The sequence below is a fragment of the Streptosporangium sp. NPDC006930 genome (genome assembly GCF_040635605.1).
In the GTDB taxonomy this organism is placed as follows: domain Bacteria; phylum Actinomycetota; class Actinomycetes; order Streptosporangiales; family Streptosporangiaceae; genus Streptosporangium.
Genome location: NZ_JBEYID010000007.1, coordinates 1 through 113,929 on the forward strand (window position 1 = coordinate 1; position 113,929 = coordinate 113,929).

The 113,929-nt window shown below is 69.3% G+C and carries 109 protein-coding genes and 1 pseudogene; 45 read left to right on the forward strand and 65 right to left on the reverse strand.

Going from position 1 to position 113,929, the window contains the following annotated elements:
- From ABZ664_RS14215 to ABZ664_RS14255, 9 genes are all read left to right on the forward strand, one after another.
- The coding region (locus ABZ664_RS14215) for a hypothetical protein (RefSeq protein WP_362508294.1) at window positions 1–1,679 on the forward strand (1,679 nt) is incomplete at its 5' end.
- A complete protein-coding gene (locus ABZ664_RS14220; protein WP_362508297.1) occupies window positions 1,676–2,791 on the forward strand; it encodes a glycosyltransferase family 4 protein in 1,116 nt (371 codons plus the stop codon). The genes ABZ664_RS14215 and ABZ664_RS14220, both read left to right, overlap by 4 nt.
- Window positions 2,788–3,876, forward strand: coding sequence for a glycosyltransferase (locus ABZ664_RS14225; RefSeq protein ID WP_362508300.1), 1,089 nt, complete (start codon window positions 2,788–2,790; stop codon window positions 3,874–3,876). Before ABZ664_RS14220 ends, ABZ664_RS14225 begins: the two co-directional genes overlap by 4 nt.
- 3 nt (window positions 3,877–3,879) lie before the next feature.
- Window positions 3,880–5,211 (forward strand): hypothetical protein, encoded by a 1,332-nt coding sequence (locus ABZ664_RS14230; protein ID WP_362508303.1) that lies wholly within the window; start codon window positions 3,880–3,882, stop codon window positions 5,209–5,211.
- 249 nt (window positions 5,212–5,460) lie between these two features.
- Window positions 5,461–6,642: a glycosyltransferase gene (locus ABZ664_RS14235; RefSeq protein WP_362508306.1), complete on the forward strand. Its 1,182-nt coding sequence runs from the start codon at window positions 5,461–5,463 to the stop codon at window positions 6,640–6,642.
- Window positions 6,639–7,604, forward strand: coding sequence for an NAD-dependent epimerase/dehydratase family protein (locus tag ABZ664_RS14240; RefSeq protein ID WP_362508308.1), 966 nt, complete (start codon window positions 6,639–6,641; stop codon window positions 7,602–7,604). The genes ABZ664_RS14235 and ABZ664_RS14240 overlap by 4 nt, the downstream gene beginning before the upstream one ends.
- Before the next feature lie 59 nt (window positions 7,605–7,663).
- A complete protein-coding gene (locus ABZ664_RS14245; RefSeq protein WP_362508311.1) occupies window positions 7,664–8,653 on the forward strand; it encodes an NAD-dependent epimerase/dehydratase family protein in 990 nt (329 codons plus the stop codon).
- Complete coding sequence (locus ABZ664_RS14250; RefSeq protein WP_362508314.1) at window positions 8,650–9,687, forward strand: MraY family glycosyltransferase; 1,038 nt, start codon at window positions 8,650–8,652, stop codon at window positions 9,685–9,687. The genes ABZ664_RS14245 and ABZ664_RS14250 overlap by 4 nt, the downstream gene beginning before the upstream one ends.
- Before the next feature lie 4 nt (window positions 9,688–9,691).
- Complete coding sequence (locus ABZ664_RS14255; protein WP_362508317.1) at window positions 9,692–11,062, forward strand: polysaccharide biosynthesis tyrosine autokinase; 1,371 nt, start codon at window positions 9,692–9,694, stop codon at window positions 11,060–11,062.
- Here the strand turns inward: ABZ664_RS14255 and ABZ664_RS14260 are convergent.
- The 5 genes from ABZ664_RS14260 to ABZ664_RS14280 all read right to left on the reverse strand — a co-directional run bounded on the left by ABZ664_RS14260 (window position 11,040) and on the right by ABZ664_RS14280 (window position 16,473).
- Window positions 11,040–11,732 carry a hypothetical protein gene (locus ABZ664_RS14260; RefSeq protein WP_362508320.1) on the reverse strand — a complete coding sequence of 231 codons (693 nt, stop codon included), beginning with the start codon at window positions 11,730–11,732 and terminating at the stop codon, window positions 11,040–11,042. The two genes, ABZ664_RS14255 and ABZ664_RS14260, sit on opposite strands and share 23 nt — an antisense overlap.
- Window positions 11,733–11,869: 137 nt before the next feature.
- Window positions 11,870–13,597, reverse strand: a complete 1,728-nt coding sequence (locus tag ABZ664_RS14265; protein WP_362508322.1) for a DUF4012 domain-containing protein — start codon at window positions 13,595–13,597, stop codon at window positions 11,870–11,872.
- A 22-nt stretch (window positions 13,598–13,619) separates the two neighbouring features.
- Window positions 13,620–14,015, reverse strand: coding sequence for a hypothetical protein (locus tag ABZ664_RS14270; protein WP_362508325.1), 396 nt, complete (start codon window positions 14,013–14,015; stop codon window positions 13,620–13,622).
- Between the two features lie 309 nt (window positions 14,016–14,324).
- Window positions 14,325–15,524 carry a PQQ-dependent sugar dehydrogenase gene (locus tag ABZ664_RS14275; RefSeq protein WP_362508327.1) on the reverse strand — a complete coding sequence of 400 codons (1,200 nt, stop codon included), beginning with the start codon at window positions 15,522–15,524 and terminating at the stop codon, window positions 14,325–14,327.
- 313 nt (window positions 15,525–15,837) lie between these two features.
- Window positions 15,838–16,473: a TetR/AcrR family transcriptional regulator gene (locus ABZ664_RS14280; RefSeq protein WP_362508330.1), complete on the reverse strand. Its 636-nt coding sequence runs from the start codon at window positions 16,471–16,473 to the stop codon at window positions 15,838–15,840.
- Between the two features lie 58 nt (window positions 16,474–16,531).
- On the opposite strand from ABZ664_RS14280, the gene ABZ664_RS14285 reads away from it, so the two are divergent.
- The 4 genes from ABZ664_RS14285 to ABZ664_RS14300 all read left to right on the forward strand — a co-directional run bounded on the left by ABZ664_RS14285 (window position 16,532) and on the right by ABZ664_RS14300 (window position 19,059).
- Window positions 16,532–16,828: a hypothetical protein gene (locus ABZ664_RS14285; RefSeq protein WP_362508333.1), complete on the forward strand. Its 297-nt coding sequence runs from the start codon at window positions 16,532–16,534 to the stop codon at window positions 16,826–16,828.
- Window positions 16,825–17,688: a methyltransferase domain-containing protein gene (locus tag ABZ664_RS14290; RefSeq protein ID WP_362508336.1), complete on the forward strand. Its 864-nt coding sequence runs from the start codon at window positions 16,825–16,827 to the stop codon at window positions 17,686–17,688. The genes ABZ664_RS14285 and ABZ664_RS14290 overlap by 4 nt, the downstream gene beginning before the upstream one ends.
- A 55-nt stretch (window positions 17,689–17,743) precedes the next feature.
- On the forward strand, window positions 17,744–18,142 hold the full coding sequence (locus ABZ664_RS14295) for a hypothetical protein (protein WP_362508339.1): 399 nt from the start codon (window positions 17,744–17,746) through the stop codon (window positions 18,140–18,142).
- 185 nt (window positions 18,143–18,327) lie between these two features.
- On the forward strand, window positions 18,328–19,059 hold the full coding sequence (locus ABZ664_RS14300) for an HAD family hydrolase (RefSeq protein WP_362508342.1): 732 nt from the start codon (window positions 18,328–18,330) through the stop codon (window positions 19,057–19,059).
- A gap of 124 nt (window positions 19,060–19,183) precedes the next feature.
- Here the strand turns inward: ABZ664_RS14300 and ABZ664_RS14305 are convergent, their stop codons facing one another.
- Together ABZ664_RS14305 and ABZ664_RS14310 are read right to left on the reverse strand one after the other, a co-directional pair.
- Window positions 19,184–19,396: a DUF397 domain-containing protein gene (locus tag ABZ664_RS14305; RefSeq protein WP_362508345.1), complete on the reverse strand. Its 213-nt coding sequence runs from the start codon at window positions 19,394–19,396 to the stop codon at window positions 19,184–19,186.
- Window positions 19,375–20,205: a helix-turn-helix transcriptional regulator gene (locus ABZ664_RS14310; RefSeq protein WP_362508348.1), complete on the reverse strand. Its 831-nt coding sequence runs from the start codon at window positions 20,203–20,205 to the stop codon at window positions 19,375–19,377. Before ABZ664_RS14310 ends, ABZ664_RS14305 begins: the two co-directional genes overlap by 22 nt.
- Before the next feature lie 313 nt (window positions 20,206–20,518).
- Here ABZ664_RS14310 and ABZ664_RS14315 point away from each other — a divergent pair, with 313 nt between their 5' ends.
- Together ABZ664_RS14315 and ABZ664_RS14320 are read left to right on the forward strand one after the other, a co-directional pair.
- Complete coding sequence (locus tag ABZ664_RS14315; RefSeq protein WP_362508351.1) at window positions 20,519–20,923, forward strand: hypothetical protein; 405 nt, start codon at window positions 20,519–20,521, stop codon at window positions 20,921–20,923.
- A complete protein-coding gene (locus tag ABZ664_RS14320; protein ID WP_362508354.1) occupies window positions 20,920–21,576 on the forward strand; it encodes a hypothetical protein in 657 nt (218 codons plus the stop codon). Before ABZ664_RS14315 ends, ABZ664_RS14320 begins: the two co-directional genes overlap by 4 nt.
- Window positions 21,577–21,957: 381 nt before the next feature.
- Here ABZ664_RS14320 and ltrA read toward each other — a convergent pair whose 3' ends face one another.
- From ltrA to ABZ664_RS14335, 3 genes are all read right to left on the reverse strand, one after another.
- Entirely contained in the window at window positions 21,958–23,205 is a 1,248-nt protein-coding gene (gene ltrA, locus ABZ664_RS14325) for a group II intron reverse transcriptase/maturase (protein WP_362509216.1), read from the reverse strand.
- Window positions 23,206–23,306: 101 nt separating this feature from the next.
- Complete coding sequence (locus ABZ664_RS14330; RefSeq protein ID WP_362508357.1) at window positions 23,307–23,600, reverse strand: hypothetical protein; 294 nt, start codon at window positions 23,598–23,600, stop codon at window positions 23,307–23,309.
- Between the two features lie 10 nt (window positions 23,601–23,610).
- The gene (locus ABZ664_RS14335) at window positions 23,611–24,756 is read right to left on the reverse strand and encodes a DNRLRE domain-containing protein (protein WP_362508360.1); all 1,146 of its coding nucleotides are present in this window, start codon (window positions 24,754–24,756) and stop codon (window positions 23,611–23,613) included.
- A 451-nt stretch (window positions 24,757–25,207) separates the two neighbouring features.
- Here ABZ664_RS14335 and ABZ664_RS14340 point away from each other — a divergent pair, with 451 nt between their 5' ends.
- Window positions 25,208–25,963 carry an SDR family oxidoreductase gene (locus ABZ664_RS14340; RefSeq protein WP_362508363.1) on the forward strand — a complete coding sequence of 252 codons (756 nt, stop codon included), beginning with the start codon at window positions 25,208–25,210 and terminating at the stop codon, window positions 25,961–25,963.
- 130 nt (window positions 25,964–26,093) lie between these two features.
- On the opposite strand, the gene ugpC is transcribed toward ABZ664_RS14340, so the two are convergent.
- A complete protein-coding gene (ugpC, locus tag ABZ664_RS14345) occupies window positions 26,094–27,314 on the reverse strand; it encodes a sn-glycerol-3-phosphate ABC transporter ATP-binding protein UgpC (protein ID WP_362508366.1) in 1,221 nt (406 codons plus the stop codon).
- A gap of 177 nt (window positions 27,315–27,491) precedes the next feature.
- Here ugpC and ABZ664_RS14350 point away from each other — a divergent pair, with 177 nt between their 5' ends.
- Entirely contained in the window at window positions 27,492–28,490 is a 999-nt protein-coding gene (locus ABZ664_RS14350; RefSeq protein ID WP_362508369.1) for a substrate-binding domain-containing protein, read from the forward strand.
- Here ABZ664_RS14350 and ABZ664_RS14355 read toward each other — a convergent pair.
- On the reverse strand, window positions 28,462–28,947 hold the full coding sequence (locus tag ABZ664_RS14355) for a glutathione peroxidase (protein ID WP_362508372.1): 486 nt from the start codon (window positions 28,945–28,947) through the stop codon (window positions 28,462–28,464). The two genes, ABZ664_RS14350 and ABZ664_RS14355, sit on opposite strands and share 29 nt — an antisense overlap.
- 221 nt (window positions 28,948–29,168) lie before the next feature.
- Between ABZ664_RS14355 and ABZ664_RS14360 the strand changes: the two genes are divergently transcribed.
- Entirely contained in the window at window positions 29,169–29,561 is a 393-nt protein-coding gene (locus tag ABZ664_RS14360; RefSeq protein ID WP_362508375.1) for a transglycosylase SLT domain-containing protein, read from the forward strand.
- A gap of 340 nt (window positions 29,562–29,901) precedes the next feature.
- A complete protein-coding gene (locus ABZ664_RS14365) occupies window positions 29,902–30,396 on the forward strand; it encodes a transglycosylase SLT domain-containing protein (RefSeq protein ID WP_362508378.1) in 495 nt (164 codons plus the stop codon).
- A 107-nt stretch (window positions 30,397–30,503) separates the two neighbouring features.
- On the opposite strand, the gene ABZ664_RS14370 is transcribed toward ABZ664_RS14365, so the two are convergent.
- The 3 genes from ABZ664_RS14370 to ABZ664_RS14380 form a co-directional block, all read right to left on the reverse strand.
- A complete protein-coding gene (locus tag ABZ664_RS14370; protein WP_362508381.1) occupies window positions 30,504–30,836 on the reverse strand; it encodes a DUF202 domain-containing protein in 333 nt (110 codons plus the stop codon).
- A 7-nt stretch (window positions 30,837–30,843) separates the two neighbouring features.
- Window positions 30,844–31,185 carry a DUF202 domain-containing protein gene (locus ABZ664_RS14375; protein ID WP_362508384.1) on the reverse strand — a complete coding sequence of 114 codons (342 nt, stop codon included), beginning with the start codon at window positions 31,183–31,185 and terminating at the stop codon, window positions 30,844–30,846.
- A 163-nt stretch (window positions 31,186–31,348) separates the two neighbouring features.
- The gene (locus ABZ664_RS14380; RefSeq protein ID WP_362508387.1) at window positions 31,349–31,750 is read right to left on the reverse strand and encodes a hypothetical protein; all 402 of its coding nucleotides are present in this window, start codon (window positions 31,748–31,750) and stop codon (window positions 31,349–31,351) included.
- Between the two features lie 200 nt (window positions 31,751–31,950).
- Here ABZ664_RS14380 and ABZ664_RS14385 point away from each other — a divergent pair, with 200 nt between their 5' ends.
- Window positions 31,951–32,226, forward strand: coding sequence for a UBP-type zinc finger domain-containing protein (locus ABZ664_RS14385; protein WP_362508390.1), 276 nt, complete (start codon window positions 31,951–31,953; stop codon window positions 32,224–32,226).
- Window positions 32,227–32,331: 105 nt separating this feature from the next.
- Here ABZ664_RS14385 and ABZ664_RS14390 read toward each other — a convergent pair whose 3' ends face one another.
- Together ABZ664_RS14390 and ABZ664_RS14395 are read right to left on the reverse strand one after the other, a co-directional pair.
- On the reverse strand, window positions 32,332–33,915 hold the full coding sequence (locus ABZ664_RS14390; protein ID WP_362508393.1) for a Na+/H+ antiporter: 1,584 nt from the start codon (window positions 33,913–33,915) through the stop codon (window positions 32,332–32,334).
- Between the two features lie 267 nt (window positions 33,916–34,182).
- Entirely contained in the window at window positions 34,183–35,661 is a 1,479-nt protein-coding gene (locus ABZ664_RS14395; RefSeq protein WP_362508396.1) for a hypothetical protein, read from the reverse strand.
- 265 nt (window positions 35,662–35,926) lie between these two features.
- Here ABZ664_RS14395 and ABZ664_RS14400 point away from each other — a divergent pair.
- Window positions 35,927–38,011 (forward strand): annotated as a pseudogene (locus ABZ664_RS14400) (ATP-dependent DNA helicase); the annotation flags it as partial.
- Window positions 38,012–38,070: 59 nt separating this feature from the next.
- On the opposite strand, the gene aroQ reads toward ABZ664_RS14400, so the two are convergent.
- The 5 genes from aroQ to ABZ664_RS14425 form a co-directional block, all read right to left on the reverse strand.
- Window positions 38,071–38,505 (reverse strand): type II 3-dehydroquinate dehydratase, encoded by a 435-nt coding sequence (gene aroQ / locus ABZ664_RS14405; RefSeq protein WP_362509219.1) that lies wholly within the window; start codon window positions 38,503–38,505, stop codon window positions 38,071–38,073.
- Window positions 38,506–38,569: 64 nt separating this feature from the next.
- Complete coding sequence (aroB, locus tag ABZ664_RS14410; RefSeq protein WP_362508399.1) at window positions 38,570–39,646, reverse strand: 3-dehydroquinate synthase; 1,077 nt, start codon at window positions 39,644–39,646, stop codon at window positions 38,570–38,572.
- Window positions 39,643–40,146 carry a shikimate kinase gene (locus tag ABZ664_RS14415; RefSeq protein ID WP_362508402.1) on the reverse strand — a complete coding sequence of 168 codons (504 nt, stop codon included), beginning with the start codon at window positions 40,144–40,146 and terminating at the stop codon, window positions 39,643–39,645. The genes aroB and ABZ664_RS14415 overlap by 4 nt, the downstream gene beginning before the upstream one ends.
- Window positions 40,147–40,210: 64 nt before the next feature.
- Window positions 40,211–41,389 (reverse strand): chorismate synthase, encoded by a 1,179-nt coding sequence (gene aroC, locus ABZ664_RS14420; RefSeq protein WP_362508405.1) that lies wholly within the window; start codon window positions 41,387–41,389, stop codon window positions 40,211–40,213.
- 258 nt (window positions 41,390–41,647) lie between these two features.
- Window positions 41,648–42,397, reverse strand: coding sequence for an A24 family peptidase (locus ABZ664_RS14425; protein ID WP_362508408.1), 750 nt, complete (start codon window positions 42,395–42,397; stop codon window positions 41,648–41,650).
- Window positions 42,398–42,784: 387 nt separating this feature from the next.
- On the opposite strand from ABZ664_RS14425, the gene ABZ664_RS14430 reads away from it, so the two are divergent.
- A complete protein-coding gene (locus ABZ664_RS14430; protein WP_362508411.1) occupies window positions 42,785–43,777 on the forward strand; it encodes a hypothetical protein in 993 nt (330 codons plus the stop codon).
- On the forward strand, window positions 43,756–44,775 hold the full coding sequence (locus tag ABZ664_RS14435; protein WP_362508414.1) for a cation:proton antiporter: 1,020 nt from the start codon (window positions 43,756–43,758) through the stop codon (window positions 44,773–44,775). Before ABZ664_RS14430 ends, ABZ664_RS14435 begins: the two co-directional genes overlap by 22 nt.
- Here ABZ664_RS14435 and ABZ664_RS14440 read toward each other — a convergent pair.
- The 5 genes from ABZ664_RS14440 to ABZ664_RS14460 form a co-directional block, all read right to left on the reverse strand.
- Window positions 44,696–45,259 carry an SseB family protein gene (locus tag ABZ664_RS14440; RefSeq protein ID WP_362508416.1) on the reverse strand — a complete coding sequence of 188 codons (564 nt, stop codon included), beginning with the start codon at window positions 45,257–45,259 and terminating at the stop codon, window positions 44,696–44,698. The genes ABZ664_RS14435 and ABZ664_RS14440 overlap by 80 nt on opposite strands.
- Window positions 45,260–45,470: 211 nt before the next feature.
- Window positions 45,471–46,562 carry a ring-opening amidohydrolase gene (locus ABZ664_RS14445; RefSeq protein ID WP_362508419.1) on the reverse strand — a complete coding sequence of 364 codons (1,092 nt, stop codon included), beginning with the start codon at window positions 46,560–46,562 and terminating at the stop codon, window positions 45,471–45,473.
- A 27-nt stretch (window positions 46,563–46,589) separates the two neighbouring features.
- A complete protein-coding gene (gene arcC, locus ABZ664_RS14450) occupies window positions 46,590–47,498 on the reverse strand; it encodes a carbamate kinase (RefSeq protein WP_362508422.1) in 909 nt (302 codons plus the stop codon).
- Window positions 47,499–47,586: 88 nt separating this feature from the next.
- Window positions 47,587–48,315, reverse strand: coding sequence for an alpha/beta fold hydrolase (locus tag ABZ664_RS14455; protein WP_362508425.1), 729 nt, complete (start codon window positions 48,313–48,315; stop codon window positions 47,587–47,589).
- Window positions 48,316–48,348: 33 nt separating this feature from the next.
- The gene (locus tag ABZ664_RS14460) at window positions 48,349–48,909 is read right to left on the reverse strand and encodes a TetR family transcriptional regulator (protein ID WP_362508428.1); all 561 of its coding nucleotides are present in this window, start codon (window positions 48,907–48,909) and stop codon (window positions 48,349–48,351) included.
- Window positions 48,910–48,989: 80 nt separating this feature from the next.
- On the opposite strand from ABZ664_RS14460, the gene ABZ664_RS14465 reads away from it, so the two are divergent.
- On the forward strand, window positions 48,990–50,576 hold the full coding sequence (locus ABZ664_RS14465) for an MDR family MFS transporter (RefSeq protein ID WP_362508431.1): 1,587 nt from the start codon (window positions 48,990–48,992) through the stop codon (window positions 50,574–50,576).
- 204 nt (window positions 50,577–50,780) lie between these two features.
- Here the strand turns inward: ABZ664_RS14465 and ABZ664_RS14470 are convergent, their stop codons facing one another.
- From ABZ664_RS14470 to ABZ664_RS14480, 3 genes are all read right to left on the reverse strand, one after another.
- Window positions 50,781–51,281, reverse strand: coding sequence for an RICIN domain-containing protein (locus ABZ664_RS14470; protein WP_362508434.1), 501 nt, complete (start codon window positions 51,279–51,281; stop codon window positions 50,781–50,783).
- A gap of 226 nt (window positions 51,282–51,507) precedes the next feature.
- Window positions 51,508–52,425, reverse strand: a complete 918-nt coding sequence (locus ABZ664_RS14475; protein ID WP_362508437.1) for a tetrahydrofolate dehydrogenase/cyclohydrolase catalytic domain-containing protein — start codon at window positions 52,423–52,425, stop codon at window positions 51,508–51,510.
- A gap of 161 nt (window positions 52,426–52,586) precedes the next feature.
- Window positions 52,587–53,783, reverse strand: a complete 1,197-nt coding sequence (locus ABZ664_RS14480; protein ID WP_362508440.1) for a pyridoxal phosphate-dependent aminotransferase — start codon at window positions 53,781–53,783, stop codon at window positions 52,587–52,589.
- A 219-nt stretch (window positions 53,784–54,002) separates the two neighbouring features.
- On the opposite strand from ABZ664_RS14480, the gene ABZ664_RS14485 reads away from it, so the two are divergent.
- The 6 genes from ABZ664_RS14485 (at window position 54,003) to ABZ664_RS14510 (ending at window position 60,286) form a co-directional block, all read left to right on the forward strand.
- On the forward strand, window positions 54,003–56,018 hold the full coding sequence (locus ABZ664_RS14485; RefSeq protein WP_362508443.1) for a VWA domain-containing protein: 2,016 nt from the start codon (window positions 54,003–54,005) through the stop codon (window positions 56,016–56,018).
- A 167-nt stretch (window positions 56,019–56,185) separates the two neighbouring features.
- Window positions 56,186–57,517: an extracellular solute-binding protein gene (locus tag ABZ664_RS14490; protein WP_362508446.1), complete on the forward strand. Its 1,332-nt coding sequence runs from the start codon at window positions 56,186–56,188 to the stop codon at window positions 57,515–57,517.
- An 88-nt stretch (window positions 57,518–57,605) separates the two neighbouring features.
- A complete protein-coding gene (locus tag ABZ664_RS14495; protein ID WP_362508449.1) occupies window positions 57,606–58,595 on the forward strand; it encodes a DUF418 domain-containing protein in 990 nt (329 codons plus the stop codon).
- Window positions 58,592–59,386 carry a carbon-nitrogen hydrolase family protein gene (locus tag ABZ664_RS14500; protein ID WP_362508452.1) on the forward strand — a complete coding sequence of 265 codons (795 nt, stop codon included), beginning with the start codon at window positions 58,592–58,594 and terminating at the stop codon, window positions 59,384–59,386. The genes ABZ664_RS14495 and ABZ664_RS14500 overlap by 4 nt, the downstream gene beginning before the upstream one ends.
- Window positions 59,387–59,396: 10 nt before the next feature.
- Window positions 59,397–59,858, forward strand: coding sequence for a hypothetical protein (locus ABZ664_RS14505; RefSeq protein WP_362508454.1), 462 nt, complete (start codon window positions 59,397–59,399; stop codon window positions 59,856–59,858).
- Window positions 59,855–60,286, forward strand: coding sequence for a hypothetical protein (locus tag ABZ664_RS14510; RefSeq protein ID WP_362508457.1), 432 nt, complete (start codon window positions 59,855–59,857; stop codon window positions 60,284–60,286). The genes ABZ664_RS14505 and ABZ664_RS14510 overlap by 4 nt, the downstream gene beginning before the upstream one ends.
- A gap of 77 nt (window positions 60,287–60,363) precedes the next feature.
- Here ABZ664_RS14510 and ABZ664_RS14515 read toward each other — a convergent pair whose 3' ends face one another.
- The 3 genes from ABZ664_RS14515 to ABZ664_RS14525 all read right to left on the reverse strand — a co-directional run bounded on the left by ABZ664_RS14515 (window position 60,364) and on the right by ABZ664_RS14525 (window position 65,393).
- Window positions 60,364–61,860, reverse strand: coding sequence for a carboxyl transferase domain-containing protein (locus ABZ664_RS14515; RefSeq protein ID WP_362508460.1), 1,497 nt, complete (start codon window positions 61,858–61,860; stop codon window positions 60,364–60,366).
- A 49-nt stretch (window positions 61,861–61,909) separates the two neighbouring features.
- Window positions 61,910–63,067, reverse strand: coding sequence for a CoA transferase (locus ABZ664_RS14520; protein ID WP_362508463.1), 1,158 nt, complete (start codon window positions 63,065–63,067; stop codon window positions 61,910–61,912).
- 727 nt (window positions 63,068–63,794) lie between these two features.
- Complete coding sequence (locus tag ABZ664_RS14525; RefSeq protein ID WP_362508466.1) at window positions 63,795–65,393, reverse strand: hypothetical protein; 1,599 nt, start codon at window positions 65,391–65,393, stop codon at window positions 63,795–63,797.
- Between the two features lie 217 nt (window positions 65,394–65,610).
- Between ABZ664_RS14525 and ABZ664_RS14530 the strand changes: the two genes are divergently transcribed.
- Window positions 65,611–66,183 (forward strand): ATP-binding protein, encoded by a 573-nt coding sequence (locus tag ABZ664_RS14530; protein WP_362508469.1) that lies wholly within the window; start codon window positions 65,611–65,613, stop codon window positions 66,181–66,183.
- A gap of 77 nt (window positions 66,184–66,260) precedes the next feature.
- Here the strand turns inward: ABZ664_RS14530 and ABZ664_RS14535 are convergent, their stop codons facing one another.
- The 5 genes from ABZ664_RS14535 to ABZ664_RS14555 form a co-directional block, all read right to left on the reverse strand.
- A complete protein-coding gene (locus tag ABZ664_RS14535; RefSeq protein ID WP_362508471.1) occupies window positions 66,261–66,908 on the reverse strand; it encodes a histidine phosphatase family protein in 648 nt (215 codons plus the stop codon).
- Window positions 66,909–67,020: 112 nt separating this feature from the next.
- Window positions 67,021–67,224, reverse strand: a complete 204-nt coding sequence (locus tag ABZ664_RS14540; protein WP_068904148.1) for a cold-shock protein — start codon at window positions 67,222–67,224, stop codon at window positions 67,021–67,023.
- Between the two features lie 327 nt (window positions 67,225–67,551).
- On the reverse strand, window positions 67,552–69,558 hold the full coding sequence (locus ABZ664_RS14545) for a hydantoinase B/oxoprolinase family protein (protein ID WP_362509222.1): 2,007 nt from the start codon (window positions 69,556–69,558) through the stop codon (window positions 67,552–67,554).
- Between the two features lie 55 nt (window positions 69,559–69,613).
- Window positions 69,614–71,761, reverse strand: a complete 2,148-nt coding sequence (locus tag ABZ664_RS14550) for a hydantoinase/oxoprolinase family protein (protein ID WP_362508476.1) — start codon at window positions 71,759–71,761, stop codon at window positions 69,614–69,616.
- Between the two features lie 209 nt (window positions 71,762–71,970).
- On the reverse strand, window positions 71,971–72,417 hold the full coding sequence (locus ABZ664_RS14555; protein ID WP_362508479.1) for a hypothetical protein: 447 nt from the start codon (window positions 72,415–72,417) through the stop codon (window positions 71,971–71,973).
- 344 nt (window positions 72,418–72,761) lie between these two features.
- Here ABZ664_RS14555 and ABZ664_RS14560 point away from each other — a divergent pair, with 344 nt between their 5' ends.
- Window positions 72,762–73,400, forward strand: a complete 639-nt coding sequence (locus ABZ664_RS14560) for an SRPBCC family protein (RefSeq protein ID WP_362508482.1) — start codon at window positions 72,762–72,764, stop codon at window positions 73,398–73,400.
- A gap of 285 nt (window positions 73,401–73,685) precedes the next feature.
- Window positions 73,686–74,318, forward strand: a complete 633-nt coding sequence (locus tag ABZ664_RS14565; RefSeq protein ID WP_362508485.1) for a thymidine kinase — start codon at window positions 73,686–73,688, stop codon at window positions 74,316–74,318.
- Between the two features lie 37 nt (window positions 74,319–74,355).
- Here the strand turns inward: ABZ664_RS14565 and ABZ664_RS14570 are convergent, their stop codons facing one another.
- From ABZ664_RS14570 to ABZ664_RS14580, 3 genes are all read right to left on the reverse strand, one after another.
- Entirely contained in the window at window positions 74,356–75,054 is a 699-nt protein-coding gene (locus ABZ664_RS14570; protein WP_362508488.1) for a DsbA family oxidoreductase, read from the reverse strand.
- A gap of 373 nt (window positions 75,055–75,427) precedes the next feature.
- The gene (locus tag ABZ664_RS14575; RefSeq protein WP_362508491.1) at window positions 75,428–75,880 is read right to left on the reverse strand and encodes an ATP-binding protein; all 453 of its coding nucleotides are present in this window, start codon (window positions 75,878–75,880) and stop codon (window positions 75,428–75,430) included.
- Window positions 75,881–76,284: 404 nt separating this feature from the next.
- The gene (locus ABZ664_RS14580) at window positions 76,285–77,604 is read right to left on the reverse strand and encodes a LysR substrate-binding domain-containing protein (protein ID WP_362508494.1); all 1,320 of its coding nucleotides are present in this window, start codon (window positions 77,602–77,604) and stop codon (window positions 76,285–76,287) included.
- Here ABZ664_RS14580 and ABZ664_RS14585 point away from each other — a divergent pair.
- Window positions 77,603–78,484, forward strand: a complete 882-nt coding sequence (locus ABZ664_RS14585) for a serine hydrolase (protein WP_362508496.1) — start codon at window positions 77,603–77,605, stop codon at window positions 78,482–78,484. The genes ABZ664_RS14580 and ABZ664_RS14585 overlap by 2 nt on opposite strands.
- A 307-nt stretch (window positions 78,485–78,791) precedes the next feature.
- Window positions 78,792–79,757: an MBL fold metallo-hydrolase gene (locus tag ABZ664_RS14590; RefSeq protein ID WP_362508499.1), complete on the forward strand. Its 966-nt coding sequence runs from the start codon at window positions 78,792–78,794 to the stop codon at window positions 79,755–79,757.
- A gap of 8 nt (window positions 79,758–79,765) precedes the next feature.
- On the opposite strand, the gene ABZ664_RS14595 is transcribed toward ABZ664_RS14590, so the two are convergent.
- The 9 genes from ABZ664_RS14595 to ABZ664_RS14635 all read right to left on the reverse strand — a co-directional run bounded on the left by ABZ664_RS14595 (window position 79,766) and on the right by ABZ664_RS14635 (window position 89,187).
- Window positions 79,766–80,665: a hypothetical protein gene (locus tag ABZ664_RS14595; protein WP_362508502.1), complete on the reverse strand. Its 900-nt coding sequence runs from the start codon at window positions 80,663–80,665 to the stop codon at window positions 79,766–79,768.
- A gap of 25 nt (window positions 80,666–80,690) precedes the next feature.
- Complete coding sequence (gene mnhG / locus ABZ664_RS14600; protein ID WP_362508505.1) at window positions 80,691–81,023, reverse strand: monovalent cation/H(+) antiporter subunit G; 333 nt, start codon at window positions 81,021–81,023, stop codon at window positions 80,691–80,693.
- Window positions 81,020–81,280, reverse strand: a complete 261-nt coding sequence (locus tag ABZ664_RS14605) for a monovalent cation/H+ antiporter complex subunit F (protein ID WP_362508508.1) — start codon at window positions 81,278–81,280, stop codon at window positions 81,020–81,022. The genes mnhG and ABZ664_RS14605 overlap by 4 nt, the downstream gene beginning before the upstream one ends.
- Complete coding sequence (locus ABZ664_RS14610; RefSeq protein ID WP_362508511.1) at window positions 81,277–81,837, reverse strand: Na+/H+ antiporter subunit E; 561 nt, start codon at window positions 81,835–81,837, stop codon at window positions 81,277–81,279. The genes ABZ664_RS14605 and ABZ664_RS14610 overlap by 4 nt, the downstream gene beginning before the upstream one ends.
- Window positions 81,834–83,441, reverse strand: a complete 1,608-nt coding sequence (locus ABZ664_RS14615; protein WP_362508514.1) for a Na+/H+ antiporter subunit D — start codon at window positions 83,439–83,441, stop codon at window positions 81,834–81,836. The genes ABZ664_RS14610 and ABZ664_RS14615 overlap by 4 nt, the downstream gene beginning before the upstream one ends.
- Entirely contained in the window at window positions 83,441–84,262 is an 822-nt protein-coding gene (locus ABZ664_RS14620) for a Na(+)/H(+) antiporter subunit C (RefSeq protein ID WP_362508517.1), read from the reverse strand. Before ABZ664_RS14620 ends, ABZ664_RS14615 begins: the two co-directional genes overlap by 1 nt.
- Window positions 84,259–87,051 carry a Na+/H+ antiporter subunit A gene (locus tag ABZ664_RS14625; protein WP_362508520.1) on the reverse strand — a complete coding sequence of 931 codons (2,793 nt, stop codon included), beginning with the start codon at window positions 87,049–87,051 and terminating at the stop codon, window positions 84,259–84,261. Before ABZ664_RS14625 ends, ABZ664_RS14620 begins: the two co-directional genes overlap by 4 nt.
- A gap of 209 nt (window positions 87,052–87,260) precedes the next feature.
- Entirely contained in the window at window positions 87,261–87,977 is a 717-nt protein-coding gene (locus ABZ664_RS14630; RefSeq protein ID WP_362508523.1) for a carbon monoxide dehydrogenase subunit G, read from the reverse strand.
- A 223-nt stretch (window positions 87,978–88,200) separates the two neighbouring features.
- On the reverse strand, window positions 88,201–89,187 hold the full coding sequence (locus ABZ664_RS14635; protein ID WP_362509225.1) for an acyl-CoA desaturase: 987 nt from the start codon (window positions 89,185–89,187) through the stop codon (window positions 88,201–88,203).
- 371 nt (window positions 89,188–89,558) lie between these two features.
- On the opposite strand from ABZ664_RS14635, the gene ABZ664_RS14640 reads away from it, so the two are divergent.
- The 3 genes from ABZ664_RS14640 to cydB all read left to right on the forward strand — a co-directional run bounded on the left by ABZ664_RS14640 (window position 89,559) and on the right by cydB (window position 93,350).
- Complete coding sequence (locus tag ABZ664_RS14640) at window positions 89,559–90,431, forward strand: polysaccharide deacetylase family protein (RefSeq protein ID WP_362508526.1); 873 nt, start codon at window positions 89,559–89,561, stop codon at window positions 90,429–90,431.
- Window positions 90,432–90,921: 490 nt separating this feature from the next.
- A complete protein-coding gene (locus ABZ664_RS14645) occupies window positions 90,922–92,397 on the forward strand; it encodes a cytochrome ubiquinol oxidase subunit I (protein ID WP_362508528.1) in 1,476 nt (491 codons plus the stop codon).
- 11 nt (window positions 92,398–92,408) lie between these two features.
- On the forward strand, window positions 92,409–93,350 hold the full coding sequence (cydB, locus tag ABZ664_RS14650) for a cytochrome d ubiquinol oxidase subunit II (RefSeq protein WP_362508531.1): 942 nt from the start codon (window positions 92,409–92,411) through the stop codon (window positions 93,348–93,350).
- Between the two features lie 40 nt (window positions 93,351–93,390).
- Here the strand turns inward: cydB and ABZ664_RS14655 are convergent, their stop codons facing one another.
- Window positions 93,391–94,998 carry an LLM class flavin-dependent oxidoreductase gene (locus tag ABZ664_RS14655; RefSeq protein WP_362508534.1) on the reverse strand — a complete coding sequence of 536 codons (1,608 nt, stop codon included), beginning with the start codon at window positions 94,996–94,998 and terminating at the stop codon, window positions 93,391–93,393.
- A gap of 151 nt (window positions 94,999–95,149) precedes the next feature.
- Here ABZ664_RS14655 and ABZ664_RS14660 point away from each other — a divergent pair, with 151 nt between their 5' ends.
- A complete protein-coding gene (locus ABZ664_RS14660; RefSeq protein ID WP_362508537.1) occupies window positions 95,150–95,704 on the forward strand; it encodes a MarR family winged helix-turn-helix transcriptional regulator in 555 nt (184 codons plus the stop codon).
- A gap of 160 nt (window positions 95,705–95,864) precedes the next feature.
- Here ABZ664_RS14660 and ABZ664_RS14665 read toward each other — a convergent pair whose 3' ends face one another.
- Window positions 95,865–96,398: a hypothetical protein gene (locus ABZ664_RS14665; RefSeq protein WP_362508540.1), complete on the reverse strand. Its 534-nt coding sequence runs from the start codon at window positions 96,396–96,398 to the stop codon at window positions 95,865–95,867.
- Between the two features lie 430 nt (window positions 96,399–96,828).
- Here ABZ664_RS14665 and ABZ664_RS14670 point away from each other — a divergent pair, with 430 nt between their 5' ends.
- The 3 genes from ABZ664_RS14670 (at window position 96,829) to ABZ664_RS14680 (ending at window position 98,629) form a co-directional block, all read left to right on the forward strand.
- Window positions 96,829–97,728: an LLM class flavin-dependent oxidoreductase gene (locus ABZ664_RS14670; RefSeq protein WP_362508543.1), complete on the forward strand. Its 900-nt coding sequence runs from the start codon at window positions 96,829–96,831 to the stop codon at window positions 97,726–97,728.
- Window positions 97,729–97,940: 212 nt separating this feature from the next.
- Window positions 97,941–98,324, forward strand: coding sequence for a type II toxin-antitoxin system RelE/ParE family toxin (locus ABZ664_RS14675; RefSeq protein WP_362508546.1), 384 nt, complete (start codon window positions 97,941–97,943; stop codon window positions 98,322–98,324).
- Window positions 98,321–98,629 (forward strand): helix-turn-helix domain-containing protein, encoded by a 309-nt coding sequence (locus ABZ664_RS14680; RefSeq protein WP_362508549.1) that lies wholly within the window; start codon window positions 98,321–98,323, stop codon window positions 98,627–98,629. The genes ABZ664_RS14675 and ABZ664_RS14680 overlap by 4 nt, the downstream gene beginning before the upstream one ends.
- Window positions 98,630–98,793: 164 nt before the next feature.
- On the opposite strand, the gene ABZ664_RS14685 is transcribed toward ABZ664_RS14680, so the two are convergent.
- The 12 genes from ABZ664_RS14685 to ABZ664_RS14740 form a co-directional block, all read right to left on the reverse strand.
- Complete coding sequence (locus tag ABZ664_RS14685; protein WP_362508552.1) at window positions 98,794–99,213, reverse strand: PPOX class F420-dependent oxidoreductase; 420 nt, start codon at window positions 99,211–99,213, stop codon at window positions 98,794–98,796.
- 217 nt (window positions 99,214–99,430) lie between these two features.
- Window positions 99,431–100,243: a phosphotransferase gene (locus ABZ664_RS14690; protein ID WP_362508555.1), complete on the reverse strand. Its 813-nt coding sequence runs from the start codon at window positions 100,241–100,243 to the stop codon at window positions 99,431–99,433.
- Between the two features lie 247 nt (window positions 100,244–100,490).
- Entirely contained in the window at window positions 100,491–101,414 is a 924-nt protein-coding gene (locus ABZ664_RS14695; protein WP_362508558.1) for a glycosyltransferase, read from the reverse strand.
- Between the two features lie 171 nt (window positions 101,415–101,585).
- Window positions 101,586–103,151 carry a glycosyltransferase family 4 protein gene (locus ABZ664_RS14700; protein ID WP_362508561.1) on the reverse strand — a complete coding sequence of 522 codons (1,566 nt, stop codon included), beginning with the start codon at window positions 103,149–103,151 and terminating at the stop codon, window positions 101,586–101,588.
- A gap of 56 nt (window positions 103,152–103,207) precedes the next feature.
- Complete coding sequence (locus tag ABZ664_RS14705; protein WP_362508564.1) at window positions 103,208–104,197, reverse strand: Gfo/Idh/MocA family oxidoreductase; 990 nt, start codon at window positions 104,195–104,197, stop codon at window positions 103,208–103,210.
- A gap of 68 nt (window positions 104,198–104,265) precedes the next feature.
- On the reverse strand, window positions 104,266–105,327 hold the full coding sequence (locus tag ABZ664_RS14710) for an NAD-dependent epimerase/dehydratase family protein (protein ID WP_362508567.1): 1,062 nt from the start codon (window positions 105,325–105,327) through the stop codon (window positions 104,266–104,268).
- Between the two features lie 102 nt (window positions 105,328–105,429).
- Window positions 105,430–106,326, reverse strand: coding sequence for a class I SAM-dependent methyltransferase (locus ABZ664_RS14715; RefSeq protein ID WP_362508570.1), 897 nt, complete (start codon window positions 106,324–106,326; stop codon window positions 105,430–105,432).
- A gap of 10 nt (window positions 106,327–106,336) precedes the next feature.
- Entirely contained in the window at window positions 106,337–106,822 is a 486-nt protein-coding gene (locus ABZ664_RS14720; RefSeq protein WP_362508573.1) for a hypothetical protein, read from the reverse strand.
- Window positions 106,819–107,358 (reverse strand): hypothetical protein, encoded by a 540-nt coding sequence (locus ABZ664_RS14725; RefSeq protein ID WP_362508576.1) that lies wholly within the window; start codon window positions 107,356–107,358, stop codon window positions 106,819–106,821. The genes ABZ664_RS14720 and ABZ664_RS14725 overlap by 4 nt, the downstream gene beginning before the upstream one ends.
- Window positions 107,355–107,906 carry a hypothetical protein gene (locus ABZ664_RS14730; RefSeq protein WP_362508579.1) on the reverse strand — a complete coding sequence of 184 codons (552 nt, stop codon included), beginning with the start codon at window positions 107,904–107,906 and terminating at the stop codon, window positions 107,355–107,357. The genes ABZ664_RS14725 and ABZ664_RS14730 overlap by 4 nt, the downstream gene beginning before the upstream one ends.
- Window positions 107,903–108,460: a hypothetical protein gene (locus tag ABZ664_RS14735; protein ID WP_362508582.1), complete on the reverse strand. Its 558-nt coding sequence runs from the start codon at window positions 108,458–108,460 to the stop codon at window positions 107,903–107,905. The genes ABZ664_RS14730 and ABZ664_RS14735 overlap by 4 nt, the downstream gene beginning before the upstream one ends.
- A gap of 104 nt (window positions 108,461–108,564) precedes the next feature.
- Window positions 108,565–109,005 carry an ATP-binding protein gene (locus ABZ664_RS14740; protein WP_362508585.1) on the reverse strand — a complete coding sequence of 147 codons (441 nt, stop codon included), beginning with the start codon at window positions 109,003–109,005 and terminating at the stop codon, window positions 108,565–108,567.
- Window positions 109,006–109,616: 611 nt separating this feature from the next.
- On the opposite strand from ABZ664_RS14740, the gene ABZ664_RS14745 reads away from it, so the two are divergent.
- From ABZ664_RS14745 to ABZ664_RS14755, 3 genes are read left to right on the forward strand one after another with little or no spacing between them, the layout of a single operon-like run.
- Window positions 109,617–110,546 (forward strand): XRE family transcriptional regulator, encoded by a 930-nt coding sequence (locus ABZ664_RS14745; RefSeq protein WP_362508588.1) that lies wholly within the window; start codon window positions 109,617–109,619, stop codon window positions 110,544–110,546.
- Window positions 110,543–111,412 (forward strand): aminoglycoside phosphotransferase family protein, encoded by an 870-nt coding sequence (locus tag ABZ664_RS14750; protein WP_362508591.1) that lies wholly within the window; start codon window positions 110,543–110,545, stop codon window positions 111,410–111,412. Before ABZ664_RS14745 ends, ABZ664_RS14750 begins: the two co-directional genes overlap by 4 nt.
- A gap of 59 nt (window positions 111,413–111,471) precedes the next feature.
- Complete coding sequence (locus ABZ664_RS14755) at window positions 111,472–112,860, forward strand: XRE family transcriptional regulator (protein ID WP_362508594.1); 1,389 nt, start codon at window positions 111,472–111,474, stop codon at window positions 112,858–112,860.
- On the opposite strand, the gene ABZ664_RS14760 is transcribed toward ABZ664_RS14755, so the two are convergent.
- Complete coding sequence (locus tag ABZ664_RS14760) at window positions 112,857–113,873, reverse strand: NAD-dependent epimerase/dehydratase family protein (RefSeq protein ID WP_362508597.1); 1,017 nt, start codon at window positions 113,871–113,873, stop codon at window positions 112,857–112,859. The genes ABZ664_RS14755 and ABZ664_RS14760 overlap by 4 nt on opposite strands.
- Window positions 113,874–113,929 lie beyond the last annotated feature (56 nt).

Below are 113,929 nucleotides of genomic sequence, written 5' to 3' on the forward strand. Positions count from 1 at the left end.
TGCTCCCCATGATGTTCACCCTGACCATCCTCCTGGCCATGATCGCCCACCGCCTCACCCGCTCCCGCCCCGCCACACTCCTCGCCATCACGGGCTCGATCTCGGTCGGAGCGGCGAGCCTCTACCTGGGCAGCAGCGAACTGTTCACCTGGGGAGGCATTCCCGACGCTTCCTGGACGAGCCCCACCCAGGCGTTCGGAGCCCTCCTGTTCGCCCCGGTCGTCCTGCTGCTCGTCGACCTCCTCGATCACGGGCACCGCGGTGCGGGCAGATGGTCACTGCTGGCGATCCTCCTCCTCGCCGTCATGGGGGCCAAGGCCGTCTACCTGCCCCTGCTCGCGGCGGGCCTGCTGGCGGTGGTCGCGGTCCAGGTGATCAGGCGGCGCCGGGTGCCGTGGCCCGCGCTCACCGCGCTCGGGATGACCGCGGCGTGCTTCCTCATCGCGCAGGTGACGCTGTTCGGCCGGGTGCGGCAAGGGCTGATCGTCGACCCCCTCTCGTTCGCGCGAACCGCGTGGGGCGAGTTGACCGGCCTGGGCGAGCAGGTGAGCCCTCCGTTGGCCTCGGTGCTCGCCGTCGCGTCGCTCTACCTGTTGTGCTGGGCCGTCGCGTGGTGCGGGATCCTCGGGCTGCTGTGCAGGCCAAAACTGCTCCTGCGACCGGCGGTGGTCCTCCTGCTCGGCATGGGCGCGGCGGGCATGGGCGCGGCGCTCCTGCTCGGGCACCCGGGCCGGAGCCAGCTCTTCTTCCTCTGGGGCGCCTATCCCTACCTGGTGATCGTCGCGGTCTACGGGATCCTCGTCCTCCTGCGGCGCGCACGGGTCTCGCTCGGAGAGGCGATGTGCTCGGCCGGCGCCGGAGCGGTCGCCGCCTACGCGATTCCCGTCCTGTGCGGCGTCGGAATCCCCCTCGGTCCCGGTGAGCGGGACACCGTCCTCTACCGGCCGTACATCGTGCTGGCGGTGGCCGTCGTCCTGGTGTCCGCCGTCCTGGTCGTCAGGTGCGGCGGCCTTCGCGGATGGGCCCTCGTGACCATCATGCTCGCGGCCGTCGGCCTGCCCGCCTACGGGCACGCGCGTGTCCTTTCCGTCATGGACCGCCTCATCGGAAATGGTTCTCCCGCGGTCTGGCCGGTGGCCTCGCCCGTCCCCCTGGGCGCCCTGGAGGCCGGTCGGTGGCTGCGCGACCACTCGGATCCGGACGACCTGGTCGCCACGAACGCGCACTGCCGCTGGGGGTACGAGAACCCGTGCGACAGCCGTCAGGCCTGGGTTGCCGCCCTGTCGGAGCGGCGGGTGCTGGTCGAGGGATGGACCTACACCGCGGCGAACATGAGCCGCTGGCGACCGGGGTCCCTGCCGGAACGCCTGCCGTTTTGGGACGGTGAGCGGCTCGCCCTCAACGACGCCGCCTTCCGGACCCCCTCGGCGGCCACGATCGGGCGGCTGCGCGAGCGCTACGGGGTGCGCTGGCTCTTCACCGACGAACGCCGCACCGGACCGGCCTCCGGGATCGAGGACTTCGCCGAACTCCGGTTCCGCTCCGGCGACTGCGCCGTCTACCGGATCCCGGAGCACGAGATCTCCCCAGGCGCCGCCGACGACCCACCGGGCGACGACGCGTCGGCCCGGCCAAGCCGGGCCGGAAGGACACCGAGCCCATCAGGGAGGTTGACATGAGGATTCTGCACATCGGATACCGACTTCCACCCGAGCCGGGGGGAAAGGAGCGCTATATCGAGCGCCTCAGCCACGAGCAGATGCTGCGCGGACACGAGGTGGTCGTCGCCCACCGGCGGGGCGACGTCCCCGGCGACGCGAAGGCGCTTCCGCTGGCACGGACCGCTGCCAGCCGCGCCGTCTCCAGGAGATCGGATGTGATCGCCTTCGCCATGGAGTGCGCGCGGACACTCCGCCGGGCACACCGGATCGACATCGTGCACGCGCACGGCGACCACCGCGAGGCGCTCGGCCTCGGCTCCGCCGCACGTCGAGCGGGGATCCCCCTCCTGATCCATGTCCACGGCGCCCTCACGGTGCGTCACCGGCGGATCATGCCCTGGGCCTTCCGCCACACCGACGGATTCATCGTGGCCGGAGAAAGGCCGCAGGAGGACCTGCTGGCGGCCGGCGTGCCGGAGCGGCGGATGCGGGTCATACCCGGCGGCCTGAACCTCGATCACCTCGCCGGATTCCGGACGAGACATCCGGTCGAACCGGGATTGATCGTCAGTGTGGGCTCGCTGGTGAAGGTGAAGAACCACGCGCTGACCATTGAGGCCTTCCACCGGCTACGAACCGACCACCCCTGCGCGCGGCTCGTCATCGCGGGTGACGGCCCAGAACGCGCCCGGCTTGAGCGGCTCGCCGGGACAGGGCGGGGAATCGAGTTCACCGGGCACATCCCCGCCGACGACGTGTACTCGCTGGTGAGCCGGGCCCAGGTGGTCGTGCACGCCTCCCAGCGGCTTCCCGCCATCGGCGAGGGCATTCCCTTCGCCCTCCTGGAGGCCCTCGCGCTGGGCACCGCCGTCATCGTCTCGTCCGACGCCTCGCTCGGCGCGGCCGTGGCGGACGGCTCCGCCTACCGCGTCTTCCGGTCGGGATCCGTGCACGACCTGGTGACGCACCTGCGATCGGTCCTCGACGACGAGGCGCTGTGCCTTGAGATGATCGAACGCGGCGTGCGGGCCGTGTCGAACCTCGACTGGCGGATGGTGGGCGACCGCATCGGGGAATGGTACGAGACGCTCATCGCCGACCGGCCCCTCGCCCCGGCGGGCGCGTCGTGAGCGGCCTGCACGTCTGTGAAGTGATCAAGACGCTGGACGTGGGCGGCGCGGAGGTCCTGCTCGTCGAGAGGCTGCTCTCCGCTCCCCCGACGGGCAAGCGCTACACCGTCGTATGCCTGCGCGCCTCCACCCACGAGCTGAGCGGGCGGCTGCGATCGGCGGGTATCCGGGTCGTCGACCTCACCGCGTGCCCGCGCTGGCTCCGCCTGGCCCGCCTCGCGTGCGTGGTGCGAAGGCTGGAACCCGACGTTCTCAACATCCACTCCCCCCTTCCCGCGTCGCTCCTGCGGCCCGTGTCCCAGCTGTTGCGTCCTCGCCCGGCCCTGGTCTCGACGGTGCACAACGTGCGCTACCGCCTGCCGACGATGTTGCTCGACCGGGCGACGGGATGGCTGGACATCCGGACCGTGGCCGTCTCCCCGGAGGTCGCCCGCGCTCGCACCGGCAGGCGCTCGCGGAACCTGTCCGTTCGCGTGCACGGCGTCCACGTCGCTGAACAGCGCCGTTGGGCGGCTCGATCGGAACAGACGAGGCGAGAGTGGAACGTCTCCCCGGACACCTTCCTGATCGTGCACGTCGCCAACTTCCACGCGCAGAAGAACCACGAGCTACTCGTCGAAGCCGCGGCGAGGGTCGGGGAGCGAGACCCCCGTCCCCTGTTCCTGCTCGCCGGATCCGGTCCCCTGCACGCGCGGGTGGCTCGCCGGGTCGAGGCGCTCGGCCTGGGCAACGTGCGTCTGCTCGGTCACGTGCCCGACGCCGGCCGGCTCATCGCCTCCTCCGATCTGCTCGTGCTCAGTTCCTCCTACGAGGGGTTGCCCGTGGTCGTCATGGAGGCTCTCGCCGCGGGCGTGCCCGTCGTGTCCACCGCCGTGGGCGGAGTGCCCCATCTGATCGAGGACCAGAGGAACGGCCTCCTCGTCAAGCCGGGGGACCCCGCCGCCCTCGCCGAGGGCATCCTGCGGGCGACACAACCGGAGATCCACGCGCGCCTTCGCGAAGGAACGCGGGAAAGCGCGGAGCTCGTGGACATCAGCCGGGCGGCCGTCTGGTTCGACAGGCTCTACGACGAGGTCTGCTCGTAGGACATGGTCACCACTCTCGGACGTGCCGTCCACCGGATGCGCCCGCCTGGCGGGCGCCATCTGCGGACCTTCACATCGCTGACCGCCGCCGGCCTTGGCGAGGCGGTTCTTCCCACTCTCAGCCTGATCGCCCTGGTACGCCTGACGGGGAGTGAGACATCGGGTCAGGTCATCTTCGCCCAGTCTGTGGCGACCGTCTGGTTCCTCCTGTGCGATCCCTGCCTGGAGAACGCCGCCCAGCGATTCGTCCCCATCGAACAGCAGCGGAGCGGGCAGGGCTCCTCGCTGTTCATGCGCCTGATGCACTGGGACGTGGCGATCGGCGTGGCCGCGGCCTGTGTCGGCCTCGTGGCGGTGCTGGCCGCGCGCCTGCTGGGTTCCCTGTCGGACGAGTTCGCGCTCATGTTCGCTCTCGCGATCGTCACACGCGGGTCCATGGCGTCGTACGGCACGGCGGGCGCGGCCTTCGCGCTGACAGACCGGCTGCGCGCTCTGGGCACACTCAGAACGCGATGCGCGGTCCTGTCGTTCGGGCTGTCCCTTGGCGGGTTGTTCCTTGGCGGACCCCTTCTCTACCTGGGGGGGCAGGCCGCGGGTGCGCTGGTGATGGCGGTGGTGTTCTACCTGTTGGCGACCCGGGGGCTCCTCGCACGGATGGGACCGGCCGTCGCACGGGTCCGGCTGCCCTCGGGCATGGTCGCCTTCACCGTGAAGACATCCATGGGCACCAGCGTGGCCGGGATCTCCGACTCGGGCATCCTCACCCTGGCCGGCCTGCTGGGCGGACCGACCCTGGTGACCATCCTCAAGATCGCATCGGCCCCCGGCCGCTTCTACGCCAACCTGGCGATCCCGGTGGCCGCGATGCTCTATCCCCGGATCATCCGGAGCGCCACGGCGGGAGCGGGAAGGGCGCCCATCATCCGGGACATCACGCGCACCACCCTGCTGCTCGCCGCGGCCGGAGCGGTGACCATCGCCGTCGCGCTCCCGGTGACCGACGCCGTCATCGGCATGGCCTACGGCCCCGGCTACGCCCACCTCGGCGTGGTCGCCGTGGTGCTCCTGGGCGCCGCCTGCGTGAAGGGAACGGTCTGCTGGTCCAACGTGCTCCCCCTCGCCCTCGGCAGGCCCGGCCGGCGGCTCGCGTACCTCCTCGCGGAGGGGGGCATGCTCCTGGGCGTGCTCCTCGTCGGCAGCCGAACCACCTCGGGCCCGTTCCAGACGTCGCTCTGTTTCGCATGGGGAACGCTCGCCGTCGCCACGCTCGGCACGGGTTTTTGGATCGGGTCGTTGCGGCGCATCACCGACCTCGGTTGTCCAGAGCGCGAGTGATCTTCCAGCATCGAAACGCAGCTACATAAAAGGCTAATTCGCCATATTTCCCGCGCGGCCACTCGCAAGGTCATCGGACCCGATAGGGATCATCGGGCGGACTGTGAACACTTGGGACGACCCAGCTAGATCATGCTTAGGTAGGGAATAGGAAAAACATCGCGCCACCACCGTGATGGTGTCGGCGAACAACTCAAAGGGCGAACTAGTTTCTCCAACGTGAACCAGGCCTGTCACCGAGGAGCCCGCATGAAGCCGGACGGCCGGATTCGTGTCATGGAAATCATCGCCCGAATGAACGTCGGCGGCCCCGCCACGCAGGTGTCGGGGCTGTCGGAGGGGTTGGACTCGAAGGAATTCGACCACCGCCTCTACACCGGCTACGTCGATGCCCAAGAGTGCGACCACCTCCGGCTGCACGGGACGGAGACACGGGTCCAGCGGGTCCCCGGCCTCGGACGGTCGGTCAGACCCGGAGACGACTACCGTGCGCTCTTCTGGCTGATCAGCGCCATGCGGGCGTTCCGTCCGCACATCGTCCACACCCGCACGGCCAAGGCGGGCGCCCTGGGCAGGGTGGCCGCCCGCCTGGCCGGCGTCGGCTCGGCCCGGGTGCACGTCTTCCACGGGCATCTCCTGCACGGCTACTTCTCCCCGGTCAGGCGCGAGCTCTACGTACGGTCGGAACGGCTCCTGGCCTCCGTGTCGGACCGGCTCGTGACGGTGGGGTCCCAGGTCAGGGACGATCTGCTCCGGGCCGGGATCGGGCGCCCCTCGCAGTACGTGGTGATCCCTCCCGGTGTCCGGCTGAAACCGATCCCCGACCGCGGGACGGCACGCGCCGCGCTGGGACTGCCACCGGACGCGCCCGTCGTGGCGTACGTGGGCCGCCTCACCGCGGTGAAGCGGCCCGACCGGTTCCTCGCCGTGGCCGACGCCGTATCCAGGCAGATCCCCGGCTGCCGCTTCGTCGTATGCGGGGGCGGCGACCTGGAGCGGCAGTTCACCCGGGACGTCGAGCCCGTCCGCGACTCCTTTCACCTGCTCGGCTGGAGGAAGGACGTGGAGACCGTCTACGCCGCCGCCGACGTGGTCGTGCTCACCTCCGACAACGAGGGGACCCCGCTCACCCTCATCGAGGCCGGCATGGCGGGCACGCCGGTCGTCTCCACCCGGGTGGGAAGCGTCGCCGAGGTCGTCAGGGACGGCCACACCGGTCTGCTGGCGTCGACCGACCCGGCCGAACTGGCGGCGCACACCGTCCGTCTGCTCCGCGACCCGAGCCTGGCCCGCCAGATGGGCGAGGCGGCCCAGGAGTGGACACGATACGCGTTCGGCGTGGATCGCCTCGTCTCCGATACCGAGCACCTCTACCGGTCGCTGTGCGGGAAGGCCGGCCGACGGCTCGTGGCGGAGGAGAACACACGATGAGAGTGCTGGTGACGGGCGGCGCCGGTTTCATCGGCGCGCACATGTGCCGGGTGCTGGCCGCCAGGCCCGAGGTCGGGCACATCACGGTGCTGGACGATCTGAGCAGCGGGGATCTCACCAATCTCGACGGCGTCGAGGCGACGGTGGTGACGGGCAGCATTCTGGACCGAGACCTGCTGACGGACCTGGTGGCCGGTGCCACGCACGTGATCCACCTCGCCGCCCGGCCGTCGGTGCCCCGCTCCCTGGCCGACCCGCTGGCCTCGCACGCCGTCAACGCGACCGGCACCCTGCACGTGCTGGAGGCGTGCCGCGCGAGCAGACCGCACGTGATCCTCGCCTCCTCGTCCTCGGTGTACGGCGACAGTCCCGAATCCCACAAGCACGAGGACCTGCCCACCAGACCGCTCAGCCCGTACGGGGCCGGCAAGCTCGCCGCGGAGGCGTACGCACTGGCCTACGCGCACAGCTACGGCCTGCCGGTCCTGCCGTTCCGCTTCTTCAACGTCTACGGCCCGCTGCAGAGCGCCGGGCACGCGTACGCGGCCGTGATCCCGGCGTTCGTCTCCGCCGCGCTGCGGGGCGAGCCGGTCCCGCTGCACGGCGACGGCCTCCAGTCGCGGGACTTCACCTACGTGGGCTCGGTGACCCAGGTCCTCGCCGACGCGGCCGCGCGCCGGATGACCAGCACGAAGCCGGTGAACCTGGCGTTCGGGACCCTCGTCTCCCTCCGGCACCTGATGGGCGTCCTCGCCGAGATCCTCGGCCGCCCCGTCGAGGAGACCTGCCTGCCGCCCCGGCCGGGCGACATCCGGCAATCCCAGGCCTCTCCCCGCCTGCTGCGCGAACTGTTCCCCGGCGTGTGTCCCGTCCCGCTTGAGGACGGGCTCCGCACGACGGTGGCCTGGTTCGAGAGAACCCAGGCCCCGGGCATCGGGGCGAAGGTCGCCGGCTACGCGTGATCCACCGCTTCCTCCCGCCAACAGAGATCTCCCTCCAAGCACGTGACGAGGAGAACCCCGTGAGCACGACATCAAGCACCAAATATCTGATAACAGGCGGTAGCGGATTCATCGGATCGCATCTGGCCGACGCGCTGCTCGCGCGCGGTGACTCCGTCATCGCCCTGGACAACCTCTCGACGGGACGGCTGGAGAACCTGCGCCCCCATCCGGGCCTGCGTTTCGTGCACGGTTCGGTGCTGGACGAACTCATGGTCGACGAGTTGGTCCATCGGTGCGACGTCGTCGTCCACCTGGCGGCCGCGGTCGGCGTCAAGCTGATCGTCGAGCAACCGCTGCGGTCGCTGACGACCAACATCCGGGGTTCGGAGATCGTCATCGAGGCCGCGCACCGATACCGGAAGAAGATCCTGGTCACCAGCACAAGCGAGATCTACGGCAAGAACTCCTCCGGCGCGCTGCGCGAGGACGCCGACCGTATCCTCGGCAGCCCCGCGGTGGTCCGATGGGCCTACAGCACCGCCAAGGCCGTCGACGAGATCCTCGCCAACGCCTATCACAAGGAGCGCGGCCTGCCGACGATCATCGTCCGGCTGTTCAACACCGTGGGCCCGCGGCAGAGCCCGACCTACGGCATGGTGATCCCGAGCCTCGTCCGGCAGGCCCTGTCGGCCACGCCCCTGACGGTCTTCGGCGACGGGACCCAGACCCGCTGCTTCGCACACGTCTCGGACATCGTCGACGCGCTGCTCCGGTTGCTCGACGAGGACAGGGCCGTCGGTGAGACCTTCAACATCGGCTCCAGCGACGAGGTGAGCATCATGGAGCTGGCGAAACTCATCATCGAGTTCACCGGGTCCACCTCCGGGGTCGATCTCATCCCCTACTCCCAGGCCTACGAGCAGGGGTTCGAGGACATGACCCGCAGGGTTCCGGATACCGCGAAGCTCCGCGCGCTCACCGGCTGGACTCCGCGGCGCTCTCTCGACCAGATCCTCACCGAGATCATCAGAGAGGCCTCCGGCGATCCCGCGGCGATCCCGCGGTGAGCGGGACGATCGCCCTCATCGCGGGAGCGGCCTGCCTGCTCAGTGTGACGGCCGCCGTGCCACTGAGGCGCCTGGCGCTGCGGTGGGATCTCACCGACCGCCCCGGCGGGCACAAAGCCCACACCCGCCCGACCCCGTACCTCGGCGGTGTCGCGATCACGGTGGGCACGGTCGTGCCCACCGTGATCGCGCTCGGCTTCGCCGATCTGCAGATCATCGCGATCCTTCTCGCCGCCGCCACGGTGTCCCTCCTCGGCCTGATCGACGACATCACCCCCCTGCCCGCGGCCACCAGGTTGATCGTGGAGACCGCGGTGGCGATCGGGGTGGTGTTCTCCGGCGTCCAGGCGACCGTCACCGGGACGTGGCTGGACAGCGTCCTCACCGTGGTGTGGATCATCGTGATGACGAACTCCTTCAACCTGCTGGACAACATGGACGGCGCGCTGGGAACCGTCACCACCGTGACCGCCGGCCTCCTCGCGGCCACGGCCCTGCTCCAGGGCCACACCTCGCTCGCGGTGCTCCTGTGCGCGCTCGCCTGCGCGTGCCTGGGCTTCCTGCCGCACAACTGGGCGCCCGCGAGAATGTTCATGGGAGACTCCGGGTCGCTGTTCCTCGGATTCACGGTGGCCTGCTCGGCGACCGTCCTGGTCATGGGACGGTCCCCGGACGCGGTGATCGCCGGACTGTTCCTGCCGACGTTCATGGCGACCGTCGACACCTGTGTGGTCCTCCTCTCCCGCCTGCTGGCGAACCGCCCGCCGTTGCGGGGCGGTACCGACCACGTGTCGCACCGGCTGCGCCGTATGGGCCTGGGAACCCGTGCGGTCGCCACGACGCTGGGCGCGATCACGGCGTTCACCGGTGCCCTCTGCCTGACGACGGTCTCGGGCCAGCTGTCACCACTCGTCGCGATGGTCGTGGCGGGCGCGATCGCCGTCACTCTCGCCGGCCTGCTGCGGGACACGAACGCCCGCCCGTCGGCCCAGCCCTCCCAGATCCCTCAGAAAACTCACGAAAGGCGGCGTTGATCCCGTGGATCTGCTCTACTACGCACGGCTGGTGCGCAGGAACTGGCTGATCATCCTCCTCTCACTGATCCTGGCGGTGGGCGCGGCACTCGCCGTCACGGCGAACATGCCGCCGAAATACGTCTCGACGATCTCCATGCTGGTGTCGGGCCACGACAAGGAGGGCAGCCTCTCCACCGCCTACCAGGCGGGCATGCTGTCGGCCCAGCGGGTGCAGTCCTACGCCAACCTGCTGTCCAGCCGCCGGGTGGTCGGCCAGATCGTCGAGGGCGAGGACATCGCGCGCGTCCAGGGGAACATCAGCGCCGAGGCCGTCCCCGGCACCGTGCTCCTGCGTGCCACGGTCACCGACACCGACCCCGCGCGAGCCTCCCTGCTGGCCAACGCCCTGGGAGACCGCTTCTCGAAGCTGATCGACCAGATCGAGCGGCCCACTCCGGGCAGCCGCCCCACCATCAAGATCACGATAGTGGACAAGGCGGACATCCCCCGGGAACCGGTCAGCCCCAGGCCACTGGTCAACCTGGCGGTCGCCGTGCTGATCGCGCTGCTCGCCGTCATGGCCGTGATCATCCTCCGTGACCGTCTGGACACGACCCTCACATCCCCCGAGGCACTGCGGGAGGCGTCGGGCAGCTCGGTGCTCGGGGTCATCGGCTACGAGCGGGACGCGCGGCACCACCCCCTGATCCTGCGCGACCGTGGCCGGTCGTCCCGATCCGAGGCGTTCCGCGCACTCCGGACCAACCTGCAGTTCATCGGTGTCGACCGGCAGCCGAAGTCACTCGTGGTCACCAGCTGCCTGCCCGGCGAGGGGAAGTCCTCGACCTCCGCCAACCTCGCGATCACGCTGGCCCAGGCGGGCTGGCGGGTCGTCCTGGTCGACGGCGACCTGCGCCGCCCCAGCATTCCCTCCTACCTCGGTATCGAGGGGGCGACGGGCCTGACGGACGTGCTGATCGACAAGGCGCGCCTGAACGAGGTCATCCAGGTCTGGGGCGATGCCGGCCTGTCCGTCCTGCCGAGCGGTCAGATTCCACCGAACCCGAGTGAGCTGCTCGGCTCGAACGGAATGCGTGAGGTGCTCGCCCAGCTCACCGGGACGTACGACATGGTGATCATCGACGCGCCGCCACTGCTGCCCGTCACCGACGCGGCGACGATCACCGCGCTCTGCGACGGCGCGCTGCTCGTCGCCCGGTACGGCAAGACCCGCCGGGAGCACATGGCCCGCGCCTCGGAACTGCTGGCGTCGATCAACGCCCGCGTGGTGGGAACCGTCCTGAACTTCTTCCCGGCCGGCAGCGGTACGCACTACGGCTACAACAGCGGGTACGGCTACGAGTCCGAGGTCAAGAATCCGGTGAGTGTGTGAGCAGCCGGAACGGGACGGCGAGCGACCTCGCGATGTCCCGTCCCACCGCCCGGTAGGCCAGCCGGGAGCGCCCGTACGGGTCGGCGATGTCGAACCGGTCGATCCGGACCAGCCCGCGCAGCGCCCGCGCCTGGTCGACCAGCGCGCGGGCCCGCCGCACGGGATCCCGGTGACGGGTGATCTCCTCCGGCGGCACGGCCCGCACCAGCGTGCCGAACTCGGCGATGGTGAAGGCCCGCGTGACCGCCGAGAGGTGCATGGCCACCGATTCCGCACGGTGCCCGCGGGTGGCCGTGAGTACGAGATCGGCGGCGGCCACCAGGTCGGGAACGAGCGGACGGGAGCCGAAGCCGGCGGGATCGCCGCCGAGCCGGACCAGAACCCGCCGGGCGCGTTCGGTCATCTCCCGTCCCGGCTCGGCGCGGGTGCCCGCGCTGACCACCTGGACCGCCGGGCACGGCCCGAGGGCCGAGCGGGTCAGCCGCTCGGCCAGCGGGGAGCGGCAGACATTGCCGGTGCACACGAAGAGGATGCGAAAGCGGGCACCGTCCCGCGGCTCCCGGACATCCCGCCAGCAGCGCTGCCCGCAGCCCTCGTGCCCGGGCGGGACGCTCTCCCCCGGGATCGCGGCGTCCTGTGCGGTCCCACCGGTCCGCGGTGAAGCCTTCATGGCGCGAGAGTAGATCGCCCCCCGTGCGCCGCCGCCCGTGACGCGCGGTTCTTTGCTCTTTTCTGCCGATACGAACAGGCGATACGGCACGGAAGCGCATCTGGTGGCGCCCCCGGCCCCCACCGGAAAGTTCGGCCTCAGGGTGGGCAACCCCTCGGGTCCTGGGTGACGCGAGTCCGCTGGGGACGAACAAGCGGCTGCACCGGGACCCGCGGCGGCTCGCCGGAGGCGAGTTCGGTGAAGTCGAACTCCAGCGTCCTGGACTGTCCGGGGGCGAACTCCAGAAGGACCGAGTAGACGGGGTGGGAGCGTTCGGTCTCCCTGATGACCGCCACCCGGTCGCCGTCGAGGCGGGCCGCGGTCATTCTCGCGCCGAGTCCGCCGTACAGCGACACCCAGAGCAGGTTGGAACCGGGGACGTGGCGGTGCCCCGGGTCGTCGAGCCGTCCGGTGACGTAGGAGGGCAGCGTCCGCCGCGGGACATCGTTGGTGAGCCCGATCCGCACCGTCGAGGAACGCAGCCCGCCCCGGCAGGGGCCAAGCTCGTAGTCGAGGGCGCGCTCCAGGTAGTAGTCGAGCTTGCCACCGGCGGAGTTGTTGACCACCAGGCCCGCGAAAGGTCCAGGCCGCGACGGCAGCACGCCGCTGACCGGTGTGCCCGACAGGCGCCGCTGCTCCGCCTCACGGCGGCTCCAGATTTGGATCCGCCGCTCGCCCACCATGTCGGACAGCACGGGCAGCAGCCTGGCGGGGGCGGCGAGGGCAGCGGGCAGCGCCTCGCCGACGGCACCGGCGATCTCGATGAGGAACCGCTTGCGCGCCGCGGGGTCGGGGTAGCGGGCGTAGGCCTTCCGCTCGGTGAGGTCGACGACGTTCCCCGCGGTGACCCTCCCTCCTCCGGGGAGGGGCACCGGCCCGATCAACCTCAGCAGGTGGGCGAGGCCCACCGGGTCGGTGGCGACGGCGCCGTCCAGCCGCCTTCGGCCCTGCCGCTCCCACAACCCCGTCCAGGTGGCCGCGGCGTACGGAAAGTGCGGGGAGAGGTTCGAGACGGAGAGCATCCTGGTCGCACCTGTTCCATAACGTCCGAGGAAGTCCGGGCCGTGCTCGGCGACGGGGACGGGACTCGTGGCCAGCCCTTTGTTGGCGGAGAGATGTTCGACGGCGACCCTGCCGCGGTCGGCCTTCAGAATGCCGAAGGCTCCGACCAGCCCTCCGGTGCCTCGGGCCTCGGCGTTGGTCTGGAAGGCCAGGAAGTAGTGGCGGGGGCCGTCGCGACCGAGCATCGGGGGCAGCAGGGTGGCGACGTCCGCGGCGTCACCGAGCAGGCCGCGCAGCCGGCCGATCTCGGCCAGTGCCGTGCCGCGCGCCTCCTCCAGCCGGTCCAGGCCGGTATCGCCGGGGGTGGCCGCCAGGCGTGAGAGCGCCCGCCCGAGGCGGGAGACGCCGTCGTCCAGGACCGGTGCCGCGGTGTCGAGCGCGGCCAGCCGGTGGCGCGGGTCATCCAGGGAGCGCGACCCGCTCATCAGGAGGGGGGCGGCGACCTCCCGCACGCCGGCGAGAACGTCGGTCAGCTCCGCGGCGGCGTCGGCGAGCCCGCGCACGGTCGTCGCGGCGTTCCCCACGATCGGAGCGTGGGCGATCGTCCACCACTCCGGGCCTCCGGTGAGCCGCCGGGCCTCGGCCGCGTGCCACCGGGCCTCGGCCAGCGCGGTGACCGCCGGGTGCGGGTCACCCGCACCCACCACCGCGCGCAGCCGGACCAGTGCGGTCCCGGTGGCCTCCAGGTGGTCGCGGACGCGCATACCGAGATGGGCCGACCAGCCCCCCGCCAGCACCAGTGCTGCGGAGACCGGCAGGCCCACTACGACTACTCGGCGTCGTCTCCTATTCGACACTGGCGGATCGGCGGCGCCGTACCGAGATCAGCGTGACCACGACTCCGGCGGCCAGCAGCCCACCACCGAGCAGGACCACCGTCGCCACGGGCGTTCCCGTGAACGGCAGTTCCGCCACCGGGTCCGACGACCGGCAGCCCTCTGCTCCGCAGCCGTCGGAGCAGTCCCCTTCGCAGTCGTCCGAGAAGCCGCCGTTGCCCTCCCTGTCCCTCTGGTGGTTGTTCTCCCTGTCCCTCAGATTGATGTTGTTGGCGTTGTCGCTCTCCTGCTTGATGCTGTTGACGCTCTCGTTGGGACCCGGCGGGTACAGCACATCCTCGACCGCCGGCGTCGGCTGAACGGTCGCGGCGGAGGCGCCGAGGGGCAACGCAGCCCCGGCGCTCACCGCCAAAACAATAGATATTAGATAATTTTTTACCATTTTAAACTCCCGGCGGCAGCATTTCAGGCTATGGAAACAGCACCCGTAATTCGGGCCACATGTCCACGGAATCCGTTATATGCACCATCGCCGGGAATGAAGGCGCCGCCTCGCCACGCTTGCCGAACAATCACCTACTTTTCTCCCCCCCGTGACGAGCCGACACGACCTCCGGCGGCGCCCCTTTGGACACCCGTCGCGGCGGGCGGAGCCGGAGGTCGCGCCGGGATCACTCACCCGCCCCTCCCGAGGTGAACGTCCGGAGGGCGGGTTCTAACCGGCGCCCGGCTCCAGGCGGTAGACGGGTCCCGACAGGCTGAGCGCGTACAGCTCGCCGTCGTGGCCCTGGCCGAAGGACGACAGCTGCTCCACCGTGCCGAGGTCGTCGCCGCTCCCCTCCCCTCCCGGGGGCGCGGCCTTGACCCAGCCCGCACAGAAGTCGCCGTAGACGAATCGCCCCTCAAGGCCGGGGATCTTCTCGCCCCGGTAGACGTACCCGGCGATGACCGAGCAGTTGCCGTCCTCGCGCAGCGGATACTCGATGATCGGGTCCACCGTGTCGGCGGCGTCGCCGCCACCCCCGTCGAAGGGATGGGTGCCCTCCTTGAGGTTCCAGCCGTAGTTGCGGCCCCCCTCGCCCTTCGGCTCGAAGTCGACCTCCTCCCAGGCGTTCTGGCCGACGTCGCCGATCCACATGTCGCCGGTCTTCGCGTCGAAGGTGAACCGCCAGGGGTTGCGCAGGCCGTACGACCAGATCTCCGGCTTGGCGCCCTGCCTGCCGACGAACGGGTTGTCATCGGGAACCTTGTACGGGGTGCCGCGCGGGTCGATCCTGAGGATCTTGCCGAGCCAGGTGTCCAGTTTCTGGCCGTTGCCCTGCGGGTCTCCCCCGCTGCCGCCGTCGCCGAGGGCGATGTAGAGGTATCCGTCGGGTCCGAAGGCGAGCTGCCCGCCGTTGTGGTTGGCGTACGGCTGCCGCTGGGTCAGCACGTCCCTGCGGTCGGTCGCCTTGCCGCCGGAGAAGGCCCATTCGGTGATGTGGGTGGCCCCTTCGCGGTCGGTCCAGTTGAGATAGAGGAAGTCTCCCTCCGGATGGAAGGCCACCCCGAGCAGTCCCTGCTCGTTGCCCTTGCTGACCTCTCCGGAAAGGTCGACGACGGGCGCCTCGGCGACCTTCCCGTCCTTCACCGCGCGCAGCCGTCCCGTCTGCTCGGCGATGTAGAGCGTCTGGTCGTCCTTGCGCAGGGCCATCGCCACCGGCATGTCGAGCTGGGCGAACTCGGTGAAGCGGACCTTCGGGGCCGCCTGTCCCGCGGATTGCGTCTGGGAGGTCGTGGCGGCGGGCGAGGTGGCGGGTGGGACGGACGCGGAGTCGGCGGACCCGGTGGTCCCGGTGGTCTCGGTGGAGGAGCAGGCGACCAGCGCCGCACTCAGCAGGGCCAGGCCCAGTCCTGTCCGGCGGGAGATCGGCACGGTTTCAGCCTCCTGTGTTCTTCGCCTGCTCAGATGATCGTCTGTACGGGTCTACGCACCGGCCGCCGCAAAGGTTCCGGCCACACCTGGCGATTCCCGCACCTCTGGCCCTCCCCCATCCACGTCCGTCCATTCTTCCGGGCCGCCTTCCCCACTGTCCGCTGGGCGGAGAGATCACGGTGCTTGTGGATGGCGTCCACCTCCACGATGGCTCAAGACGGTGAAAACACCCGGCCGGAGGCTTTCACCCCGCGCGCTCGCCCGGTGAGATGGCATCTGGCGGACAGCCGGCTGCGGAGCCGGACGACAGGACTCAGTCGAACACCGCGCCGGCGACCGTGTCGACGTACCAGCGTTCGAAGCGTTGCACCGGCCAGCCGCGTTCGCGGACCAGCCAGTCGTAGTTGCGGAAGTCCATGGCGAGCCAGAGCACGTCGGCGACGCTGTCGGCGTCGTGGCCGGCGCGCACGGCACCGGTCTCGACCAGCTCGGCGGCGAACATGGTCATGCCGCGGCGGCGTTCCTCGACGTTCTTGCGCCAGATCTCGGCGGCGTCGGAGTCGGCGGTGGCCGCACCGGCCAGGATGATCATTATGGCGGCGTGCCTGGCGTGGACCTCGGAAAGGTGCCGGGCATAGCGGGCCAGCTTGGCACGCGGGTCGGTCAGTGCCTGGATCTCGACGACGAAGGACCGGCTGGGCATGTCCACGGGCTCGTCGTCGCCGGCGATGGACACGTCGACGAGCTGCGACAGCAGTTGCCGTTTGCTGCCGAACACGGCGTAGACGGTCTGAACCGCGACGCCCGCCTCGGCGGCGACGGCGGCCAGCGTGGTGGCGGCGTAGCCCGACCGAACGAACAGCCGGCCGGCCGCGTCCAGGATCGCGCGCCTGGTCTGGCGTGCCTGCTCCTGCCGCCGCTTCGACTCGTACCGCCTCTTGACAACCATCGCCTCACTGTAGTGCTCTATTGGATAGAGTTGAACTTTATTCAAAGGATGTGATCATATGCCATTCGGTGTGCTCCAGGAGATGCCCGGTGTCAGCGAGTCGGAATATCGCCTGGTCGAGCAGCATCTCGGCCCGGACCGCCCGCCGGGCCTGCTCGCCCACGTGGCGGGGCCGGTCGAGGGCGGCTGGCGGATCATCAACATCTGGCAGGACGAGGCGGCGTTCCGGCGCTTTCAGTCGGAGCGGCTGATGCGGGCGGCGGGGCTGGCCGCTCAGGCGGAAGGGTTCGACGCCGGCAAGAGCTCCGGATTCAGATCCATGACGGTCGACGGCACCGAAATGCCGTTCTGTTGAGCGATGTCGGCACGCTACGCGCCCGCAACGTCGCGTTCTGGACGCAGGCCGCGCCGGGATGGGTCCGCCATGCGCGGCGTCAGGACGAGTACGGCAAACCGCTCGGCGCCGTGGCGATGGACCGGCTCGCGCCCCGCCCCGGGGAGAGCGTCCTTGACGTCGGGTGCGGATGTGGCGGCACCACCGCCGAGGTGGCGCTCGCCGTCGGCCCGGCGGGCACGGCCGTCGGCGTGGACCTCGCGGAGTCGATGGTGCGCGCCGCCTCGGCGCGCTTTCCCGTGGATCGGCATCCGGGCCTGAACTTCGTGACCGCCGACATCGAGACCGTTGCGCACATCCCGGGAGCACCGTTCGACGCCGCTTTCTCCCGCATGACGTTGATGCTGCTGGCAGACCCGGTGGCCGGCTGCACCACGATCCGCCGGGCGCTGCGCCCCGGCGGCCGGTTGGCCGCGACCGTATTCCGCGACGGCGGCGCCAACCCGTGGCTGACGCTCGCGGTACTCGGCACCGCACCGCACGTGGGCTCGCTACCGCCGCTGCCGATAGGCGACGAACCCGGCCCGTTCTCCTTCGCCGAACCGGCCCGCGCCACCCGGATTCTCGCCACCGCCGGTTTCACCGAGATCGATTTCGCGCCACACGATGTGGTGATGTCCACACCCGACGAACCCGAACCGGTGGCCGAGTGGCTTATCGAGATCGGCCCCGCCGGCGCCGCCTACCGCTCCACCTCCGCCGAAAAGCAGGCGGCCGCGCGCGCGGCGACGGCCAGACTGCTTGAGCGGTTCCGCGAACAACCCGGCGGATACCGGATCCCGGCCGGCATCTGGCTCATCACAGCACTGCGGGCACCGTGAAGCCACACCGGCCGAACCTCGACGACCATCAACCTTTCAGAACGGCGTCAATGTGTTGACAGGAAGAACGAAGTCGCTTCTGACGGCGACGATGCTGGGCGGCGCGCTGCTCCTGTCCGGCTGCGGCGGTGGCAATGCGGACGATCCGGCTCCGCCACCGACCGGCGCGACGACACAGGCGCCCGAACCCTCCGGCGCCACCTGCGACCAGGCCGCGGACACGGTCAAGAACCACCTGAACAGCCCTGACGTCACCTCGGTCACCGTCGTGGGCCAGTGCACCCTCGTCGTGGTGGAGACCACGCTCGGCGACGACGACACCAGCGCCGCACGGCAGCTGTGCGAGCGCGCGGGCGAGGTCGCGTACACCGGGGACATCAACGGGATCTCGGTGAAGTCCCGATCGGATGCGGAAATCTCCAACGGCATCACCGGCATGAAGTGCCTCCCCTGACTCACGGGGGATCGCCTACGCCGGAAGGTCCCAGCTCGGTCCGGCGGGGTCACCGAGCCAGACGCGCTGGCGTTCCCTCGTGACGGTGAGCCCGAACCCGGATATGACTGGACAACCATTCCGAAAGGAAGATCGCGATACCTGCCTTCTGGCGTCAGGAACCGGCACCACGAGATGATCATTTTATGGCAGGTGTGATTTTCTTCGATCTGGACGGCACCCTGGTCGATCATCGAAGCGCGGTCTTGGAAACGATCGGCGAGATCGTCCAGTCCGCGCCGAACGCGACGGCTCCGCCGGAGGAGCTGGTGACGTTGTGGTGGACGCTGGAGGCACGCCACATGCGGGAATACCTGGCCGGTCAGTGCTCCTTCGCTGAACACCACCGACGCAGGCTCCGTTCCTTCCTGCCTATGCTCGGCGAGCCGGTTCCTGAAAGTCCCGGCCTTCTGGACGCCTGGATCACCGAGCGCTACCTCACCGTATTCGAGGAGTCCTGGCAGAGCTATCCCGATGTCCAGCCCTGCCTGGAGACCCTGAAACAGCTTCCCCGAGGACCGCGTCTGGCCGTCCTCACCAACGGGGATCCCGAGCAGCAGCGCGCCAAACTCGCCCGCTTTGGCCTCGTCGAATACTTCGAAGCCGTCCTGACCCCGACCGAGCTCGGTGCGGCCAAGCCTGTCGCCTACGTCACCGCCTGCCGGTGGATGCGGACGGACCCCGCGCAGGCGGTCAACGTGGGCGACATGCTGGAAAGCGATGTGAACGCAGCCGCCCTCGCCGGGCTCACCGGCATCTGGCTGGACCGCGGCGTCGACTTCGTCACCGGCGGACCATCGCCGACGGCAGACGAGACGGTGCTCCGCATCGAACGGCTCACCGACCTCCCCGACCGCCTGTCACGCACGAACGCCTGACCGGCTCTACGGCGCCAGCACGACAAGCCAGATGCCTGACGTATCTGCCATACGACAGACAAGCTGTACGATCCGACAAGAAGACCCCCGGCCACGAAGCTGGGAGTCTTTCAGTTTGAGGAAGCTAGAAGTCGAACTCGCCTTTCTTGGCGCCGTCAATGAAGGCCGCCCAGACCTCACCCCGCACCACATAAGGGGCCTGGTCAGGAGCCTCGGTGTCACGAATGGCCACACGCCCCTGGGAGAGCGGAGCGACCTCGATGCAGTCACCACCGTTCGTGCCGGAACGATTCGCTTTACGCCAGGTCGCGGTGTTCAGTTCAGCCGTGAGGTCCACTTATCCACCATCTTCCGGATGAGTTCCAGCGACGCGCCCTGAGGGAGGGCATCCGCCCTGAGGGCGTCCAGCTTCATGGTAGCCGTAGCGATGAGATCCAAATTGCTTGATACGACCGGCTGGCCAACCGTTTCCAGGTAGACCGTGTGCCGCTGTCTGTCGGACGCCTGTGCGATGGCGATCGCTCCGTTCAGGCCGGGGTTGGCGCCAAGCGGCGTGATCTGGATTGTGATGTGGGGTGCCTCTGCGGCTTTGACGAGGTGACTCAGTTGCTCACGCATAATTTCCGGACCTCCGATGGGGCGACTGAGCACACCTTCGTCGAGGATCACCAGATACATCGGTGGGTTGGTGCGGTTGAGGAGCTCCTGCCGGTCCAGCCGCGCCGCGACCAGGGCCTCGACCTGCTCTTGGCAGAAACCGGGTTCACACCCCAGAAGCACTCGCGCGTACGCTTCGGTTTGGAGCAGTCCCGGCACGACCAACGGCTGCCATGTCTTGAGTGACACCGCCTCCGTCTCCTCGTCCAACCAGGGCCGGAACCACTTGGGCGCCCTGTCCTTGTACTTCGACAGTTCGGCCCACAGCTTCCCCAGCCCCGGCCCGAATACCTCTTCGGATCTCGTTAGGAACTGCGTTGTGGGAGGGCGTTTCCCGATTTCGACCGAACCGATCTGGCTCGATGAATATCCGAGCCGGCGCCCCAACTCCTCCTGAGTTAGACCTGCTTCCAAACGCAATCGCCGTACTTCAGCGCCGAACGCCTGGTTTCTTCCCGCCGTTGGGTCCAGATCACGTGGCGCGGGCATTCCCACCTCCCGGTATCGCATTCGACAACATCTCACGTTTCCGTCAAACAATGAACCGACAACCCGCCGGACGATTGCCCTTCTAACACTGCCCACAAAATACATCTCGGGCTGCAATCTATGAAGCGGAAGCAGGGAGTCGGTAAGCACAACAGGTCTCATCCGACAGGGCATCCACCCCTGGCGTAGGACGTGTACGTCGCTTATCGGACACATTGCTATAAGCATAGCGACTTTCACTTTTTGCCATCAAAACGCAGGTGAAAGACCGCTGTTCGCCAGCTCAGCATGGAGGCCGGGAGGGACAGGGCAAGTGATAATCAAGCGGAAAAAATCGGTATTCGCCGCAGGGGAAACCGAAGCGCAAGGCACACCCACGACCGATGCGACAGCGGAGCGCCATGACAAGGCGCTCGCCGTCGTGCAGCGACTGCTGAGGGAGAAGGGTGTTCGTTCCTACAGCGTTCACGCGGTCACCCTGAAGCTGGGCGAGAGCGGCGATCGGTGGCCGCTCGGTCAGCAGACTCGGCGCACCCCTCACCTGGTCGCGCACGACCTCGATGGCCGGGAGGTAGCGAAGGTGACCGTGGGTTCGCGTTCCGGCTGCTATCTGGTCTCCCTGCCCCCGGTAGAGCTCATGCCCCAGTTGGTGAACGCCGATCAACCTCACGCGGTCGTGGACCTGATCCTCGCAGCGCTTCCAAAGGACGCGAAGTGACCGGCCTCGCGGCAGCGGGGGCCGCCCTGCGCGAGAAGCCCTACCTCACGCCGTACGCCGAGGAGAGCCTGGATCTGCCGCTCGCCTTCGAGTGGGGTGAAGGAGTGCCCCGGCTGACCTATCGGGACGCGCTTCCGCAGGAGTGGATGTTCGGGGTGCTGTGGGCTCGCTGCGGCACCGCGCGGGAGGGGAAAATCCTCTGGAACATGGTCCACACGCTGCGGCAACGACGGTGCATGCTGAAACGGCTCTGCCGCGTGTGCGGCAGGACGGCCATCGCCCCCGACACCGGACGCGTCTGCTGGGTCCTGCCCTCCGCGTTGGCCGGTGACTTCCGCTCGCCCTGGCCCACGGCTCACCCGCCCACGTGCGAAGCACACGTCGGCGAGGCACTCGCCTCCTGCCCGTACCTGCGCAGAGAAGCGCCGGTCGTCTGCACCGTCGGCGACTACTCCCCGATCGGAGTCCTCGCCAACCTGTACGGCGAGGACGACAGCGGCCGGGTGGTGGAGACTCACCATCAGATCGCCGTCGGCCTGGACGAGTCCCACCTGCTCCCCCGGGCGCTGGCCACCCAACTCATCGTTCAGGTGAGCGACCTCCAACCCGCGCCACATCTGGCGAGTCGGAGGCGGGTCGCGGGAAGACCATGATCCTCGAAGCTCTCAAGGAGAGCCACCGACTCCATAACCGTGACCGTCCTGCGCACCTCGTGGCCGCCTTCTTCATGGAGGACCGACGCGACGGGTGGCGACCACGGCATCCGAACCCGTGGCGCACCTACTGAAACTCCCCCGGTAGGACGCGAATCTTCCCTGGTCAGCCCCCCTGACCGCGCCCTACCGGGGGCAACGCCCCCTGACTGCAGGTGAGACCCCACACCACCTTCCCTCCTCACCCCCGCGAGGGCAGGAAGCGGTCAGGGGGCACAACTCTTTTTCGGGCGCCGGGTGGCCCGGAGGGATCGCACCTCCGGGCTCCCACAGAACGGAGCGTGACGATCTCTCGTCACTCCGCTCGTCTCATCCAGTCCGTCAGAACTCGGTCATGTAGGCCCAGTGTGCGAACAAAGTCGGCTGCCGTTGCAGGAGCCCTGTCCACCACCGCTGGGCCTTCTTGAACGACCGCAGCCGTTTGAACTTCCGTCGCGCCCATCGCACCAGGTAGGTGTTGACGCGCTTGAGAAAGGCGCTCAGCGCGGTCCGGTAGAACCTGCCGTAATAGTTCATCCAGCCGCGAATGACCGGATTCATCCAGCGGGCCAGTTCTCCCAGATCGCTGGTGGTGCGCAGGTGGATCCGCCAGGATCGCAACTCGCCGCCCATCTTCTTGAGGGCGTCCTTGCTGACCGCGGGCAGGAACGCCGAGAAGATCGCCGTCCTGCCCCGGGTCGGGGCTTTCCTGGCCCGGAAGGTGTAGCCCAGGAACGTGAACGCCGTCTCCTCATGATCGAGACGGCGGTTACGGTCCTTGCAGTACACGATCTTCGTCTTGGCCGGGTGGAGTTCCAGCCCGACCCGTTCCATGCGCTTCTCCAACGCGGCCAGCACTTCTCGTGCCCGCCGCTCGGTCGAGCAGTGCACCACCGCGTCGTCAGCGAACCGCTCGAACTCCACGGCCGGGAACTCGCGTTCCAGCCAGGAGTCGAACGCATAATGCATGAACAGGTTCGCCAAAACGGGAGAAATCGCCGACCCCTGTGGGGTTCCTCGTTCTCGTTCCGCGACTCTGCCCTCGGTGGTGAGGATCGGCGCGGCCAGCCACCGGCGCACATACAGCACGATCCATCGCTGCTCGTGCGTGGTGTTGGCCTCCACCGCCTTGATCATCAGATCCCATGGCACGCTGTCGAAGAATCTGCGGACGTCCAGGTCGATGACCCAGTCCTTCTCCCAGCAGCGCCGGCGGCATCGGGCCAGCACACCCAGTGCCCCGCGTCCGGGCCGGTATCCGAACGAGTCGTCATGGAAGATCGACTCGGTCCGGGACTCCAGCGCCAGCGCGGCCATTGTCTGCGCCACCCGATCCGCCACGGTCGGCACGCCCAACACGCGCATCCCGCCCGGCTTGGGGATCTCCACCGCCTTCACCGGCGGGGGAAAGTAGGTCCCCGACGACATCCGATTCCAGATCTTGTAGAGGTTGTCCCTCAGATCGGCTTCGAACGCCTCGATGGACTGCCCATCCACCCCGGCGGCACCCTTGTTCGCCTTGACCTGCTTCCACGCCTTCCACACCAGGCGCTTGGGTATGTCGAACGGCTTCCCGCCCGGACCCGACATGCTCACTCGCCTCCTCCCGGAGCACTTCCGGTTGCTCGAACGAACATCTCCAGATGAGCCGACCCCTTGGCTCCACCCCGATTACCGGAGCTTCATCGCTACTACGGGCCGGTCCGCCGGCGCGCGCCGCGACGGTACTCAGCACCTCCCGGTTTCCGCCGGTCGGTGCGCTCCCTCTCGCCCACCCCTTCAACACAGGGCCGGGCCGTGTCGGCACACGCCTTCCCACGTTCCACACGAAAGCCGCAGACCGGGCTGTTGAAGTCGGTGTCTTCGGAGGAGGGGAAGACCCGGAAGTTGGCGCTGTTGTTTTCGGTGGGGGACATGAGGACCAGGCCGTAGTTGCCGGCCTCGCCGGTCCATTGGTTCGCGATGGCGGTGATGTTCCAGTTCATCGGAGCGGGATTACATGATCCCGAACGGACGCTGCTGGTGTTGGTGACCGCGCCTACGGTGGTGTTGGTTGGCTGGGGGGGACCAGGTGATGGTGAAGGGGTTCCACGCGCTGGTGACGCGGCGGACCTGAATGCCGGCGCCCACGTTTGTGCCGCAGCTGGGGCCGTCGACGTTCAGTAGGGAAAGTGTGGCATTGCTGACGTTCTGGCCTGTTAGTGGTGAGAGGTCGAACTTCAGGTATGTGCGGGCCTTCTCGCCACCGGATGTGGTTCCCGCCTTGAGGAACGGGCCGTCGACGTTGTTGAAGTCCACGACGCTGTTGACGTCGGTGTCGGCGATGAGTTGCATGCCGAACGCGGAGCTGAGGGTCACCGGATAGGAGGTGGCCGGATCGGCCAGGAAGCCGGGATCAGGCTTGATGAGCAGGGTCTGCTGCCCGTTGTCGGTGCGTACCTTGACGTCCACGGTGCCGCGTTCGCCGTCGTGGGTCTTCGAGGCTGTCTTGGCGTGCAGAGTGGGTTTGGCGGCGATGGCGACGCTCGCGCCGTCCTTGTCGGTCAGTCGCAGTCGGCCGTCGGCCGCTTCGCGCAGGCTGAGCCCTTTGCCCTGCATCGGGATCGTGAGTTCGGGCGCCTTGGCTGGGCGGTCTCGCAGGAGCACGTCGTAGCGGAACCCGGTGGGCAGCGCGGTGACCACCAGGTCGGCGCCCGGTCCGGCCGCGTCGGCGTAAACGGCCCGGCTGCGGTCCAGGGTGGGTTTGGGCAGGTCGGAGGGCCACGACAGGGCCAGGGACTGCTGCGGGGACGGGGCGAACGTGGTAACCGGGTCGTTGCCGTCTCCCGTTGAAAGTGACAGCTCCCCCTTGATGACCTTGGGCTTCACGACGCCGTTCTGCTCGACCAGGGTGGGGTCGATCCACGCCCAATCGCCACGCTGCTTGACGCGAACGGGCCTTGACCAGATCTCCGTGGTCACGTGGCCGTCGGGATGTTTCCAGTACCGGGCGGTCTCTGTCGCCGCGCCCAGCAGTTCAACGGGTGCTTTCGGCGAACCGGCCTGGGGGGACGTGATGGGGGCGGGGTCGGCTGAGGCCGCTGGAGTGACGGTGGCTACGAGGAGGGGGGTGATCAGTAGCCCGGCGGCGACTCCTTTCAAGAAACGGTTCCGGCCGTGGGAGGCCGATGGAGGGGTGGAGGAATTTTACACAAAAGCTCCGATCTGTGAAAAAGATCATCTAGCGCATGGAATCTAACAATCGCTCAACTTTGAGTCAATTGATCTATGTCAATACGCTAAGTGAGGCCTTTTGGCTCCTTGCGCATATTCATCGCATGTGCGGGGTGGCCGAAACATGGCGAAAACTAGCAATATTCTACCGGTCTGCCCGTTTTGGGCACCAATTTTCGAACCGAATCCCGTACCGCAATGAGACGTTCTGCTCCGCTCTTACAGATGTCGGCCAAAGACACATGCCCCTTTCTGTCACCTTCCCTCTTCGCCCCCGCGAGGGCAGGGAGCGGTCAGGGGGCACACAACGCAAAAGGAACTCTCCGTCCGCGCCGGTCGCCTCGTCGGGGTCGCCCGCACCCGTCCCTAGACTGCAGGTATGCCAACCGCACTGATCACGGGGGCGACGGCCGGCATCGGTGCCGCCTTCGCCCGCCGCCTCGCCGCCGACGGATTCTCGCTCGTCCTGGTCGCCCGCGACGAGAAACGTCTCGTCTCCACCGCGGAGGAGCTACGCCTGCGGTACGGGGTGAGCAGTGAGGTGCTCGCCGCAGACCTGGTGACCGAAGAAGGGCTGGAGGCGGTGGAGCGGCGGCTTCACGAGGGGGTCGATCTGCTGGTCAACAACGCCGGCTTCGGCCACCAGGGGCATTTTCTCGACGTGCCCGTGGAGGAGGAGCGCAAGATGCTCAAGTTGCACTGCGAGGCGGTGTTGCGGCTCACGCTGGCGGTGCTGCCGGGGATGAGGGAGCGCGACCGGGGCGCGGTGATCAATGTCGCGTCGGTGGCGGCGTTCTTCGTGCGAGGTTCCTACAGCGCGTCCAAGGCGTGGGTGGTCGGCTTCAGCCAGTCCACGGCCGCCGAGCTGACCGGGAGTCGCGTGCGGGTCATGGCCCTGTGCCCGGGGTTCGTGCACACCGAGTTCCACGAGCGTGCCGCGATCGACAAGTCGGGGATCCCCGGGTTCCTCTGGCTGTCGGCCGACAACGTCGTCCGCGACGCCATGCGTGATCTGGCCCGCGGCGTGTGGGTGAGCGTCCCCGACCCGCGCTACAAGGTCATCGCCGGCCTCGGCAGGGTGCTCCCCGTCTCCCTTGTCGGCAGGCTCTCGCGCGGCTTCGGCCGCCACCGGTAGCGAGCCCCGGCACGACGGAAGGGCCCGCGCCACGGGAGGGGGTCGTGGCGCGGGCCCTTCCGGCCTGCGGTGATGGTCGTGGACGGGCCTTTCCCTTGACGGGTTCCTTTGACGGTGGCCCGTCGGCGGATCAGACGCGGACGTTGGCCTCGTGGCCGATCGCCAGACCCGAGACCGGGTCGAAGAAGTGCAGGTTGTGGGTGTCGACGATCAGCTCGATGTTCTGGCCGGGACGGACGTGGCTGCGGGAGTTGACGCGGGCGGTCCACAGCGACTTGTCGCCCACCAGCGGCAGCGCCGAGTCCTCGTCGCCGTCGTCGGCGGCGGCCGCCACGGTGTCCTGGTGCTGGACCGGCGGGGCGTCGATGAGGAACAGCACGTTGATCTCGGAGCCCAGCTCCTCGGTGACCTCGGCGCGGACCGGCAGGCGGACCCATCCGGAGGAGGAGGCGTTGGCGGCGACCGAGTCGTCGAAGTCGGAGGGGCGGATGCCCAGGATGATCTTCTTGCCGACGTACTGCTCGAGGCCGCGCTTCTCGGTGACGGTCTCGTTCGGCACCGGCAGCCTGAAGCCCGCGAACGCGACGGCGAGGCCGCCGTCACCGCGCACCAGCTCGGCGTTGACGAAGTTCATCGACGGCGAGCCCATGAAGCCCGCGACGAACAGGTTGACCGGCTTGTCGAAGAGGTTCTGCGGGGTGTCGACCTGCTGGAGCAGGCCGTCGCGCAGCACGCAGACGCGGTCGCCGAGGGTCATCGCCTCGACCTGGTCGTGGGTGACGTAGACGGTCGTCACGCCCAGGCGCTCGTGCAGGGTGTTGAGGGAGGCCCGCATGGAGACACGGAGCTTGGCGTCCAGGTTGGACAGCGGCTCGTCCATGAGGAAGGCCTGCGGCTCGCGCACGATGGCGCGGCCCATGGCGACACGCTGGCGCTGACCACCGGAGAGGGCGGCGGGCTTGCGCTTGAGGTACTGGTCGAGGCCGAGCATCTTGGCGGCCTCGCCGACGCGCTTGGAGATCTCCGCCTTGGGCATCTTGCGGAGCTTCAGACCGAAGGCGAGGTTCTCCTCGACGGTCATGTGCGGGTAGAGCGCGTAGTTCTGGAAGACCATGGCGATGTCACGGTCCTTCGGGGGCAGGTGGTTGACCACCCGGTCGCCGATCGCGATCTCGCCGCCGCTGATGTCCTCAAGGCCGGCGATCATCCGCAGGGCGGTGGACTTGCCACATCCGGACGGCCCCACCAGCACCATGAACTCCCCGTCCTTGATCTCAAGATCAAGGCCGTTCACTGCTTTGACGCCGCCCGCGTAGATCTTGTCGACTTTGCTGAGAACGATGGATGCCATGGATGTCCTTGTCGCCTCGGGCCAACCCCGCGTTCACCCGATATTGGATACGTTTTCATGCATCTCACCGGAAACGGATAACCCTGTCAAGGGTTTGCCCGGTTCTGGCCTGTCAGCACGGCAGTCGTTCTCGCTCCGCGCTGGAACGAACACGGAAAATATGATGGAATCGTTTCCATGAACATGCGTCGTACGACGATCAAGGATGTCGCCGGGGCGGCCGGCGTGGGGGTCGCCACGGTGTCGCGGGTGCTGTCCGGCGGGTCGGCCAGCCCGGAGACCAGGGAGCGGGTGCTGACCGTCGCGGCCCAGCTCGACTACCGGCCCAGCGCGCTCGGGCGCAACCTGCGCCAGCGGCGCTCGGGCGGCATCGGACTGCTGCTGCCCGACATCACCGACACCTTCTACGGCCGCGTGGCCGACGGCGTGCTCGCCTGCGCGCGTTCGGCGGGTGAGCCGGTGATCGTGGGCGCGACCGGGGACGACCCGGAGCGCGAGGCCGAGCTGATCGGCATGCTGCTGGAGCAGGGGGTGGACCGGGTGATCGCGATCCCCTCCGGCGACGGCGACGGCTGGGCGCCGACCCTGCGAGCGGGGGTGATCACGGTGTTCGCGCACCGGCTCTCGTCCGGGCGCGACGACATCCCCGCGGTGGTGGCCGACGACCGCGCGGGAGTCAGGACCGCGGTCGACTACCTGACGGGGCTGGGGCACCGGCGCATCGCCTATCTGGGCGGCCCGGGACAGCAGCAGCGCCTGTCGGCCTTCAGGCAGGCGCTGGGCCCTCTCGTCGACGAGGACCTCATCGTCGTCGCCCGGGGCAGCCGCGACTCCGCGTACGCCGCCGCGGCCGGGCTCTTCCAGCACCGGCCGGACCTGACCGCCGTGCTGGCCGGGGGCAACCTGCTGGGTGAGGCGGCCGTGCTGGCGGCGCGGGAGCTGGACCTGCGCATCCCCAGGGACCTGTCCCTGATCATGTTCGACGACGTGCCCTGGGCGGAGCTGTGCTCACCACCGCTGACGGTGATCGCTCAGCCCGCCAGGGACATCGGCTACCGCGCCGCCGAGCTGGTGCTGCGCGGCGGCACCAGGAGGCCGCGGGGTGTGGTGCTGCCCACCGAGCTGATCGTGAGGGGCAGCTGCGCGGCTAGAGGGACTTCTCGATCGCCGCGATGACGGCGGGGTCGTCGGGCTGGACCTTGGGCCGGAACCTGGCCAGCACCTCCCCGTCCCTGGCGACGAGAAACTTCTCGAAGTTCCACTCGACGTCACCGGCCTTGCCCTCGGCGTCGGGGGTGGCGGTGAGCACGTCGTAGAGGGGGTGCCTGCCGTCACCGTTGACCTCGGTCTTGGCCAGCAGCGGGAAGTCGACGCCGTAGGTGGTGGAGCAGAACTCCTGGATCTCCTCGGCGGTGCCCGGCTCCTGACCGTAGAACTGGTTGCACGGCACTCCGACGACGGTGAAGCCCCGCTCGCCGTAGGTCCGCTGCAGGTCGACGAGACCGGCGTACTGAGGGGTGAGGCCGCACCTGGAGGCGACGTTCACCACGAGAACGGCCCTGTCTCCGGCCAGCTCGGCCAGAGTGGTGGGCGTGTCGGCAAGAGTGTCGATGGCGATATCACGGATTCCCATGAGTCGCAGCCTAATCTCCCTGTCACATTTGAGAGTTATGCCGTCCATAAAGTGAAATGTGACTGAGGCCACAGCTGAGACGGCGCCCGCCTCACCAAGGCTTTGATCATTCTCTTACCGATCTTTGACAGGACTCCTGACAGGCACTGTCGACTGGCCCGCCGCCGAATAGCGGGGCATCGTGTCGGCCGTTCCCCGTACCCAACGCACAAGGGAGTCCCATGTCGACGCTACGCCGTACCGGTGTGCTGGTGATCACCTCCGTGCTCGCCCTCGGCACCACCACCACGGTCGCCCAGGCGTCCTCGGCACGAGCGGGCAACCAGGCCGTCGCCAAGCCGCTGGTGTCCGCGCACGGCTGGAACAAGAGCCAGTTCACCTGCCTTCGCAAGCTCTGGACCAAGGAGAGCGGCTGGAACCACCGCGCGCTCAACCGCTCGTCGGGCGCGTACGGCATCCCGCAGGCGCTGCCCGCAGGCAAGATGGCCACCGCGGGACGCGACTGGCGCACCAACCCCAGGACGCAGATCAAGTGGGGACTCGGCTACATCAAGCAGCGCTACGGCTCGCCGTGCCAGGCCTGGAACCACTCCGTGGCGCGGGGCTGGTACTGATCAGGAATCGGTGCTCTGAAACCCCATGGCAGGGTGATTTTCACCCCGTCTCCCGGCATGAGTGATTCGCCGGTCGTAACCGGCCCTTCCTCGAATCACCCGTAAATCACGAAGATCGGGCAAACACCTCCCCTTCGCGTGTCCCTATCCACCGTTCGACGCTCTCTCACGTAATAGAAAGCCGCCTAGAGAGATCGCCGCGGCGTCTCATGCCGGAAACAGGCCGGAGAGACCGCGCGGACGTCCCCGTCCGAGCCACGGACGCCGGATCGTCGGATGAGGCAGGACACTCCGTGTCACTTCCTCGCCTTCCGCACGCGGCCCGAGGACAAGGATCCACGTGAACAGCTACCGCGTTCTGCGCAACACCGTCGCGACCGTTCTGGCAGCATCGACGATGGTCGGCCCATCGGCGACGGGGAAGGCTGAAAGCACCTCCGAGACGTCCAGGAAAGGGACGGTGAGGACGGTGCACAGGCTCACCTGGGCAACCCAGGTGAAGCCAACGGTGAAAGCGGTCGCGAGAACCGCCAAGGGCAGGAACAAGACGATCGCCTATCGTCTGGTGTCCCGCCGAGCATGGCCGCACAGCCAGTTCCGCTGCCTGGACAGTCTCTGGACCAGGGAGAGCAACTGGAACCACCGCGCGTACAACCGCTCATCCGGTGCGTACGGCATCCCGCAGGCGCTGCCCGCGGGCAAGATGGCCGGCAGTGGCAAGGACTGGCGCCACAACCCGGCCACGCAGATCCACTGGGGTCTGCGATACATCAAGAGCCGCTACGGGTCACCGTGCGGCGCGTGGGGTCACTTCCGGTCGAGCAACTGGTACTGACCCAGGAGAGTTTCCAGGGGAAGGGACAACTCTCCTGACGCCCGGGGCATGGGGCCCCATGCCCCGGGCGTCACCCTTTTCGAGCCCTTCGAGCCGCTCCCCGCCCTCTACCTTCCGAAGGTTCCCAGCACGAAGACGACGGCCCCGGCCACGGCGGCGAGGGTGCCGATCCAGACGATGAGGGCGTCGGCCCGGTTGTCGAGGGGGTGGCCCCCGTGCAGGGCCTCCTGGGTGCGCCGGTAGCGGACGCCCGTGTGGGTCAGCAACAGGACGGCGCAGAACACCGCGGGGACGAAGGGGACGACGGCGAGGACGGGCGTTCCCTCGCGCAGGGCGACACCCGCGCCGGCCAGGCTGGTGACGGCCAGCACCGCGGTGGTGCGGACCCAGGCGAGACGAGTCCGCTCGTTCTGCAGTCCTTCGTCCCAGAGCCTGTTCACCGCGGGATCACCTGGACAGCAGGATGAGGATGAGGGCGAGGACGGCGACCGCCGCCACACCGTATCCGAACAGGGGCGCGAGGGCCGGGGGCGGGAGCGGGGCGGAGCTGCGCAGCGCGTTCTGGACGCGGCGCCAGCGAGGGTAGGCCATCGCGGCCGCCAGGGCCGAGAGCGACACCAGGATCACGGCGAGCAGGGTGCGCATCCACGGGACGAAGACGTCGGCGGAGACGGCGGCCATCGCCACGCCACCCGCGCTCAGCGCGAGCGACGTACTCAACCAGGTCAGGTACGTACGTTCGTTGGCGAGGGTGAACCGGGGATCCGGCTCGTTGTCCGGAGAGTTCATGAACTTTCCTGGGTCTTCATAGGAATGACGCTATTTCAGCCCCATTCCCCCTAGAGAACCCGGGATTTCCGGAGGTGCGCTCCGGCACCTCCGGGTCTCATCCGTCCGGCCATCGGGACGAAGGCTCCGGCGGCGGGTGACCTCTACACTCAGGCGGCGAGGACTATCCGCAGGCGTTGGTCAGCTGCTGAACCCAGCGTGCCGAGTCGGTGGCCACCTTCTGGGCGGCGTCGACGGCGCTGTTGGCGTCGGTGACGTTGATGCCCTCCAGGGTGTTGGAGACACCCTCTGCGGCCTCCTTCAGCGAGGTGTTGGCCGCCTTGTCGGCGAGGTCGCCCAGCTTGGCGCCGCCCTCGTTCAGTGCCTGCTCCATCGCGGCGGGGTCGTTGAGCAGCCCGGAGACCTTGGCGACGGTCTCGGTGACGATGCCGGTGGCCTGCACGCACTCCTGCGCCTTGTCGATGCCCTGGCTAACCTCCTGGAGCTCCGAGCAGCCGGTGGTGACGAGGACTGCGGCCAGCACGGAGGCGGCGAGGACGGGAATTCGTCGCGGAAGGGGTCGCATGTCCCGACCCTACCCAACGGGCCGCCACGGCAGGCGCCGCCGTACCGGCTCGTTACCCGCCGAATCCGCGCGCCGAAGCGGGACGCGGGAAGGCCCCGGAATCAGACGCGGAATCAGACACGGGAAGACCGCGGAGCCGGGACGCGGGGAGGCCCCGGATCCGCGACATCGAACTGGCCGTACGATCGACCGGTAGCCACATGAGCGAGGGGGAGACCATGCCGACCTGTGAGCACATCATGAAAGCCCAGGACCCGCCGCCGCGCACGCCCCAGGGATGCGAGGAATGCCTGGCGATGGGCAGTCGCTGGGTCCACCTGCGCAAGTGCCTGTCCTGCGGGCACATCGGCTGCTGCGACTCCTCGCCCAACAAGCACGCCAGCGCCCACTTCCGGGAGACCTCCGACCCGGTCATGGCCTCGTTCGAGCCGGGCGAGGACTGGCGCTGGTGCTACGTGGACAACGTCATCGGCTAGTCCCGATCTCCGCGCGCGCCGTATCGTCGCGGATCATCGGTACGTGATCCGGCACGGCGAGTGGTCACCCCCCGGGTCGGCCCGGGGCGCGTGCGGAACGTCGGGCTAGTCACGCTCCAGGGTGGCCTCTTCGAAGTCGATCTCGTGGAGGACCCTGCGGAGCACCTCGTCGTCGATGCGCCGCTCGTCGCGGAGACGTACGAACACCTCGCGCTCGACCATCAGCATCTCCCTGCGGAGCCGCCGGTAGACGCCGCTCGGCGTCTCCTCCCCCTCGGGTCCCGTACCGCCGCCCAGGCGCTCCCAGGCGGTGAGGGTACGGCGCTCGGCGCGGGTTCTCAGCTGGTCGACGACCTCCGCATGGAGCTCGTCGACGCCCTCGGCCACCAGCTCGTCCAGCCGGGCCAGCGCGGCCGTGGCGGCCGCCTGCTGCGCGGCCGCCTCCGCCAGGTTGTCGGCGTAGATCTCCCGCTCGTTGGAGACCTTCAGCCTGCGGATCAGCGCCGGGAACGTCAGGCCCTGGACCAGGAGCGTGCCGATCACCACGGAGAAGGTGAGGAACAGGAGCAGGTCGCGGCCGGGGAAGGTCGCGGGTATGGCGAAGGCCGCGGCCAGGGAGACCACCCCGCGCATGCCCGCCCAGCTCACGATCGTCACGTTCTGCCAGGTCGGCGCGTGGGTCTCGGCCTGGCGGACCTTCTTGGACAGCATCCGGGGCAGGTAGATGCTGGGCACGACCCAGACCACCCTCGCGACCACCGCGGCGCCGAAGACGGCGAGCGCCATCCCGGCGAGCCTCCACCCTTCGCCCCACTCCAGCTCTTTCATGATCGGCCACATCTGCAGGCCGATCAGCGCGAAGACGATCGTCTCCAGGAAGAAGCCGAAGACCCGCCAGACCGCTTCCGAGAGCAACCGGGTGCCGAAGCCCGCCCTGGGCATGCGGTGGCCGATGTAGAGGCCGACGATCACCACGACGATCACGCCGGAGACGTTCAGGATCTCGGCCGCGAGGTAGACGGCGAACGGGATGAGCAGCATGACGGTGTTCTCGACGAGCGCGTCACGCAGCCGGACCAGCACCCAGGCCAGGACCCAGGCGAGCGCGAGACCCATCGCCACGCCGCCCACCGCGGAACGCACGAAGTCCAGGGCGGCGTCCTGCCAGGTGATGCCGTGCCCGACCGCCGCCGCGATCGCCACCCGGTAGGCGGTGAGCGCGGTGGCGTCGTTGAACAGGCTCTCCCCCACCAGGATGGTGACCACCTTGCGGGGCAGCCCGAGCCTGCGGGCCACGGCGACGGCGGCGACCGCGTCGGGCGGGGCCACGATCGCGCCCAGCGCGAACGCGGCGGCCACCGGCAGCTGGGGCAGGAGCAGATGGGTGACCCATCCGACGACCAGCGTGGTGAACAGCACCAGGCCGACCGAGAGCAGCGCGATCGGCCTGCGCAGGTCCTTCAGCCTCAGGTAGGAGCTGTCGATCGCCGCCGAGTAGAGCAGCGGGGGCAGGAAGACCAGCAGGACCAGCTGGGGGTCGAGATCGTACTCGGGCACGAACGGCGACAGCACCACACCGGCGAGCACGAGCAGCAGCGGCGCCGGCCATCCCCTGCGCCTGGCCACCGCGGCCACCGCGATCCCGACGGCCGACACCGCCAGCATCTGCAGCACCGTCGACTCTTCCACGCCACCCCGTCAGGTAGGGACCGATCGGCCACCGGGCAGCCACCGGGCAGCCGCTGAGCGGCCTAGGTGCCCCGGCACGCCTCGCGAACCGCCCTCCCCTGCGGCCGAGACAACCATACGGCGCGAGCCGCGCCCGGCGGACGCCACACGCTGTCCGCCCGGACTCGAAACCCGCGACGGGGCGCGGCGGAGTGGACGCGGGGACGGGACGACTCAGACCTCACGGCGGGACACGGCGGGACACGGGTGCCACGTCCCGGGGAGAGGTCACCAGTCGCGCTGCTCGTCCCGGTCGCTGCGGCGCCGGCCCTCGCGGCGCCTGTCGTCGTACTGGCGCTCGTCCCGGCGGTGATCGTCGTACCGCTCGTCGTAGCGCTGCTCGGGGCGGAGCCGCTCGCCGGTGGAGTGCGGCGGCGGATCCTGGACGTAGGGGCGGGGCAGTCTCTGGTCGGGCGCGGCCTGACCTCGCAGGCCCAGCGGATCGGACGGGTCGACGTCCTGCTGGGCGTACGCGGGCGGCGCGCCGTACAGGTCGCGCAGGTCGGCGGGATGACCGGCCTGGTGCTGCGGGGCGCCGAAGGCGTAGGGATCGGGCTGTGCGGGGGCCGGGTAGCCGCCGCCGTACTGGTCGCCCTGGGAGGCGCCGTAGGCGGCCTGCTGCTGGGCGGCGAACCCGAAGGGGTCGGTCGAGTTCTGCTGTCCCTGCCCGTAGGGGTCGGGCTCCGCCCGCTGGGCGGACTCGGCGAACTGCCCGGCGAACTGGTCGAGGCGCGGCGTGAACGAGGTGGCCGGCTTCCTGCGGCCCGCCGGGGCCGCGAACGGGTCGACGGGCTGGGGCGGGGACTGGGGCGGCACGCCGTACGGATCGGGCCGCTGGGCGCCGTAGGGGTCGGGCTGGGCGGCGCCGTAGGCGGCCTGCTGCACGGGCGGAGCGTAAGGGTCCGGCGCGGGCGAGGCGCCGTAGGGATCCGGCTGGGCGGGCGGCGCGCCGTACGGGTCGGGCTGGGCGGGCGGCGCGCCGTACGGGTCGGGCTGGGCGGGCGGCGCGCCGTAGGGGTCCGGCTGCTGGGCACCGTACGGGACGGGCGGCGCGGGCGGGTAGCGGTCGCCGGGCAACTGGTAGGCGGCCTCGCCGGTGGCGGGCCCCGAGCCGAGCGGCTCGACCTGCTGCGGCTGCCCGTAGGGCAGGGAGTCGTTCACGATCATGTTCTCGCGCGGCACGACGTCCGGGGAGCCGTACCCCTGGGGCATCCGGTCCTGAGGCCGGTCGGACCGATCGGGCCGGTCGAGAGGGGGCGGCGGCACCGCGCCTCGCGCGACGAGCACGTCGTTCGGACCGAGGGTGGCCGCCTGGCGGGGTTCGTCCAGCGGCGAGGGGGCGTGACCCGCCGGGTCGGAGTACTGCTGCGCCTGGGCGTAGTCCTCCGGGCGGGGCCGGGCGTACTGACCGGTGCCGGGATACTCGCCGTAGGGCGGCGGGGCGTCCTGTGGGGGCTGCTCGGCGTGAACGGGCTCGCCCACCTCGTCGGGGTACTGACCACCGGCCTCGACGAAACCCTCGTCAAGGGTGTCGACCAGGCGTCCCACATCGCTCATGGGCATGCGGAAACTCGCGGTGCACATCTCGCCGCGCCACAGGCTCAGCACCAGCGTGCCTTCGTGCCAGGTGACCCGGAGCACCCGCTCCTGGCCACGCTCGTCAAAGAACACCTCGCCGAACGACGGCAACGGGACAACTTCCGACATGGAGGACATAGTGCTTTAACCAGCCTTTATTCGTCCACTCGACCTCGGGAAACCCTACCGAACCGGTCTTTACGTCCCCATCTTCCGCCTCAGCGGCACCAGAACGATAGACCTTCCCTTGACCTTACGAGGATTGATGAGCCGGGTGATCCAGCCAGTTTGCCATGTGACGTGAACCTCGGGTTCCGGAATACGGGTATGCGTCCACGCCGCGACTCGCCGGAGCAGCCGCGGCTGTCGGGGCGAACGGGTACGGTTGGCTGTCGTGCCGACCGACTCCATCGCCCCATCCGAAGACGTCTCCTCAAAGGTGGATATTCCCCCGGTTGAGGATTTGCTGAGCACCGCCGTCGAGGCGGTCGGCGGGGTCGAGCGCCCCGGTCAGATCACGATGGTGAGGGCGGTGCAGCACGCGATCGAGTCGGGCGACCACCTCGCCGTCCAGGCCGGCACGGGCACCGGCAAGTCACTCGCCTACCTGATCCCCTCGATCAGGCACGCGATGACCTCCAAGGGCGCCGTGGTCGTCTCCACCGCCACCATCGCGCTCCAGCGCCAGCTCGTCGACCGCGACCTGCCCCGCCTCGCCAAGGCCCTCGCCCCGCAGCTGCCGCACGAGCCCGCGTTCGCGATCCTCAAGGGCCGCCGCAACTACCTGTGCCGTTACAAGGCGAGCGCGGGATGGCCGGACGAGGAGCAGGACCAGCTCTTCGACCCCCGGGAGGTCAACGCGACGGGCCGGATGGTCCAGCGCATCCAGGAGTGGGCGAACGAGACCGAGACCGGCGACCGCGACGAGCTCGTCCCCGGCGTCAACGAGCAGGCCTGGCGCCAGTTCTCGGTCAGCGCCAGGGAGTGCCTGGGGGCGACGCGCTGCCCGAGCGGCATGGAGTGCTTCGCCGAGCTGGCCCGCGCCCGCGCCGGTGAGTCCGACGTGGTCGTGACCAACCACGCGCTGCTCGCGATCGACGCGATGGAGGACTTCCCGCTCCTGCCCGAGCACGAGGTGGTCGTGGTCGACGAGGCCCACGAGCTGGTCGACCGCGTCACCTCGGTGGTGAGCGGCGAGCTGTCGGAGACCATGATCACGGTGGCCGCGCGGCGGGTCGGCAAGCTCATCGAGCAGCACCTCGCCGACCGGCTCATGGAGGCCGGCGAGGACCTCAAGGCCCTGCTCGCCGAGGCCCCCGCCGGGCGCCTCGACGAGCTCCCCCAGGTGCTCGGGATGACGCTCGCCCTGATCCGAGACGCGGCGTGGGCGTGCATCACCGCCCTCGGCCCGCGGAGTGGCGACAAGGACGACCCGGAGGGCGCGGGGCTGCGCAGGGCGGCCTTCACCTCGCTGGACGAGGTCCACGACACCGCGCAGCGCATGCTCGACGCCTTCGGCCACGCCGAGGAGATCGACCGGGCCGAGGTGGTCTGGCTGGAGGCGGGCACCGACCGGCGCCCTCCCCTGCTGCGGGTGGCGCCGCTGACGGTGGCGGGCATGCTGCGCGACAAGCTCTTCGGCGACCGTACGGTCATCCTGACCTCCGCCACGCTCGCCCTGGGCGGCGCCTTCGACGGCCTGGCCCGCCAGTGGGGCCTGGGCGGCGGGAAGAACGCCGTGGAACCCGTGGAGGAGACGCGGGAGGACGGGGAGGGCGGAGACAAGAAGCGGAAGAAGCGAGACAGGAGCGGAGCCGGTTGGACCGGCATCGACGTCGGTTCCCCCTTCGACCACCCGCGCAGCGGCATCCTCTACGTCGCCAAGCACCTGCCCCAGCCGGGGCGCGACGGCCTGCCCGAGGCATACCTCGAGGAGATCACCGAGCTGATCGAGGCGGCGGGAGGCCGCACCCTCGGCCTGTTCTCCTCGATGCGCGCCGCCAAGGCGGCCACCGAGGCCCTGCGCGACCGGCTGAGCGTGCCGCTGCTCTGCCAGGGTGACGACTCCACGATGCTGCTGGTCAAGCAGTTCGCGGAGGACGAGCCGACCTGCCTGTTCGGCACGCTGTCGCTCTGGCAGGGGGTCGACGTCCCCGGCCCGTCGCTGCGCCTGGTCATCATCGACCGCATCCCCTTCCCCCGCCCCGACGACCCGCTCAGCTCCGCCCGCCAGCGCCACGTCGCGGCCAAGGGCGGTAACGGGTTCATGTCCGTCGCCGCCACCCACGCCGCGCTGCTGCTGGCCCAGGGAGCGGGCCGCCTGCTGCGCAGCCAGCATGACAAGGGCGTCGTCGCGGTGCTCGACCCCCGGCTCGCGACGGCACGCTACGCCGGGTTCCTGCGCGACTCCCTGCCGCCCTTCTGGCCCACCAACGATCCGGCGAAGGTCCGCAGCGCCCTCAAGCGCCTCAGCTCCTCCTGAGGCCACCGGCCGCCGGGCCGCGCGGGAAGGGGCCGAGGCCCCTTCCCGGCCCGGGATCAGGTGGCGGTCTCGGCGATGGCCTGCAACGCCAGCACGTACGACCTCAGGCCGAAGCCCGCGATGGTGCCGGTCGCCACGGCGGCGACCACCGAGTTGTGCCGGAACTCCTCGCGGGCGGCCGGGTTGCTGATGTGCACCTCGACCAGGGGCGCGGTGCGCTGGGCGATGGCGTCGCGCAGCGCGTAGGAGTAGTGGGTGAACGCGGCGGGGTTCAGCACCACGGGGATCCTGCGGTCGGCCGCCTCGTGCAGCCAGCCCAGCATCTCGGCCTCGTCGTCGGTCTGCCGGACGTCGACCGACAGGCCGAGCTCCCTGCCGGTGTCCCGGCAGAGGGCGGCCAGGTCGGCGAAGGTCTCCGCGCCGTAGACATCCGGCTCGCGGGTGCCGAGCCGCCCCAGGTTGGGGCCGTTGAGCACGTAGACGGGTCTCATCGGGTCACTCACCGCTCCTTGATGGCCGCGCGCCTGCCGCGGCGGCCGACGTCACTCAGCAGACTCACCGGGCGATCTCGTGGTAGGCGGCCTCCAGAAGCTCCTCCGGCGGGTCGACCAGCGGGGACACCTTCGCCAGGTCGTCCAGGAGGACGAAGCGCAACTTGGCTCCGCGGCTCTTCTTGTCGAGGCGCATGTGGTCGCGCAGTTCGGGCCAGGCCTCTCGGCGGTAGGCGGTGGGCAGCCCGACCGAGGTGAGAATGGACCTGGTCCGCTCCACGACGTCGGCGCCGATCCTGCCGTCCAGGCGGGACAGCTCGGCCGCGTAGACCATGCCGATCGCGACGGCCTCGCCGTGGCGCATCCGGTATTCCTCGACGCGCTCGATCGCGTGCGCCAGCGTGTGGCCGTAGTTGAGGATCTCCCGCAGGCCGCTCTCGCGCAGGTCGGCTCCGACGACCTCGGCCTTGATCCGGATCTTCCGTTCGATCAGCTCGCGGGTGTTGCGGCCCTCGGGGAGCCTGGCGCCGTCCGGGTCGTCCTCGATGAGCTCAAGGATCCGGGGGTCGGCGATGAAACCACCCTTGATGATCTCCGCCAGGCCGCCCACGTAGTCGTCGCGGGGCACCGAGACCAGCGTCGCCAGGTCGCACAGCACCCCGGTCGGCGGGTGGAAGGATCCGACCAGGTTCTTGCCCTCGGGGGTGTTGATGCCGGTCTTGCCGCCCACCGCCGCGTCGACCATGCCGAGCAGGGTGGTCGGCACCTGCACGACCTTGACGCCACGCAGCCAGGTGGCGGCGGCGAACCCCGCCAGGTCGGTGGTGGCTCCCCCGCCGACGCCGACCACGGCGTCCGAGCGGGTGACGCCCGCGCGGCCGAAGGCCGACCACAGCTCCGCGACCACCTCGACCGTCTTCGCGCGCTCGGCGTCGGGCACCGGCAGCGCGACGACCTCGTACCCGGCCGCCTCGATCGCGCCGCAGACGGGACGGGCGATCTCCGGCAGGCTCTCCGGGTGGATCACGGCGACGGTGCTCACCCCCGCCCCCAGCAGGCCGGGCAGCTCGCCGAGCACCCCGGTGCCGACCACCACCTCGTACGGGCTCTCGCCGGGCACACCGATCCTGGAGATCGTCACGGCTTCAGGTCCTCCACGATCTGGTCGACGATCTGGCCGGGTTCGCGCTCGTCGGTCGCCACCACGATCGTGGCGAGCTCCTCGTAGACGGGGCGACGGGCGTCCATCAGCTTCTTCAGCTGACTGCGCGGGTTCAGCACGAGCAGCGGTCGCGCCGAGCCCAGGCCCACCCGCTGGACGGCGTTGGAGAGCCCGACCTCCAGGTAGACCACCGGCTGTCCGGCCAGCAACGCGCGGGTGGCCTCGGCGAGGATCGCGCCGCCGCCCAGGGAGAGCACCCCGTCGTGCTCGGCCAGCGCCCGCCGTACGGCGTCGGCCTCCAGCTCGCGGAAGACCTCCTCGCCGTCCTCGACGAAGATGTCGCTCACCGGCTTGCCCGCCACCTGCTCCACGTCGGCGTCGGTGTCGCGGAAGGCGACCCCGAGCCGTTCGGCGAGGAGCTGCCCGACGGTCGACTTGCCCGATCCGGGAGGACCGATCAGCACTGCTCGGGGACTCATGCGATCTCCTTCGACGCCGGCCCGCCCATCGGGGCACCGAGAGCGCCCTCGCCGGGACGCCCGCTCACTTGATCACCAACGAGGAGAGGTAGCCGGACAGGTTGCGGGCGACCTCTTCGACGGAGTCGCCGCCGAACTTCTCGATCGCGGCGTCGGCCAGGATCAGCGCGACCATCGCCTCGGCGACGATCGCGGCCGCCGGGACCGCGCACACGTCGGAGCGCTCGTGGTGGGCCTTGGCGGCCTCGCCGGTCAGCACGTCGATGGTGGCGAGCGCCCGGGGGACGGTGGAGATCGGCTTCATCGCCGCGCTGACGCGCAGCGGCTCGCCGTTGGTCATGCCGCCCTCGACGCCGCCGGCCCGGTTGGTCATCCGGCGTACGCCGTCGGCGGTGTTCTCGATCTCGTCGTGGGCCAGGGAGCCGGGGCGGCGGGCCGTCTCGAACCCGTCGCCGACGCCGACGCCCTTGATCGCCTGGATGCCCATCAGGCCGGCGGCGAGGCGGGCGTCGAGGCGGCGGTCCCAGTGGGTGTAGCTGCCCAGGCCCGGCGGCAGGCCGTAGGCGATCACCTCGACGACGCCGCCGAGGGTGTCGCCGTCCTTGTGCGCCCTGTCGATCTCGGCGACCATGGCCGCGCTGCCCGCGGGGTCGGCGCAGCGCACCGGGTCGGCGTCGATCGCCTCCAGGTCGCCGGGGCCGGGGACGACGCCCGGGGTGGTGGCGGCCCCGCCGATCGAGACGACGTGGCTGACGATCTCGACGCCGAGGGCCTGCTTGAGGAAGCTCCGCGCCACCTGTCCGAGCGCGACGCGGGCGGCGGTCTCGCGGGCGCTGGCCCGGTCGAGGACCGGGCGGGCGTCGTCGAAGCCGTACTTCTGCATCCCGGCGAGGTCGGCGTGGCCGGGACGGGGGCGAGAACGCGGCGCGTTGCGCGCCTGGCCCTCCAGCACGGCCGGGTCGACGGGGTCGGCGGCCATCACCGTCTCCCACTTGGGCCACTCGGTGTTGCCAACCCGGATGGCGACGGGACTGCCGAGCGTCCGGCCGTGGCGGACTCCGCCCACGATGGACACGACATCCTGCTCGAACTTCATCCGCGCCCCGCGCCCGTAGCCGAGGCGGCGACGGCGCAGCGCCTCGTCCAGCTGTGCCGTGGTCACCTCCACCCCGGCGGGCAGTCCTTCCAGGATCGCGACGAGCTCGGGGCCGTGGGACTCCCCTGCGGTCAACCAGCGCAACATGGTGACAAGTCTTCCACGTGCCGCCCACTGGAATGGCCTTTGTTCACCGGTTGAGACATCCGCGGGTGATCGTCGAACCGGAGACGGGTGATCCGGAGGCACATACCGTTCGTGGAACGAACGGGTCCAAGGGGCGGACCGCCCAGGAGGCGAACCGTTCACAGGACGGACCGTCCAGGGAGTTCACAGAACACACCGTCCAGGGAACAGCCGTCCGGGGAAAAACCGTCCAGGGGGCGGTCACGAGGACGGGTTCGGTCAAAGGGCGGTGAGGACGGCGGCGAGCGTGCCGACGGCCATGAAGGGACCGAAGGGGATCTCGCTTTTGCGGCCCGCGCGGCGCAGGGCCATCAGGGCGGCCCCGTAGAGCCCTCCGGCCAGGAGGCCGAGGAAGGCCCCGGTGACCAGGGTGTTCCAGCCCAGCCAGCCGAGGGCCGTGCCCAGGCTCGCCGCGAACTTGACGTCGCCGAACCCCATGCCCGCCGGGTTGACCAGGAACAGCACCAGGTAGAAGCCCGCCAGAGCGAGGCCGCCCAGCCCGGCGCCGAGCAGGTCCCCGGGGCGGCCGTCGGCGAGGGCCGAGACGGCGAGCGGGGCGACGGTCCCCAGGTAGGCGGCGAGGGTGAGCCTGTCGGGCAGCCGGTGAACGGCGGCGTCGACGAAGGACAGGACGACGGCGACCACCGCGAGCCAGCCGAAGGCGAGCAGTTCCGCCCCCCTCCCGACCGGCGTGGTCTCCACCCCTTCCGGCACTCCCGGCCAGACGGCCGCTCCCGCCGCGTCCGGCCACAGGGCCCGCAGCGCGAGGGCGGCCAGCACCGCCGCGGTGACCCCCTCCACCGCCCCGGCCGCGGGCCGGGTGCCCCGCCGCTCCCCCTCGGTCCCTGAGAACTCGGCCCCTGAGAAGCGGGTCACCAGGCGCCGCGTCCCGAGCCCGATCGCGAGCCCGGCCAGAGCCGCCGGGACCGCCGTCGCGGAGAGGGACAGAAGGGTCACCGGGGGACTCATGAAGCCGACCATAATCGGCGCCCCTCTCCCCGCGCCGGGGATCCGGGCACTCCTCCCCTCCCCCTCCCACGCCGGATGTGCCGAAACGGCCCGCACCCGGTGACCGCGCCGCGCACCGACCTCCGTCCCCGCCGAAGGGCCCCGGTGGCCTCCCCGCACGCCGAACCCCACCCCCACCAGAGGGCCGAGAAGACCCGCGTTCGGTGGCCGCCTCGCACCGATCTCCATCTCCGCAGAAAGAGCCCCAAGTGGCGCGCATCCGGTGGCCGCCCCGCACGCCGAGCCCCGTCCACGCCGAAGGGCCGAAGTGACCTCGGAGGTCATTGACGATGACGGCGATGATCACGGAGGCTGTAGGCATCCCTACCCCCCGGAGGTCAGGAACGCGTGGACACGGATCGCTTCAGCAAGCTGCCCGCGGTCATCGCGTCACTCGTTCTGCTGCCCGTGCTGCTCGAACTCCTCGCGTGGTACATCGAGGGCGAGGAGTACGACGTGGCCCGCGCGGCCACAGTGATCACGGTGATCGTGGCGCTCGCCCTCATCGCCACCGTGCTCGGCCGGATCAGGGCGCGGCTGCCGGTGCTGATGGTGGTCGCGCTCACGGTCACCGCGGCGGGCGAGGCGGTGCTGGGGTTCGTGGCGGCGTTCGGTCCCGTGCTCTGGCGGGGCGGCGTACCCGGCGAGCTGCACGGGCTGGTGACCGCAGGGGTGAGCGCGTTCGCCGTGGCCACCGGCCTCTACCTGCTCGTCCAGTATCGCCGGGGCCTCTACCTCCCCTACCTGGAGGCCGGGATGGGCCCGCTGCCCACCGCCACCAAGCGCAGGGTGATCGGCGAGTCGGAGATCCTGATCCGCACCATGCCGGACATCGGCCCCTCGGTGGAGAAGGCGCTGGCCAGCTGCGTGTCCATGGTCGACCAGGACGACCTGCACTTCGTGGCCTACTTCGGCGACCAGAGGTGCCGCTTCTACACCGACGTGCTGGAGGACGGCGACCTGGCCCACTTCTTCCACGAGACCGACCAGGAGGAGCGCAGGAAGATCTATCTCAGGGCGGGCAACCAGCTCAACTGGCTCACCCAGCGGCTCAACCAGCAGCTGCGCAGGCTGGAGGGCGGCGTCCTCATCCGCACGGTCCTCGACGTGGAGCGCGGGGCCATGTTCTTCTACTGGGTCGACGAGACCCGCTATCTCATCGGGGTGACCCTGGACCAGCGCAAGGTCGACATCGCCGACGACAAGATGGCCAGGCTCGTGGACACCATCCGCGGGCACTTCACCCTGCCCCCGATCAACCAGCGAGAACGCGCCCCGAAACCCCAGGGGCACCTGCGATCCATCCCAAGGAGCGAACGTTGGCCCGAATCGGGCTCCTGATCGTCGTCGTCGGCTTCGGCTGGCTCGCCGCCGACCTGGGCGGCCTGCGTGATCTGGAACACTCCAGCGCGTACGTGCTGCTCAGCAGCCTGTTGCTCGCGATCGGCCTGTACGGCAGCACACACGGGATCGACCGCGCCGAGGCGAGGGAGCACTCGCGGCTGATCGTGCTCGCGGTCACCGTCGGGGTGCTGCTCAAGACCGCGTTCATCGCCGGGGTCGTCTACCTCGTCTCCGGCGACCCCCGGGCTCTGATCATGGCGGTGGTGGTCGCCCAGATCGACCCGCTCTCGGTCGCCGGCGTGATGCGGGACAGCCGTCTGTCGAACCGGGCGAAGACGATCCTCGGGGCGTGGTCCTCCTTCGACGACCCGGTGACGATCATCCTCGCCGTCTACGCGGCGGCGCTGGTGAGCGGTTCCGGAGGCAGCGGGCAGTCGGCCTCGTACTTCGCCGACCTGGGGTTGAACGTGCTGTTCGCGGCCGCGGTCTATCTGCTGTGGCGGCTGATCAGAAACGCCCCGCCGGTGCTGACCTACCTGACGGCCGCCGGAGCGGTCGTCTCGGCCGCCTGGACCTCCCTCATGCTCGGCATAGCGACCGCCGGGCTCTACCTGCGCCTGCCCGACGCGCGCTGGCTGGGCCGGGCGGTGAGCGCGGCGTTCGCGCTGTCGGCGTTCCTGACGGGCCTGCTGCTCGTCGGCGGGACGAACATGGGGATGGGCGTGTTACTCGGGCTGGCCGCGTACGCCGCGCAGATGGTCGCCGCGCTGGTGCTCACCCACGGCCTGCCGATGATCGACCGGGTGCATCTGGGGCTGGCCCAGCAGAACGGGGTGACGGCGGTGATCCTCGCCCTGGTCTTCGAGCGCGACTTCGGGGGGTTCGTCGCCGTGATCGCCCCGGCGATCCTCACGGTCAACCTCGTCCACGCGGCGGCCAACCGAACCGCCGACGCCTGGGAGGCTCGGCGATCTCTTCCATCCGCGCCACTGTGACGTCGGGGGCCTCGGCCCCCAGTTGGTCCAGGGTGCCCGACTCGACCGCGGCGAGCGCCCGCAGGAGGCCGCCCTCGATCACGAAGGGCACCGGGCCCGCGACGTCGACCACCGCCGCCGCGCTGCCCTCGTGCACCGCGGCCTGGCAGACCTGAAGGATCGTGGCCTGGATGGGCCTGGCGTCGGGGCGCCACCGCCGCAGCGCCTCCGTCCCGGTGAAGGCGAGCACCGCCTCGCGGCCGTCGGCTCCGACGAGCTTCGGGAGGGCCATCTCGCTCTCCTTCTCCTGCCGCAGGCCGTGCTCGCCGATCTCCGACTCCTTGAGCAGGGCGACCACCGGCACGAGCAGCCGGGCCCCGCTCAGCGCGGCGACGACCTCGCCGGCCTGCGCCTTTCCCTCGGCGAAGGCGGCGAGCGCGGATGTCACGGCGGCGTCGGCGGCACCGTCGTCGCCGGGGACCAGGGGTCGCGGAATGCTCGGCACGAACCGGGAGCCTACCCTCGGCCGGGCCAGGGGGGACGATCGCCCCACCCGGCCCGCCCCTGGCCCGGGCGTGACGCGTACACCGAAGTGGCGCACCGGGCCGGGGCACCCCGATGGCACGGGGGTCCGGGAGCCCGGGGGCACGGGGACGCCGGGGGCAGCCAGGGGTAAAGGTGTCCCCGGGCGGTACGCCGGGGGCGTGTGCCGCCTGTCAGCCGAGGTCGGCGACGGCGGCCACCGGGCCGCCGCCGCTGGGGCCCTGGTGGACCGCCGCGACCGAGACGAACACGGCCGGGTCTCCGGTGACGCTCGCCGCGACACCGCCGACGGTGGCCTTGATCTGGCGGTGCCAGTGCACGTCGGAGTCGTCCAGCATGATGTTGCGGCGCCCCCGCACGCTGCCCGACGGGTCGGCCTCGCACTTCATGAAGACGTTGACGAGCCGGTCGCCGAGGTCGGACGGGTGAGGGCGCTCGGGCAGCTCGATGCCGCTGGAGCGGATCGCCTCCCAGATGCCGTCGGCGTCCAGCGCGTCCTTCATGACCGAGTGGCCGATCCGGTACCGGCCGCCGATCCCCCGTACGTTGCCGACGACCACGATCTGGGCGCGGTCCAGCTCGACGCCCGAGGAGCACGACGCGACGGAGGAGTAGAGCGACAGGTCGCGGTGGATCTGGTCGGCGGAGGGCATCTCGATCTCGCCGAGGGCGACGGCGATGCCGAGGGCGGTGGTGGAGTTGGAGATGTCCATCGACGGGCCGGTGTCCTCGATCACCACGTCCTTGCCGCGCGACTTGGCGTCGTTGATCGTGGACAGGGTGAGCAGCGGGGTCTTGGTCTGGACGTAGTGGACGTCGGCGGGGTCGTCGATCCCGGCGAGCTTCATCGCCTCGCGGACTCCGGCTGCGACCTTCTCCACCATCGCGGGGCGGCCGATGTCCTCGGGCAGGATCACGTCGCTCATCGCGATGCCGACGCTCACCCTCGGCTCGTCGCTCGGCTCGGCGTTCGCGGTGGTGGCGAAGACGGTGGCGTGCGGGCTGAGCACCCCGTCGGTGCCGCCCGACCACACCAGGGGCACGCTTTCTGGGGACGGGTGCCCCTTGGCCTGGAGCACCTCGCGAAACGCCCGGTCGGCCAGGATGCGGGTGTAGTCGTTCACGCCGCCGTTGCCCTCGGTCTTGCCGATCACCGCGAGCACCCGGTGCGCCTCGATCACCCCGTCGTCGATGAGCCGGGCCAGCCCGGAGGCGTCGGTCACACTCTCGATGGGCACCTTGCGCACTTCAATGGGTTCGGGCATCTCTGCCGCCTTTCGATCGCGTCCTGTTCACTTTCGCACCACGGTGCCGGTCTCTCCGGTGAGCGCCGCGCCCATGTCCTCCAGGGAGGTGATCACCGACCGGTCGCCGCCCTGCTCGACGAAGCGCAGCGCGGCCTCGACCTTCGGCCCCATACTGCCCCCGGCGAAATGGCCCGCGGCGTGCAGTACGCGCAGCTCGGCCGCGGTGATGTGACCCAGGGGCCTGGCCCGGGGCGTTCCGAACCCGACGACGGCCCGGGGGACGTCGGTCGCGATGATCAGGACCGTCGCCCGGACGGCCCGGGCGAGCACCGCGGCGGCGAGGTCCTTGTCGATCACGGCCTCGACCCCGGCGAGCCGCCCCTGCGCGTCGCGGGTCACGGGCACGCCGCCGCCCCCCGCGGCCACGACGGTGAAGCCCGCGGCCACCAGCGCGGCCACCGCGGGCGCGTCGAGGATCTCCAGCGGCTCGGGGGAGGCCACCACGCGGCGCCAGCCCCGCTCGAAGTGGCGCCAGGTCTGGCCGAGTTCCTCGAACCGGCGTGCCTCGGCCTCGCTGAAGTAGCGGCCGATCGGCTTGACCGGGTCCGCGAAGGCGGGATCGCCGGGGTCGACGAGCGTACGGGTGACCACGACCGCGGCGCGGCCGTCGAGCGCGTTGAGTACGAGGGTGCCGATGGTGGCCTGGGTCTGCGCCCCGCACCAGTCGAGCGGCACCGGGGGCACGACGTGGGCGGCGAGCTGGTTCTTCAGGATCAGGTTGCCGACCTGGGGGCCGTTGCCGTGGGTGAGGGTGACCTGGTGGCCCTCCTCGATGAGCGCGACGACGTGGCGCATCGCCTGCTCGACCGCGCGGTGCTGGTCGGCCGGCGAGGCGCCTCCGTCGGGCCCGGTCATGGCGTTGCCGCCGAGCGCGATCAGTATTCGTTCACCCACCAGGCCGACGTTAACGGCCTGCCCGTCTCGCCTCATGGGCACTCATTGCCCAAGGGGCGCCGGTCCTTCGGCACAACCGGCCAACCTCTCACCCCATGAGCGTACGGGTGATCTCCTCGACCACCGGCACGCGCCGCGGCTGCAGGTAGAAGTGGTCGCCGGGGAAGACCGTGAGGGAGAAGCCGGAGCTCGTACGGGTCTCCCACGACTTGGCCTGTGCCGGGGTGACCACCGGGTCGGCGTCGCCGACGAGGACGGAGATCGGGGTGTGCAGCGGGGGGCCGGGGCGGTGCCGGTAGGCCTCGGCCAGCCGGAAGTCCGCACGGACGTAGGGCAGGATGACCTCGCGCATCGCCCGATGGGACAGGACCTCCGCCTCGGTGCCGCCGAGTTTCGCCAGCTCGGCCACGAAGTCGTCGTCGTCGTACTCCGAGATCGCGGGCCTGTCGCGGGGGTCGTGCGGCGCTCTCGCGCCGGAGACGAACAACCGCGCCGGGGCGATCCCCCTCGCCTCAAGGCGACGCGTGACCTCGTAGGCGAGCGTCGCCCCCATGCTGTGCCCGAACAGCGCGAAACGCCGGTCGAGCAGCGGCAGCATCGATCCGGTCACCTCGTCGGCGAGCGCGTCCATGTCGTCGGGCAGCGGTTCGGCGAACCGGTCGGCCCTGCCGGGCAGCTGCGTCGCGTGCAGCTCGACGGACAGGGGCAGCAGCTCGGACCACGCGCGGTAGGCGTTGGCCGATCCGCCCGCGTGCGTGAGGCAGAACAGCCGCGTGGTCGCCCCGGGGCGGGGGAAGGCGCAGCGCAACCAGGTCATGTGACCATGATCCCACGGCGAGGGCCCGGCGCCTCATGCCCTGAGGCAGACCTCGAAGACGGCGGTGAGGCGGGCGATCACGGTCTCGCGGTCGGGGGAGCCGGCCGCGTCGGGGCCGTAGAGCTGGCGCATCGTGCCGGTGCCGGTGACGAGCGCGGTGGCGATCATCGCCCGGAAGGCCGCGTCGGGGCCGGGGAGCCGCGCCGAGAGGGGTTCCAGGATCGCCGTCCTGACCCGGTCGCCGATGATCTCGTGGATCTCCGGGGCGCTGGACGACCGGATGAGCGCGGCCAGTACCACGCTCCCCTGGTCGGATCGGAGCCGTTCGGCGACGTACTCGGCCAGCCGGCGGGGCAGCTCCTCCTCGGGGCCCTCCAGGACGCCGGGGAAACGTCCCTGCATCGCGAGCACCTCGGCGAACAGGTCCCGCTTGCTGCCGAAGTAGCGGTTGATCAGCGCGATGTTGGCGTCCGCCTCGGCGGCGATCATCCGCATCGTCACCTGGTCGTACCCGAGTTCGGCGAACAGCAGTCGGGCGGCGTCGAGGATGCGCCGCCTGGTGCCCTCCCTGTCGCGATGCCGTGTCTCATCCACTTACGGGATCCTTCCAGATTTGACGAGTAAACAAGCGTCTACTAACTTCACATGTACCGTACATACATTGGGGGCGGTTCATGCTGACCGAACAACAGATCCAGGCCGAGGCCGCACCGTCCTTCACCCACAGGCAGGTGCTGGAGATCCTGGCCGGACTGATGCTCGCCATGCTGACGTCGATGATCTCGACGTCCGTGGTGGGCACCGCGCTGCCGACGATCGTCGGCACGCTCGGCGGCCAGGACCAGCTCGCCTGGGTCGCCAGCGCGACCCTGCTCACCATGACCGCCTCCACCCCGATCTGGGGCAAGCTCTCCGACCTCTACGGCCGCAAGCTCATGTTCCAGGTCTCGCTGGTCGTCTTCGTGGTGGCCTCCATCGCCGCCGGGTTCTCCCAGGACATGGCCCAGCTCATCGCCGCCAGGGCGCTGCAGGGCATCGGCGCCGGCGGCCTCGCCGCGCTGCCGCAGATCATCCTCGGCGACGTGGTCGAGCCCCGCGAGCGCGGACGCTACTCCGGCTACATCGGCGCGGTCTTCGGTGTCTCGACCGTGGCCGGCCCGCTGCTCGGCGGGTTCATCGTGGACAACATGTCCTGGCGCTGGACCTTCTGGATCTGCGTGCCGCTCGCCGTGGTCGCCTTCGTCGTCATCCAGAGGGTGCTGAGGCTGCCGCTCGTCCGCCGCGACACGAAGGTCGACTGGTGGGGCGCGACCCTCATCACCGGCGGCACCACCGCGCTGATGCTGCTGCTCTCCCTCGGAGGCAAGGAGTTCGGCTGGAACTCCGCGTGGACCTACGGCCTGGGCGCGCTCAGCCTGGTGATGTTCGGTCTCGCCGTCGTCGCCGAGCGCAGGGCCGCCGACCCGATCCTGCCCCCGCACCTGTTCCGCGACCGCACCTTCGTGCTCACCTCCGTCGCCTCCCTGCTGGTCGGCGCGGCGATGTTCGGCGCGCTGATGTTCCTGCCGCAGTATCTGCAGATCGTCAAGGGCATGAGCCCCACGGGCTCGGGCCTGATGACCCTTCCCCTGGTGCTCGGCCTGCTCACCTCCTCGATCCTCACCGGCCGGTTCGTCACCAGGACGGGCCGATGGAAGATCTTCCCCGTGGTGGGCATGCTGCTGGTCGCGCTCGGGCTGTTCCTGCTCTCGCGCCTGCACGTCGACAGCTCGCTGGTGATCGTCGGCATCGACAACGCGGTCCTCGGCATCGGGCTCGGCGCCTCCATGCAGATCCTGATCCTCGCCGCCCAGAACGCGGTGACCCGCGCGAACCTCGCCTCGGCGACCTCCGGGGTGGCGTTCTTCCGCTCACTCGGCGGCGCGGTGGGCGTCGCGGCCTTCGGCGCGATCCTGTCCAACCGGCTCACCGCGGAGCTGGTCTCCCTCGCGAAGGCGGCGCACCTGCCGCTGAGCGGTGGCGCGGTCCCCAGCCTCGGCTCCCCCGAGGCCATCCACAACCTCCCCGCGCCCGTCCTGGAGATCATCCTGGAGGCCTTCACCCGGGCGATGAGCGCGGTCTTCGTGGTCGGCGTCCCGATCGCCGTCCTCGCCTCACTCGCCGTCCTGATGGTCAGGGAGATCCCGCTGCGCTCGGCGCGGACCCCCGCCCCGGCGGCGGCCGACCCGGCCGCCCCGCCGATCGGCGCGGGCAGGCCGTAACCACCCCGTGCCGCCCGGGGCCGGCCCGCTCTCCGGCCGGCCCCGGGCCTCCCTCACTCCTCGCCTCGCACATCAACCCTCCCCCGGGCGAGGGCGGCCCCTCGTGGCGGCGCCACGGGGAGTCGCCCCCCTTCCCCGACCGGGATCAGGCCTCAGCGCGGGCGAACGACGGACATGGCATGTACCACCGCCCTCGGGCGGCCGTCAGAGCGTCCATTTCTGGTTGGCCCAGCCGTTGCAGTCCCACAGCTGCACCTTGGTCCCGTTCGCGTTGACGGTCCCCAGGTCCGCGTCCAGGCAGCGCCCGTTGTGCATGCTGTAGATCGTGTGGCTCGTCGCGTCGTAGATCCATTTCTGGTTGGTCCAGCCGTTGCAGTCCCACAGCTGCACCTTGGTGCCGTTCGCGTTGACGGTCCCGAGGTCGGCGTCCAGGCAGCGCCCGTTCTCCTTGCTGTGGATCGTGTGAGTGGAGACCTCGTAGCTCCACGACTGGTTGTCCCAGCCGTTGCAACCCCACAGCTGCACCTTGGTCCCGTTCGGGCCGATGGTTCCGAGATCGGCGTCCAGGCAGCGCCAGTTCTGGTGACTGCGGATGGGCCCCCAGGCGGCGGACTCCGAGTCCGAGGCCGCCGCGCCCGGAACGAATCCCGCGCAACCGAGCGCGACCGCCGCCGCCGACACCAGCACCCTGAATCCCCGTCGCATCGTCGATGCTCTCCTTCCTGCGAATCACGGCGGTGGAGAGCGGCGCGGCAGCGGGAGGAACCCGCCGCCCCACCCGCTCCGCACCGTGCGCGTCACCCCGCGGACACGCCCGTCGATCACTCTCCGCAGCAGAAAGTACACGTACGGGGATCGATCCCGGGTGGACGACACGGCGACCGGCGTTTCAGGGAGGTACAGGCGTCTTCCGGACGGCTACCGGGTGCCCTCAGCCTTCGGAGGAGGCGGAGCCCACGGCGCGCTCGGCCGCCGTGATCGCGTTGCGGAACAGCATCGCGACCGTGGTGGGCCCGACCCCGCCGACCCTGGGGGTGATCGCCCCGGCCACCTCGGCGCAGGACTCGTCGACGTCGGGCAGCAGACGCCTGCCCTCGTAACGCACCCCGCCGCCGATGACGACGGCGCCGGGCTTGACGTGCTCGGGCCGGATGATCCCCGGCACGCCCGCGGCGGCGACCAGGACGTCGGCGCGGAGCGTGTAGCGGGGCCAGTCGCTCACCCCGGTGTGCACGACCGTGACAGCGGCGTTCGCCGTCGGGCGCTTCTGCGCGAGGAGGATCGAGAGGGGACGGCCGAGCGTGGCCCCGCGCCCGAGGATGACCACCTCCCGGCCCGCCACCGGGATGTCGTAGTGCGCGAGCAGCGCCTCGATCCCGGCGGGCGTGCACGGCAGCGGGCCGGGGAGCTCCAGCGCCAGCCGCCCGATGTTGAGCGGGTGCATGCCGTCGACGTCCTTGTCGGGATCCATGACCTGCAGGGCCCGGTCGTAGTCGAGGTGCTTGGGCACGGGGTGCTGCACGAGCAGCCCGTGCACCGCCGGGTCGTCGTTGAAGGCGGTGATGACCGCGTGCAGGTCCGCCTGGGTGGCGCTCGCGGGCAGGTGCTCGTGCGGCGAGGCGAAACCGAGCTCGGCGGCCTGCCGCTGCTTGATGCGGATGTATCCGGCGCTGGCGTCGTCGTCACCGACCAGGACCGTCGCCAGGCTCGGGGTGACACCCCTGCCGGTCAGAGCGGCCACCCGCGCGGCCACGTCGGCGAGGATCCGCTCCGCGACCGGGCCGCCGGGAAGCAACCGGGCCGACGACGTGCTCTCGGAGCTGGAACCGTTCGATACGGGCTGGGACATGCGCTTCCTCCCGGCGTGGGCGCCCAGGCGGTCGACTCCCACGGCGAGCTCCCCGATGGTTGATGCCATCCCTTTGCCGCCAGTCGCGTCATCCCCAAGGATGCCCGATCATCCCCCTCCAGGTCGAACCGCCCCCGCCCCACCGGGCCCGGCCAGGCGAATCATCCCCCTCCACCACCTCGCGCCGCGCCCGCCGCACCGAGCCCGGCCAGGCGGCCCACCGCCTCGTCGATGACCTCGTCCCGCTTGCAGAAGGCGAAGCGGACGAAGTGGCTCCCGCGCTCGGGGCGGTTGTAGAAGACCTGGGTCGGGATGGCGACCACGCCCGCCAGGGACGGCAGCTCGCGGGTGAGGGCGAGGCCGTCGGTGAAACCCAGGGGACGGATGTCGGTCTGCACGAAGTAGGTGCCCGCGGGGCGGTAGACCTCGAATCCCGCCGCCGACAGCCCCGCCATCAGGCGGTCGCGCTTGGACTCCAGGTCCGCCCGCAGGGCGGAGACCCAGGCCGACTCATGACGCAGACCGTGGGCGACGGCGAACTGCCAGGGCGCGGCGGCGGTGTAGGTGAGGAACTGCTTGACGGTCTGCGCGGCCCTGACGAACTCGGGCGGCGCGCAGATCCAGCCCGTCTTCCAGCCGGTGACCGAGAAGGTCTTGCCCGCCGAGGAGATCATCACGGTGCGCTCGCGCATGCCCGGCAGGGTGGCGATCGGCACGTGCTCGACCCCGTCGAAGGTGAGGTGCTCGTAGACCTCGTCGGCGACCGCCACCAGGTCGCGCTCCAGGCACAGCCGGGCGATCTCGTCCAGCTCGGCGCGGGTGAAGACGGTGCCGGTGGGGTTGTGCGGGGAGTTGACCAGGACGACCCGGGTGCGCGGCCCGGCCGCCGCGCGCAACTCGGCGGGGTCGAAGGTGAAGCGGCCGTCGACCGGGCGCAGGGTGACCGGGCGGAGCACGGCCCCGGCGAGGGCGACGGCGGCGGCATAGGAGTCGTAGTACGGCTCGAAGGCGATCACCTCGTCGCCGGGCTCGCACAGCGCGAGGATCGTCGCGGCGACGGCCTCGGTGGCTCCGACGGTGACGAGGATCTCGCCGTCGGGGTCGTAGTCGAGCCCGTAGTGGTCCTTGCGGTGCTCGGAGACGGCCTGGCGCAGCTCGGGCACCCCCGGGCCCGGCGGGTACTGGTTGAGGCCCTCCCGGATCGCCGACACCGCCCGCTCCAGCATCGCGGCGGGCCCGTCGGTGTCGGGAAAGCCCTGCCCGAGGTTGATCGAACCGGTACGCAGGGCGAGCGCCGACATTTCGGCGAAGATGGTCGTACCGAACTCGCGCATCCGCGCCACCAGAGGATCGTTCACGCGCTCCAGCGTAGTCCCGTGCCTCCCCACCACCTCATGGCCTCCGCCGCCACCGAGAGAGCGTCACCCGATCTCCCCCTGTCCTCAAATGCGGTCGACCGTAAACGCCCCGGTGATTAGCTCTATCCCGTAGATCACAGAAAGCCTCTCTCCGTGGTGATGATCCGACGTAGGGTGAACGCGAAGTATCGGAAAACCGCTGGCGGAGACAGCTGACAGATGGTGAACAGCGAGAAGTCTTCGAAGACCCCGCCTTCTTCGGACACCGCCGGATCGGCGAACCGCGCCTGGCAGATGGTGACGGGTTTCTCCAACGCCCTCATCCAGACACTTCTCGTGCTTCTCGCCCTCTCCATTTCCACGGCCTCGAAAGTCGCCCTGGTCCTCGGGATTCTCGCGCTGACGACACTGACCATCTTCCCCGGTCACCTGCTGAAAAGCACCGCCTGGTTGCGCCGCGTCATTCCTGAGCGGTCGTACGGCGTTCTCGCGATGTTCTCCCGGTGGGTGCGCCGGGACGTCTGGTGGCTCCTCTCCACCGGAGTCCTGGTCACCGTCCTCGTCGCCCTCGCGGTCGTTCCCAAGGAGGAGCCGTGGGTCACCTGCCGGGTCCCCGACGAGATCACGCTCCTGGCGTCCGCCGAGACCTCCCCGGTCATCCAGCGGGCGGCCGGGGAGTTCATGGCCGGGAAGATCGACTGGTGGGGCTGCCGACAGGTCAACATCAACGTCAGCGGGCTGCGCGCCGGCGAGGCGCGGGACCGGCTGGGCGACTGGACGTTCCCCGTCCAACCGGCCGTCGGGCCGGCCGCCGGGCGGACGGCGAGGAAACCCCCCGGCGCCCGGCCCGACGGGTGGATCGCCGACTCCCTCCAGGAGATCGACTACGTGGACAGGAACACGGACGGCGTGCCGACGTTCGGCGAGCGGACGGTCGTCGCGACCTCGCCGCTGGTCATCGCCGCACCGGAGAGGCTCGCGGAGGAGCTCACCGAGGCGAACAGGAAGCCCGGAGACCGCGACTGGGCCGACCTGCTGCGGAGCAGGCCGGGCGCCCGGCAGCAGGTCGTGCGCACCCACCCGCTCGCCTCCAACGTCGGCCTGATGGCCACGGCCGCCGCTCCCGGCCCCTCGGAAGGGCTGTCGAGGAAGGTACGGCCGGGCGACACCGTCCGCGACGTGATGTGCCGGTACGCGAACTCCCTCGACACCTCCGCGATGGTCATGACCGAGCAGCAGTTCCACGAGCTCGACGTCGCGCTGTCGGGCACCGCCCCCGCGCTCTCCGTACCGGGCGGCTGCGCCCTTTCCGGCGCGGGAGACGGGCGACCGTCGCCGGGCTCCGTCTCCGTGCCGCGAAGCGCCGGGAAGAAACCGCCGCGACCTGTCATCGTCTACCCGAAGGGCGGCCACGCCATGCGGTACGCCTGCGTCTCCAAGCGGTGGCCCGACCTGAGGCGGCCCCCGGCCGTCGAGCAGACGGTCGAGGAGTTCTGCGACTTCCTGCGGGAGACCCTCCCCCGCTACGGATTCCGTGACGCCGAGGGCCGCCTGGACGTCCAGAGGCTGCCGGTGAAGGCACACCGGCTGAGGAGCGACGCACCGGTGGCGGCCAACTGGAAGCCCGACATCTCCAGGCTGCTGTACAAGCTGACGACCCCCCTCGCGGACCACGTCCTCGTCGTGGTGGACGTCTCCGGCTCGATGGCGCGCAACAAGGTGAACGACGGCAGGTCACGGCTGGAGGCGGCGATCCAGGTGGCCCAGGTCGCCGTCACGTCCAAGCGCGGTGAGCGGACCACGGGAATCATGACGTTCTTCCCCGACGACGGCCACGCCGTTCCCCCCGCACCCGTCGGCGACGAGGGAAACGCCCTCACCGGCAGGCTCACCGCGGTCCAGAACGCCTACCGAGACGGTTCGCGCCCCGACCCCCCGATGCGTCCGATCATCGAAAAGGCGCTCGACCGGTTGGAGAGGACGGGCGACCCGGGAGAGCGGAAGGTCGTGCTCGTGCTCACCGACGGAGGGAACCCGAAGGGGCTGACCGGCGAGGACATCAGGGGCCACGACGGTGTGCGGCTGATGATGCTCTCCTTCGACCTGCACGGCTGCGACACCTCCCCGCTGCCCGTGCTCGGGGACGAGGGCCTGATGTCCTGCTACGACGCGAGCACCGACCCCGACCAGAAGCTGGACGACGCGTTCACCGAACTCCGGGCGGCCACCGGATGAGCCGTCCCACGCCGCCTCCGCCGTCGTCGCCGTTCTCGTCAGGTGGGACAGGCGGACAGAGCACACCGGCTTCGCCAGGTGGAACGGGCGGGCGGGCCACATCGGCTTCCTCAGGTGGGAGGGCCGGGCAGGGAACACCGGCCGCGGCGGAGCCGACCGGCCGCGGAGTGATCCTTCTCCTCCTGCTGCTCGTCTGCCTTCCCTCCCTGGCGGCGAGCACCGCGCCCACCCCTCCCCCGGGACCGCCCAGGCAGGACTGCGTCCTGCGCATCGCCAGTGGCGCCGACGTCTCGGGAGGCGCCCGCGAGCGTGCGCTCGAAGCCGTCTGGAACGGCGTCAAGGGCAGACCCCGGGCGTGCTTCGTGGCGATCTCCTCGGTCGCGGACGAGCAGCGCAGCGCGATGATCTCGGCCGCCCAGTCGAAGGCCGGGCACTACGACGTGTACAACCTCGACATCCAGTGGATTCCCGAGTTCGCCGAGGAGGGCTACCTGCGCCCGATCGACACCACCGCGCACGGCGGGACCAACGACTTCCTCTCCCAGATCTGGTCCGCCGGCGCCTGGAACGGCATCCAGTACGCGGTGCCGTTCAACACCGACGTGGGACTGCTCTACTACCGTGACGACCTGCGGTTACCGGCGAGCTGGCGGGACATGACCGATCTCGCGAAGGCGCGCCGCGCCGGGCCGGACCCCACCGCCCTCGGCCTCTCCGGGCAGTTCGCCTCCTACGAGGGGCTCACGGTCAACGCCCTGGAGGCGATCTGGGCCAACGGCGGGGAGGTGGTCGACGCGGACGGCCAGGTGGCGATCGCCCGGAAGGAGGGCGTGGAGGCCGTCGGACGGCTCATCGAGACGGTGAAGGCCGGCGTGATCTCCGGGGAGACCCTCGGCAGCACGGAGGCGGAGTCGCTGACCGCCTTCCGTAAGAGGCACGCGCTGTTCCTGAGGCACTGGCCCTACGCCCACGAGGTGCTCTCCGGGGAACGGAAGTCGGGCGGAATCGCCTTCCGCGCGGCGCCGCTGCCCTGGCAGGGGGTGCTCGGCGGCCAGTACCTCGCCGTCTCCAGGCACACGCCCCGGCGCGACCTCGCGCAGCGACTGGTGGCGGCGTTGACCGGCGAGGAGGCGGCCGGACTGCTCTACCGGTGCGGCGGGTTCGCCCCGGCCAGGGTCTCGGCCCTCTACACGGAGGCGGGGGCCGGTTGCGACGGCCCGGTCCCGGCGGCCCCGCCCAGCCCTCGCTCTCCCTCCTCCGGTTCCTCAAGCGCGGAACCGGAGTCCGAGAGCGTGCGGCCCGACACGCTGCTGCGCGCGCTGACCCAGGCCAGGCTCCGCCCGCCCTCCCCGTACTACAGCGAGTTCAGCCGGGTCTTCCGCACCGAGGTCCACGAGCTGCTCGATTGCTGGTCGCTCGGGCGCAAGGGGTGCGAGGACGCGAAGACGTTCACGACCGGTCTCGCTCTCAAGCTGAGAAAGGCACTGGCCGGCGGCTGAGCCGGACCGGAAACCTCGGAGGGCTTATGAATGGGGTCGTCTATGCGTAGGCGATTATGGGGTGGTACGTCTATTTGCTGTGACCCGAATGACCCGACCGACCGGACCGGCGGAACCGACAGGACCGAGCGGACCGACCCGGCTCCACGAGCTCGACGCGCTTCGCGGCTTCGCGGTGTGCGGGATCATGGTGGTCAACACCTGGCAGCACACGCGTGAGCACCTGAGGGAGTCCGATCGCAACGCGGTCGACTGGGCGATCGACAACCTGCTGCAGAGCAGGTTCTATCCGATCTTCTCCTTCCTGTTCGGGCTGAGCTTCGTCCTCTTCCTGAGGTCGGCGGCCCGACGGACCGCACACCCCTGGGCCGTGCTGCTGCGCAGGCTGGCGGTGCTCGCGGCACTCGGCGCGATCCACCAGGTCTTCAACCACGGCGAGGTGCTCCTGCCGTACGCGATCTTCGGGGCGGTGGTCCTGCTGCCCGCCTCGTTCTTCCCGCAGCCCGCCGTGGTGGTGCTGGGCGTCGCCCTCACCGCGTGGGCGGTGTACCAGGGCGGCGGGATCATCCTCGTCCCCGGCCTGTTCGTGCTGGGCATGGCCCTGATGGAGCACCCGCCGCCCGAATGGCTGCTGTTCCCCGCGTTCGTCGCGAGCACGGTGCTGGGCGTGACGCTCACCTGGCTCTGGGTGGTCATCGCCAAGGATCCCGCCCTGTTCCACGCGTCCGTCTACCCGGCCGCCGGGCTCGCCGCCGCCACGGCCTACTGCACCGGGCTGCTGCTCCTGCTGCGGACCCGGCTGCGTGACCTCCTGCTGGCGCTTCTGGCCCCGCTCGGCCGGATGGCGCTCACGAACTACCTCATGAGCACCCCGATCATCCTGCTCTTCGTGCCGCTGCTCGTCGCGGACACCACCCGGCTCGCCGGTGTGGCGCTCTCCGCCGCCGTTCTGGTGCTTCAGGTGCTGTTTAGCCGCGTGTGGCTGGGCAGGTTCAGGTACGGTCCGCTGGAATGGGCGTGGCGAAGCCTCACATGGATGGAACGAGTGCCGAACAGACGGATAGGGTCACACCCGTGACGCGCATAGCCCTCTGCCAGATCCCGGTGGCCGAAGATCCCTCCGCCAATCTGAGCCGCGCCCTCGACGCCCTCGCCGAGGCCGCCGCGGGCGGCGCCGAGCTGGCGATCTTCCCGGAGGCCACCCTCACCCGGTACGGCAGGCGCGTCACCGACCTCGCCCAGCCGCTGGACGGGCCGTTCGTCACCGGACTGGCCGCGGCGGCGCGGGAGCACGGACTTTCCGTGATCGCGGGGGTGTTCGAGCCCGTCGAGGGCCGGGTGTACAACACCGCGGTCGCCATCGGCCCCTCCGGCTCGATCGAGGCGGCCTACCGGAAGATCCACCTGTTCGACTCCTTCGGCGCCCGCGAGTCCGAACTGGTCGCGCCGGGCGACACGCCGGTCGTGGTCGAGCTGGCCGGGCTCCGGGTGGGCCTGGTCACCTGCTACGACATCCGCTTCCCCGAGCTCACCCGTGCCCTCGTCGACCTGGGAGCCGAGGTGTTCGCGGTGATCGCCGCGTGGGGGTCGGGGCCGATGAAGGAAGAACACTGGACCACCCTCGTCAGGGCCCGCGCGATCGAGAACACCACCTGGGTCGCCGCCGTGGGCCAGGCGCCGAACCCTGAGGCCCGCGACGGATTCGGGATCGGGCGGAGCCTGCTGGTCGATCCAATGGGAGTGATACGCACCGATATGGGACCCACGCCGGCCGTGCAGACGTGTGAAATCGACTCGCAGATCACGATTGCCACCCGGAATGCCGTACCGTGCCTGGAACACCGGCGACTCCCTCTCGGCAGATCGTAAAATGCCGATCGTGAGTGAGCCACCTGGGCGTAGAACGCAGATGCAGAAGGTCATACCGCCTCGACTGCTCGTGCCCTATCTGGCCGGCAGACGCACCGTGATCTCCGGATATGTGTACCGGGTTCAGGACTGCGCGCGGCTGACCACCCCCGCGCAGCTCTTCGTCGGCCTCGACCTGGGGTTCGAGGGCTCGGAGCTGACCGCGACGGTCCCGGAGATCTACCTGATGCGCTGGTTCGCCCGCGACATGGACGCCTACATCGTGCCGTACGGACCGCACATGGGCGGTGACTGGAACGATTCACCGCCCTTCGCGGGAAACGGCTTCACCACCTCGCGGGAGCACGTCGTGCCGCAGTTCCACACCACACCCATGCCGATCCCCTCGGGAGCCGAGATCATCCACGTGGTCCCCGGCGAGGAGCGCCTCTTCGGCCTCTACGACGGCCTGAGCTGGCGGCCCGCCTCATGAGCGCCGAGATCGAGCCGGTGGCCTCGGGCTTCGCCGCCCGCTACCTGGGCCGTACGTACGCCGCGGCCCTCGGTCCCGGCGCCTCCGAGGTGGTGCTGTTCAACGAGGAGGCCCAGAAGGGCTTCGAGGCGGCCTCCGGCTACTGGCGGCTCGTCGTCGCCCGCGAGGACCTCGACTGGCTGGTGCTGGTCCGCACGGTCGGCGCGTTCGGCGGGGAGCCGTGCCTGGTCCTCGACGTCTCCGAGGACAACGGCGAGGAGAGCCTGCACATCGCCTACACCGGGCACAGCGGGATGAAGGCCGAGGCGCTGGGTTACTGGATGGTCGACCACGGGGCGTACGAGGTCGTCGTCCCCCGCGACGAGGTCTTCTCCATCAGGATCGAGCGCCTGGCCGTCCCCCTCGCCGCGGAGAGTGCCGAGCCGTAGCCCGCGACGCCTCCTTGGAGGCATCCCTCTCAACCGAGGCCCGCTTCGGCGGGTGTCCCGCTCGGCCGGTGCCTTTCTCAGCCGGTGCCGAGCCGCCGGTAACGGGCCAGCCTGGCGGCGAGGCGGTCGGCGGGGGCCTGGCTCAGCAGCCCCGCGATCTCGTGCTCCAGGGTGCGCGCGACCCGGACGCAGAACGCCTCCGGCTCGTAGGCGGCGTCGGGAAACTCCGGGATGATCCGGTCGACGAGCCCGTTCCCGCGCAGGTCGGTGGATCTCACACCCTGCGCCGCGGCGATCTCCGGCGCGAAGTCGACGCTCCGGTAAAGAAGCGCCGAGGCCCCCTCGGGAGACAGCGGCGACAACCAGCCGTGCTGGGCGCAGAGCACCCGGTCGGCGGGCAGCAGCGCCAGGGCGGCACCGCCCGCCCCCTCCCCCAGCAGCAGGCAGACGGTCGGGGCGTCGAGCATCACCAGATCGGCCAAGGAACGGGCGATCTCCGCGGCGAGGCCGCCCTCCTCGGCCGCCTTCGACAGCGCGGCACCGGCGGTGTCGATCACGGTGACCAGCGGCAGACCCAGCTCGGAGGCGAGATGCATGCCCCGCCTCGCGACCCGCAGCCCGGCCGGACCGAGCGGGGCGTCGATCCGCTGGTGCCGGCGGTCCTGGCCGAGCACGACCGCGGGAGCCTCGCCGAACCTCGCCAGGGCGAGGATCAGCCCGGGATCGTTCTCGCCCGCACCGGTACCGTGCAGCGGGGTGACGTCGGAGGCACCGAGCTTGAGCAGCGCCCGCACCCCGGGGCGGTCGTCACGGCGGGAACGGCTGATCGCGTCCCACGCCTGGATCGCGGGAATCCGCCCGTCGGGTTCCTCCCCCGGATCCAGGCCCCCGCGAGGAGCGCACAGCACGGCGAGCGCCCGTACGGCGATCCCCCGGGCGTCCTGTGCCGACACCACGGCGTCGACCAGGCCGTGGGCGAAGAGGTTCTCCGAGACCTGGACGCCCTCGGGGAACGGATAGCCGTGCAGCGACTCGAACACCCTCGGCCCCAGAAAGCCGATCAGCGCGCCCGGCTCGGCGGCGGTGACGTGCCCGAGCGACCCCCAGGAGGCGAAGACGCCGCCGGTGGTGGGATGGCGCAGGTAGACGACGTACGGCAACCCCGCCGCGCGGTGCGCGGCCACGGCAGCGGTGATCTTCACCATCTGGACGAAGGCCACCGCGCCCTCCTGCATGCGGGTCCCGCCCGAGGCCGGGGCGGCCAGCAGCGGGAGCCCCTCCGCGGTGGCGCGCTCGACCGCGGCGGTGAGCCGCTCGGCGGCGGCCACCCCGATCGAACCGGCCATGAAGGAGAACTCACACGCGACGATCGCCACCCGCCGCCCCTCGAGCAGGCCCTCACCGGAGATCACCGACTCGTCGTACCCCGTCTTGGCCCGGGCCGCGGCGAGTTCCTCGGCGTACCCGGAACCGGGCGCGGCGGGATCGGCGGGCGGCTCGTCCCATGACCGCCACGTCCCCGGGTCGAGGAAGGTGTCGATCAGCGTCCGCGCGTCGGGCCGTACCGGGGTCATGACCACGCTCCGGGAGACGGCACGCGGGCGTGGGCCGGGAGGGTGCCTGTCATCGCTCGCGCTCCTCCAGCCAGGCGAGGACCTCGTCGCCGTGCTCGCCGAGGGCCGGTGGGGCGGTGTGGCGCGCGGGAGCCTCGCCGTCGAAGCGCAGCGGCGGTCCCGGCAGCTCGATGGTGCCGAGCACGGGGTGGTCCACCTCGATGACCAGTCCCTGGGAGCGGGTCTGGTCCCAGGCGTAGACCTCGTCGATGGACCTGATGGCCCCCGCGGGCACCCCGGCCTCGGCGAGCGCGGCCAGCCAGTGCCCCCTGTCATGCTTGGTGAGCGCCTGCTCCATGTCGGCGATCAGCTCATCCCGATGCGCAAATCTTTCCCTATTAATCGCATATTTCGCGACATATGGGTCTATGTCCAGCAAGGCGGCGACCTTGCGCCACTGCACGTCGTTCGCCGCCGCGATCTGGATCATGCCGTCGGCACAGCGGAAGGCGCCGTACGGGGCGATGGAGGCGTGGTGGTTACCGCCCGCCCCGGGCACCTGCCCGCCGACCGTCCACGCCGTGCCGTGGTAGGAGTGCACCCCGGTCACCGCGGCCAGCAGCGAGGTCCGCACGACCTTGCCCCGCCCGGTCCGCTCCCGCTCGTACAGTGCGGCGACCACCCCGTACGCACCGTGGATGCCCCCGAGCAGATCCGCGATCGAGGCGCCCACCCGGTACGGCTCCTGGGGCGACGGCCCGGTCAGGCTCATCAGCCCCGCCTCCCCCTGCGCGATCTGGTCATAGCCGGGCCTGCCGCCCTCCGGCCCGTCATGGCCGAACCCGGTGATCGACAGGATGACGAGACGGGGGTTGAGCTCGTGCAGCCGCTCGACGGAGAAACCCAGCCGGTCCAGAACCCCGGTGCGGAAGTTCTCCACCAGCACGTCGCTCTGGCGCACCAGCCGCTCGATCAGCGATTTCCCCTCGGCGGACTTGAGGTCGACGGCGATCGACTGTTTGTTGCGGTTGGCCGCCAGAAAATACGTGGAAATATCGTGATCAGGGCCTACGAACGGCGGCCCCCACCCCCGCGACTCGTCACCCCCCACGGGATGCTCCACCTTGATCACCCGGGCACCCAGGTCACCGAGCATCTGCGCGGCGTGCGGACCCGCGAGCGCGCGAGAGAGATCGAGGACGACGATGTCGCCGAGTGCTCCCTGCAAGATCAACCTCCGGTGCGTGGCGGCCGGCCCGGCCGACGAGGGCTCCCCCGCTTCCGACCCGTTTGTCATGAGACCACTTGGCACGATATCCGGACGGAGGGACACCCATGATCTCCCATACCGTCACCGGACGGGACCGGAGGGGAAGATCACGAGAGCGTGTCAGTCACGATCTCCCGTATGACTCCTGCCGAGAGCCCAGGAGCACCCCCATATCGGCTCACACAGAAACAATGCCGGACACTCCAGTCAACCCCGCAAACCGAGCACAGCAGGCCGGCTAAAGATCCGAGAGTCTTTTGTGCTTAATTTTCCCAAATGATAGGAAATTTAACTTACAGGCGAGGGCTCTACGGATACCTGTCACCTCGTTCGGCTTCGTTACAATGTCAACGCCCAGATCACTTCAGAGGGCGAGCCTCTCGACGATGAAGCATCAACCCGCTGACCAACTAAAGATTTTCGCCCCCTTCCCCGCTTAGAACCGCAGGTCAGCAAGTGTCGGCCCCGCGCCTGCGGGATGGTCTGGGTCACCCCGAGTTGGTTGGAGGCTCCGGACGTGACCCCATCGGAGTAGACGTGGCAGCGGCCCAGGTCGACACTGAGCGCGGGGAGGCGGCGGTAGTTGTAAGCCTCGATCCGGGTGATCAACGCGAGCTCCGCAGCGAGATCACGTTAGCCGCCCGGTCCGATACTTCGAGGACGAAACGACGGCGATCCGCTCGATTCATACCTTGACCTGGGAAACGATGCCCAGGGAGCGAAGTTCCTCGTCGAGATGACGGACGTGCTTGTTGCCCGCCCACGGCTGGAGCCGGGTACGCGCCTGCCGTACGGAGTCGGCGAGCCGACCGGAGCTGTGCGAGCCGGTGAGGTGAGCAGCACTACGAATTTTGTCGACGGCGGCTGGGATCTCCCGTTTCTGGGTGAGTGCCTCCGCGCATTGCAGGAGCGTTTGACCGCGTAGGAACTGGGGGGTCGTTCGCAGCGCCAGCACCTTTTCGGCCGAAGTGATCGCTTCGTTCAGATGTCCCCAGGCAAGCAGGCAGTCCGAGGCGCAGCTTTGCACCTGGCTGGCCGTCCACCAGTACAGATAGGCGGGATCCGTCTCATCGCGGGGCTCTTCGGCGAACCTGACCGAGTGCGCCAGCGCACGCTCGCTCTCCCCGATGCTGCCGCTCCGCGCCAGGACGCGGGAGAGTTCCATGGCCTGCACGGAGCGCACCAGATTACTGGGGCCTCGCCGAGCCCACCCCTGGGCGGCGTAGGAGTGATCAAGGGCCTCTCCCATTCGCCCCTGGTAGGCCGCCATGCGGCTCAGCAGGATGTGCAGGTAGGCGATCAGGCGAGCGTCCGCGATCTGATGAGCGGCGGTGAGCGCATCCTGATAGCTCCGTCGCGCTCCCTCGTAGTCCAGCACATCATGATGGACGTACCCGGCGAGCTGGCTGAGCTGGGCGTAGGCGTGGGTGAGGCGGTCGCGCAGCGCGGGGAGCAGGGTTTCACCGTGCAGTAGACCTGCGACCAGCTCGCGCTGGGCGTCGACCACGGGAAGCACGACCTCGGGGCCGAAGTCGTCGTCCAGGCGGCGACACCGGGCGGTCAGCTTCTCGATCACCTCGACGGTCCCGGCGTCCACGCGACCGGAGGTGCGCACTACCGCCACCAGCCGGTCCTTCTCCGGTGGGGAGAGATGGCGCAGCAGGGCGACGGCGGGGGCGCCGCCCATCGCCAGGGCGAGCTCGAACAGCAGATCCCGTCGTCTCACGTCGACCTCCTCGGCTCTGAGGGCACGAAGCAGGGCGGCGCAGTCCTTACGCGTCAGGACAGCGGGAACCGTACCGCTCGCACGCACCGCTTCTGGCTCCATGCTGGCACGAGTGGCCCTCGCGCTCGGGGCGTGGCGAGACCCCTGGGAATCGAGGTGCCGGTGATCCGTACGGTCGATGAGATCGCGGTCGTTCGGGTTGTAGGAGGCGTACGTCTCATCGGTGACCAGACGTCGGGCGGTGGTGTGGTAGATCTGCGCGAAGATCGCCAGTGCTCTGGCGTTGGGACGCCGCTCCGAGTCGGGCCACCCTTCGAAGACGTAGAGCCTGGGTACGCGCATCGCCGCCGTACCGGCCGGGTCCAGGTCGTTGTAGGCGGCCACGGCTTGCGCACCGGTGAGTCCGTTCGCGTACCGGTGCAGCTTCAGCGGGCTGACGTCGTGATGGAGCGTGAAGATGTCCGCGATCTGATCGAAGCTGAAGCCCTTGGCCCGCAGCAGCTCGCTGTGCTTCCGGCAGTCGATCATGATGTGGTAACCGTCCCTGGACATCGTCATCAACCCCCGGCGTACGATGCAGACCAAGCTTCAGTCACGGATAGTACATGATTGACCACGGAAAGACAGGGAATCGGGAATTCGAAAAACAGGACTGCGGGAACGGAGATCACCTGTCCCTGGCCGTACGGACGACGCCCCGGTCGATAATCGGGATCCCTCCGGTCGAAAAACCGGGGATCTTCTTCACGGGTATCTCGCGCCAGGGTTCGGTTTTATGCGTCAACCTTCCGGCCACGGCCACGAGCGACTTCACCCGCCCATCGACTCGAACCCGCCTCTCGGCTCCTCGACCGAGAGCACATCGGCCACGATTTCACTCCCCGGGCGCGGACAGGCCACCACCCCGGCTCGGCCGCGTCCTACCGGCCACCTGGTCTGGGCAAGATCCTTCTCCGGTACGCCGGACCAGGTGGCCCAGGCCCGCAGGCTCGTCCGTTTCCTGCTCACCGACACCCCCTGCGCCGACGATGCCGAACTGATCGTGTCCGAGCTGGCCGGCAACGCGCTGCGTCACAGCCGCAGCGGCGACGCGGGCGGCTCCTTCGCCGTCGAGGTCGTACTGGGCCGCGCGTCGTTCATGCGGCACGGGGGCGAAGCGACCGGCATCCTCATCACCGTGCACGACCAGGGCGGAAACGGTGTCCCGTGGTTTCGCGGGGAGCATCCGCCGGACACGAACGAGGAGAACGGCCGTGGCCTGGCGACCGTCGCGGCCCTCGCCACCCGCGTCGGCTACCAGGGTGGCCCCACCGTCGGCCACCGGGTCTGGGCCTACCTCTCGACGTGAGAAGGCCTCGCGACGCCCCCGGGAATCGACTGATGCGCCGCGACTTCGCAGGACCCCCGCGGAATCCGCTTAGGAAGCTAATCCCGCAAATGGCCTATCTCGTTGAAGATCTCAGGCTTGGAGTCGCGCCACACCGAGAACGAGGCGTTGCCGACCGGGCCGGACTCCCCGACGGAGTTGATCGCGACACCCTCCATCACGTGCCTGAACATCAGCACGACGGAATCGTGCGCGACGACGAGAACCCGGCGATCGGTGTGCCTGGCACGCAACTCCTCGACCACCTCGCGGATCCGACCGGCGAGATCCGGGAAACTCTCCCCGTCCGGGGGCCGGAAGCCGCCGTACAGGCGCGCGATCAAGTTCTCCGACTCGTCTGGAAACCTGTCCCTGATCGCCAGTACGTTCATCCCGGACCAGCGCCCCATGTCGTGGTCCCTGAGTCTCGGCTCCAGCCGGACCTCGGGGTCCGCGTTCAGCTCGGCGGCGACCAGTTCCCAGGTCTGCACGGTCCTGAGGTACGGCGAGCACAGGACGAGCTCCGGCGGATCCCCTGCCGCGAGGTGCCGCCCCAGCCTGGTGGCCTGCTCCCTGCCGAGCGGGGTCAGCTCGGCCTCGAAATCCGGGCGGTCCAGGACGACCGCCCTGCCCGCACGGAGGGCCTCCTCGAAGGCCACGTTGGACTCGCTCTGACCATGTCGAACCACAGTGATCGTCAGCGGCATTCTCGTATGAAAACACTTTTTTGATCAGCGGGAAAGAAGTGCCGGGCACGAAACGAGCCGGGGCCCGCACCTTGGAAAGGTGCGGGCCCCGGCCCGTGAAGTACAGGTGCTACTAGGCGGGAACGATGTTCTCCGCCTGCGGGCCCTTCTGGCCCTGCGTGACGTCGAAGGAGACCTTCTGGCCCTCCTGCAGCTCACGGTAGCCCTGGGCGGCGATGTTGGAGTAGTGGGCGAAGACGTCGGCGCCGCCGCCGTCCTGCTCGATGAAGCCGAAGCCCTTTTCCGAGTTGAACCACTTAACGGTTCCAGTTGCCATGATCATTCTCCTTCGAACAGGGGGCAGAGCCGGGATCCGCACCGCGCGGATCCCGCGTCGCCGCGATGAGCCCATCCGGAGATGACCGGGAAAACAAAATGCACCTGAAGGGTTATCCGTCAGGTGCACACAAAGTTTCATGGGTACCACAACCGCAACTACGTCCAGGCTAGCACCTGTCCGGACCAACACACGAGCCCACCCTGTCCCAAGGCGGACCCATCGACGATCATCCGCCGACAGACCGCTCCTTACACACCGATACCCGCCTGTGATCGGCGTTCAGGAACATTCAGGAACACGGAGAAGGTGGGCCCACCACGGGCGTCAGATGAGGTCCACCTCCGGGTACGGCAGGCCGCCCGACAGGGTGGGGAAGCCGGGCCCCCGGTCGAAGAAGGGCCGATCGGCCGGGAGGGCGGCGCGGAGGCCCGCGCGGCGGGTCGCGGTGGCCTCGGTGTCCACCCGGGGATCGTCGGGGTCGCCGCTCAGGACGACCCCGTAGTCGTCGTGGGCACCCTCGGGTGAGACCTTGCCGTCGCGGACGTCGGCGGCCACCAGGGCGGGGTCGCGGTCCAGCGGGGAGCCCCAGCCGCCTCCGCCCGTGGTGCGGACCCGGATGATCTCGCCCGCGCGGACCGGTGAGTCGTCCACCAGGCCCTCCATCGTTCTTAGCGAGGGGACTGCCAAGTTTACCTGTTGTCTGGATTGCTTCCCTGCTACCGTTCCTGTGTTTGAAACGGTCAGGGCTTGGCCGTCGCCTACCTCAACCGAGGGAAGCGAGAAGCCGCTCTCTTTGGGGAGCGGAGGAGTCACCTCCTTACCCTCGATCTCCACGACGAAGGGCTGCCCGGCCCGGCCGCCGTTCACGCCCCAGCAGGACAGGATCGAGCGGTCGGCGATGGACATGAACGAGGCGTCCCGGAGCATCCGCAGGTGCTTGTCGTAGCCGAGGCCGCCCCGGTAGAGGCCGGGGCCGCCGGAGTCGCGGGCCAGGCCGAGCCGTTCGACGCGGAAGGGCCAGCGGGACTCGGCGAACTCGACCGGGATGTTGCGCGAGTCGGGCACCACGTGGATGGTGTCCTCGCCGTCGGCGTACCACCGGCCGCCCGAGCCGCCGCCGAGGACCTCCCTCATCAGGTACGGGGTGCCGTCGAGGCCGTCGCCGTAGACGCCGGTGTAGCGGATGGTCTCCTGGTCGGCGGGCATCCGGCCGCCGGTCGCCTTGGCCAGCACCCCGGCCAGCACGCCGAGCAGGCGCAGGATCACGAAGGTACGGGCGTTGGTGGGGGCGGGGAAGATCGGGGTGAGCAGGGTGCCCTTCTCGGGGAAGCGCATCTCGATGAGGGGGACGACGCCCTCGTTGACGTCGAGTTCGGCCATCCGCTCGGGGGTGTCGGCGAGGTTGCGCAGGATCGGCGCGAGCCATTTCTTCAGGAAGACCCCGTCGGCGTAGTCGCCCGCGTGGTTGATCGGGCCCTTGGCCTGCGGGGAGGTGCCGGTGAAGTCGATCACCAGCGGCACCGGCGCGGAGTGGTCGACGGTGAGGGTCATTCGCTGGGTGTGCAGGCGGGGGGAGTCCACGCCGTCGTGTTCGGCGTAGTCCTCCCAGACGTGGGTGCCCTCGGGGATCTTGGCCAGCAGTTCCCTGCGGAACGTCTCGGTGGTGTTGGAGATGATCGCGTCGAAGCACGCCTCGACCGCCTCGCGCCCGTAGCGGTCGAACAGCTCGCCCAGCCGCCGCGCGCCCATCAGGCAGGCCGAGCACTCGGCGTCCAGGTCTCCGGCGAGGGAGTCGGGCATCCGGGAGTTTCGCGTCATGATCGTGAGTGCCGCCCGGTTGGGCACGCCCTCGTCCCACAGTTTGATCGGCGGGACCATCAGTCCCTCCTCGAACACGCTGCGCGCGTTGCTCGGCATGGAGCCCGGTACGGCCCCGCCGATGTCGTCGTGGTGGCCGAACGCCTGGACGAAGGCGACGACCTGTCCGTCGTGGAAGACCGGGACCGTCACGCACAGGTCGGGCAGGTGGCCGATGCCGCCCTCGGACAGGTAGACGTCGTTGTGGAAGAACACGTCGCCGGGCTTCATCTCGTCGATCGGGAAGTCCCGCACGATCGGCTGGACCAGCGCCGAGTAGGACCTGCCGGTCAGCTTGCGCAGCCGTACGTCGTGGATGCCCGCGCGGAAGTCGTGCGCGTCGCGGATCATGGGGGAGCGGGCGGTGCGGGCGATCGCCGTCTCCACCTCCATCTCCACCGAGGCGAGGGTGCCTTCGACGATCTCCACCAGCACCGGGTCGGCCCCGCTCGTAGGCCGCCCGCCCGTGCTCACCGGTCGCTCACCGCTCACCGCTCCTCGCTCGTCCGCGATCGTCGGCCGATCCGCGTCATGCACGGCGTACCTCCAGGTTTCCGAACTCGTCCATGGTCGCGGTGAAGCCGGGGTGGAGCGGCAGGGTGGAGCCGTACTCCTCGATCACCGCCGGGCCGGTGATCCTCGCTCCTGCGGTCAGGTCGCGGCGGCGGTGGATGGGTGCGGTGCCCCACTCGTCGTAGAAGACCTCGCGGGAGGCCGTGGGCTCGGGGTGCGGGTCGCCGTGGGGCCTGCGTCCGATGGAGGGCCGGGTGATCGGGCCGATGCCGGAGACGCGGAGGTTGACCCACTCGACGCCGTGCCGGGGGTCGTCGCGGTAGCCGTACCCGTAGAGCTTGCGGTGCTCGGTGTGGAAGCGTTCCAGCACCTCGGCCCGCCATGCCTCGTCGAGCGGTCCTGCGGGGGCGGGCACCCTCACCTCGTAGGCCTGGCCGTTGTAGCGCAGGTCGGCGCTGCGCGCGTAGACGTGCGCGTCTGCGGCGAAGCCCTCGCGGTCCAGGGCGGAGGCGGCCTGTCCCTCCAGGTCGCCGAAGATCTCCTCGGCGTCCTTCGGGGAGAGGTCGCGGGTGACGAAGGTGCGCACGTAGTCGTTCTTGACGTCCACGGTGAGCAGCCCGAAGGCCGAGACGTTGCCCGGGTCCGGCGGGACGATCACCGATGGCAGGCCGAGGATGTCGATCAACCGGCAGACCAGCAGCGGTCCCGAGCCGCCGAAGGCGACCATGGGGAAGTCGCGCACGTCCAGGCCGCGTTTGACGGTGATCTGGCGGATGGCGTTCGACTGGTTGAACGCGCTGATCTCCAGGATGCCCGCCGCTGTCCGTTCCGGGGTCAGGCCGATCTTGCCCGCGAGCGCCTCGATGCCCTCGCGGGCGGCGTCGGCGTCGAGCGGGATCTCCCCGCCGAGCAGGTGCGCCGGGACCCGGCCAAGGAAGACGTGCGCGTCGGTGACGGTGACCTCGGTGCCGCCCCGGCCGTAGCAGAGCGGGCCCGGGTCGGCTCCGGCCGATCTGGGGCCGACCTTGAGCGTGCCCTCGGGTGAGATCCACGCGACGGAGCCGCCGCCCGCGCCGACGGTCACGATGTCGATCATCGGGATCTTGCAGGGGTAGCGGCCGATGCTGCCCTCGGTGGTCAGGGAGGGTTCCCCGTCGACGACCACCGCGACGTCGGTCGAGGTGCCGCCGCCGTCCAGGGTGATCACCGAGGGGTGCCCGGCGGTGGCGGCGATGAGGGCGGCGCCGAGCGCGCCCGCGGCCGGTCCCGAGAGCACGGTGGTGATCGGCTGGTGCACGACCTCGGCCGCGGACAGCACGCCGCCGTTGCTCTTCATGACGGAGAACGGCATGCCGCTCCCCCTCTCCGCGCTCCCCTGCCGCGCGCTTCCCTTCTCCGGGATTCCCTGCTGCGCGCTCCCCTTTTCCGGGTTTCCCGTACGCGTGCTTCCCGCCGCCTCCAGGCGTTCGGCCAGGTTCGCGATGTAGCGGCGCATGGTCGGTTTGACCGCCGCGTCGACGAGGGTGGTGACCGACCGCTCGTACTCGCGGTACTCGCGCAGCACGTCGCACGAGAGCGAGACGACGGCGTCCGGGTGCTCCCTTCCGAGCGCCTCTCGCATGCGCAGTTCGTGGGCGGGGTTGGCGTACGAGTGCAGGAAGCAGACGCCGATCGCGGTGATGCCGCGGTCGCGGAACCAGCGGGCCGCCGCGACGGCCTGCTCCTCGTCGAAGGGCCGCACCTCCGCTCCGGTGTGGTCCAGCCGTCCACCGACGGTCCTGACCCGGTGCACCGGAACGATGCGGGGTGGTTTCACCCAGAAATAGGAGTTGCCGTAGCCGTCCGGCACGCTTTGGCGGGCGATCTCCAGGATGAACTCGAAGCCCTCGGTGGTGACGAAGCCGAGGTCGGCGATGCGGTCTTCGAGGAGCTGGTTCGTGGCGACCGTGGTGCCGTGCACGACGGCCGAGACGGCCTCCATCGTCACGTCCTCGGCGCCGGCCGCCTTACGCAGGACTTTTCGCACCCCCTCCATGAACCCGTCGGCCGGGTTGGCCGGGGTGGAGGGAGTCTTGGTGGTGGTGATCTCACCGGTCTGTTCGTCCACCGCTACCACGTCGGTGAACGTGCCTCCGGTGTCGACCCCGATACGGACGCTGCGCATGCCCCCGTGTCTACCCAGTCCCGGCGAGTCCACAAATCGGCGGACACTGCCGAAGCTGTGGCCGTTCCTTGTGCAGTGTTGGCGGCAGGTGGCGTGGCAGGTGGCCTCGCCGGAGACGCTCCCACCCGGGAGGCGGCCTCACCGAGGACGACGCCCCCGTCCCGGAGACGGCCTCGCCGTCACGGGCCGGGAGGTCGGGGGGTGGGACTCTAGCGGCGGCGGGGACCCATGGTGGTGTTGATCACCGCGTCGGCGTCGTGCGCGTGGATCTTGGCGGCGAGGCGGATCGCCATCTCGTTCGTACGGCGCAGTTCGGCCTCGACCCGGTCCTTGCCGGACTGGCCGACCTGCACGCCGAAGTAGGCGCCGATGATGGCGCCCGAGACGCCGACGAGCCCGGCGAACGGCGCGGCGGTGTCGCCGGCGCGCAGCGCGATCACCACGAAGCCGATCAGGATGACCAGGAGTCCCACGATGACGACGTAGAACCCGTACCGCCAGCGGGCCGCCTCGGCCTGGGCGGCGACGGCCTCGTCCTCGGTCATCATCGCCGCGAGGGCCGTGGGTATCTCGGCGGTTTCCGCGCTGGAGGGGCCTGAGGTCACGACGGCCGGGGTCTTGCCGTGGGGCGGAGCGGAGTTGTTGGTGGTCGTCACAGATTCTCCCACTTTTCGATAGACCAAAAGGAATCTCCCATGGTTTTCGCCGTCAAGCCAAGTCAGACCATGTCAGGTCTTGTCAGGTCTTGTCGGGGCTTAGTAGGGGCTTGGTCGGGGCGTGTCGGTCGGGGACTCCCACCCCTACCAGGACATCGTCTCCCCAAACGTCCTCATACGCCGCACGGCTCACTGTCGCCCGGAGATCGCCCTCTTTTCTGACGGATGTAAGAAAACGAGCCATCCATGAAACATCGCGATCACGATCCGCCGGCGGTGTACTAAACCGTGATCAGACGAGATACAAGAGATCTACTACTCTCGCCTGGCTCTCAGAGGTATCTGTGACGAAGCTCCTCCGGCTCCTCGTGGCCCCGCTGTCCGCCGTCGTCCTTCTCACCACCGTGTTCTCGGCCCCCGCCCGCGCCGACACCGACCCCGTTCTCGCCGCCCAGTGGCAGATCGCGTGGAACACCTACAGGTTCTACGAGTGCCTCACCGCTCCCCTCCCGATCACGGGGCGCGGCCAGGCCAAGCGCGACGTCTCCATTGAGATCGACGCGCCGGTGGAACACGTGTTCGACGCCTACTCGAACATCAACAACCACCTCGGCGCGCACTCGTTCCTGCAGCGGGTCGTCACCCACGCCGACTGGACCGACGCCGGGACGCGCTACGTCAACCTCACGGCCGTGGAGAACATCCCGGTCGCCGGACTGCCCGTCACCGTCAACACGCACGCGCAGCAGCGCGTTCACCGCGACGCCCTCTACTACGAGACCGACACCTGGACGCTGCCGAACGTCGTCACGCACCAGAAGATCGTCTTTCACGACCTGGGCGACGGGCGGACGCGCGTCACCGAGCATCTCACCTTCGAGGCGAGCGTCCTGCTCCTCGACTTCACCGTGACGAACGGCGTCTCCTCCCACCAGGCGACGCAGGCGGGCCTCAAGGCGGCGATCGAGAGCGGCGAGCTCTGACCCACCGGCCGGGGAGCTCACCGGACCCCGGAGGGCGAGCTCCCCTCGGCCGGTCCCGTCCCGCTCTTCTGCTCCCGTTCCCCGGGCTCGCCGGAGGTCTCTGCCCGGCGAGCCTGGAAACGGCCCGAAACGGGCTGAGAAACCGGAAACAGTCCGGGAAGTCAGGAAGCGGTCCCGCCGGACGAGACAGGAGGCGCCGCGCGCCCCGGCGGCAGGTGGGAGCGGCGAACCGATCATCAGGGGTGGAGATCGCGGAGCGTGGCCGGAGTACTAGGCTGGCCCCCCGTGACCGAATCGTCTGCCCTCTCCGCCGTTCCCGCCGGTTCCCGGGACGGAGTGCTGCGCTTCTACTTCGGGCCGATGGACTGCGGCAAGTCCACGCTGGCCCTGCAGATGAACTACAACCACGGCCGCCAGGGCAGGCGCGGGCTGGTGCTCACCAAGCACGACCGCTCGGGCGCCCCGCAGGTCACCAGCCGGATCGGCCTGGGCAGCGAGGCCGTCGAGGTCGTCGACGACCTCGACCTGGTAGCCCTGGTCCGCGCGCACGACCCCATCGACTACGTCATCTGCGACGAGGCGTGCTTCTACACGGTCGCCCAGATCGAGCAGCTCGCCGATCTCACCGACGACCACGGCGTCGACGTCTACGCCTTCGGCCTCGCCTCGGACTTCCGCTCGCAGATGTTCCCCGCCGCCCAGCGGCTGTTCGAACTGGCCGACGAGATCAACCGCCTGCAGGTCGAGGTCCTGTGCTGGTGCGGGCGCCCCGGGCGCCTGAACGCCCGGGTGGTCGGCGGCAGGATGGTCCGTACGGGTGAGCAGGTCGTCATCGGCGACACGGGTGCCGATCCGATCCGCTACCAGGTCCTGTGCCGCCGACACCACCGCTCCGGCGAGCTCGGCCTGCCCGGCTGACCTCTCCGCGGGGCAGGAGAACTCTCATCAAAACCCGTCAAACCGGGCAGTAGCCCTCGTCGTCGCAGGCGTCGCCACCCGCCGTCGCGGCCTTCACGGCCTTCGCGGCCGGGGACTGGCCGGTGCGCTCGGCGACCTCCTCGAGAGCCGCGAGCAGAGTGTCCTCCGGCTGGGCTCCGGAGACGGCGAACTGGCCCTCGAAAAGGAAGAGCGGCACCGAGCTGACACCGATCGCGCGAGCCTGGGCCAGCTCCTCCTTCACCGCCGCCACGCCGTCCTCCCCGTCCAGGTCGGCCTGTATGCCGATCTCCCCGGCCAGCCCGGCGAGAACCTCCCGGGAACCGATGTCGAGACCGTCGGTGAAGTGGGCGCGGAAGAGGGCGTAGAGCGCCTCCTCCCCCTTGCCCTGCTCTCCGGCGAGCTGGATGAGGCGGTGCGCGTCGAGGGTGTTGGCCTGGATCGCGTGATCGAAGTCCAGCACCAGCCCGTCCTCGGCGGCGACCCCGGACACTCTCGCGAACATCTGGGCGGCCTGTTCGGCCCCGCCGAACTTCGCCGCCGCCCAGGTTCGTGTGAGCTCGCCACTGGATTTCGCGTCCGGAGCGAGCTGGAACGGCCTGAACTCGATCTTCACCTCACCGCCCTTGGCCCGGTAGCGCTCCACGGCGCGGGCGAAGCGGGTGTGGCCGATGTAGCACCAGGGGCAGACAACGTCTGAATAAATTTCAACCTTCACACAACGCTGCAACCGGTACGGGGATCCGCTGATTCCTCCCGTCATCCTTGGGCACGGACACGCGCGCCGCGGGTCCGGTGGGATGAGGGGCGACGCCGGACGGGGTGTTCACGCCCGGCGGCGGGGTCAGTACGGCAGCAGCCTTCCCGACGGGGTCCGCAGGTCCAGCATGCCCTTGATGGGGCGTCGCGGTCGCCTGCGGATCCGGATCTGACGCATCGTTCGGGACTCCTTCGGGTGAATGCGCGGACATGGCCCGCTTTTCTCTTCGCGTACCGCCGTCCGAGCGGCGCGAGTCGTCCGTGTCGTTCATGGGGAGAGGATTTCCTCTCGTGTCGGGTGAGCCGAGTCCCCGAAAGCCCTCTTACCCCTCTCACGCCACTGAACCACCGGAACGCCTGTCGGCCAGTTCGAACCAGCTGACCTTCCCCGTGGGCGTGCGGTCGCTGCCCCACCGGTCGGAGAGCAGCTCCAGCAGCTGCAACCCGCGCCCTCCCTCGTCGTCCTCATGGGCGTCGCGCGGGACGGGCGGGGCGGGATTGGCGTCACCCACCTCGCAGCGCAGCGTTCCGTCCCGGTAGGAGATGGTGAGCCGGATCGGTCCCCACGCGTGGCGCAGCGCGTTGGTGACGAGCTCGCTGACGAGCAGCCGGGCGACCTCGCTCTGGCCGTCGATCCCCCACTGGGCCAGTCGGCCGCCGATCAGCCACCGGGCCCTGGGCACCGAGGCCGTGACGGGAAAGAGCGGCCAGGACGCCCTCTTGGGGCGGGGTCGAGGAAGCGGGACGGCGGCCACGAAGAGGGCGAGATGGATGAACAGTCTCATGCCGACCTCCCGAAAAGCCCTCGATGGACGGGAACGCTTCCGTCTCCCGGCGACAGCGCCCTGGCACGCACCCGCGCCTCCCGCCTCTCAGCGGCCCTCGGCGGTCCCTCGGCACGGCCGGTTCGTGGCGGACGGTTCCGACCGTAACCGGGAACCTCCGTCGTCGACCTCACTCACCCGTTCTATGACCCGTACATGGTGTGGGATCTTCCACCACACTCCCCGGCGAACGCACCGTTGATTTTGTCGCCATTTATGTATCAATTTATCCGTATTTACACCCACATGTATTGAGGGTCGACAGGGATACGGTCTTGTCCTGGTAGAGCATTCTTTGCGATGTGGGATTCTCCCCGCGCCGGGTAAAGCTCGTTCCCCCTCACGACCGGCCAGGGGCGAGGAAACTAGGGGGTGTATATGACGGACCAGGGGCGGGGCGTGGGCGACGGTGACGTCCCGGGCACCGCCCGTGGTGTCCCTGCGGCGTCCCGGGTGAGGACCTCGGCGGCCAGGGCGGCGAACCTGGCGGCGGCGGGGTGTGCCGACCGCTCCGGCCAGGCGACGCGGATCCCTCGCGTGAGGGGGTTACCGGCGAGAGGGCGCCAGACCAGACGGGGTTCCCTGCGGGCTATCGCCTCCTGCTCGAACGCCACCCCCTGCCCGGCCAGCACGAGCCCCAGCAGGAACTCCGGGTTGCGGGCGTGCCTGAGGCGTACGGGCGAGAACCCCCCGGCGCGGCAGACATCGAGCATCCGGTCGTACCACGCCGGGGAGGTCTCGCGAGGAAAGACGACGAGGTCGTGCCCGGCGAGGTCGGCCAGCGCGATCTCCCACGGCCGCCCCCTCGGCCGTCGCGACTCCGGCTGCGAACCCGGCCGTGGGTCCGGCTTGGAGCGCGCCTCGCTCCCGGCCTCCGGCCGGGAACCGAAGGCGGACCCAGGGTCCTGTTGTGGCCACGGGTCCTGCTCCGGCTCGGGTCGCGAGCCCGGCCGCGCCAGCACCAGGGGGGAGGTACGTGGCAGCACCACGCCCAGCGGGAGCTCCACGACGGGGCCGGACCGCAGACCGGGAATCTCGACGGGGTGGTGCACGAGACCCGCGTCGAGGCGGGCGGAGGCCAGGCCGCGCAGCTGTTCCGGAGTGGTGAGCTCGTGGAGTTCCAGGTGCAGTCCCGGTGCCTCCTCCCCGAGGAGCCCCAGCAGAGCGTGCAGCGTCACGGCCGGGATCTCCGGGGGCACCCCGACGCGCAGGGTTCCCAGCTCACCGTCGGCGGCCTGGCGCATCATCGTCCGCAGCCGCTCCTCACCGGCCAGGAACCGTCCGGCCTCCCCGACGAGAAGCCGTCCCGCCATCGTGAGCTCGATCTGCCGGCGCGAGCGGTCGAACAGCTCTGCGCCGAGCTCGCGCTCCAGCCTCTGGATCGACTGGCTGAGCGGAGGCTGCGCGATGCCCAGCACCTCCGCGGCACGGCCGAAGTGCAGTTCTTCCGCGACAACGAGGAAGTGCCGCAGATGCCGGGTGAGGTCCACGGCGTCACGATAGGCGATCGTCCACGGCCCTGCGCACCCGCGTCGCGTCGCAGGTGGGAACAGGCTTCCGGCGGCGGGCCCAGGCGGGCTCAGAACTCCGCTGGCAGGTCCCGGCAGGTTTCCCTGGGCGAGCACGGGCAGGACCCCGGCGGCGGGTCCGGACAGGGGCACGGGACTGGATAGCGTTGCGGGCATGTCGCCAGAGGAACGGATAGCGGAGATCTTCGCGGCCACGGGGGTCGAGGGGCACCTGCACGCGCTGGACATCGCCGAGGGCCGTGAGATCGCCGTACGCGCCGACGAGCAGGTCGTGATCGCCTCGATCTTCAAGGTGCTCCTCGTCCTGGAGTTCGCCCGTCAGGCGGCGGCAGGCCAGCTCGACCCCGCCGAGCGGGTTCTCGTGACGGCGGAGGACAGGCTCGGCGGGTGGGGCACCGCCGGATGCGCGGACGACGTGGAGATGTCACTGCGTGATCTCGTCCACTTCGCCGTGCAGGTGAGCGACAACACCGCCGCCGACCTGCTGATGCGGAGGATCGGCCTGGACACCGTGCGGATGCTCGCCGCGGAGCTGGGACTGGAGCGCACGCGCGTGATCGGCGGGCCCAGGCAGGTGCTGGAGTCGATGTTCGCGGACGTGGGGGCGCGGGACGACGCCGAGTTCGCGCGGATCTTCCCGACGCTGTCCCCCGAGCGGGTTCGGGCGCTGCGGGTCCTCGATCCCGATCGCACGACCTCCAGCACGGCGCGCGACGTGACCGGGCTGCTCGGACTGATCTGGCGCGACGAGGCGGGGCCGCCGGAGGCGTGCGCGGCCGTCCGCGACTACATGACACGGCAGATCTTCTGGACGCGGATCGCCTCGGGTTTCCCGCCGGGTACGCGGGTGGCGGCCAAGACGGGGACGCTGCCGAGCCTGCACATGGAGGCCGGGGTCGTCGAGTATCCCTCCGGTGAGAGCTACGCGGTGGCGGTCTTCGCCCGGAGCGGGGAGTTGCCGACCCGGCGTCTCGACGTCGACCTGGCGATCGGCCAGGCCGCGCGGACCGCCGTCGACGCGCTGCGAGCCGGGTGAGCCCTGCCCGCCGACGCGTCGACGGGCCCGTTGAGTCCCACCGGCACGAGTTCCGGCGACGCGCTGACGAGCCTGGCGACTCCCGCCGTCGACACACCGCGCTCAAGGCGGGTTCTGCCGGCCATGAGTCGCCGGCACCCCGTTTCATCTGCTCCGATACGTGTTCGCCTATGGGAGACGACGGTCGCGAATCTTGGACGCGGCCGGTGCGGCGATGGTTGGGTCCTCATCGGGCCGCACGCGGCCGACGGCCGTCCCCGGGATGCCTGGACGACGGCCGTATGTTCACACGCACCCAAGGGGAGACATGTCCCGATTTGATCGAAGAGGTTTCCTGCGTACCGCGACGGCGGGGGCCGCGCTGGTGCCGATGGCCGGAACCCTCCTGTCCCCGTCCCCCACCGGGGCCGCGACCCCGCGTCCGAGTGGGAGGAAGACCTCCGCGACGTTCCGCTGGCTCGGCACGTCGGGCTGGCGAGTGGATGTGGGATCGTCGACGCTCCTCGTCGACCCGTACGTGACACGGTTCGACACCGGCCTGGCGGCGGGTAAGTTCGATCCCGCCACATCGCTCAAGGTCGACACCGAGGCCGTCCGCAGGCACACGGGCACCCCGCAGGTCGTGCTGGTGACGCACGCGCACTGGGACCACTTCAACGACGTCCCGCACATCGCGACCTCGACCGGGGCACGGGTGGTCGGCACCGCCACCACCTGCAACCTGGCCCTGGCGTACGACGTGAAGGACAGCCTGCTCAGCCCGGTGAAGGGCGGAGAGGTCCTGGACTTCGGCGACTACGTCGTCGAGGTGGTGGCGTCGTTGCACAGCCGCAACGCCAACTACTCCATGCTCTTTCCCGGTGTCCGGCTGACCAGGCCGAAACGCAGGCCGAAGAACATCTCCGAGTTGCCCGAGGGCGACACCCTGGCGTTCCAGGTGACGGTCAAGGGCGGTCCTTCGGTTTTCTTCATGGGAGGCAGTGACTTCGTCGAGCGTAACCTCAGCGGTCTCGCCCCGGACGTCGCGATGATTCCCACCACCTCCTCGTCGTCCACGTACGACTACGTGCCGCGCCTCCTGAGGGCCCTGGACATGCCGCAGGTGGTCGTACCCGTGCACTGGGACAACTTCGAGGTGGCTCTGCGCAACCCGCCTCAGGCCGACGAGAAGTCGAGGAAGAGCCTCGCCGAGTTCGTCGCGGCGGTGCGCAGGGTGAGCCCCGGGACGAAGGTCGTGATCCCGGACTACCTGACACCGCACACCTTCGGCTGACGCCCGCGCTAGAGGGCGGAGGAGATCTCCTCCAGGCGGGCGGCCAGCTGCTCGGGCTCGCCGTCGACCAGGGCGGACACCCCGCGCCACCAGGCGAACCACTCGCCGCTGCGCCACATCCAGTCGATCCGCTCGATGGAGGCGATGACGTCGCCCCTGTCGCGCCACACCTCACCGGCCTGCTCGGCGGAGGCGCCGTGGCGCAGTGCCCAGGTGTGCAGGGTCGCGGCGGCCTCGGCGTCGACCGGCCGCTCGTACGGGTCGGGGTGCTCGTCCAGCCGGTGGGGGCCGAGCCCGGCGGCGACGCCCCAGCTCCACTGGGCCTCGGCGGGGCGGGAGTAGCGCAGGGAGTCGAAGTCGAGGTTGGAGCCGAGCTCGTCGTCGGGGCGGCGCAGGACCACCGCGTCGAGACGGCCGCCGGCGTCGAAGGAGACCACGACCCGCTGGCCGGGGTGCGCGTCCTTGGGCAGCTCGACCCGGTCCTCGGCCTGCCAGGAGTTGAGGTCGGTGACGGCGGCCGGACGGCCCCAGGCCTCGTCGGCCGCGTCGTCGGCGATCCAGGCGGCGAGCATCTCCAGGACGGTCAGGTCGGTCCACGGTTCGATCGCCGTGGAGGTCCTGAGCGCCTCGTCGGGCGCGGGCAGCTTGTCGCCGCGCTCCTGGTGCCACCACCGCTCGCCGAGCTCGCGGGTGCCGACCAGCAGGCCGGCGAGCGCGGCGAGTTCGGTGGACCTGCGGGTGAGGGGGGCGCCGCGCGCGAGCTCGACGGAACGCGCGACGCGGTCGGCGCCCAGCACCGACCTCGCCTCGCTCAGCAGCAGGGCGGCGTCCGGCCGCTCCTCACCCAGGAGATCACGGATCAGTCGTCTGGCCTCGGTCCTCGCGTCCTCCGCACGTGCATCACGCATACCGACACGGTACGCCGGGAGATCCTTAGGCGCGAGTGTCACCGTGCGGTACGGCCGTGCCGTCGTCCTGTGGCGACTCGGTGAGATGGGCGGTCCTTCCCACCACGTAGGCGGCGACCGCCGCCGTCACCACCTGGTAGACGGCGACCAGGAGGATGACACCGGCGATCTTCCAGCTGGGGTCGCGCAGCCACATGGCGAGCAGGATGAAGTGCAGGCCGAGCACCTGGGGTTTGGTCGCCGCGTGCATGCGCGCCAGGGTGCCGGGGAACCTGACCATGCCGACCCCCGCCGCGAACGCCAGCGTCGCCCCCAGCAGCAGGAAGACGGCCGCGGCCACGTCCATCGCGGCGCTCACCGGGCACGTCCCGAGAAGAACCTGGCCAGCGAGACCGAGCCGACGAATCCCAGCAGGGAGAGCACCAGCAGCACGGGCAGCACCGAGTACTCCCGGTAGACGGCCGCCCCCGCCCCGACCGCGCAGATGACGACGGCGGTGAGCACGTCAAGCGCGACGGCGCGGTCCAGCATCGTCGGGCCGCGCACCAGCCGGTAGAGCGTCATCGCCGCCGCGACGGCGAGCATCCCCAGAACGATCAGGTAAACCGTCGTCATCGCACCTCCTCCTGGTCCGCTCGGGTACCGAAGGCGGCCGCGATGCGCTTCTCCAGCCGGGTCACGTCATCCTGGGTGATCCGGCTGACCGTCTCCAGGTCGCCGGAGATGCCGAGCACGTGGAGCAGGAGCTTCTTCTCCTGGGTGTTCGCCTCCAGCACCAGGCTGCCCGGCAGCGCCGACAGCGCCACCGTCATCAGCACCACGATCGGCTCCGACGAGGTGCGCAACCTCACCTCGACGATCTGGATCGGCGGTGGTTTGCCCAGCCTCAGCGCCCAGAAGATCACTCGGGAGCTGGAGATCACCATGTCCCGCATGAAGCGGACGATGAACGACAGGATGTTGATGGGATGGAACCGGATGCCGGTGTCCTGGAGCGGCAGGGGTAGCAGCCACACGAGGAGCAGCCCGACCAGCAGGCCCCCGAGCACGTTGCCCACGCTCAGGTCGCCCCAGAGCATCAGCCAGATCAGCGTCAGCCAGAGCACCTGCGGCAGCGGCACGGGCCTGCCCAGCAGCTTCAGCACCGTGAACGCCGGACGGGACTCGCTCATCGCCCACCGCCGAGCACCGCGGAGATGTACGGTTCGCGGGCCAGGAGTTCCTCCGCGGCCCGCTCGGACAGGGCGTGCAGCGGACCGGCCAGGACGGTGAAGGACAGGGCGAGCGCCACCAGGGCGGCCGTGGAGGCGAACATGAGCTTCGGCAGGGTGACGGAGGTGACGATCGCCTCGTTCCCCTTCCCCTTCCCGTTCGTGACCGGCGCCCCCTTCGGGTCCTCTCCGTCACCGTTCTCCTGGGTCTCCAGCACGGTTCCACCCTCGGTGACCATTCCCTCGGGCGGCACCCGCCAGAACGCCTTGTTCCAGGTCGTGGCCACCGCGTACAGGGTGAGCAGGCTGGTGACCAGTCCCCCGGCGACCAGGGTCATCGCCATCGGGCTACCGTCGGCCACCCCGGCCTGGATCAGCCCGAGCTTGCCCAGGAAGCCTGATAACGGCGGGATGCCCGCCAGGTTCATCGCGGGCACGAAGAAGAGCACCGCGATGATGGGTGACAGTTTCGCCAGGCCGCCGAGTCTGTCCAGGGAGGTGGTGCCGGTGCGGCGTTCGATCATGCCGGTCACCAGGAACAGGCTCGTCTGCACGGTGATGTGGTGGGCCACGTAGAAGATGGCGCCCGCCATCCCCTGGGCGCTGAACAGGGCGACTCCGAACACCATGTAGCCGATGTGGCTGACCAGGGTGAAGGAGAGCATTCGTTTTATATCGCTCTGCGCCACCGCGCCGAGCACCCCGACGAGCATGGTCAGCAGCGCCGCCCACATCAGCAGGTTGCTCACCGGCCCCCAGGGGAAGAGCAGCGCCTCCAGGCGGATGATCGAGTAGACGCCGACCTTGGTGAGCAGGCCGGCGAAGAGCGCCGTCGCGGGAGCGGGCGCGGTCGGATACGAGTCGGGCAGCCACGCCGACATCGGGAAGATCGCGGCCTTCACCGCGAAGACCAGCAGGAGCATCAACTCGATCAGCAGCCTGACGTGGTCGGGCAGCACCGCGAACCGCTCGGCCAGCTGCGCCATCGACACGGTGCCCGTGGCGCCGTAGGTCACCGCGATCGCGACGAGGAAGAGCAGTGAGGAGGTGAGTCCCACCACCGTGTAGGTGGCGCCCGCCCGGATGCGGGACTCGGTCCCGCCGAAGGTGAGCAGCACGTACGAGCCGCCGAGCAGCATCTCGAACCCGACGAAGAGGTTGAACAGGTCACCGGAGAGGAAGGCGTCCGACACTCCCGCGACCATGATCAGGTAAGCCGGGTGGAAGATCGAGAGCGAGGCCTTGTAGTCCTGGTCCGCCCATGACTGGGAGAGCGAGTAGATCATCACGCAGAGCGTCACCGCGGAGGAGACCGCGAGCATCAGCGTGGAGAGCCGGTCGGCGACGAGCGCGATGCCGATCTGCGCGCTCCAGCCCCCGACATGGGCCACCAGCGGGCCGTCCTGGTCCGCCGCGAACATCAGGATCAGCGAGACGACCAGCACCACCGCGAGCGTGCCCACGCTGATGAGCGCCTGGAGCTTGCGCAGCCTGCTGCCGATGGCCAGCTTGAGGCCGACGGCGAGCAGTGGCAGCACCACGGGCACCGGGATGAGTGCCTCCATCAGTCCTCCTCCCCCTCGAGCTCGGGATCTTGCGCCCTGGCCTGTCGTGCCCGGTCCTCCCGGATCGCGGCGCGCATCTGCCGGCGGGCGTCGCGCTGGCGGACGCGGAGCCGCTTGCGGATCTCGCGCTCGCGCGCGGCCTGCTCGCGCTCTCTGCGGGCGAACTCGGCACGCACCTCACTGAGGCGTCTTTCCCGCTCCTCCTTGGAGAGGTCCTCGGCCTGCTGGGCCTCGGCGAACCGCTCGGCGAGCCGTTCCGCGGACAACTCGTCGTTCTTGTGCGCCTGCAGCCAGCGGCCCAGGTCGGCGTTGACGTCGAGGATCCGCTGCTCCAGCTCTTCCGCCTCCCTGCGCTCCCACTCGTTGTGCTCCTCCTCCAGCCGGGTCATCTCGGCGCGCTGCTCAAGGACGAGCTGCTGGTAGGCCGCCTGACGGTCGAGTACGGCCTGGCTCAGCTCGCCCCGCCTGGCACGCAGCCGCACCCGGCGGTCCTCGGTGTCGTCCTGCACCTCGTCGGCTCCGGTGAGCTGCCAGGACCTGTGGATCATGCCGAGCAGGAAGGCGGTGACGCCCAGCGTGATGACGATGGCGGTGAGCACCATGACCTGCGGCAGCGGGTCGGCCATCCGCTCCGGCTCCACCGTGCCCAGGATCGGCGGCGCTCCCGGCGGCCCGCCCACGGTGAGGATGAGCAGGTTCACTCCGTTGCTGAGCATGATGACGCCGGCGAGCAGCCGGACCAGGCTTCTCTCCAGCAGCAGCGTGACCCCCGCGGCCACGAGCACGGCGACCACCAGGAGCGGCACTACGGGCGCGGTCACCGGCTCTCCTCCTCGTCGATCTGCCGATCCAGCTCGGAGCCCAGGCTGCGCAGGATGTCCCGCACCATGCCGATCACCGTGATGTAGACGCCGATGTCGAACAGGAGCACCGTCGACAGGTGCAGCTTGCCGACCAGCGGGATGTACAGATCGGCGGCGAGCATGTCCAGCGCCCCGGCGCCCGCGACCAGCCCCACCAGCGCGGTGAGCGTGGACAGCAGGAGTCCCAGACCGATCAGCACCCCGGGGGCGGCCGGCACGGCGGCGGCCAGTTCGTGCCTGCCTCCGGCGAGATAGCGCAGGACCAGCGCGAGACCGGCCACGATGCCTCCGGCGAACCCGCCGCCCACCGCGCTGTGCCCGGTGAACAGCAGGAAGATCGAGACCAGCATCACGGTGTGGAAGGTCACCCGGGCGACGAACTCCAGGATCACCATCCGCTGTCCGGCGGGCTGGGTGTTCGCCAGCCAGTACGTCCTGGGCTTCTCCTCGTCGGCCCTCTTCTGCGGGGGCTGCGTCGCGTGCGCCCTGCTGCGCAGGAAGACCAGGCCGGTCATGCCGAGGGTGAGGACGACGAGGACGGAGCTCTCCCCCATGGTGTCCCAGGCTCTGATCTCGACGAGGAGCGCGCTCACGATGTTGGCGGCCCCGGCCTCCTGCGCCGCCTCGGCCATCAGTGTGCCGACCGGTATCGCCTGCCGCGCGTTCATCGCGAACATGCCGGCCCCCGCCACCACGAGACCGCTCACGATGCCGAGGGTGAGCCGCACGCCGAACGACAGCCGGCCCCGGTCCTCCCTCGGCCCGAGGGGAAGTCTCCGCAGCACCAGCACGAACACGACCAGGCTCAGCGTCTCGACGAGGAACTGGGTGAGCGCGAGGTCGGGCGCGCCGTGGACGAGGAAGAGCAGCGCCGTGCCGTACCCCGTCAGGCCGGCCAGCAGCACGAGCACGACGTGCGAGCGCATCCGGAGCGCGACGGCCGCCGCGGCGACGATGAGCACGCCGATGACGGGCTGCTCGATGCGGTCCCAGACCACCGTGTCCAGCCCGAGGTCGGATCCGGGGCCGTACGTCAGCGAGAAGACCCCCACCGCCGCCACCGAGACGAACGCGATCGTGAGGTAGTCGGGCAGCGAGCCGCGCTGGACGACGCCGGTCAGCTGCAGGGAGAAGCGTTCCAGCCCGCGGACCAGTGCCCAGTAGGACCGGCCGGAGTCGATCACGTGCAGGGACTCCCCGCCCCGCGCCACCGGTTCCCTGAACCGGAACAGGAGCGCTCCGCCCCCCAGCGCGAGGGCCGAGAGCAGCAGCGGCACCAGGGCGCCGCTCCACAGCGCGAGGTGGGTGCCGTGACCGGGCCCGGCGAAGGTGTCGGTGTAGCTCTCCATCGCCCCGCCGTACAGGGCGGCGAACGGGGCGGCGGCGAGGCCGAGCGCGGAGAGCAGCGCGGGCGGCACGAACTCCGCGGCGCCGAAGGAGCGCACGTCCACCGGCTCGACACCGGGCTTGGCGGCGAAGGCGCCCCACACGAAACGCGCGCTGTAGCCGGCGGTGAGCGCGGAGCCGAGGACGATCCCGGCGAGCACCGCCGTGTCGATGCCCCGCCCGGTCATCAGCGACTCGAAGGCCGCCTCCTTGCCGACGAACCCCAGGAACATCGGGATGCCGGCCATCGAGGCGGCGGCCCCGGTGCCGACCACGGCCAGCCAGGGCGCCGAGCGCCGCAGACCGCTCAGCTTGCGCAGGTCGCGGGTACCGGTGGAGTGGTCGATGACGCCGACGACCAGGAAGAGGGAGGCTTTGAACAAAGCGTGCGCGAGCAGCATCCCGACCCCGGCGATCGCGGCGTCGCGGGTGCCCACGCCGAACAGCACCGTCAGGAAACCCAGCTGGCTCACCGTGCCGTAGGCGAGCAGCTTCTTGAGGTCGTGCTCGCGCAGCGCCCGCCAGGCGCAGAACAGCATGGTGAGCAGGCCAAGGGGTACGGCGGTCCACCACCAGGCGGCGAGCCCTCCGAAGGCCGGGCCCAGGCGGGCGAGCAGGTAGACGCCCGCCTTCACCATCGCCGCGGCGTGCAGGTAGGCCGAGACCGGGGTCGGCGCGGCCATCGCGGCGGGCAGCCACATGCTGAACGGGAAGACCGCCGACTTCGACAGCGCGCCGATCAGGATCAGCACCACCGCCACCGCCGTCAGGCCGCCGGACGGCGGGCTCTGCACGATCTGCGAGATGCGGTACGTTCCCACCGCCTCGCCGAGTATGATCATGCCGCCCAGCATCGCGAGGCCGCCGGTGGTGGTGACGATCAGCGCCTGCATCGCGGCCCTGCGGCTGCTCCTGCTCGCGGGGTCGTGACCGATCATCAGGTAGGAGAAGACCGTGGTCAGCTCCCAGAACACGAACAGCAGCAGCAGGTCGTCCGCGACCACCAGCCCGAGCATCGCCCCGGCGAAGGCGACGAGCACCCCGGCGAACAGGCCAAGCCCCTCGCTGCCCGCGGAGAAGTAACGCGAGCAGTACAGCACGACCAGGGTGCCCACGCCGGTGACCAGGGCCATCATGAGCAGGGCGAGCGCGTCGACGCGGAAGGAGAGTCCCATGCCGAGGCCGGGCGCCCAGTCGTGGTGCGACTCGACGGGGATGCCGGTGAGGGCGATCCAGATCGTGTAGACGAATCCGCAGGCGGGTGGCGCGGCGAGCAGGAAGAACGCGTTCCTGCCGAAGCGGCGCACCAATGCCGGAGCGAGCATCGCCGCCACGGCGTGCAGGATCAGCAGCGGCTCCATGTTCCCCCGTGACCCGTCGTGGCAGACGTACGCCAGGATCCTAGAAGGCCCGACTTTGACAGGTCAAACTCGCGGACCGCCTGGCCGGGGAGCGCCCGCCCTCCACCGAATCATGATCAACTCCAGGAGCATTCCTGCTGGCAGGGCCATTCGCATCTCCGGCGGCGCGGGCGTAGGAAACGATCGCCCCGCTCCTGCTGTGAGCGACATCACCGCTTTCTGCCGCTACGGCCGAGCAGCCAGCCGATCACCGCGCTGCCGAGCGCGACGCCCGCGCCCATGCCGAACGCGGCCAGGAGCGACCAGGCGGGGACTCCGGACTTGGTCTCCCTGAGCGGGGCCGGGCGCTCGAAGACGTGCGCGGCTACGACCTGGCCTGCCCCGGCCGGCGATGCCGGCGTGGCGAGCGAGGGGGCTGCGGCGGGTGCGGCGAGCGAAGGCTCGCCGCCCGGCGCGATTTCGACGAGAGCATGGTCGGCGGGAACCCCTCCGGAGGCGAGATGGCTCTCCACCGCGGAGAAGAACTCCCCCGCGGTCTTCCTCGCGACGGAGCCGAGCATGCGCTGGCCGACGCCGCCGATCATGCCACCGATCACGGCCTCGGCGTCGTAGTCGATCCGGGTGCCGCCCTCGACCTCGCTGAGGCGGATCTCCACGGTGGCGTCCACGGTTCCCGGAGCGCCCTGGCCCCGGGCCCTGAGCACGAACCGTTCCGGCGCCTCGGGCTCAGACAGGGCGACCTCGCCCTGGTAGACGCCCTTGATGGAGGCCACCCCCGCGGTGACGGTCATCCGGTAGGTGTCCGGCCCCGTCTCCTCAAGGCGCTCGCACCCCGGGATCGTGCGTACGAGCACGGCCGGGTTCTGGAGCGCTGACCACACACGATCTCTGTCGATGCCGAGCACGGCACTGCCTTCGAGCTTCACACCAAGCACCATAGGCAATCGCCGGGCGGGCGGATAACAGCAACATCTGCCCGCCGCCGCGCCCCACCCTTGTCAGTGCTGTCCCAGCACCGGTGGACGCCGCCTCGGCGTCCCGGGCCGGCCCTTCGCGTCCACGGAACGCGGGGCCCTGCCCGGGACGGGCGGAACGCGAGCCGCCCGGCCGGCCGGCCGGGCGCGGACCAACCGGGCCGACCGAGCTGGACTAGCTGGGCACGGGACTCTTCGATCGCAGGGACTCGCCCACGTCGTGCAGGTGGCGCAGCGCCTGCGCGTACGAGCTGACGACGCCGGACTCCAGGTAGTCGACCCCCAGTTCCTCGCAGTACGCCCGGACGATCGGCTGGGCGCGGCGCAGGTTGGGCATCGGCATGCTCGGGAAGAGGTGGTGCTCGATCTGGTAGTTGAGCCCGCCGAGTACGACGTCGAGGACCACGCCGCCGCGCACGTTGCGCGAGGTCAGCACCTGGCGCCGGAGGAAGTCGAGCTTGTCCTCGCCCCTGAGCATCGGCATGCCCTTGTGGTTGGGGGCGAAGGTACAGCCCAGGTAGACGCCGAAGATCGCCTGGTGCAGGAGGAGGAAGACCACCGCCTTGGCGGGCGACAGCACCGCGAACAGCGCGCCCACGTACAGGACCGCGTGCACGACCAGCAGCGAGGCCTCCACGGCCCGGTTCTTCATCGTCGGGCGCGACAATGCCCGGACACTGGACACGTGGAGGTTGAACCCCTCGAACGTGAGCAGCGGGAAGAACAGGAACGCCTGCCAGCGGCCCAGGAACCTGGGCAACCCCTTGCTGACGGCGGCCTGCTCCGGTGACCAGAGCAGGAAGTCGGGGCTGACGTCGGGGTCGTGGTCCTCGTGGTTGGGATTGGCGTGGTGGCGGGTGTGCTTGTCCATCCACCAGCCGTAACTCATACCGATGGCGACGTTTCCTGCCACCAGCCCGGCGATCTGGCTGGAGCGGCGGGAGCGGAAGACCTGGCGGTGGGCCAGGTCATGGGCGACGAGCCCGATCTGGGCGAACACCACCGCGAGGAAGGCCGCCACCAGCAGCTGGTACCACGAGTCACCGAGGGCGAAGAAGGCGGCCCAGCCTCCGACGAAGGCCGCCGCGACCAGGCCGAGCCGTACGGTGTAGTAACCGGGGCGCCGGTCGAGCAGCCCGGCCTGGGCGATCCGGCGCGACAGGCGGGCGAAATCACTGCCTCGCTCCCCGTTTCCCGGGATGGCGGGAAGGTCCTCGTCATCGATCGCGGTTGAGTTGGGCACGGTTCTCCTCAGATGGGCCGGATCACTCGACATGACTGTGTCAGTAGGGAACGCCACAGATCGGCGTGTCCCAAACAAGACGACCATCCCAGGATTCCGTGGTCGTTGTGATCGCAAACCCCCGCTCCCACCCCAGCTTGTGGTAGTGCTGACCCTACCCCGGTAAATGTGAGAATTCAGGGGTGATCACAAGATAGCCACCGGAGCAACCCCTCTTCAGCCCCTTCATCCCCCTTGCCTTCTTCGGACCCGCTAGGTCGGGCTCCCGGCTGCTGGCAGGATGGTCGCCCATGGCATCGGGGACATACTGGACGATCAGAACGGCGGCGGCGACGGCTCTGGCGGTGAGCGCCGGGTGTGCCACCGGCCTCGACGGTGGAGGCGACGACGGTGCCACCCCCGCGCCGGGCGCCTCCCGAGCCTCGAAGCCCTCCTCAGGAGAGCAGGCGGCGAGACCGACAGGGCCTCCCGGGGTGAGGCCCAGGCCGGGTGAGGTGGGCAGAATCCCCCGCCCCGGCGACGGCCTGCCTCCGGTGATCAGCTCCATTCCCACCAAAAGGAAGGTCGTCTTCCTCACCATCGACGACGGCTGGGAGCAGGACCCCGGTTTCGTGGCACGGATCCGCGACCAGCGGATTCCCGTGGCGGCCTTCGTCACCCGCGACGCCGTGGAGGCGAAGGGCGCGGCCGACCCGACCGCACAGGGCGGCAGATACCTCGGTGCGGGCAAGTGGGGGTACGTGCGCGACCTGCGCGACGCGGGGGCGACGATCGAGAACCACACGCTGACCCACCCGAACCTGCCGGCGCTCGGTTACGAGGGCCAGAAGGCCGAGATCTGCGGCGTCTCCAAGCTGATCCGCAGGCACACCGGCACCACGCCCACCCTGTTCCGCCCACCGTTCGGCAACCACAACACCCTCACCCGCAGGGCCGCCAAGGCCTGTGGCATCGACGCGCTCCTGCTCTGGACCGCGACCGTGCAACCGGGCGGGAAGATCGCCTACCAGGTGCCCGACAAGAAGCTCCGCCCCGGAGACATCCTGCTGCTGCACTTCCGTCCGAACCTCGCCCGCGACTTCGGGATCCTCGTCGCGAAGATCAAGCGCCGGGGTTTCGAGATCGGCAACCTCGACGCGTATCTGGAGGCCGCGACCCGCTGAGCGATCTCCGGCGCACAGCGGGAAGCCGCGACCCGCCGAGTGATCTCGGCCGCGTACCGGAAGGCGGGTCCGCCGCCCGGCGTAACCCTCCAAGCGATCTCGGCCGCGTACCGGAAGGCGGGTCCGCCGCCCGGCGTACCCGGAAATCCCCCCGGAGACGGACGTCCCGGAGGGGGCGCCCGGCCCATCATTGAGCCACGCCCCGAGGGGAAGCGGGCGCGGGGATCGCCGGGCCCGGCGGAACACATGTCCTCCGCGCGAGGGGCGCCCGAGAGGCGATTCTCGGGGGCGCGAGGAAAATCCGGCGTCGCGAGCCGACAGAGACGATCTTGGTTCGACGGAGAAGTGCGGTCTCCCACCGGGCCGTGTGACAAAGATCGCAGCGGCTCGCGGCGCCCCTCGCTCCCGTTGCTCTACAAGTCGTAGTACTACTAGTAGTAGAACTACGAGTCGTAGAGCTCCTGGCCCGTGAAGGGAACGCAAGGGGAAGATGGACGCACTAGACCTGGCCCGGTGGCAGTTCGGGGTGACCACCGTGTACCACTTTCTGTTCGTACCCCTCACGATCGGTCTCGGCGTCTTCGTGGCCGGCCTGCAGACCGCCTGGCACCGGACGGGCAAGGAGCACTACCTGCGGCTCACGAAGTTCTTCGGGAAGCTCTTCCTGATCAACTTCGCGATGGGCGTGGTGACCGGCATCGTGCAGGAGTTCCAGTTCGGCATGAACTGGAGCGAGTACTCGATCTTCGTGGGCGACGTCTTCGGCGCGCCGCTCGCCCTGGAGGCACTGCTCGCGTTCTTCCTGGAGTCGACCTTCATCGGCCTGTGGATCTTCGGCTGGGACAGGCTCCCAAAACGCGTCCACCTCGCCACCATCTGGGCCGCGGTCATCGGATCCAACCTGTCGGCGTACTTCATCCTCGCCGCCAACGCCTGGATGAAGCACCCGGTCGGGTACGAGGTGGTCGACGGCAAGGCCAGGATGACGGACCTGTGGGCGGTGCTCACCAACTCCGCGGCGCTCGCCCAGGTGCCCCACGTGATCGCCGGGGCCTTCGTCGTGGCGGGTGGCTTCGTGCTCGCGATCTGCGGCTACCACCTTCTGCGCGAGCGCCGCACCGGTGACGGTGTGCTCCCGGGTGCCGGCGTGGCCTCGGCGACGGCGCCGCGGGGCGGCCCGAGCATCTGGCGGACCCCGATGCGGGCCGCGCTGCTGATGACGGCGATCGCCGGGGCCCTCGTCGCGGGCAGCGGCGACATGTCGGCCAAGCTGCTGTACGAGCAGCAGCCCATGAAACTCGCCGCCGCGGAAGGACTGCGGCACGACACCGCCGGCGCGGCGTTCTCGCCCGTCCCCGGGCTCGAGGTGCCCATGGTGCTCAGCTTCCTGTCCACCGGCGACCCGAACGCCGTGGTCCAGGGCACCGAGGACCTGCAGGCGCGGTACGAGGAGCGGTTCGGCCCCGGTGACTACCGGCCCAACCTGCCGGTGGTCTTCTGGTCCTTCCGCGTGATGATCGTCTTCGGCCTGTCCACGGTGGCCCTTTCGGTGCTCGGTCTCTGGCTCACCCGCCGCAGGCGACGCGGCGCCCTCGTCACCCCCCTCGCCCTCCGGGAGATCCCCACCTGGTTCGCCCGGTTCTGTGTGCTCGCGTTGCCGCTGCCGACCATCGCGATGATCGCCGGTTGGCTGCTCAGCGAGATCGGCCGTCAGCCGTGGACCGTCCAGGGCGAACTGCTCACGGCCGCGAGCGTCTCGCCGGGCGTCAGCCTGGCCGAGGTGGCCGTCTCGCTCGCGGTCTTCACGGCGCTGTACGGCGCGCTCGCGCTGGCCGAGGCGGTACTGCTCACGCGCCATGTCAAGGCGGGTCCCGCCCCCGCCGCCCCCGCCGCTCCCCTCACGCCGCCGCCCTCCCGCGACGACGAGGACGCGGACGCCCGGCTCCAGCCGACCCTCATGTACTGAAGGCGACGACCATGGAACTCACCACCTTCTGGTTCGCGGTCATCGCGTTCCTGTGGACCGGCTACTTCGTGCTGGAGGGCTTCGACTTCGGCGTGGGCATGCTGGTACCCGCGCTGGCGAGGAACGAGGCCGAACGCAAGCAGGTCCTGGGCACGATCGGCCCGGTCTGGGACGGCAACGAGGTCTGGCTGATCACCGCGGTCGGCGCCATGTTCGCCGCCTTCCCCGCCTGGTACGCCGGACTGCTCAGCGAGTTCTACCTGCCGATCGTGCTGGTCCTCGTCGGGCTGATCGTGCGCGGCGTCGGCCTGGAGTGGCGGGGCAAGGTCCATCACGCCTCCGACCGCGTCTGGTGCGACCTGGGCGTGCTCGTCGGCAGCGCCCTGCCCGCGTTCCTGTGGGGCGCGGTCTTCGCCGATCTGCTGCGGAGCAGCGCGGCGGCCGCCCTCGTCGGCGGGGTGTTCTCGCTCTCGGTGTGCGTGCTGCACGGGGCGGTGTTCGTCGCGCTCAAGACCACGGGACCGGTGCGCTCCCGTGCCCGGCGCGCCGCCCTGATCGCCTCAGTGGTGGCACTGCCCGCCGCGGTGGCGGCACTGTCGAACATTCCCGTCGCGACCACGGCGATCGGCGCGTGGTCGGCGGCCCCGTGGCTGTGGGCGGGCTCGCTCGCCGCGATGGCGGCCCTCGCCGCCGGGATCGCGCTCACCTGGCGCGGCCGGGACGGCTGGGCCTTCGCCGCCACGGCCTCGTCCATCGCGCTGGCCGGCGCCGCCCTGTTCGGCGCCCTGTGGCCCGCCCCGTTCCCCGGCCTCACCGTCGCCGAGGCCGCCTCAGGCCCGTACACGCTGGGCGTGCTGACCTGGATCGGCCTCATCGCGCTGCCGTTCGTGCTCGGCTACCAGGCCTGGTCGTACTGGGTCTTCCGCAAGCGCCTGGTCGCCGAGGTCTCCTGAGAACACCGGCCACCTCATCCGGTCATCTCGACCGGCCGTCTCAGTGCGAGCCGAGCCGGGCGAGCGGCTCGACGAGTTCCCTCTCCTCATAGGACAGGTGCGACAGGAGCGTGTCGGTCAGCAGGTCCATCGCGTCCCGCAGGGCCTTGTGACCGTCAGGTTCGGAGACGAAGGCGACCAGCGCCCGGTCGATGCCTTCGAGGACCTCGTGGATGACGTGGTGTTCCTGCTCCAGACGGTCGACGACGGGCACCAGCCTGGGGTCCGCGCGGCGCAGATGGGGAAAGAGGCTCTGGTCCTCGATGGTGTGGTGGGTCGTGACGACCCGGCAGTAGGACTCGCAGTACGCGCCGACCGTCCAGTTGTTCTGGCGCATCGTCATCGTGTTGATGTGGGAGCGCGCGATGCCGGGATCCATGGCTCCGGAGGTGACCTCCTCGACGAGCCGCCGTACCTCGGCGAGTTCCTGGCGGAGGTGGTCGTGGACGTCGACGAGATGGCGTCCTGCCGCCTGCTCCCTGGGGGTGTAGGTGCGGGCCGGGTCGGGAGCGGGACCGGTGGGCCGGGTGGTCTCGTCCCAGACCCGGGCGTCGGAGAGCCGGGTGCCGTCGTCCGGGGTCGGCGTGACCCCCAGGGCGGGAGGGACCCCGCCCCCGGGAGCGGTGACGGGCGCGGGGTGGGCGGGGGCGTCCGGTGACACGCTCCGCGCGCCCGCCGCACTCACCCCGATGGACTGATCCGCGCCGGTGGACGTGCGCGAACCGGCACGCTCGGCGTCCACGAGTTCGCGTACGGCGGGGACGACCTCGGCGGCGAAACGCCGGATGTCGTCGGGGTCGTCGCTCGCGAGGATGTAGGCGCTCATCCCCTGGTCCAGGGTGAGCTCGGCGAGCTGCTCGGCCCACACGTCCGCGGGTCCCTGGAGGAAGGCGCGGCCGGAGCCGGTGAAGGTGCCGCCGATGTTGTACAGGCGCCGGATGTCGGCGGGTGAGCGGCCCGCGCCGAGAGCGGCCTCGTCGATGATCGCGTTCATCGCCGGGAGTGCGTCCAGGCCGGCGTAGGCGTGGCTGGGCAGCCAGCCGTCCGCGAGCCTGCCGGTCATGTCGAGCATGCGCCTCTTGTAGGCCCCCAGCCAGATGCCGACGTCGTGGACGGGGGCCGGACCGGGGTGTGCCCCCCGGACGCGGTGGTGGCCGCCGTCCACCCGCACGGCTCTGCCCCCTGCCTCCCACATGGCCCGGATGACCTCGATGCCCTCCTCAAGCGCGTCGACCCCCTGGGCCGCGGTCAGCCGCGGGCCACCGAGGGCGGCGATACCGTCCCAGAAGGCACCCGCTCCCAGCCCGAGCTCGACGCGGCCGCCGCTGAGGATGTCCAGGGTCGCGACGCTGCGGGCGAGCACCGCGGGCGGGCGCAGGGGCAGGTTCGCCACGTTCGGCGACACTCGCAGCGTCGAGGTGCCGGCCGCGATGACCGAGAGCAGGGTCCACGTGTCGAGGAAACGTGCCTGGTACGGATGGTCCTGCACGGTCACCAGGTCCAGACCTGCCTGCTCGGTGAGCCTGGCGAGCGCGACGACCCTCTCGGCCTGGTCGGCCACCGGTGTCAGGAATGTCCCGAACAACAACTCGTGCCGGTAGTCGGCCATGTCTCTCCTCGGTGCGTCATCTCGGATGCGCGACACGCGTCCCTTCCGGACACGCGGCACCGTGATGGTGCGGCAGGACAGATCGTATGTAAAACAGATGAATTGTCAAACAGAAGGTCTCGCTAACCGTCGATCCTGGTAACCTCGTGACATGCCCGCGCCCCGACCCACCAGCGCCGAGACCCAGGACGCCCTGGACGGCGATTTGGGCTGGACCCTCGGAGTCGTCTTCCGCGCCTACGTCAGGACCGCGAACGCGCTGGTCAGCCACCTCCCCGGCGGCCCGCGCGGTTACCAGGTGCTCGCCGCCGCGGCTCAAGGGCTCCCCGGCGGCCAGGGCGCGCTGGCACAGCGGCTCGGCGTCGACAAGACCGTCATGACCTACCTGCTCGACGATCTGGAGAAGGCCGGGCTGGTCGAGCGCCGCCCCGACCCCGCCGACCGGCGCAACAAGCGCGTCGTCGCCACCGAGCGGGGCAGGGCGACCTGGGTCGACACGCAGGCCCGGCTGGAGCACGCCGAAGACCACGTGCTGGAGCCGCTGGACCCCGCCGACCGCTCGGTGTTCCGGGAACTGCTGCGCAGGCTCGCCGCCCGGGCCGACAGCCTCGACCCGGAGCACAACACCTGCCGGCTCGTCGAGGAGCTCGCCCCGGAAAGCGTCCCCGCGGCCCCCTCCAAGCCGCGACGCTCCCCCCGCCGCTGACCACCGGCCGTCGCGAGCAGCCGTGAGACCGCCAGAGGGTCGGTGGGCACGAAGACCCAGGCCCCGAGAGCCCGCCTAACCGGGGGCGCCGAAGATACGGAGAAGCCGTTCCGGCCCGGGGACGCCCCCACCCCCGGCCCGGAACCGCCCCGGACGCGACTCAACCGACGGACAGGATCAGCGTGGAACTGTAGGCGGAAGACGCTCCCGCACCGAATCGCTGGTTGTTCACCACCGCCCCGTAACCGGCGCCGCTGGCCCAGTGGAACGTCATCACCGGCCGGCTTCCGCTGAAGTCGATGTTGCCCACCATCTCGGTGAAGTTACTGCTGCCACCGATCCGCGACGAACCGTTCGCCGCGAAGACCCAGCTGTTTCCCTGCCTCTGGAACCGGCCTCGCAGCGGATAGAGGTCCGTGCGCACGTTGGTGGTGTTGAAGGCGAACGTGCCGTTTCCCGAGAAGACCCACACCGCGTTCCTGACGCGCGAGAGCGCGCTGTTCGCCCAGGCGGACTGCCCCTTCAGCTGCTGGAACCGGGTGACCCTCGCCGTACGGAAGCGGTAGGGGAAGGCGGCACTCACCACCTGCCCGGACACGGTGGGCACGCTCACCCCGGCCTGTCCCGACGTGGACGCCTGCGCGGCAGGAGCCGACACCACGGCCCCGGCGAGCAACACCCCCGCGGCGAGCACCCTCGCCCCCCTTCCCCTACTCCTCCCGATCCCGGTCCCCCTGCTCCGCGTCCCGTCCTCGTCCGCCCTTGCCCGGATTCGACTCCTCGACCCCATGAAATCCATGCCGATCTCCCTCCCGGCATCCTCTCCCCCCTGTCTCCCACCCGGCGGCAGAAGATGCATTCCTGACTACAGAAGTAGCGTAAAGCGAAATCTTCCTTTTCCGAAAGACGGAAGACAGTACGATCTGGAGAAGCATCAAGAATCAGGCGGCGGAAGCCCTATCAACCTCGGACGCCTATCCGAGCAGCGCACTATTTGTCGGTATTGTAATTAATTTATCTGACTATATTTTTGTCGCTCTAGCGCATCAAGGTAGAGACTCCCGCGCACATCTCCACGAAAGCGGGATTGACCTCAAGAACACTCGAGGTTGAAGACTGACCCCATGGCCACCCTCATGGACATCGGAGTGATCCTGCCCACCGTCGCCGTACAGCGAGAACAGCGGCTCGACCTGGGCACCGCCGCACGACACGCGGAGCAGGTGGGGCTGGACGGCGTCTGGCACGGCGACCATCTCGCCACCGGAACGGCGTCACTGGACTGCGCCGTGGCGCTCGCCGTCGCGGCGGGGGCGACGACGCGGATCCGGATCGGGGCGAGCGTGTTCGTCCCGGCGATCCGCCCCCTGGCGTGGGCGGCCAAGCAGGTCGCGAGCCTGCAGCACGTCTCCGGCGGACGGCTGGTCCTGGGCGTAGGGTCCGGCGGCGGCCCCGCTCAGTGGGCGGCGGCCGGAGTGCCGTACGAGGAGCGCGGCAGGCGCACCGACACCGCACTGGAGCTGCTCGCGCGGCTACTGGCCGGGGAGACCGTCGCACTGGTGGACGAGCCGGGAGAGGTACGGCTCGAACCCGCCGTGACGCCCCCGCCGATCTGGGTCGGCAACGCGTCGGCGGTGGCCGTGCGACGGGCGGCCCGCCACGGGGACGGCTGGTTCCCCTCGATGATCCCCCCGTCGGAGGTGGCCTCGGGCAGGGCCACGCTCGCCGAGCTCGCCGCCTCCCACGGACGCCCGGAGCCGGTCGTCGCCATCGGCGCCACCGGCGTCCTCGGCACCGCACCCGGGCTGCCCACCCTCGATGCCATCGCCTCGCGCATCACCGGATACGGCATTCCCATGGAGAAGGCCGCGCGTCTGCCCCTCACCGGCAAACCCGCACGGGTGGCCGAGCGGCTCGCCGCCTACCGCGAGGCCGGGGCGCGTCACGTGGTCCTGGGATTCGCGGGAGGCGACTGGCGCGAGCAGTGCGACCTCCTGGCCGAGACCCGCACCCTCCTGCCCTGACCCGGGCGACACAGCCTCCCGCCCCACCAGACCACGCCGCCCCTCATCACCGAACGTCGACCTCCTCACCGCCAAAGCCCCTGAGAACTCATCCACGGGACAACCCCTCTGGCGCAAGATCAGCAAAAAATCACACGTTGAATCCAAGCAAAGACTCACCGTCACATCCCTGCTCTTCATAGTACGCCTGCATACTATGAACGGAGTTCGCCGTGGCATGGAACCTGGAGTTGACGGAGGAGGTTCGAGAGTGGTTGCACGCGATACGAGCGAGCGATCGCACGACTTCCAGACTGATCGGCCAGGCCGTCCAGACCCTCGTCGAGATCGGCCCCGCCCTCGGAAGGCCACTGGTTGACAAGATCACAGGTTCCACCCTGCGAAACCTGAAAGAACTCCGCCCCGGATCATCGGGTCGGAGCGAGATCAGGATCCTGTTCGCCTTCGATTCCCGTCGCAACGCCGTGCTTCTGGTCGCCGGCGACAAGGCTGGAGAATGGGATACCTGGCACGAAAAGGCGATACCGCTCGCGGAGAGTCTCTTCACCGAATGGACAGAACGGCTGGAAGCTTCACCGAAGGAGCGTGAGCGATGACCACATTCCACCGATGGGATGACGCCAAGCACGAGATCTTCGACGAGGAGGATATCGCCGCGATCGACGAGGGCGCGGCTGAGGCGGTCACCGCTATAAGGCTGACCGCCGTACGCAAACAACTGGGCCTGCGCCAGGTTGACATCGCGGAGCGGATGCACGTGCGACAGGAGAGGATCTCCGCGATCGAACGCGGAGAACTGGGATCAGCGACACTGGGCACCTTGACGGCATACGTCCAGGCGCTTGGAGGGCGACTCGAAGTGGTCGCCACCGTCGATGAGCACCGCTATCGCATCGCCTGACCGGAGAGAAACGCTTCCCGCAGCGAGCTGCCCTCAAGGTCACTCGAGGTCAACGCGTGAGGCCCGCCCATCAGAGTGATCCCACCCGCCGTCGCCACATGCCGAAGCGGCAACTCGACCCGGGCCCCGCCGCACGGCACGCGGCAGGCGGGGCTGCGTGGTCGTCAGCCGGGCTGGCTGTTGTCCTTGAGCGCGCCCCAGCCGTGCCAGTTCACGATCTCGATCCAGGCGCTGACCCGGCCGCGGTCCCGCTGCGGATACGGCTTCCCCGTGTACTGGCGGGACAGCCTGTCGATGTCGGTCAGATCCTTGTCGTCATATATCTCGGCGACGTTGCCGCTGATGCTGACGTGGGTGTACCAGCCGTTCTCGTCGAGCACGGTGAGGGAGACGCGGGGATCACCGCGCATGTGGTCGAGCCGCCTGCGGCCCTCGTCCATGTTGACCAGGATCCGGCCGTCGTCCCAGAGATACCAGGTGGCCGTGGACACGGGCCGCCCGTCGGGCCGAAGCGTGGTGATGACGGCGGGGTTCGGCTTCTTCAGCATCGCGACTGCCTCATCGGGAAGCGGTGGCTTTGACATGATCGCTCCTCTTCGTCTCCGTGCCCCTGCGGTGCAGGTGACGCGTGCGGTTCACGAGATACCCGTCTACCGTGCCACATCTCGGACGGCGACAATTCGGCGACCCTCCGTGAATGCCCCTCCGGACCTCCCCTGCGGCTCCCGCCGGACCGCGTCGCCCGTTCGAGTACGCGGTGCTCGCCAAGAGCCCGCCATCGTGTCAGGCGTCCAAAGCCGGTCAGCCCAGCAGGCTGAGCAGCCGTTCTGCCTGACTTTCCAGGGTGCCCCGCGGGTTGCGCGCAGAGAAGGGGCCGTCGGGGCCGAGCAGGCACATCCATGAGAAAGCGAATATGCGCCGGAAAGCCAGCACCCGGGCCGCCTCGGCAGCGGTCAGATCGATGTGCTCCAACAGGCCGGAGCCGTTGAACGTGCCGTCGATCTGAGAAATGTGCTCGATGACCTCCGCCAACTCAAAGGCACGGTCACTGCGCCCCGAATCTTCCCAGTCGATCAGACGGATACGTTTTCCGTCCCACAGGTAGTTGGCCAGATTGCTGTCGGAGAGCCCGAAAACGGGCGTCATCTCCTCCATCAACCGATCCAGCTGGGAATCGACGAGCCATTTCGAACCTGCGGCGAAGGCTTCGGCCACTACCGGATCACCGCCTAGATCGGGAGTCGTCGCTCGGAGTCTCCTAGCCTTGACGATGGCCACGGAGGGATTCCACGCAGAGGGCGCCAGATCAGCCAGCACCCGCGCGGGAATCGCTTGGTGCAGAGTTGTGATCGCCTCGGCCATCGCTTCGATCTGCTCCGATGTGACATCCAGTCCACGAAGCGGAATACCGTCCAGGCGCGACATCACCACCACGGGTGGCTCCGCCTCCAAGTGGGCCTCAAGCGGCAATGGCGCCAGGTCAGGCGCGTATTCCGCGAGCAAGGTCAGCGCCCGCCACTCCTGCTCGTGCTCGCCACGATCCCACGATTCGAAGGTTTTGATCACCCGGCCAGGATGCATTTCGATGCCGTGAGTGCTCGACTGACCAGCCACCCGTTTCTCCTGCCCTACTGGCTCCTCCTGAACCTGAGCACAGGTTCCCGGCCCAGGTGGTTCCCGAGGCTACCTCCATACGGAAGCCGTACAAGAAGGATCAGTAGCTCATGATTCGCACGGGAGACAGGAAGGAGACACTCCGCGAATGGCACAGGCGGCCCTTGCAGGTCCCTTCGCAGAGCTTGCCGGATACGCCGTTGACGCCGGTGTGATCGACTGTCCGCACCACCTCAGGCGGAACTCCTCAGATCAGCGGCGGACGTCCCAGACGTGCCATGCGCCAGACCGTGCTCCACCGCATCGGGCGGCGATTACCACACGATGTGATGCATCCCTCGATGAACCCGCTGCCCCACGCTCGGAGTCCCGCCAAGGGAGGTCTGCGGACGATGGTGATCACGGTCCAGGTGGCGAGGTAGACCGGTACCAGCACCGCGGGTAGGTGGCGCCTGGCCAGCCAGACGCGATTGCGGGCGCCCATACGGAAATACACGGCATGGCGTGTCGGAGAGGTGCGGGGGTGCTGTAGCACCAGCTCCGGGCGGTATTCGATGCGCCAGCCCGCGTCCAGCGCCCGCCACGCCACGTCGGTTTCCTCGTGCGCGTAGAAGAACGGCTCCGGCCAGGTACCGATATCGTCCATCACCGCCATGCGGACGGCGTTGCCGCCGCCGAGGAACGTGGTGACCTCCGAGGGACGCAGCGGTTGACCGCTACGGAGCCGGGGAACGTGACGGCGCTGTGTGTGGCCGGTCTCGTCCGCGATGCGGAAACTGACGATTCCCAGGTCAGAGCTATGAGTGAACAGGCGGCGAATCGTGTCGACAGTATTGGAATGCGGCAGGAGTCCGTCGTCATCCAGATACATGACGACGTCGATGTCCCCGTGGTCGCGGAGAGCGGCGAGTGCGGCGTTGCGCCCGCCGGAGATTCCCCGGTTCTCGGGCAGTTCCAGGCCTTCGACTCCTGCGGGCAGCCGTCCCAGCTTGGTGCCGTTGCCGACGACCACGACGCGCATCGCCGGACCGGACTGCGCTTCGACGGAGTCCAGGAGCGCTGCGAGTTCGGCCGGACGATCACCCATCGTGAGGACGACCACTCCGATCCTCATGCCCGCGGGCGAGGAGAGCGCCCTGCGGTCCTCGTACGGCATGCGTACCTCTCTCATCAGCGGGGCGGGAGGACGGTCGCATCGCCGCTGGCCACCCGAAAGCCTGGAAGGCCATGCCACAGTGATCGTACAGCGCCTGCCAGCTGGGCCGATGCTTTGCGGCCGTGTTCAGATCGCCTGTCATCAACGTAGGTCCGGGTGGTGCGGTGTGAGCAAATTTCATGCTGCTCATCCGCGCCTGCTGTGCGCGGCCTCCTCATACAACCGCTGGTACCGGTCGGCCACGGCGGCCCAGCTGTAGGAGCGCTGTACGTGCCGCGCTGCGTTGGCCGCCCGCCGGACTCGTTCCATGGGGTCGGTCAAGGCTGCGGAAAGGGTCTCGGCCAAATCGGTGACGTTGTCGGGCTTCACGAGCCAACCGTCGGCACGGCCGCCGCAACCGGTGATGATGCTCGCCGGGCCTCCCGTGTCCGTCGCGATCGGCGGTGTGCCGCAGGCGGCGGCCTCGATGTAGACCATGCCGAAGCTCTCGTTGACGGCGGGGGCGACCATGAGATCGGCGCAGTTGAGACCGTCGGGAAGCTCGTCATGGTCACGCCAACCGATGAAGTAGACATGATCATCGATTCCGAGACGTCGAGCCGCGGTCAGCGGGTGCTCGCCTTCCGCTTCGCCCGGGTAACCGCCCCAAAGCAGCAAGACAGGCGCCGGGTCCGCGACTTTCAGAGTCGCGGTGAACGCTTCGAGCAGGACGTTGAGCCGTTTTACCTGCTGGAACCGGCCTACCCACAGCAACACGGGACGCAGTGTTCCACTCGCGTCGACCATCCTTTCGAGATCGCTCGCGGTGTAGCGGACGCTGCCGGGTTCCTTACCTGGCGCCCATCCCCGTGGGTCGTCGATCAGCCAGCGGCGTAGCCGCGCCAGACGCTGGTCGTCGTCGAGATGCTGCGGCACGAAACGCGTGGTGTCCACACCATTGGGCACCACCGTGATGTCATTCTCCGAAATGTTCAGCAGACGATTCACCTCGACGCGGTCGCTGTCGGAGACCACGACGATCCGCCCGGCACAGCGGGCATACCGGCGCATCTGCCCACTCCACAGATCGGCGTACCGCCACAACCTCCAGTCCTTTGTGTGGACATACGCGAGCTCCTCCTCGGTGAGATCCGCGTCCTGCAGGAGTCGCTCCAGAACCATCCGCTTCCGTCCGAGGTCATTGTCATGACAGGCATCACCCAGGGTGCTGAGCGATACACCGAGGCGTTCAGCGAACCGGGTGACCTGCTGGGCCCGATCGAGAAGTTTGAGGTCGGTGCCGTGGAAAGTCGTGATGACCGGAATCCCTGGATAGGCACGACGGACCGCGATCTGCAGGTGGCTCAGGTGGTGCAGGTGAACGACGGCGGGACGGGGACTGCGGTGACCGGTCAGGTGCTCGTTCCAGGCGCTGATCAGGTGCTGGGTCGTCGCGGGTGCCACGGCGGTGAACATACGGTCAGGTGCGCTGGGCCCGCGATCTTCGTAAGAAGGATGGAAGGGAGCGAATTGCCCGTCCATGCCGCTCCCGCCGTGAGCGTAAGCGGCTGCCGCGGCGTTGTAGTCCATCGCGGCCACATCCAGGCCGGCATAGAAGGTGGGCGCGTGGCTGAAGTCGCCGCTCGTGCCCAGCGATCCGCACAGGATGCGAGACGTGAGACCGCGACCGGTGAGCTCGCGGCCGAGATAGCGGATCACCTGAGCTGATCCGCCACGTGGGAAGAACTGGACGACGGTGTCCACGGTGAGCATGAAATGTCCTGACGATCAAGATGGAGAGACGGACAGGGCGCTGAAAGACGGTTAATTCACTGGCGGATGAAGTCGTGGTCGACGAGGGACACGCAGGTGCCGGTACGGGCGGCAGTGAGGATCGCTTCGGTGGCCGCGACGGCGGCAGCACCCTGACGCAGTGTGACGATGTCGTTCGGCAGGCCGAGCAGCGCATCTCGGAAGGCTTCGTGCTGGATGCGGAACGGCTCCGCACCCGGGACCTCGTAGGTTGTGATCTTTCTTATGGGCGCCGCAGTGCCCGGAGTATCGCCGTTGTCATAGTGGGTGATCGTGCGGGTCAGGGCGTCGGCCATCACGCATCCCCTGGCCGTGTGCGCGATGACGATACGTTCCCTGTGCGGCGAGATACGGCTCACCTGGAGGTCAACGATCTCACCACCACTGAGGCGCAGAATCGCTGCGGCGAGATCTTCGTATGGACCATCGTTCACGCTGCTGACCTGGGCGGCAACAGAGGTGATGTGGTGGCCGGTGAGCCAGGTCGCCAGATCGACGTCGTGGATGGCGATGTCGGTTACCACGCCGACATCACGGATCCGGTCCGGGAAGGGGCCATGGCGGCGGGTCGCCACCTGGTAGACGGCACCGAACTCCCCGTCGCGCAGGCGGACGCCGAGTTCCCGTACGGCTGGATTGCGTCGCTCGGTGTGCCCCACCGCGCCGATCAAACCGGCGTGCTCGAAGGCCTCCACCAGCCGAAACGCTGCGGGGAGGGAGGAAGCGAGTGGCTTTTCGATGAGGGCGTGCACTCCTGCGGCAGCGAGCGCGACGCCGATACGCTCGTGCTCGGTGGTCGGTGTCGCGACGACGCAGTAGTCCAGCTCGATGTCCAGCAGTTCATCGACGTCGCCGACTGTTCGAACACCGTTGAACCTGGAACGCCGCCCTGGATCGGTGTCAGCGACCGCGACCAGGGAGACACCGTCCAGCGAGCTCAGAACCCTGCTGTGGATGCTCCCCGCCCATCCCAGCCCGATGACCGCGGCTCTGAGTGGTGTCGTCATTGCTCTACCAACCAAGTCGGTGAAGGCGGACGTCTCCGGCGGAGGCCGGGACGTGAAGGCAGGTGATCTCAAATGCGCGGGGCGATGTTGGCGTTCCAGTTCGCGACCCGGTCACCTTCGGTGCGGAGCCAGTCGGGGATGGCCGCTGGTACGGCGCGCAGCCAGTCGACGTAACGGGCGATACCCGCCTCCACGTTGATCTGCGGTTCCCAGCCCAGGGCCCGACTCATCCGGTTGGTGTCCGCGCACCCACCGAGCGGATCCTGGGCGGGGCGGGGCGCGTCGCGAAACTGTGCGTCGGGAAAATGGGCCTGGATCAGCTCGGCGACCCGCCGTACAGAAGTGATGCGGCCGGTTCCGAGGTTGACGGTCTGGCCTCCTGCCTCCTCGCTGACCAGGGCCAGGCAGATGCCGGTTGCGGCATCCTCGACGTGGACGAAGTCGCGGACCTGACGGCCGCCGTTGTTCAGCGGTAGCGGATCGCCGATCGCGGCGTACATCGCGAACTGGGCGATCACCCACGAGTAGGCGCCTGGTTTGGGGATTTGGTGCTCGCCGTACACGCTGAAGGGCCGCATCACGGTGAAGTCGACGCCTGCGGCGTTCAGCAAGAACCGGGTCTGCCACTCTCCCCAGGCTTTCGCCGCGGCGTACACGTTGAGAGGGCTGATCGGCTGGTCCTCGGTGAAGGTCTGGACGGCGTCACTTCCAGTGACTCCGTGCCCGTAGACCTGCGCCGAGGAGATGAACAGGAAGCGGCGCACGTCACCGGCGTCGACCACGGCTCGCAGCACCGTCTCGACCCCCGCGACGTTGGAGTGGAAAGAGATCTCGGGGTCGCGGGTACAACCGGCGACGGTCGAGTGCGCGGCCGCGTGGATGACGTAGTCGCTGTCGCGGGCCAGGTCCCTGACGAGGCCCTCATCGCAGATGTCACCGATCCGCAGATCGGCCTCGCGCGCGTCGGCCTTGGGCAGGGGCGGCATCGTCTCGTAGCCGCTGAGGTTGTCCAGGGCCGTGACGTGCGCTCCGGCGGCTTCCAACACCCGCCCGATCACAGCGCCGATCAGTCCCGCACCGCCCGTGATCAGTACGTGCCGGCCGGAGAGGGCGGCGAGCCGGTTGTCCATGTGATCTCCTCGCATCGGTTTTTCGGGAAGCTCGTTTCGGGAAGAAATGAGGGCCAGAACGCGCCGCCGCAGATCTGACGGCACCGAACGGCAGGGCAGCGGTCAGGAACAGATGAAGGATCCGGTGAACTTGGTGAGCGCGAAGTGGCCGTCACGGTCGATGACGGCCTGGACCCGCGCTCGCGCCCGCGCCCGCAGCTCTGCGAAAAAGTCCTCACCGAGGTCGCCCGGGTCAGAGGCCGCGCAGCAGTAGTTGTGGGCGGAGTAGAAGGCCATGAATGCCTCTACGTCGGCGAAGCGCAGCTGGTCCTGCCAGGTGCGAAGCTCGACCTGTGTGAAACGCGGGTTCAGATACTCACCTCCGTTGATGAGAGAGATCCGGGCTTTCGGTGTTGCCTTGAACAGCCGTGCCGGGGCGTCCATCTCCCGCAGGACGGCGAAGTGTGTCTGGTACATCTCCACCATCGAGTCGGGGCGGTCGGTCGTGAGCACGAATCTCCCGCCAGGACGCAATACGCGCCGCACCTCGGCCAGGCACCGGTCGATATCGGGGACGTAGTGCATCATGTACGTCGCGATCACCCGGTCGAAGGAGTCGTCACTGAACGCGGAGAGGTCATCCGCACTGCCTTCGACCCACTCACATGGGGTGGCGACACCGGCCAGCCGCGCCTTGGCGGCCTGGAGCACCCCGGGCGCGATGTCCAGTCCGACGATGCGGCCCTCGGCGAGGTGAGGGCGGAGGTGCTCCAGGACGAACCCGTTGCCGCATCCCACGTCGAGCAGCGTCTCGGTGCCGACGAGCTCCAGTTGCTCGGCCAGGTGGTCGATCAGCGAGCGAGGACTGGTCCGGTAACGGTTGTGCGCGAGTTGCTTGCCGTCGAGCATCCGCGTGTCGGCGAAGAACACGTCGCGGGCGTCCCGGGCGGAGAGTTCGAAGAACTCCTCGGGGATGATCTCAGCGGCGAGCCTGTCCATCTCGGGTGTACGAAAGTCCATGACGATCCTTTCAGGTGCGCGCGGGAGGCGATGGAACAGGGCCGGTTGGCCATTTGGTGCCGACGTACTTGTGCGGCAGCAGTTCCGCGAGTGGAGCGCACGTGCCGACGCCCTCAACGGAGACCACCACCGACAAGCCCGGTTCATGGTCGAGCAGGAGCTCGCGGCACAGCCCGCACGGCGGGACGATGCGAGCCGGGCCGTCTTCGCTGGGTTTGGGAAAGCGCACCGCGGCGACCGCGACCAGTGGTGCCCTAGTGGCCATCCGTGCGACCCCCAGCGCAACCGCTTCGGCGCAGATCGCCGCGCGGCCGACCATGGCGTCCAGGTGCAAGCCCAGATGAACGGCGCCGTCCGTGTCCAGCAACGCGGCGCCGATCTGGTGACGGGCGAGGACGTACCGTTCGGCGATCAGCTCGTGGGCTGCGGCCACCAGACGCTGGCCGACCTCGTCCTGGCAAGCGCCGCTCGGATTGCCTTTCTCTACGGCGGTCATACGACGACGCCTGCGGAAGCGAGGAAGTCGCGGTGAATCTGTGATTCCTGCGGTCCGCGCGTTCCCTGGTACTTGCCCGTGTAGAGAGTGATGTCGCCCTGGGGGACCCAGAACGTCACCTGGCCGATCAGCAGACCAGGGTAGACACGGACGGGCTGTACGGCGTGAAGCTGCAGCGTCCACTGGTTGACGGAGCCGATGTCGATCAGGTCGGCGGTCACGTGTACGAACAGGCCAAGACGTGCGATTCCGGAGCGAGCCCGGATGATCGGCACGTAGTGATCGCTGCCCATGATTTCGACCGTGCTGCCGAGATAGATCCGATCCGGTTCCAGGATCAGCCCCGCTTCGGGGATGACCAGTTCCTTCACCGGATTGGGACGGCGCACGTCGAGTACCTCATCGGTGTAGACCTTCAGAGTGGCGCCGAGGCGGAAGTTATAGCTATTGGGATTGACCTGCTCGGCGTGGAAAGGCTCGATGGTGATGCGGCCTGCCTCGTACTGGCGAGTGATCTCCGGTCCCGTCAAGATCATTCCTTGGCTCCTCTGCGAGCGGGGCGGCGCCCTGCGGTCAGCAGGCCGGGATAGGGAGGGACGGCTTCGGAGAAGCGTCCGAAGTGGCCGTCGTAGGGAAGTCGGTCACCGGAGGGAACCCAGAAGGACACCTGGCCGACGATCATCCCGGCGTAGACGCGGACGGCCTGACACACGACGATCTCCAACGTCCAGCGGTGAACCGCACCCAGGTTTCCCAGGTCGGCGGAGACCTGCAGGTAGACGCCGAGCCTCCCGAGAGAGGAGCGGCCGATTAGAGACGGTACGTAGTGGTCGCTGCCGATCCGCTCGACGGTGGTACCCAGGTACACCCGGCCCGGCCGCAGTACGGCTCCCTCGTCGGGAATGGTGATCTCCCGCACCGAGTGCTCCCCCAGCGCGTCGACCACTGGACCGCGATATGTGCGCAGCACCGCACCCAGACGGTAGTTGTAGCTGTTGGGGTTGACCTGCTCGGAGTCGAAGGGCTCCAGCGCGATGCGTCCTGCCTCATGTTGGCGGATGATCTCTGGTCCGGTGAGGATCACGGCATGACCTCGCGCACGAGCTCGGCCGCCCGGCCTCGCAACTGCTTCAAGCCACCGTCATTGATCACCCGGTGGTGGGGAGCGCAGTCCGGCGGAAGCTCGGTGACATGGTCGTCCGCGCCCGGCGACAGATCCCCGCGAGCCTGCTTGCGAGGCTGCCTGATCCTCTCCGGTGCCCACACCTCCACCAGGAGGAAGCCCAGTTCGGCCAGCGCCTCGACGTCAGGAGCTCGCATGTCGTCGCACACCACCGCACCGCCGGGGTACTTCTCGGCGGCCTGGACGACCCGACGGACGAATGGGTCGATCAGCGCGGCGGAGTTGATCCGGCGCAGGTGAGCGGCCAGGTCGTTGAGCAACAACCCGTCTTGCTGGCCGAGGTCCAGCAGGGGGCGTCCCGCGAACACGTGGATGACGGCTTGGAGTGTGTACAGCGGAGCGGCGAGCTTCAGGGGTACGACCGGCACGCCGACGGCGGTGAACTCTTGGCTGAGGAAGGCTCCGAACGTGGATTTACCGGCTCCCGGCCTTCCGTAGAGTGCAATCTTGATCATGATGTCGACCTCCTCACGGGGGCAGGGCTGGTCGGGAACGAATTCGCATGACCGGCGGCCAACCAGTCGCTGAAGGCTCAGGGCTGGTTTCTCGGGACCGGTCCTCACGGCGGATCCATCTGGCTCTTCGGGACGATGAACCAGACGGCTTTGCCTTCCGGTCCGCTTCTGGTGACGTAGGTGGCGTTACGCCAACCGCAACGGCCTCCGGACAGCTCGAAAACGATGCCCAGGCCACGACCGTGTTCTGATTCGACTCCGGTGGCACGCATGGCCGGTCTGACGGTGCCGCTGTCTGTCATCTCGACACGGAACTCTTCCCCGAGGGATCGCAGGACCAGCTCGAAAGGTGGGTCCCCGTACATGACGGCGTTCCCCACCAGCTCGCTCACCATGAGCACCGCGTCGTCCACCGGATCCCGAGGAACGAACAGTTCGGTGAGAGCCTCCCGGATCAGATTCCTGGCCTGGGCAGCGGCTTGCGCGTCCTCTCGTAAGGGCCATGCGGCGACGATGGCCGATCGAGGCTGGAGCAGGGTCACCACGATGCCTCCCTCTGCTGCTCTACTGCTGGACGAGTTCAACGATGTCGCGAACCGATTACCGTCGGTAGCGAGAGAGGTCCGCACGCAGGTGCGGTGGATTCACACTGAGAGTGCGGCGGATTCACACCTTCAACAGGCCACTGCCGCGCGAGCACCTGACTTACGGTCGGAATATGCCTGGTCACGATGTGAATTGCGCCAAGAGGATCCGGGCACAGAGCCCTGGCAGGTCCTCTGGTGCGCTCGCTGAGGAGATCCGCTCCTGCTGTGGTCATTCCCCTCTCAAGGCGTACCGGCTGGCCAGAGGATGGACCATCGAGAGAGCCGTCGCGTCCTTTCACGAGATGTGCGCCCGCGAAGGCCTCGGAACGCGCGGCCTAACCGCTCGATCATGGATCGAATGGGAGAGGGAGCACCTGCCCAGCGCCGACTACCAGGACCTTCTCTGTCGGCTGTTGCTGACCGGACCGGTGCAACTGGGATTCGCGCGCTCGTACGCGCCAGTAGGCGGACCCACTTCGCCGCCGTTCCACAAAGAGGCCCTTGTCGCCGACGCGGCTCGTGAGTCACTCGCGCATGCCGCCGCTGCCCAGCTCACCGATGTGAGTACGGTGACTTTGGAACATGCCGACGACGAAATCCGCCGGCTGGCGGCCGAGTACGTCTACGCCGATCCCATGCCGCTCTTTCACCGGATGCTTCGGCTGCGTGGTGAGATCTTCGCGCTGCTGGACGGACGCGTCCGACCGGCTCAGGCCGTCCAGCTGACACTGATGGCCGGACAGGTATGCGGGTTGCTCGCCAACGCGAGCCTTGACCTGGGCAATCGGGCCGCGGCGTCCGCACAGGCCAGGGCTGCGTGGACCTACGCCTCGATCATCGACCACCACGCGTTGCGTGCCTGGGTACGCGGCCTCCAGGCCATGATCGCCTACTGGACGGGATTCCCTGAGACGGCGGCCGATCTCGCCCGCGACGGGAAGCGGTACGCACCTGGGACCACGGCGTTCGCGCGCCTCGCCGGTATAGAGGCGCTCGCGTCGGCGGCGATGGGTATGAGGCCCGACGCCTTACGCGCGATCGGTAGTGCTTGGGATCGTTCGGGTTCTCACGACGACCTCCACGACGACGTCGGCGGCGAGTTCGGATTTGACCTGGCCAAGCACTCCTATCTCGCCGCTGGCACGTACATCCACCTGCGGTGTCCCGAGAACGCGATCGTTCTCGCCGAACAGGCGATCTCGCTTTATCAGTCAGGCCCGCCGCATCTGCGGGCCTATGGAAACGAGGCGATCGCCTGCTCCGATCTCGCCGTGGGACACCTTCTCAACGGTGACCTGGAGGCAACCGCGGCTGTGATCACCAAAGTCCTGTCGCTTCCCGAACACCAGCGCATCGACGGTCTGGCCCAGCGTCTCAACGGTGTACGCCTCAAGGTGGCCGGGGAGTCACGGTTTCACGGCTGTCCACGGGCACGAGCGCTCGTCGAGCGCCTTGAGGAGTTCTCCTTCCTGTCGTCTCCTCGGGAGCTCTGCCGGTGAGTGCCGTCCTGTCGGAGAGTTCCACCTTGTTCCGGCTGTGCCGCGTGGCCGGCATCGACGGTAGGGACGCCCGGCTGATCCGTGTGTGCGTAAACGTGGTCTTCCATCTCCCACGTGCCAACGCCGTGGCGCGGATCGCCTCGGCGGAGACGGCTACCCGCGCGCGTCGGGTGGTCCATCTGGCGCACTGGCTCGAAGCCATCGGGTTTCCCGCCGTACGTATTCACCGTGAGGTTCCCGAAGCGATTCTCATGGACGGCCAGGTCGCCACATTCTGGGAACATCTTCCCCAGCAGGTCGGCTCCCCTCCTGTCGTACGGCTCGCACCACTGCTACGACGACTGCACGCGCAGATATCACCCTCCCCGCTGCCGTCCTGGGATCCCGTAACGGAAGCCCGGAGCAACCTGCGGCTGGCTCGGGAAGTCGTTCACGATCGTGATCGTGGTCTTCTGCTGGATTGGTGTGACCGGCTGGAGGCGGAGCTTCCCACACTCCGGCGCAGTCTGCCGTACGGGCTGATACACGGTGATGCATGGGCGGGAAATCTGCTCTGGCGCGGGGAAGGGGTGGTTCTGTGTGATTTCGATCAGATGTGCAACGGACCTCGGGCGTGGGATCTGGTACCCACCGCGGTAAACGCGTTGCGCTTCGGTCACCCGCCCGCGGACGAGCTTCTGGCGGCGTACGGCTTCGACGTGACCGCCTCAGCGGCGTTTCCCCTACTGAGGCAGGTTCGCGAACTGATCATGTTGACCGGGGTGTTACCGGCCCTGCCTGACCGCCCCTCCATCGCCGGAGAGTTCAGGCGGAGAGTCGCGAGTCTCCGGGGAAACGGCCCAGATCGGTGGACACCCTATGGATAGCTGCGAGCTCACCTGCTGTGACGTAGCGTTGTAGCCGACGACGTTTGGGAGGCCCCACGATGGCCAAGCCTGGACATGACGCCGATTGCGCCCAGCGCATCCGCATACGCCGACTCGCCCAGGAGGCGGATCCTCCGCCGATCGGTGTGCTGCACGCGATCGCGGCGGAGATTGGCGGGTGCTGCGAGCACCATCCGCTGAAGTGCTTCCGGCTCGCTCTAGGCTGGAGCAGCGCGGACAAGGCCGTCCAGGCAATGCACCGCATGTGCCAGACCCACGCTCTCGGTTCTCGCGGACTGACCAAGAGGTCCTGGCTGGACTGGGAGAACGGACATCGTCCCGGCGCGGACTACCTCGACCTGCTGTGTCGCCTCTTCCAGACCGGCCCGGTGGAGCTCGGGTTCGCCACCGACTACTCCCCAGGCGTGAAGACCTCGGTCCCCGCACCCGAACGGGAGATGATCATGAGTGCCGCCAACGAGTCCAGCGACCACGCCGCCGAGGCCGAGGCGGCCGTCGTCGGCCCCAACGCCTTGGAGCAGTTGAGCGACGACATCACCCGCCTTGCCCGCGCCTACGTACACGCGGCACCTCTTCCTCTTTTCGGTGAGCTGACGCGCATCCGCAATCGCACGTACCGTCTCATCGAACGCACTCGCCACCCCGGCCAGCAGCGTGACCTCTATCTGGTCGCCGGACAGGTCTGCGGGCTGCTGGGAAGCGCGAGCTTCGACCTCGGCTACCCGCACGCGGCGGCGGAGCAGGCCAGGGCGGCCCGGGTCTACGGTGAGGTCATCGGCCATGACGAGCTGACCGCGTGGGCCAACGGTCTGCTGGCCTGCGTGGAGTTCTGGGCGGACCGTCCGGCACAGGCGCTGCGGTTGGTGGAACGGGGCCTCGCTCTCGCCCCCACCGGCACCGCCCGGGTCCGCCTGCTCAGCATCGCGGCGCGAGCATCCGCCCTGCTCGGTGATGTCGGGGGGGTTCGCGAAGCGATTCGCGGCGCCCGGGATGCCCGCGGCCCTCAAGGGGAGTTGCATGACGGTGTGGGTGGCGAGTTCGGCTTCGACGAGGCGCGACAGGCCTTCTGCGCTGGGTCCGCTTATCTGAGGGCCGGGTTGGCGCCGGATGCGGAGACCGAATGTGAGCACGCGCTCGCCCTATACCATCGCGCGCCTGCCGAAGAGCGGTGGTACGCCGCCGAAGCGAGCGCCTCCGTCGACCTCGCGGCGTCCCGTCTGCTCTCCGATGACGTCAGCGGAGCAACGGACGCCCTGTCCCCCGTGTTCACGCTGCCAGCGGACAAGCGAGTCGATGGTCTGGTGAAGCGGCTTCGTCAGGTCCGAACGTCACTCGCTGCGGTCCCGTCTCGTGAAACGACCACCTTGGTGGGAAAGATCGAGATATTCACCGCCGAAACCGTCACGCGAACGCCCATCTCTTTTTAACGGCGATCCCAGATCTCAAGGAGCTCTCGTTCCCTCTCCTGGGACAACCCGTGGTGAGCTTGACGGTCATAGGCGGCAGGATCTCCGCTCTTGGACAACCATCCGTAGGTGTCTCGCACTGTCCCCTCGATCGGGCGGCAGGTCAGCCCAGCGTGTGCCGCCCTGTCCGTGTCCACGGACCAGGTACCCGGAGGAGTCCGCCACAGCGGAATCTCGGTCCACTGCCTGACCTGGTGATCGATCAGGAAGTCATCCTCGACCCAGGTCAGCTGGGCACCTGACTCGGTCTCGGCGACGCACGCGTCGAGCATCCGCCCGAAGGTAGCCTGCCCCTGAGGCGCCACCACGTTGAAGATCCCTACCGTTTTCTTCTCCAGGCACTTGAGAGTGAACGCGGCCAGATCCCGAATGTCGACGGGCTGAATCGGCTTCGTGGCATCCCCCGGTGCGAGCACCCGGCCACCGCGCTCGATTCGCCGTAACCACCAGACCAACCGGCCCACGTTCTCTTGCGGCCCGAGGATCACTCCAGGGCGCAGAACGGTGACCCGGCCGTCGAAGGCGTCCAGCACCGCGCGCTCACAACCGGCCTTGTAGGCCCCGTACTGCGCGGCCGTCCACGTCGCCTCGTCTTCGGCCGTGCCAGACACGTCCGGTGCACATTCGTAGACAGGACTTTCCTCGCTGACGGGCTCGGCCGGCCAGGCCGGATAGACCGAGACGGTGGAGAAGAAGACATAGGCACCCGCCCTGTCCGACAGGAGACGGGCGGCATCCCCGACGGCTTTGGGCACGTACCCACTGGTGTCGACGACCCAGTCCCACTCGCGGCCGGCGACCAGCTCGCGGAGATGAGTCGCATCCTCCCTGTCTCCTCGTACGGCCTCCGCGCCGGACACGTCCTGGCCAGTCCGGCCGCGATTGAACGTCGTCACTTGATGGCCGAGGGCAAGGGCTTGCTCCACGAACACCCTGCCAACAAAGCGAGTCCCGCCCAGCACCAAGACCTTCATGGACACGATCATCGCTCGGGGAGGACTGCTTTGTCCCCTCGGCGGTGAACATCATC

Coding starts and splice junctions, on each gene's coding strand:
- ABZ664_RS14720 (WP_362508573.1), bottom strand. CDS start 106,822: ATGACCGCCGTAGAGAAAGGCAATCCGAGCGGCGCTTGCCAGGACGAG.
- ABZ664_RS14525 (WP_362508466.1), bottom strand. CDS start 65,393: ATGACGATGTCCAGGGACGGTTACCACATCATGATCGACTGCCGGAAG.
- ABZ664_RS14755 (WP_362508594.1), top strand. CDS start 111,472: ATGGCCAAGCCTGGACATGACGCCGATTGCGCCCAGCGCATCCGCATA.
- ABZ664_RS14300 (WP_362508342.1), top strand. CDS start 18,328: ATGGCAGGTGTGATTTTCTTCGATCTGGACGGCACCCTGGTCGATCAT.
- ABZ664_RS14235 (WP_362508306.1), top strand. CDS start 5,461: ATGAAGCCGGACGGCCGGATTCGTGTCATGGAAATCATCGCCCGAATG.
- ABZ664_RS14695 (WP_362508558.1), bottom strand. CDS start 101,414: ATGAGAGAGGTACGCATGCCGTACGAGGACCGCAGGGCGCTCTCCTCG.
- ABZ664_RS14330 (WP_362508357.1), bottom strand. CDS start 23,600: ATGAACTGGAACATCACCGCCATCGCGAACCAATGGACCGGCGAGGCC.
- ABZ664_RS14735 (WP_362508582.1), bottom strand. CDS start 108,460: ATGATCAAGATTGCACTCTACGGAAGGCCGGGAGCCGGTAAATCCACG.
- ABZ664_RS14575 (WP_362508491.1), bottom strand. CDS start 75,880: ATGAGACTGTTCATCCATCTCGCCCTCTTCGTGGCCGCCGTCCCGCTT.
- ABZ664_RS14530 (WP_362508469.1), top strand. CDS start 65,611: ATGCGTCAACCTTCCGGCCACGGCCACGAGCGACTTCACCCGCCCATC.
- ABZ664_RS14550 (WP_362508476.1), bottom strand. CDS start 71,761: ATGCGCAGCGTCCGTATCGGGGTCGACACCGGAGGCACGTTCACCGAC.
- ABZ664_RS14615 (WP_362508514.1), bottom strand. CDS start 83,441: ATGGAGGCACTCATCCCGGTGCCCGTGGTGCTGCCACTGCTCGCCGTC.
- ABZ664_RS14670 (WP_362508543.1), top strand. CDS start 96,829: ATGGCCACCCTCATGGACATCGGAGTGATCCTGCCCACCGTCGCCGTA.
- ABZ664_RS14220 (WP_362508297.1), top strand. CDS start 1,676: ATGAGGATTCTGCACATCGGATACCGACTTCCACCCGAGCCGGGGGGA.
- ABZ664_RS14380 (WP_362508387.1), bottom strand. CDS start 31,750: ATGCGACCCCTTCCGCGACGAATTCCCGTCCTCGCCGCCTCCGTGCTG.
- ABZ664_RS14705 (WP_362508564.1), bottom strand. CDS start 104,197: ATGACGACACCACTCAGAGCCGCGGTCATCGGGCTGGGATGGGCGGGG.
- ABZ664_RS14725 (WP_362508576.1), bottom strand. CDS start 107,358: ATGATCTTGACGGGACCGGAGATCACTCGCCAGTACGAGGCAGGCCGC.
- ABZ664_RS14445 (WP_362508419.1), bottom strand. CDS start 46,562: ATGCCCGAACCCATTGAAGTGCGCAAGGTGCCCATCGAGAGTGTGACC.
- cydB (WP_362508531.1), top strand. CDS start 92,409: ATGGAACTCACCACCTTCTGGTTCGCGGTCATCGCGTTCCTGTGGACC.
- ABZ664_RS14360 (WP_362508375.1), top strand. CDS start 29,169: ATGTCGACGCTACGCCGTACCGGTGTGCTGGTGATCACCTCCGTGCTC.
- ABZ664_RS14425 (WP_362508408.1), bottom strand. CDS start 42,397: ATGAGTCCCCCGGTGACCCTTCTGTCCCTCTCCGCGACGGCGGTCCCG.
- ABZ664_RS14515 (WP_362508460.1), bottom strand. CDS start 61,860: ATGACCCCGGTACGGCCCGACGCGCGGACGCTGATCGACACCTTCCTC.
- ABZ664_RS14540 (WP_068904148.1), bottom strand. CDS start 67,224: ATGGCAACTGGAACCGTTAAGTGGTTCAACTCGGAAAAGGGCTTCGGC.
- ABZ664_RS14485 (WP_362508443.1), top strand. CDS start 54,003: ATGGTGAACAGCGAGAAGTCTTCGAAGACCCCGCCTTCTTCGGACACC.
- ABZ664_RS14590 (WP_362508499.1), top strand. CDS start 78,792: ATGTCCCGATTTGATCGAAGAGGTTTCCTGCGTACCGCGACGGCGGGG.
- ABZ664_RS14640 (WP_362508526.1), top strand. CDS start 89,559: ATGGCATCGGGGACATACTGGACGATCAGAACGGCGGCGGCGACGGCT.
- ABZ664_RS14760 (WP_362508597.1), bottom strand. CDS start 113,873: ATGAAGGTCTTGGTGCTGGGCGGGACTCGCTTTGTTGGCAGGGTGTTC.
- ABZ664_RS14350 (WP_362508369.1), top strand. CDS start 27,492: ATGAACATGCGTCGTACGACGATCAAGGATGTCGCCGGGGCGGCCGGC.
- ABZ664_RS14700 (WP_362508561.1), bottom strand. CDS start 103,151: ATGCTCACCGTGGACACCGTCGTCCAGTTCTTCCCACGTGGCGGATCA.
- ABZ664_RS14510 (WP_362508457.1), top strand. CDS start 59,855: ATGAGCGCCGAGATCGAGCCGGTGGCCTCGGGCTTCGCCGCCCGCTAC.
- ABZ664_RS14680 (WP_362508549.1), top strand. CDS start 98,321: ATGACCACATTCCACCGATGGGATGACGCCAAGCACGAGATCTTCGAC.
- ABZ664_RS14580 (WP_362508494.1), bottom strand. CDS start 77,604: ATGCCCGCAACGCTATCCAGTCCCGTGCCCCTGTCCGGACCCGCCGCC.
- ABZ664_RS14415 (WP_362508402.1), bottom strand. CDS start 40,146: ATGAGTCCCCGAGCAGTGCTGATCGGTCCTCCCGGATCGGGCAAGTCG.
- ugpC (WP_362508366.1), bottom strand. CDS start 27,314: ATGGCATCCATCGTTCTCAGCAAAGTCGACAAGATCTACGCGGGCGGC.
- ABZ664_RS14605 (WP_362508508.1), bottom strand. CDS start 81,280: ATGACGACGGTTTACCTGATCGTTCTGGGGATGCTCGCCGTCGCGGCG.
- ABZ664_RS14260 (WP_362508320.1), bottom strand. CDS start 11,732: ATGAAGGCTTCACCGCGGACCGGTGGGACCGCACAGGACGCCGCGATC.
- ABZ664_RS14230 (WP_362508303.1), top strand. CDS start 3,880: ATGGTCACCACTCTCGGACGTGCCGTCCACCGGATGCGCCCGCCTGGC.
- ABZ664_RS14375 (WP_362508384.1), bottom strand. CDS start 31,185: ATGAACTCTCCGGACAACGAGCCGGATCCCCGGTTCACCCTCGCCAAC.
- ABZ664_RS14385 (WP_362508390.1), top strand. CDS start 31,951: ATGAGCGAGGGGGAGACCATGCCGACCTGTGAGCACATCATGAAAGCC.
- ABZ664_RS14685 (WP_362508552.1), bottom strand. CDS start 99,213: ATGTCAAAGCCACCGCTTCCCGATGAGGCAGTCGCGATGCTGAAGAAG.
- ABZ664_RS14280 (WP_362508330.1), bottom strand. CDS start 16,473: ATGGTTGTCAAGAGGCGGTACGAGTCGAAGCGGCGGCAGGAGCAGGCA.
- ABZ664_RS14395 (WP_362508396.1), bottom strand. CDS start 35,661: ATGTCGGAAGTTGTCCCGTTGCCGTCGTTCGGCGAGGTGTTCTTTGAC.
- ABZ664_RS14310 (WP_362508348.1), bottom strand. CDS start 20,205: ATGCCCGCGCCACGTGATCTGGACCCAACGGCGGGAAGAAACCAGGCG.
- ABZ664_RS14610 (WP_362508511.1), bottom strand. CDS start 81,837: ATGAGCGAGTCCCGTCCGGCGTTCACGGTGCTGAAGCTGCTGGGCAGG.
- ABZ664_RS14465 (WP_362508431.1), top strand. CDS start 48,990: ATGCTGACCGAACAACAGATCCAGGCCGAGGCCGCACCGTCCTTCACC.
- ABZ664_RS14285 (WP_362508333.1), top strand. CDS start 16,532: ATGCCATTCGGTGTGCTCCAGGAGATGCCCGGTGTCAGCGAGTCGGAA.
- ABZ664_RS14625 (WP_362508520.1), bottom strand. CDS start 87,051: ATGGAGCCGCTGCTGATCCTGCACGCCGTGGCGGCGATGCTCGCTCCG.
- ltrA (WP_362509216.1), bottom strand. CDS start 23,205: ATGTCGGGTCCGGGCGGGAAGCCGTTCGACATACCCAAGCGCCTGGTG.
- ABZ664_RS14595 (WP_362508502.1), bottom strand. CDS start 80,665: ATGCGTGATGCACGTGCGGAGGACGCGAGGACCGAGGCCAGACGACTG.
- ABZ664_RS14585 (WP_362508496.1), top strand. CDS start 77,603: ATGTCGCCAGAGGAACGGATAGCGGAGATCTTCGCGGCCACGGGGGTC.
- ABZ664_RS14240 (WP_362508308.1), top strand. CDS start 6,639: ATGAGAGTGCTGGTGACGGGCGGCGCCGGTTTCATCGGCGCGCACATG.
- ABZ664_RS14340 (WP_362508363.1), top strand. CDS start 25,208: ATGCCAACCGCACTGATCACGGGGGCGACGGCCGGCATCGGTGCCGCC.
- ABZ664_RS14355 (WP_362508372.1), bottom strand. CDS start 28,947: ATGGGAATCCGTGATATCGCCATCGACACTCTTGCCGACACGCCCACC.
- ABZ664_RS14455 (WP_362508425.1), bottom strand. CDS start 48,315: ATGACCTGGTTGCGCTGCGCCTTCCCCCGCCCCGGGGCGACCACGCGG.
- ABZ664_RS14710 (WP_362508567.1), bottom strand. CDS start 105,327: ATGGACAACCGGCTCGCCGCCCTCTCCGGCCGGCACGTACTGATCACG.
- ABZ664_RS14535 (WP_362508471.1), bottom strand. CDS start 66,908: ATGCCGCTGACGATCACTGTGGTTCGACATGGTCAGAGCGAGTCCAAC.
- ABZ664_RS14715 (WP_362508570.1), bottom strand. CDS start 106,326: ATGGACTTTCGTACACCCGAGATGGACAGGCTCGCCGCTGAGATCATC.
- ABZ664_RS14495 (WP_362508449.1), top strand. CDS start 57,606: ATGACCCGACCGACCGGACCGGCGGAACCGACAGGACCGAGCGGACCG.
- ABZ664_RS14645 (WP_362508528.1), top strand. CDS start 90,922: ATGGACGCACTAGACCTGGCCCGGTGGCAGTTCGGGGTGACCACCGTG.
- ABZ664_RS14470 (WP_362508434.1), bottom strand. CDS start 51,281: ATGCGACGGGGATTCAGGGTGCTGGTGTCGGCGGCGGCGGTCGCGCTC.
- aroQ (WP_362509219.1), bottom strand. CDS start 38,505: ATGAGACCCGTCTACGTGCTCAACGGCCCCAACCTGGGGCGGCTCGGC.
- ABZ664_RS14655 (WP_362508534.1), bottom strand. CDS start 94,998: ATGGCCGACTACCGGCACGAGTTGTTGTTCGGGACATTCCTGACACCG.
- ABZ664_RS14660 (WP_362508537.1), top strand. CDS start 95,150: ATGCCCGCGCCCCGACCCACCAGCGCCGAGACCCAGGACGCCCTGGAC.
- aroC (WP_362508405.1), bottom strand. CDS start 41,389: ATGTTGCGCTGGTTGACCGCAGGGGAGTCCCACGGCCCCGAGCTCGTC.
- ABZ664_RS14475 (WP_362508437.1), bottom strand. CDS start 52,425: ATGTCCCAGCCCGTATCGAACGGTTCCAGCTCCGAGAGCACGTCGTCG.